Here is a 115343-nt window from a genome sequence, read left to right on the forward strand (position 1 = left end):
CGGTCACCCCGGCCGCCGGCTCCACCATCCAGACCACGGTCAAGCTGCGCTCCCTGCTGGGCACGCTGACCTGCGTCTACCGGGCGGCGAGCCTCACCGGAACGACGGACAACTCCGACAACAGCCTCAGCTTCACCGGCCAGCAGTTCACCAAGTTCTCCGGCTCGTCGCTGTGCTTCGCGAACGGCTTCTTCACCGCGAAGTACGCCCCCGTGACCGACACCAGCCAGGCGGGCGGCCCGGCGGTGTTCGTCAACTGACCCCCGCGGGATCCCGGTTCACTGTCGGCGTCGCAGCACGACCGCGACGCCGGCAGTGAGCAGCAGGGCCGCTCCGGCTCCTCCGGCGACCAGGGGGAGCCCGGGGCCGCCGCCCGTGGTGCTCTCGGCGGCGGGCGCCAGACGATCGGTGCCCGCCTGCGCGGCCGCCGAACCGGCCTCAGGGGAAGGCGAGTCGGCGGACGGCGACGGGGCCGTGGGGCTGGGTGCCGTGGAGGCCGACCGGGTCGCCTTGGGGGATTCCTTGGCGCTCTTGCCGGCGGAACCACTCCCGGCGGTCCCCGGGGTCCCGGCGGTCCGGTCCGGCTTCGACGTCCCGCTCCCGCCGGAGAACACCACGTCCGAGCACGAGTAATAGGTGTCCGTCGTGCTGGAGTTCTGCCAGATCGTGAACAGCATCTGGCGGCCGGTACGGTCGGACGGCAGCGTCGCGTTGATCCGGTAGGCGCCGCCGACCAGAGCGGGATCGGTGACCGTGGCGAACGGCTTCTCCGGCAGGTCGGACCACTTCAGCGACCGCGTCGGGCTGTAGCCCTGCTTGGTCAGATAGAGCTTGAACGTCCCCGTGTGCGTGATCGTCGAGCTGTACTTCATGGTCATGGCCGCGCCGGGCGTCAGGCGCGTGGCCGGGAAGTCGGAGCGGGCCAGGTCGAGGCCCTTGTAGGCGGGCAGACCGCCGCTGCACAGCTTTCCGTCCGGGATCACCGAGCGGTCCCGGCCGCCCACCCCGCCCACCCGCAGGTTGTCCCACGCCGTGAAGGGCGAGCCGTTCGCGGCGATCGCCGCCCGGCAGGCCGCCGTGCCCTGGCTGCCGCCCTCGGGCGAGCACGCGTACACCCGGCTGACCGGGGACGTCGGCGCGCCGTGCGCCGACGCGGTCCCCGCCGCCCACGTCGTGAGCAGCAGCGGAGCCGCCAGGGCGACAGCGGCCGCGGTGGCGGTGCGGTAGGCGGTCATCCGGAACGTCTCCTCGGTGCGTGGGCGAAGCGGCGCGCCACCGCGCGCGGCCGGGACGTACTCCTCGCACGGGGCACGGGGGGATACGGATCCGGCGCGCGGAGTGTTCAGCCGGATCCGCAATCCGCGCGAATCGGGACCACCTCGCCGCACCGGGGACGGACGAGGGCCGAACACCCCCTGGATCGAGGGTTTTCCCGCTATCCCTCCTCTCCGCGTCCTGCCTATCGTTCAGCGCGACCGCCGGGGGCGCCGCACCCCGGATCAAGGAAACGACCGCGCGGCACCCACAACGGCCGACAGTTCGAAGTCGACCGCTGGGCTCTACGGGGGGAGGGGCCGCTCGGCGCGCACAGCGTCGGACGGCCCCTTCTGTTCTGCCGGTACGGTGAGCCGCATGCGCGATCCCGACGCCCCCGCCCCCTCTGCCGCCGAACCCGACGACGCCCCGGTGGTCGTGAGCTCGGTGCGGGGCTCGTTCCCCTGGAGCGTGCTGGCGCAGCGGCATCCGGCGCTCATCCGGAAGGTGCGGGACGCCTTCCCGTACGGTCCCGAACAGCGCCACGCGCTCGACGCCCTGCTCAGGAACTGCGCCGAGGGGGTCGTCGAACCGCTCATGGAGCCGGCGGCGGACCGCGGCCGGTGGGATGCCTGGGGCGGCCGGGAGTACTACGGCCGGTCCTGGTTCGACCTGCCGTTCCTGTGGTCCGAGAGCTACTTCTACCGCAAGCTCCTCGAAGCGGTCGGCTACTTCGCGCCCGGCCCCTGGCAGGGCATCGACCCCTTCCGCCCCTTCAAGCTCGCCGAGCTCGACACCCCGGAGGCCGACGAGGAACTCGCCGCGCTGGACGACCTCGCGCGGCGGCCGGCCGGGGAACAGGAGGAGGCACTGCTGCACGGCTCGCTGTGGGGCAACCGCGCCGACCTCGGGTTCAGCCTGGCCGGCACCGGGGGCGGGACGGCGGCCGAGTCCCCGCTCGTGGCGAACGACGCGGACGTGCTGCGGTCCCTGTTCGACGGCGGCACCCTCTGTCTCGTCGCGGACAACGCGGGCCGGGAACTCGTCCCCGACCTCCTCCTCGTCGACCACCTGCTCCGGCACGGCCGGATCGGGCGGGCCGCCCTGCACGTGAAGCCGTACCCGTACTACGTTTCCGACGCCACGACGGCGGACGTGCTGGACGCTCTGCGCCGGCTCACCGCCGCGAAGGGAGCGGCCGGCGAGGCCGGGAACCGTCTCTGGGCGGCCCTGTCCGAGGGCCGGCTCACCCTCCGGACCCATCCCTTCGCCTGCGGCCCGATGCCGTACACCGATCTGCCCGACGACCTCCGGCGGGAGTTCGCCGCGGCCGACGTGACCCTTCTGAAGGGCGACCTGAACTACCGTCGGCTCATCGGTGACCGGCTCTACCCCGCCACCACCCCGTTCACCGCCGCCACCGCCCGTTTCCCCGGTGCGGTGGCCGCGCTGCGCACCCTCAAGTCCGATGTCGTCGTCGGGCTCACCCCCGCCGTCGAGGCGGCCCTCGACGCCGCCGAGGACGACCGCTGGCGCACCGGCGGAACCCACGCGCTGATCCAGGCGAGACGCGGATGACCACGCGCCCGGCTCCCGGAGCCCGTCGGGTCACCTGAAGGCGGCAGGGACGGAAACGGCGAGGCGGCGGGGTGGGCCCGACCTGATGGAGAGGCCGTCGTGTGCGGCTTTCGGCGCGGTTCACGCGATGGTGTGATCATGTCCTGGCCTGCGGATGTGCGCACGGGGCCCTGGGTAGGGCCCGGCCATGACGCAGCCGTTCGAACTCCCCCACTTCTACATGCCGTACACCGCCCGGCTGAACCCGCACCTGGACGAGGCGCGGGCGCACTCGGTCGAGTGGGCCCGCGACATGGGCATGCTCGAAGGCTCGGGCATCTGGGAGCAGTCCGACCTCGACGCCCACGACTACGGCCTGTTGTGCGCCTACACCCACCCCGACTGCGACGGACCGGCCCTCTCCCTCATCACCGACTGGTACGTGTGGGTGTTCTTCTTCGACGACCACTTCCTGGAGACCTTCAAGCGCACCCAGGACCGCGCCGGCGGCAAGGCCTACCTGGACCGGCTGCCCCTCTTCATGCCGCTCGACCTGTCGACCCCCGTCCCCGAGCCGGAGAACCCCGTCGAAGCGGGGCTCGCCGACCTGTGGGCGCGCACGGTGCCCTCGATGTCCACGGCATGGCGCCGGCGGTTCGCCGTGTCCACCGAGCATCTGCTCAACGAGTCGATGTGGGAGCTGTCCAACATCGACGAGGGACGGATCGCCAACCCCGTCGAGTACATCGAGATGCGCCGCAAGGTGGGCGGAGCCCCCTGGTCGGCGGGGCTCGTCGAGTACGCGACCTCCGAAGTGCCCGCGTCCGTCGCGGAGTCGAGGCCGCTGCGCGTCCTCATGGAGACGTTCTCCGACGGAGTCCACCTGCGCAACGACCTCTTCTCCTACCAGCGGGAGGTCGAGGACGAGGGCGAGCTCAGCAACGGCGTCCTCGTCCTGGAGACGTTCTTCGGCTGCACGACACAGCAGGCCGCCGAGACCGTCAACGACGTGCTCACCTCACGGCTCCACCAGTTCGAGCACACCGCGCTCACCGAGGTGCCCGCACTGGTCGCGGAGAAGGGGCTCACCGCGGCGGAGACCGGCGCCGTCGCCGCGTACACGCAGGGACTCCAGGACTGGCAGTCCGGCGGACACGAATGGCACATGCGCTCCAGCCGCTACATGAACAAGGGCGCCGTCGAGGAGGTACGGCCCTTCGGCATGGGCGGGTTCGGGACCTCCGCTGCGGACGTCGGGGCGCTGCTCTCCGCGGCCGGGGCGGAGCGGCTGCGCGCGTACACCCACGTTCCGTTCCAGAAGGTCGGACCCTCCGTGCTGCCCGACTTCCACATGCCGTTCGAGGTCACCCTCAGCCCGCACCTCGCGGGTGCCCGGGACCGCCTCGTCACCTGGATGCACACCACGGGCATGCTCCAGGAGGGCGTCTGGGACGAGGACAAACTCATCGCCTACGACCTGCCTCTCTGCGCGGCGGGCATCCACCCCGACGCGACACCCGAGGCCCTCGACCTCAGCTCGCAGTGGCTGGCCTGGGGCACCTACGGCGACGACTACTACCCGCTGCTCTTCGGCAACCGCCGTGACCTGGCCGCCGCCAGGCTGACCACGACGCGCCTGTCCGCCTGCATGCCCGTCGAGGGTGAGGAAGTGCCCGTCCCGGTCAACGGCATGGAACGGGGACTGATCGACCTGTGGCGGCGCACCACCGCGGACATGACCCCGGACGCCCGGAGCACCCTGCGCGCGGCGGTGGACGTGATGACGGAGAGCTGGCTGTGGGAGCTGTCCAACCAGATGCAGAACCGCGTCCCGGACCCGGTCGACTATCTGGAGATGCGCCGGGCGACGTTCGGTTCCGAGCTCACCATGAGCCTGTGCCGCCTCGGACACGGCCGGACGGTCCCGCCGGAGGTCTACCGCAGCGGCCCCGTCCGTTCGCTGGAGAACGCGGCCATGGACTACGCGATGCTCCTGAACGACGTCTTCTCGTACCAGAAGGAGATCGAGTACGAGGGGGAGATCCACAACGGCATCCTCGTCGTGCAGAACTTCTTCGGCTGCGACTACCCGGCCGCGCTCGGCGTCGTCCATGACCTGATGACCCGGCGCATGGAACAGTTCCAGCACGTCGCCGCCCACGAACTGCCCCTCCTGTACGACGACTTCGAGCTCTCGGAAGAGGCGCGTGGGATCATGCGGGGCTATGTGGCGGAGCTGGAGAACTGGCTGGCCGGAATCCTGAAGTGGCACCAGGACTGCCGCCGTTACGGTGCGGCGGACCTGGCCCGGCGCGCCCACGGCTTCGTGCCGGACCAGGTTCCCGCGCCGCCGATGGCCCTTCGGGCCCAGCCCGTCCCGCTCTGACGGATCCGTGGGCGCGGGAGTCAGCGCCGGACGCTGCGGCGGGCCGCCTCGGAGAGCTCCGACAGGAGGACCGCCGCGGCCTCGGTGACCTCGCGGACCTCCTCCGCGAGGCCCGGGTCCGCGGCGGCCGCACGGGCGACCTCGTGGTACTCGTCGACGATGGACACGCCGAGGTCCGTGACGCGCCGGTGCTTCGGCGAGCCGCCGGGGACGGGCGCGGTCCCGCCGGACTCCGGCCTTGCCGTGAGTGTCTCCCGCAGCCGTGCCAGGGCCCGGGCGGCCTCACGGGGCCGGGCCCGCCTCCCGCTCCAGCCGGGGGAGCGTCAGGAGCGCGGAGACCCTGCCCCGGCCGCTTCCTGGGCCGGAGACGGAGACGGGGGCGGCAGTCTCACTCGTTCGGGGATCGTCGCGGGCCGGAGCGCGGGGTAGAGCATCAGCCGAAGGCGGTCCGTAGAACATCTGCCGGAGGCGACCCATGGAACAGACCGCGCTGCGTCCCAAGCCGATGCCCGGCGGGGATCCGGGCGGCGGCACCCGTCCGTCCGGCAGTACCCGTCCGTCCGGCGGAGCCCGGCGCCCGCACGCGGCGCGGCGTCGTGGAAGGCGTCTGATCACCGTGGTGGCCGGGGTGTCCGCCGGAGTGGTCCTCGTCCTGTCCGGTGTGGGGCTCGGCGCGGTGGGCGCGACCGTGATCGGCGTGAGCAGGCTGGCGGACCTTCAGCGGCAGACCGGCGCGGCCGGGCAGCCACGGCAGCCCGCCGCCGCCTCCGAAGCGCCGAGGCCGGGCGGTTCCGGGGTGCCGCGGGCCGGTGGGGTCATGGCGGAGTCCGGCGGCGGCCCGGTCCGGCCGGGGGAGTCCGAGCGGGGGCCCGTACGGGGGACCCTCGGGGTCGAGGCGGCCGACGCCCCCGGTGGCGCGGGTGCGTTCATCGTGGGGGTGCACCTCCCCGGTCCCGGCTACAGCGCGGGCCTGGTGCGCGGCGACACCCTGCTCGCCCTCGACGGGACCGCGATCACCTCGGCCGCCGACCTCGCGCGCGCGGTGGCGGACGCGGCGCCGGGCGTCGAGGTCACCCTGCGCGTGCGCCACGCGAACGGCAGCCGCGGACAGCTGTCCGTCGTCCCGGGCACCGCGACCTGAGACGTGGAGTCGCTCCCCGTCCGGGAGACGTGGAGCCGCCCCCGCCCGGGAGGCCCGGAGCCGCCTCGTGGGCGCGACACCCTGTCCCGGTGAGGACGGGAGAAACATGCTGGTCAACGGCTCCGCTGCCCGCCATGATGGCCGCATGCTGAGCACCCTCGTCGCCTTCCTCGGCGCCTGCACCCTCATCGCGGCCTCGCCCGGACCGAGCACCGTGCTGATCATCAAACGGTCCCTGGGCAGCAGGCGGTCCGGTTTCCTGACCGTGCTCGGCAACGAGACGGGCGTCTTCCTGTGGGGCGCCGTCGCCGCGTTCGGCCTCACCGCCCTGCTCGCCGCCTCCGAGATGGCGTACGGCGTCATGCGGATCGTCGGCGCCGTGGTGCTCGTCGGCTTCGGCGTACAGACGCTGTGGCAGGCACGCCGCTCCAAGGGCGCCGCCGACGGCGGCTGGGAGAGTGCGGAGAGGAGCGACTGGGCGTCCTACCGGGGCGGGCTGCTGCTCAACCTCGCCAACCCGAAGGCGGCCGTCTTCGCGATGTCCTTCCTGCCGCAGTTCGTGCCCGAGGGCGCCCCGCACCTGCCCGCCATGCTCGGCCTCGCCGCGCTCTGGGCGGTCTACGAGGTGGGGTACTACGGCGTCTACGTGTGGTTCGTCGGCCGGATGAAGACCGTACTGTCCCGGACGGGCGTGCGCCGGCGCCTGGAGCAGGTCTCCGGAGGCGTCCTGCTGCTCCTGGGAGCCCGCCTCGCACTGGAGGGCTGACCGGCGCGGGCACGACCGGCTCGCGTACGCCCCACCGGAGGGGCAGGATGCTGCCGTAGCCCCCTGGGGAACTCCGCACACACGGAGGCATGGATGACCGCCGCCACACCCGCGCCCTTCACCGCCGACGACTACGAGGCTCGTATGCGGCGCGCCGCCGAGGCCGCGGCCGACGCCGGGCTCGACGGCGTCCTGGTCGCGCCGGGGCCCGACCTGGTGTGGCTGACCGGATACCGCCCGGTGGAGACGGAGCGGCTCACCCTGCTGGTGCTGCGGGCGGGACACGACCCGGCCCTCGTCGTGCCCACCCTGGAGGCGCCCGACGCGGCCAAGTCGGCAGGCGCCCCCGCGCTGACCCCGCACGCCTGGACCGACGGCCAGAACCCCTACGCGGCCGCCGCGCCCCTCCTGGACGGCGCGGGCCGCTTCGGCATCAGCGACAACGGCTGGGCCCTGCACCTGCTCGGCCTCCAGAAGCGGCTCCCCGGCACTCGCTACGCGGCCCTGACCGAGGTCCTGCCGATGCTCAGGGCCGTCAAGGACGCGGCCGAGCTGGAGCGGCTCGCAGCCGCCGGAGCCGCCGCGGACGAGGCGTTCGAGGAGATCCGCAAGGTGCGCTTCGCGGACCGCAGGGAGTCGGAGGTGTCCAAGGACCTCGCCGATCTGCTGCGCCGGTTCGGACACTCCCAGGTGGACTTCACCATCGTGGCCTCGGGCCCCAACGGCGCCAACCCGCACCACGAGGCCGACGAGCGGGTGATCGAGGCCGGCGACATGGTGGTCCTGGACTTCGGCGGACTCAAGGACGGCTACGGCTCCGACACCTCCCGCACGGTCCACGTCGGCGAACCGGACGACGAGGAGCGCAAGGTCCACGACATCGTGCGCGAGGCGCAGGAGGCCGGCTTCCGCGCCGTGCGTCCCGGGGCCGCCTGCCAGGACATCGACCGCGCCGCGCGCGCCGTCATCGAGGCCGCCGGGTACGGCGAGTACTTCATCCACCGCACCGGGCACGGCATCGGCGTCACCACCCACGAACCGCCGTACATGGTCGAGGGCGAGGAACAGCCCCTGGTCCCCGGCATGTGCTTCTCCGTGGAGCCGGGGATCTATCTGCCCGGCCGTTTCGGGGTCCGTATCGAGGACATCGTCACGGTGACCGAGGACGGCGGACGCCGGCTCAACAACACGTCCCGCGAGATGGTGATCGTCGACTGACATGCGCCCGCACACCGTGCGGCGACCCCTTCGCCCCCGCCCCCGGACGACAAGGGCGCGACCATGAACCCGACACCGACACCGGCCCCCGTACCGACCCCCGAGACCGTCCGCCGGCTGGTCCGCACCCTGCTCTCCGACGACGCCGCGCCCGGTCCGGGACCGGACGTACGGCCCGTCCGCGAGCAGGGCGGGCACACCTGGTGGGTGGGCCGACGCCATGTGCTGCGGCTCGCCCTCGACCGCGAGGCCTCCCTGCGGCAACGCCGTGAACTGAGGCTGCGCGATCTGATCCGCCCGTTCGTCGGGGGCACCGTTCCCATGAGTGTGGCGCAGGGCGAGTGGTCGAGCGGACTGACCTACACCCTGGACACGAAGCTGCCCGGTGTCCCGGGCGAGGAACAGGCCGTCTCGGCACTCGGCGAGGCCGACCTGGCCGACCTGCTGACCGGGCTGCGCGAGGTCCCCGTACCGCAGGCCGAGACGCTGGGGGTGCCGCGGACCCCGCAGCGCTCCCTGGAGGCCCTGCGGGCCGCCGCCGTACGAGCCACCGAACGGATTCCCGCGGAGGAGTTCGACCCCGCCCGCTTCGACCAGCTCGCCGCGCCCGCCGCCGTGCAGCTCGGCGCGCAGACCGGCGCCCCGGTCCTCGTGCACCACGGACTCCTCGGCGAACACCTCGTGGTCAGTCCCGACGGCCGGGTACGGGGCGTCCTCGACTGGACCGGCGCGGTGACCGGGGATCCGGCCGAGGACATCGCGGGGCTGGCCCTCGCGGTCGGCGCCCCCGCGGCCGTACGCGCCGCCACCCTCGCCGGTTACGGCGCCCGCCCCTGTCTGCGCGGCCTGTGGCTCGCCCGCTGCGACACCGTCATCCGGCTCGCCGACCGCCTCCGCGGCGACGACGCCGGACAACTTGCGCTCGCGGAAGCCCGGTTGGCGCGCGCCTGGGAGCCGATCCTGCTGGAGCGGGTCACGGACCTGCGGGACCCGCCGGACGAGACGTCGTAGGGCGCCCGCGGGACGAGACGCCGTAGAGACGCCCGCCCCGGACGCCGTAGGGCGCCCGCGCGAAACGGCGCAGGGCGCCCGTCCGAAACGGCCTCACGCCTGGGTCAGCACCACGCACGACTCGCCCGGCACGATCAGCACCCCGTCCGTGCCCGGTGCCTCGACAGGATCCCAGGCCGCGAGGACGCGCGCTCGGCGGATACCGAGGGGAATCGACGCCGGGTCCTTGCCGAGGTTCACGGCGATCCGGACGTCCCCGCGCCGGACGGCGACCCAGCGGGCCACCGGATCGTGGGCGACCCTGACCGCCGCGAGGTCGGGGTCCGACAGGTCGGCCTGGCTCCGGCGCAGGGCGATCAGGTCGCGGTACCAGGCCAGCATGCGCGCGTGCGGGGCCTTTTCGGGCTGCGACCAGTCGAGACACGAGCGGTCCCGGGTCGCCGGGTCCTGCGGGTCCGGCACGTCCTCCTCGGCCCAGCCGTGCGCCGCGAACTCCCTCCGCCTGCCCCGCCGCACGGCCTCGGCGAGCTCGGGGTCGGTGTGGTCGGTGAAGAACTGCCAGGGGGTCGTGGCGCCCCACTCCTCGCCCATGAAGAGCATCGGCGTGAACGCCGCGGTGAGCGTCAGTGCGGCGGCGCAGGCCAGCAGCCCGGGGGAGAGGGCCGTCGACAGCCGGTCCCCCTGGGCGCGGTTGCCGATCTGGTCGTGGGTCTGGGTGTAGCCGAGCAGCCGCTGCGCCGAGACCCGTGCACGGTCGAGGGGACGGCCGTGACGGCGCCCGCGGAAGCTGGAATAGGTGCCGTTGTGGAAGAAGCCCGACGTCAGCGTCTTGCACAGCGCGGTGAGCGGGGGGTGCGCGAAGTCCGCGTAGTAGCCCTGCGCCTCGCCGGTCAGCGTGGTGTGCAGCGCGTGATGGAAGTCGTCGTTCCACTGGGCGTGCAGCCCGAGGCCGCCCTCCTCGCGGGAGGTGATGAGCCGCGGGTCGTTGAGATCCGATTCGGCGATCAGGAAGAGCGGCCGGCCCAGGTCGCCGGCGAGCGTGTCCACGGCCGCCGACAGCTCCTCCAGGAAGTGCACCGCCCGGGTGTCCCGCAGTGCGTGCACCGCGTCGAGACGCAGCCCGTCGAGCCGGTAGTCGCGCAGCCAGGCCAGCGCACTGCCCACGAGATACGCGCGCACCTCGTCCGAGCCGGGCGCGTCGAGGTTCACCGCGGAGCCCCAGGGCGTCTGGTGGGTGTCCGTGAAGTAGGGCCCGAAGGCGGGCAGGTAGTTGCCGGACGGGCCGAGATGGTTGTGCACGACGTCCAGGACGACTCCCAGGCCGAGTTCGTGCGCCCGGTCGACGAAGCGCTTCAGCGCCTCGGGACCGCCGTACGGCTCGTGCACCGCCCACAGGGAAACACCCTCGTACCCCCAGCCGTGCCGGCCGGGGAACGGGCACAGCGGCATCAACTCGACGTGTGTGACGCCCAGTTCCGCGAGGTGTCCGAGCCGGTCCGCCGCCGCGTCCAGGGTGCCCTCGGGGGTGTACGTCCCCACGTGCAGTTCGTAGAGGACCGCGCCGGGCAGCGGGCGCCCGGGCCAGTCGGCGCGCCACGCGTACCCCGCCTGGTCGACCACGGCGCTCAGTCCGTCGGGACCGTCCGGCTGACGGCGCGAGCGGGGATCGGGCAGGACCGGCCCGTCGTCCACCGCGAACCCGTACCGGGTCCCCTCCGCCGCCTCCGCCTCACCCGTCCACCATCCGGCACGCCCGGGATCACGGTCCAACGCGCGCGTGACACCGGCGCAATGGAGCGTCATCCGCTCGGCCCGTGGTGCCCACACCTCGAATCGCATGGACGCTTCCCCCTTGTCGGCTCGCAGTGACTCAGCCCGTCCATGGTGCTCCACGGGAGATCAATTCGCTTTCGGATCCACCCTTTTGCCGCGTGTTCGTCGCCCTTTGGTCGCGCGAACGGCCGCACGCGGTGCCACCAGCCGGTTCCGGGTCTTCTGGACACCCTGTCGTTACTGGCCGACAATCACGAGCGTGACGTCGTCCTTCGAGTTCCACACGTACCCCGCGCGGCTGTCCGACGCGGAGCGCGACCGGGCGCTCAAGTCCCTCCGTGACGGTGTCGCGCTCGGCCGTCTTTCGCACGACACGTTCATCCGCCGTATGGAGCTGGTGCTGTCCGCCCGCCGCTCCGAGGAACTCGCCGTGCTCACCGCCGACCTGCCCGGCGACGGGCCCGCCGCGCGGCGCTGGTCGAAGCGGGTGTTCGGCACCGTGGAGGCCGTGTCCGGCTTCACGGTCCGGCTGCGCCGGGCCTGGCAGGCCGAGCGGCTGCCCAAGCTCCAGCTGCCCGACCCGAGGGGCGCCTACCCGCTGCGCATCGGCCGCGACCCGGCCAGCGGACTGCGTCTCAACCACGAGACGGTGTCCCGCGTGCACGCCGAACTGCGCCGCCAGGACGGTGTCTGGGTGCTGCGCGACCTCGGCTCGACCAACGGCACGACCGTCAACGGGCGGCGCGTCATCGGCGCGTCCGTCGTGAAGGCCGGCGACCAGATCGGCTTCGGCCGCATGCTGTTCCGCCTCGCCTCGGCCTGAACCGCGGCGCCGCACGGGAGTGCCGAGGAGCCCTGGCGCACCCGGAGAACGGACCCGGGCCCCGGTTCACCCGCCGGCCCCGCAACATCCTTTCGCTCCCGTGGTGTTGACGTATCCCCGGGACTCGTGACTGACTGTGTGTACTTCGTGCACATCAGGTGAACGACGGCACCGTACGAGTGGAGGTGTGCTCTGCCGCCACTCCGCCGCTACCCGACCGTGGACGAAATCGGCGTCCGCGCCGCCGCCCTCGTCGCCCGGCGCCCCGACGACGCCCGGCTGCGCCGCGTGGGCACCTCCCGGGCGGGCACACCGATGCTGCTCCTGTCCGTCGGACACGGCAGCCGCCAGGTTCTCGTCGTCGCCGGACCGCACGCCAACGAACCCGTCGGCGGCGCGACCGTCCTGCGGCTGGCCGAACGGGCCCTCGCCGACCCCCGCCTCACCAAGGGCGCGGACGCCACCTGGAACCTGCTGCTCTGCCTCGACCCCGACGGCTCCCGCCGCAACGAGGCCTGGCTCCAGGGCCCTTACACACTCGGCCACTACTTCCGGCACTTCTTCCGGCCCGGCTTCCTCGAACAGCCGGAATGGCTGCCCGAGGGCCCGGACGCCGCCGCCCTGCCCGAGACCCGCGTCCTGCTCGGCCTCCAGGACGAGCTGCGTCCGTTCCTCCAGTGCTCCCTGCACGGCGTCGACGTCGGCGGCGCCTTCGTCGAGCTGACCCGCGATCTGCCCGGCCTCTCCCAGCGGGTCGCGCACAGCGCGGCCCGCCTCGGCATCCCGCGCGAACTCGGCCCCTACGACACCCTGTACTGGCCCGCGCTCGGCCCCGCCGTCTACCGCGTCCCGCCGCCGCGCCGGGGAGACCTGGCCGCCGCCATCACGGAGGCCGCGGTCGACTCCACCTGGTTCCACCCCCAGCCGCACGGCACGGTCACCGCGATCGTCGAGGCACCCATGTGGGGCGTCGGCGCCGTCGAGGACCGGGCCCGCCCCGCCGATCCCGACGCGGTGCTGCGCTCCGTCAGCCACACCCTGCGGCACGACACGGCGGTCCTGGAGGACATCCTGGCCCGGGTGCGGCCCGGCCTCGGCAGCTCGCCGGAGGCGACCCGTCTGCTCGCGCCGGTCGACGACTATTTACTGGTCGGACCCGGACTCGCCGACTCCTGGGACCCCGACGTGCGCGACACCGGCGGGCGCGCGCTGCCCTCGCTCGACACCGCCCGGCTCACCGCCCTGCGCCTGGCCGGGCGCAGGGTCGCGCTGCGCACGGCCGGGCTGCTGCACCAGCTCGTCACCGCCTCCGGGCAGGACCCGCGCGGCGCGCTGCCCGAGCTCGACCGGCTGATCGACGCGTGGTGCGCCGAGTACCGCGACGGCTGCGGAGCGCGCTGGATCCCGGTCGCGCGCCAGGTCGAGTACCAGGCCCGGGTCGTGCTGGCCGCGTTCGAACTCGCCGGACGTCACACCGGCACGCGTTCCCGTTCGGGTGACTCCGGCTGGACCGCGCAGGCCACGGTGCCGATGCACCGGGAATGACGACAACCCTTCGAGCGATCCGCGCCGGCCTGCTCGTCCCGCTCGCGCTCCTCCTGGCGGGCGCGGCCCCCGCCGCCCACGCGGCACCCGGGCAGGGCCTGCCCGGCAACTGGCTCCGCCTCGCCGTCACCCGCGGCGACGCCCGCGCCGGCGACGCCCGCGGCATCCTGCTGCTCTGCGATCCGCCCCAGGGCCACGCCCACGCCGCGACGGCATGCCGGCAACTCGCCGCCGCCGGGGGCGACATCGGCCGCATCCCGAGTCGCGCCGGTGCCATGTGCCCGATGCTCTACGCGCCCGTGACGGCGTCGGCTCATGGCGTGTGGGACGGCCGCCGGGTCGACTACACGCACGCGTTCTCCAACTCCTGTGCGATGGGGGCCGAGACGGGCGCGGTGTTCGACCTGCCGGGCTGAGTCAGGCGGCGCCGTCGCGTGCGTGGCGGGCGGCCGCCATCACCGTACGGGCCTGGTGCTCGACCTGGTTCTCCAGCGGCACCCAGCGGGCCCGGAAGCGTTCGGCGAAGGCGTCGCTCCAGCCGGCGACCAGCTGTTCGAGGTGGGGCGCCTCGCGGTCGTCGGCCTCCTGGAGGACGCGCAGCAGCATCGACGCGGCCCGCAGCGGGATCCGCCGGCCGAACGCGTCCACGCTGCCCACGTACGCCATCGTCGTGTCCACGGGGGGTGGCAGCGACCAGTCCGCCGCCAGTCCCGGCACCAGTTCCAGCGCCCACTTCGCGGCCCGCAGCAGCGGCCCGTCGGGACCCCGCAGCCGGGGCAGGGCCCGCCCGAGCACCTCCTCCACCTGACCCGCGTCCGTCACCAGCCGCTGGGCCAGGCGTCGCATGGCCGCCGCGGGCGCGGGGTGCGGCGCCGGATCGTCCACCAGGTCGCTGGCCCACATCGGCACCTCCACGACGGCCGTCAGACCGCCGTACCGGTGGGCGTGGTACCAGGTGCTGTGCCGGGCGTCGTCCGGCATGCTCGGGTACGCCGTGTCCGAGCCCGGCGCCGGCATCACATGCACCCCGGGCCCCGAGGCGGGCCAGCCCGCGGCGTCCGAGGCGGCCGTCTCGACCGGGATGCGCAGCTCCGCCGCCGACTTGGCGAACGGCTCCGCGAGGCCCGGGATGTCCTTGGTCAACTGCACCCAGCTGCCGCCCAGATCGGTCCCGTGCAGCGTCACCTGGAGATAGGGCCGCACTTCGTCGATGACCCGGGTCAGCGCCCGCGTCTCCGGCGGCAGCCGGTCGGGCGGCAGGACGGAGGGCGACCACTCCGGCTGCTCGGGTCCGGCCGGGCGGAAGAAGCCCAGGTGGTAGTCGAGGAGCGTCCGGGGCGCGGGTGTCACATGAAGGCTCGCCCCGTCGGGGTCCGCGCACAGCAGAAAGTGCCAGGAGGTGTCCCTGCGCAACTCCCGCCGGTACAGCACACGTTCGGCCAGGGACAGCAGCGTCGAACCGCCGGTCGGTTCGTTGGCGTGGGCCCCCGCCACGACGAGCACCGCGTGCCGGGCATGACCGACGGACAGCAGGTGGAGGGGTCTGCCCGCGCGGGAGGCGCCCACTTGTCTGAGGACGCACAGGTCGGGCCGGCGGGCCGCCAGCGCCCAGGCGGACGACACGATTTCGGTCACACTGGGGTAGCGCAACTCCGGCAGATGACTCACCCCCGACTTGTCCGCCCTGCGTCGCTTTTGGCAGTACTCCACGGTCTCGGGGAACTGTCAAGGACGCGTCGGCGCGGCCGCGAGGGAGCCCAGGTGGCATTTTCCGTCGGCAACGGGCGGTGGAAGGTGCGCGGCCCGTCCCGGCCGGCGCGGACGGCGTCCCGCAGGCCTGCGGCGTACCGGTCGGGATCCCCGGAACGGGTGCTCGGGAGGAGATGGCCGGCGTACGCGCGCGCCACGGGCGGGCGAGCCGGGACGACGTACACGATTCACTCGTCCGGGTGACGGGAACTGCGGTCCGGGGCGGGCGGTGGTCGACTCGGACCAATCGCGCGCGGTCGGTCCGGCGCGCAGACCCGAGGTGGTGGCCCGCGGTGCTGTGTCCACACGGCCTTCCCGGCGAAGGCGCCCCGCCGGCGACTCCCACGATCCCACCGGCCCCGATCCCGTCACCTCCACCGCCCGGCGCGGAACCGTTCCCGCCGTTCGGCGCCGAGCCCTTCCCGTCGTCGGACGCCGGGACCTTCCCGCCGGTCGAGGCCCCGGCGCCGGCTCACGCGTCGGTGGTCCCGTTCGCCCCGTCCACGCGCTCGCCGGACGAGCCGTGCGGGCCGTACACGCCGCCGCGCGAGTCGTCCGCGCGCGTGGGCGGACCGGCGAGCCTGCTCGATCCGGGAACCGAGCGTGATCCCCACCCGCTCTACCGCACCCTGCGCGCAAACTTCCCCCTGGTCCGCGACGAGCCGTTCGGCGCCTGGCTGATCAGCAGGCACGCCGACGTGCGCGCCGCGCTCGCGGACCCGCGGTTCGTCGCGCCGTCACCCGGCCCGGTACCGGCCCACGGGGAGCGCCGCACGCACGACGCGTACCGGGCCATCGCTTCCGCGGCGCTGAGGAACCAGGTGTCGGCCGCTCTCCGGGCGGGCGTCGAGCGCACCGCCCACGTCCTCGCGAGTCGCCTGGCGTTCCGTCAGGAGGCCGATCTGGTAGCCGAGTTCTGCCGGTGGCTGCCCGCCGCCGCGGCCGTCACCGCGCTCGGACTGCCGTACGAGGACACCCTGCGCGTACACGCGTGGTGCCGAACGGGACTCGACCACCTCGGAGGTCACCGCCCCGGACTCGATGCCTACCTGCGCCCCCACTTGGCCCGCCGCCGCGCCCACCCCGGTGACGATCTGCTGTCCGCGCTGTGCACGGCCCGCCTCGACGGACGGCCGCTGCCGGACGGGACCGTGACCGAACTCGCCGGGACCGTGCTGGGCGCGGCCGGCGAGACGACCGCGCGCGCCCTCGCGTCGTTCCTCGCCAACCTCCTCGACCATCCGGGCCAACTCGACCTGATCCGCGCCCGCCCCGGGCTTGCGGGCGCCGCCTGGGCCGAGTCGCTGCGCCGCGACCCGCCGCTTCAGATCGTGTCCCGCCGGGCGCTCGAACCCATCGGCCCGATACCCGAGGGCGCCACCGTGGCGTGTCTGCTCGGCGCCGCGGGCCGCGACCCGGCCCGGTTCGCCGACCCGGACCGCTACGACATCTTCCGTGCCGAGCCGGGCGACCTCGCGTACGGCTCGGGACCGCGGCACTGTCTCGGCGCCCCGCTGGCCCGGCTCACGGCGGAAGCCGGGCTGCTCGCCCTGCTGACCGTGCTGCCGGGCCTGCGCAGGGCATCCGGGCCCCGGCCGCGTCCCGAGGGTCTGGTCAGCCGTTCACCCCGGACCCTTCCGGTGTGTCCGCGCTGACGCGTTCCAGCAGCACGACGGGTGACCCTCCGAAGAGGTCCGCCACGCGCGCGTGCCCCGTGAACTCCCGCTCCGCGGAGCCGGAGGGGAGCACATCGGCCCACCGTCCGTCGGGGAGTGCGAGCACGGTGTCCCGCCAGCCGCCGGCCTCGGCGAGCCCCAGCGACAGCCGGGTGACGGCCGTGATCACCTCTCCGGACCGCACGAACGCCACACAGTGGTCGGCGGCCGGCCCCTCGGCCCACAGCGGCGCGTACGTCGCCGCGTCGCCGAAGACGTCGGGCCGCCGGGCGCGCAGCCGCAGCGCGGCGGCCGTGAGCGCGGGCTTCTCCGCGGCCGGGTCGCGCGGCGCGAACGCCTCCCGGTTGTCCGGGTCCACCAGCGCCCGGTACTCGTCCTCGGTGCCCTGGTACACGTCCGGCACCCCGGGCATCGTGAGATGGACCAGGGCGGCCCCCAGGACGTTCGCCCGCACATGCGGGCCCAGCGAGGCCCGCAGGGCGGCCACGTGCCGTCCAGGGGGCCCGCACGGCCCGTCGGTGACGAACGCCGCCACCGCGTCCTCGTAGGCGGGGTCGCGTTCGGTCCAGGCGGTGCGCGTGCCGGCCTCCCTGACGTGCTTCAGCAGGGCGTCCCGGACGCGCTCCGTGTGGACCTCGGCCCCCTCCTCGGCGGTGGCCGGGCCTAGCCCGAACACCGTCTGCCACGCGGCCCACGCCACCTGCGGGTCGGGGGTTCCCGCCCCCTCGTCGGCCGCTTCCGCCAGGACCTCGGACCAGGCTTCCGGGCACTGGGTGAGGACCGAGACGGCGGCGCGCACGTCCGCGCTGCGTTTCGTGTCGTGGGTCGACAGGACGGTTCCGGTGGCGGGCCAGTCGCGCTGCACGCGCGTGCAGTAGGCGTGGAATTCGTCCGGGGACACCGCGGGCCGGCCCGGATCGCCGCCCACCTCGTTCGCCGACAGCAGCGGCACATAGCGGTAGAACGCCGTGTCCTCCACCGACTTGGCGCGCAGCGCCGACGACGTCTGCGCGAACCGGGCCCGGAAGGCGGCCTCCCCGGGCCCGTCGCCGTCCCGGCCGAGCAGCAGGGCCCGTACGACATCCACGGCATGCGCCTCCTCGGGCACCCGGAACGCCGACCTGGCCTCGGCGGCGGCCTGCTCGGTGACCACCAGGGACGCGTCCGTGGACGGGTAGGGCCGGTACACCTCCAGCCGGACCAGGAGTTCCCGCAGCGCGGTGCCCAGGGCCCAGGGCGCGTGGTCGCGGGCGGCGGGGTCGGGGGCGGCGGCGCACAGCGCGCTCACCTCGCGGGTGAGGCGCTCGACCTCCGTGGCCAGTTCGTACGTGATCACCTTGTACGCCGCCCGGCGCACCGTGCTGTCCCAGTGGCCGCCCCGGTCGGCCTGCGGGCCCGCGAACCGCCGGTAGCGGCCGAGCATCCGGCTCGCGCCCGCCTCGTCCGTGAAGAGGCCGTCGACGTACCGCAGCGCGTCGTAGCCGGTGGTGCCCGCCACGGGCCACGCGGGTGGGAGCGGCTCACCGTCCGCGAGGATCTTCTCGACCACCGTCCAGCGGCCGCCGGTCGCCTCGTGCAGCCGGCGCAGATAGGCGTCCGGGTCCGCCAGTCCGTCCGGGTGGTCCACGCGCAGTCCGTCGATCACGCCGTCGGCGACGAGCTGAAGGATCTTCACGTGGGTCGCCGCGAACACCTCCGGGTCCTCGACGCGCACCCCGATGAGCTCCGAGATGCTGAAGAAGCGCCGGTAGTTGAGTTCGGTGCGGGCCAGCCGCCACCACGCGGGGCGGTACCACTGGGCGTCCAGGAGCTGGGGCATCGGCAGCTGCGCGGTGCCCTCGCGCAGCGGGAACACGTGGTCGTAGTAGCGCAGTATGTCGCCGTCGACCTTCAGCTCGCCGATCTCGGCGCCGAGGCGGTCCCCGAGCACCGGCAGCAGCAGCCGGCCGCCCTGGGCGTCCCAGTCGATGTCGAACCAGCGGGCGTACGGCGACCCGGGGCCCTCGCGCAGCACCTCCCACAGGGCGTGGTTGTGGCGCGGGGCCATCGCCATGTGGTTCGGCACGATGTCCACGACGAGGCCGAGGCCGTGCTCCCGCGCGGTGCGCGCCAGGGAACGAAGCCCCTCCTCACCGCCCAGTTCGGCCCGTACGCGCGTGTGGTCCACCACGTCGTAGCCGTGTGTCGAGCCGGGGACGGCCTCCAGGACGGGGGACAGATGCAGGTGGGAGACGCCGAGCGAGGCCAGATAGGGCACGGCCGCCTCGGCGCGGCGGAAGGGGAACTCCGGCTGGAGCTGGAGCCTGTAGGTGGCGGTCGGCACGACGGGGACGACCGGGCCGGGGACGACCGAGTCCGCGATCGCCGGTTCGGGGCGCTCAGGGGTCATGCGCATCTACGTACCCCTCCGGCCGCTTTTCTGTCAGCGCGGCCCGAGGAAGGGCACGCACGGCCCCGCCCCGCGCGCGTGGGTCCGCTGCATGGACCCACGCGCGCGGGGCGGGGAAGAGGCCGTCCTAGGCGGGCCGCTGGAGCACCGTCATGCTCCGGTCGACCAGGGTCAGCCGGTCACTGGCCGCGACCTTCGCGCCCGTACCCGGGGCCACTCCCTCCGGGAGGGACGTGTCCACGACGACCTGCCACTGGCGGCCGTGGTCGACCGGCACGACGAATTCCAGGGGCTTGGGAGAGGCGTTGAACATCAGCAGGAAGGAGTCGTCGGCGATGCGCTCCCCGCGGGCCCCCGGCTCGGAGATCGCGTTGCCGTTGAGGAAGACGGACAGCGCCCGGGCCTGGGCGGAACCCCAGTCGCGCTGGGTCATCTCCTGGCCCTCCGGGGTGAACCACGCGATGTCGGAGAGCTCGTCGTGGGTGCCCTGGACGGGCCGCCCGTGGAAGAAGCGCCGCCGCCGGAAGACGGGATGGTCCCGGCGCAGCCACACCATCGCGCGCGTGAAGTCCAGGAGTTCGGAGCCGTCCTCCGGCCACGGCACCCAGGCCAGCTCGCTGTCCTGGCAGTACGCGTTGTTGTTGCCGCCCTGGGAGCGCGCGAACTCGTCTCCGTGGCTGAGCATCGGCACACCCTGGGAGAGCATCAGGGTGGCGATGAAGTTGCGCCGCTGCCGGGCCCGCAGCGCCAGCACGTCCGGGTCGTCCGTCTCGCCCTCGGCACCGCAGTTCCAGGAGCGGTTGTGGCTCTCGCCGTCCCGGTTGTCCTCGCCGTTGGCCTGGTTCTGCTTGTTGTTGTACGACACGAGGTCGTTCAGGGTGAAGCCGTCGTGACAGGTCACGAAGTTGATGGAGGCGAGCGGACGGCGTCCGTCGTCCTGGTAGAGGTCGGACGAGCCGGTCAGCCGGGACGCGAACTCGGCCAGTGTGCGCGGCTCACCGCGCCACATGTCCCGCACGGTGTCGCGGTACTTGCCGTTCCACTCGGTCCACAGAGGCGGGAAATTACCCACCTGATAGCCGCCTTCGCCGACGTCCCAGGGCTCGGCGATCAGTTTCACCTGGGAGACCACCGGGTCCTGCTGGACGAGGTCGAAGAACGACGACAGCCGGTCCACCTCGTGGAACTGGCGCGCCAGCGTGGCCGCGAGGTCGAAGCGGAAGCCGTCCACGTGCATCTCGGTGACCCAGTAGCGCAGCGAGTCCATGATGAGCTGGAGCACGTGCGGGGAGCGCATCAGGAGCGAGTTGCCGGTGCCCGTGGTGTCCATGTAGTAGCGGGGGTCGTCCGCCAGACGGTAGTACGAGGCGTTGTCGAGGCCCCGGAAGGACAGCGTCGGTCCCAGGTGGTTGCCCTCGGCCGTGTGGTTGTAGACCACGTCGAGGATGACCTCGATGCCGGCCTCGTGCAGCGCCCGGACGGCCGACTTGAACTCCAGGACCTGCTGTCCCCGGTCGCCCCAGGAGGCGTAGGCGTTGTGCGGGGCGAAGAAGCCGATCGTGTTGTAGCCCCAGTAGTTGTTGAGACCCATGTCGACCAGCCGGTGGTCGTTGACGAACTGGTGTACGGGCATCAGCTCCAGTGCCGTGACGCCCAGCTTCGTCAGGTGTCCGATGATCGCCGGGTGCGCGAGCGCCGCGTACGTGCCGCGCAGCTCGTCCGGGAGCTCCGGATGCAGCATCGTGAGGCCCTTCACATGGGCCTCGTAGATCACCGTGTGGTGGTACTCCGTTCGGGGGCGCCGGTCGTCGCCCCAGTCGAAGTACGGGTTGACCACGACCGACGACATGGTGTGCGGAGCCGAGTCGAGGTCGTTGCGCTTGTCGGGTGAACCGAACGGATAGCCGTACACCTCCTCGCCCCAGCTGACGGAGCCCGCGATCGCTCGCGCGTACGGGTCGAGCAGCAGTTTCGCGGAATTGGCGCGCTGCCCGCGCTCGGGCGCGTACCGCCCGTGCACCCGGAAGCCGTACCGCTGTCCGGGCATGACGCCGGGCAGGTACGCGTGGCGCACGAACGCGTCGGTCTCCCGCAGTTCCACGGCCGTCTCCGAGCCGTCGTCGTGCAGAAGGCACAGCTCAATACGGTCGGCGGCCTCCGAGAAGACCGCGAAATTGGTGCCGGCGCCGTCGTACGTGGCACCGAGTGGATACGCCTCACCAGGCCAGACCTGCATGGATATGACTCTTCCAGTAGTGCCGTGCCCCTGGGGGCGAGTCCGAGCCGAGTCTCCCCGAAAGTGATGGAACCTCACATGACTTACATCCCTCTTACCCCGCGACCAGGCATATCTCGTATGCCGAACCAGTGGGACTCAAACGACTCCTGGGGAAGTAGGGGGAGTAGGGGGAAATGTGCGCAAGATAGTGCACCGCCATCTGGGCAAGGTGGTGGCGGGTGCGGCCATCGCGGTGGCCGGGACGGCCGTGATGATCGGAGTCACCCTTCCAGGGTCGGCGGGGGCCGACGAATCGGGCGGGACGAGCGGGAGCGGCGCAAGCGGCGGGACCGCGCAGCAGGCGGGGCAGGACGCGGCGGGCGGAGCCGTGCGGCCCGGCGTCGTCGAGCGGGCGCCGGCCGAGGGCGAAAAGGGCAAGGGCCGTGACCCGCTGACCGACGACGAGATGCGGCGCGCCGAGCGGATCGCGGTGAACCGGGCGCTCTTCGACTCCAGCGAGAACGTCGAGGGCGCGCGCGGACCACAGCGCATCGGAGTCGATCTCGCCGAACCCGACACGGCCGATCTGGACAACCCGAACGCGCCGCGCCGCGCCGACATCACGTTCTACGACTACAAGGACGACACGCTCGTCACCAAGACCGTCGACCTCGACACCGGGAAGGTCGACCGGACGGGCGTCCAGCACGGCGTGCAGCCGCCGATCAGCCGTGACGAGATGACCGAGGCCGCCCAGCTGCTGATCGCCGATCCGCTCGGCGCCGGCCTGAAGGCCGACTTCAAGGACGCGACCGGCAAGGAACTCACCTCGCCCGACCAGCTGATGCTCAACAGCATGGTCTACCGCGCGACCTCCGGCGCCCCCGCCGCCCTCGGCGCCTGTGGCGAGCACCGGTGCGTGCGGCTCTTCCCGAAGGTCAAGAACGGGCCCTGGATCGACAGCCGTGACCTGGTGATCGACCTGAGCGCCCGCAAGGTCGGCAAGCTCGGCTGAGCGCCGCCCTTCTTTCCTTCCCACCTTCACCGCTTTCCGCAAGGAGTCATTTCTTCATGCGCGTCAACAGAAACAGCCGTGCCCGCAGCCGGGCCGCCGTGGGCGTCTCGGCGCTCGCCCTGGCCGCCGGCGCGACGACGGCCGCGGGACCGGCCGTCGCCCAGCCCAGGTCCGCTCCCGCCCCGGCCGCCGACTGCAGCGCCGCCTACCGGATCGAGCAGAAGCTCGCCACCGGCACCACCTGGCGGATGTGCTGGCACTACGAGAGCGAGGCCGGGCTCGTCCTGGAGAACATCTCCTACCAGCCCCCCGGCGAGGCCCAGCCGATCAAGGTCCTGAGCACGGCCAAGCTCGCCCAGATCGACGTGCCCTACGACGACGGCTCGGTCGAGTACAGCGACCTGACCGGCGCGGGCTTCGGCCAGGGTCTGGTCGACATGGTCCCCGCCGAGTGCCCCGGCGGCGCCATCAAGACGGTCAAGGTCCCCGACGCCTGGGACCCGCAGCACGCGAACGTCAAGGGCCTGTGCACCACGACCCGTTCACGCGGTCACGCCTACCGGATGGAGTCCGAGACCGGGAACAAGGTCTTCCAGAAGCAGGGCAAGGACCTGCTCGTCTACACCGTCAACAAGGTCGGCTGGTACGAGTACATCACCGAGTGGCGCTTCCAGGACGACGGCACCCTGAACATGAACGTCGGCGCCACCGGCAGCCTCTCGCCCTTCGACTACGACGCGGGCGACGGCCGCGGCTGGCCGCTGGGCAAGGGCGCCAAGGACTACGCCACGAGCCACAGCCACAACGTCTTCTGGCGGCTCAACTTCGGCCTGGACGGCTCGTCCAAGGCGAAGGTCGAGCAGTACGACTCGGTGGTCAGCCCGCCCGCGCAGGGCCAGGAGGCCCCCAGCAACAAGACCACCGTCACCAAGGTCGGCAAGGAACTCGCCGGCGACGCCAAGAACATGCGCTGGTGGCGGATCGTCAGCAACTCCGGCAAGAACAAGGACAATCACGCACGCTCGTACGAGTTCGTCCCGGGCGCGACCACCAAGTACCTCGGCCGTGCCTTCACCAAGCACGACATCTACTTCACCGAGTACAACAAGTGTGAGCAGTTCGCGAGCGACAACCTGCGCAACTGCGGTGCCGGGCACGGAAAGTCCGTCGACAAGTGGGTCGACGGGCAGACGCTCACCCACCCCGTGGCCTGGGTCAACGTGGGTTTCCACCACGTCGCCCGGGACGAGGACCAGCAGCCGATGCCGGTCCACTGGCAGGGATTCTCCATCGCCCCGCGTGACGTGACCGCTATGAATCCGCTCACTCCTCCGGAGCTCGCGAACCAGAACGGGCATGTCGAACCAAGGTAGTTGGGAAACGACATGTGCATCGGGCTGCACCGCTCGCCGCTCCCGGAGTACCCTTCCTTGATCGTTGATTGGGGCCTGGCCCCTGGGGAGTGCTCGGGGGAGCGGAAGGCGGTGCGCGGGTGGGCTCGGGAGGGCTGGAGCTGCCTCCTGGTGACGAGGGTCACGAGGGGAACTCCACAGATGTCCCACCCGGCGCGGTGTCCCTGGCACGGCCGATGGAAATGGGATCCATTGGACCGGAACTGGACTGGGGCGCCGACGCCTGGAGCGAGGTGCGTACGCGCGCCCAGCGAGCCGGGCGCGCCTACATCTGGCTGAACCTGGTCGAACAGCGGCTGCGCGCGGTCGTGGCCGCTGTTCTCCGGCCCGTCTACGAACCCGTCCACGGCGACGACTGGGTGGTCGCCGCCGCCGGCCCGGCCGGCCAGGAATGGGTGCAGCGCGCCGTCGCCGTACGCGAAGTCAGCCGCCGCAAGGGCTACTTGCTCGACCCGGCGGACGACAACGTGCTGAGTTTCCTCACGTTGCCCCAGTTGCGTGAACTGATGGTGCAGCACTGGCCGTGCTTCGAGCCGTACTTCGACGAGCGCAGGGACGTCGAACTCGCCCTGGACGAGCTGGAAGTGACCCGGAACGTCGTCTCGCGCAACCGGGCGCTGTCCGAGGCCGTCCTGAACCAGGCCGAGCGGGCGGCGGCGAAGCTGCTGGAGATCCTGGGCGCCGGGAGCGACGTGCCCTCCGCGCGCCGGCTGCCCGTCGACGCCGTCGAGGAACTCGTGGGCGACCGCTACGCGGACGTCGTCGGGGTGCACTCCGACCGCGTGCGGCTGCTGCGCCAGTTCCCCGCCGAGGACCTCTTCGGCGGATCCCGCCGGCTCGACGCGATCGGCATCGGCCTGAACCTGCTGGTGCAGAACTTCTCCGGGCGCCGGCTGGTCCGCCTCGCCGAGTCCGGCTGCCGGACACGGCTGCTGTTCCTGAACCCCGCGTCCAGCGCGGTCAAGCGGCGCGAACGCGAACTCGGCATCAGACGCGGCGAGCTCAGCCGGTCGGTCGAGATGAACATCCTGCACATGCGCCGGGTGCGGTCCCGGCTGCGCGACCCGGACGCCTTCGAGATCCAGGTGTACGACGAGACGCCCCGCTTCACCGCGTACCTCGTCGACGGGGACGGCTCGGACGGCATCGCGGTCGTGCAGTCCTATCTGCGCCGGACGCGGGGCATGGAGGCGCCGGTCCTGGTCCTGCGCGGCGGAAGCCGGCTGCTCAAACCGGACGAGATCGGCGAGGAGGGGCTCTTCCCCACCTATCGCGAGGAGTTCGAGGCGGCTTGGGTCGATTCGCGCCCTGTGTCCTGAAAGGCCGTTTGTTCCGGCCTGATGGAACGCGGTCCCCGGATTGTCAGTGGCCCGTGGGATCGTGGAGACCACTGGGGGAAAGCACCACGAAGAAGGGGGGCCACCCATGGGATGGCACCGGGAGCTGCTGATCGGCTTCGACCTGGAGACGACCGGGACCGATCCGCGCGAGTCGCGCATCGTGACGGGCGCCGTGATAGAGGTCAAGGGCGGAGAGCCGCTGGGCCGCCGCGAATGGCTGGCCGATCCGGGCGTGGAGATCCCGGTCGACGCGGTGGCCGTGCACGGGATCACCAACGAGCGCGCGACCGCCGAGGGCCGCCCCGCGGACGAGGTCGCCGACGCCATCGCCGGAGTCCTCGTCACCTACTGGCGCACGGGCGTCCCGGTCGTCGCGTACAACGCGGCCTTCGACCTCACGCTGCTCTCCGCCGAGCTGCGGAGGTACGGACTGCCGTCGCTGGCCGAGCGGCTCGGCGGCATCGACCCGGCTCCGGTCATCGACCCGTACACGATCGACCGCTCCGTGGACCGCTACCGCCGGGGCAAGCGCAACCTGGAGGCGGTCTGCACCGAGTACGGGGTGGTCCTGGACTCCGCCCACGACGCCTCGGCCGACGCCCTCGCCGCCGCCCGGCTCGCCTGCGCGATAGCCGGCCGCCACCCCAAGGTCGCGGCCCTCGGTCCCGTCGAGCTGCACCGGCGCCAGATCGAGTGGTACGCGGAGTGGGCGGCGGACTTCCAGTCGTTCCTGCGCCGCAAGGGTGAGACGGACGCGGTGGTGGACGGGACCTGGCCGCTGCGGGAGCTGGCGGACGAACACGTCTGACCCGACGGGGGGCCGGGGCACGCCCCTCGTGCGGCCCTGGGCCGGCGGGCACCCGGCATCCGGGGGCCCCGGGCGGGTATCCCGGTGGCAGGTCAGAACGGGTACCAGCGCACCGTCTCGTCGCCGTCCCGCAGTGACGCCACCCGGCGTTCGAACTCGGCCAGCGCCTTCGGGTTCGTCGGCGCGTGCTGGGCGACCCAGGCGCAGCTCGCGGTCTCACGGGCACCCCTGAGCACCGAGCAGCCCTCCCACGCCCGGACGTCCCAGCCGTACGTCTCGGTGAAGGAGTCGTATGCCTCGGCGGGAAGCCCGTAGCGGTCGCGGGACAGGGCCATGACCACCAGGTCGTGCTCCCGCAGGTCCGCGGCGAAGGTCTCCAGGTCGACCAGGACCGGCCCCTCCGGGCCGACATGGACGTTGCGGGGCAGCGCGTCGCCGTGGATCGGGCCCGGCGGGAGCTGCGGGGTGAGCGCGGCGGCCGCCGCGGCGAAGCCGTCGCGCCGCTCCCGCAGATAGGCCGCGTCCGCGGGGGCGATCGCGCCGCCCGCCAGACGCAGCCAGCGCTCCACGCCGCCGAGGAGCTCGCGGGGCGGCAGCGCGAACGAGGGGGAGGGCAGCGCGTGCACCACCCGCAGCAGCCCGGCCAGATCGCGCGGTTCCGCGGGGCGGACGGCGTCGGGCAGCCGGTGCCACACCGTCACGGGGTGTCCGTCGACCAGCAGCGCCTGCGGCTCGGCGGCCCGCACCGCGGGGACGCCCGACTCGGCGAGCCAGGCGGCGACGGCCAGTTCCCGGCGGGCCCGGTCGTGGAGTTCGGCGTCGCGCCCCACCTTGACGACCAGGTCACCGGCGCCGAACACCGCGTTCTCGCCGAGGGCGAGGAGCGACGCGTCCCGCACCGGTCCCGGCAGCACCTTCGCCGCGGCCAGTACGTCCCGCGCCCGTGCCTCGTCCATCGCTCGCCTCCGTGTGCTCGCATGCCGCCCGCGCGGCCCTCGCGTACGACGGCTCCGAGTGCGCGCCGTCCGTCGGTCAGTCTCGCATTCACCCAGGCCGGACCGGGCGAAGGGCCTGCCGGCCCCTCCGGGAGGAGGAGACCGACAGGCCCTTGGTACGCGGTTCTCCCGGCCGGCCGGGACAGGTCCTAGACCCCGGCCCGCTCGCCCTGGAGCACCGGCGGCGCGACCGCCTCGGGGGCCTCGTCGTGGGTGAGGTCGGGCATCCGGTTCAGCCACTTCGGCAGGTACCAGTTGCGCTCGCCGAGCAGCGCCATCACCGCGGGGAGCAGGACACCCCGGATGATCGTCGCGTCGATGAGCACCGCGGCCGCCAGGCCCACACCCATCTGCTTCATGGACTGCATGGACAGCGTTCCGAAGATCGCGAAGACGGCGACCATGATGACGGCGGCACTGGTGACGACACCGGCCGTGGTGACCACCCCGTGCCGGATCGCGTCCTTGGTGCTGCGGCCGCGTAGCCGGGCCTCACGGATCCGGGAGACCACGAACACGTGGTAGTCCATCGAGAGCCCGAAGAGGATCACGAAGAGGAACAGCGGCAGCCAGGCGACGATCGCGCCCACGCCCTCCGCGCCCACCAGGGAGGCACCCCAGCCGTGCTGGAAGACGGCGACCAGGATGCCGTAGGCGGCCGCCACCGAGAGGAGGTTGAGCACGATCGAGGTGATCGCGATCGTCAGCGAGCGGAACGAGAGCAGCATCAGGACGAAGGCGAACACGACCACGAAGGCGAACACCGGGGTCACCGAGCCGATGAGCTGGTCGTTGAAGTCGTGCGATCCCGCCACCTGACCGGTGATGGGCGCCTCCAGCCCGTCGACCTTGCCGAGTGTCTGCGGGCGCACCGTGTCACGCAGCAGCTCCAGGCTCTTCTCCGCCTTGTCCTGGTCGGAGCCGCCGACCAGCGGGACGTAGACGAAGGCGACGTTGTGCTCCGCGTGCACCTTGATGTCGACCGGACCGCGCGAGGCACCCGAACTGACCGCCGCCGCACGGAAGTCGGCGAGCGCCGCCTTCACGTCGGCCGCGTTGATGTCCCGCGCCTTGACGACCACCTCGGCCGGCTCGGAGCCGCCGGGGAAGGCCTCGTTGACCCGGTTGTAGGTGCCGACGATCGCCAGCGAGTTGCCGAACTCCTTGTCCAGGGTGAGCTGTTGGGTCTTCATGCCGAGCGCCGGAGCGGCGACGGCGAGCAGCGCGCCCGTCGCGACGACCAGGGAGATCGCGGGCCTGGCGAGCACGACGCGCAGGACGGCGCTCCAGAACCGGCTGCCCTCTTCGGCCGGACGGCGGTTGCTGCGGCCGCCGTTCGCGCCGCGCCGCTCGGCCCGGCGCAGGAAGGGAAGGCGGCCCTTCTCGACGCGGTCGCCGAGCAGGGAGAGCAGAGCGGGCAGCACGGTGACCGAGCCGACCATGGCGACGGCGACGACCATCAGGGAGGCCAGGCCCATCGCCTCGAACTCGGCGAGCCCGGTGAACAGCATGCCCGCCATCGCCACGCACACGGTGACTCCGGAGACGATGATGGCGCGGCCACTGGTCGCGGCGGCGATCCGCAGGGCCGTACCGGCGTCACGTCCGGCCTCGCGCTCCTCGCGCTCACGCCGCAGATAGAACAGGCAGTAGTCGACGCCGACGGCCAGACCCACCAGCAGCATCACGGAGTTGGCCGTGTCGCTCATCGGCATCAGATGGCTGACGATGCCCATCAGACCCATCGTCGCCATGATCGCGGTGACCGCGAGCGCCACCGGCAGCAGTGCCGCCACCAGCGCGCCGAACGCGATCAGCAGGATGCCCAGCGCCACGGGGACGGCGGAGAGTTCGGCCTTCTGGAAGTCGTCGCCGAACGCGTCGTCGTACTGCTTCATCATGCTCGCGCCGCCGATCTCCTCGATCCGCAGCCCGGCGTGGTCCTTCTGCACGCCCTTGACGGCGTTCAGTACGGGCTCGACGCGATCGCCCGCCGTCTCCGAGTCGCCGCGCATGTCGAACTGGACGAGCGCGCTGCGCCCGTCCTTCGAGATCGTCTTGGTGTCGTACGGCGATGTCACGTCGGTGACCTTGCCGGTGGCGCCGACCGCCTCGACGACCGCGGCGACCGCGCTCCTGAACTCGGCGTCCGTGGCCTTCGTGCCCGCGTCCTTCGCCTGGATCAGGACCGTCTCACTGGCCGGCTCCTTGATGCCGGCGTCCTCGATGATCTTGGCCGCGGTGTGCGTCTCGCCCTTGAGCTGGTCGCTCTCCTTGACGTCGACGCGGCCCGCCGCGGAGCCGAGGCCCATCGCCAGGACGACGAACAGCACCCAGATTCCGACGGCCGCCCATCGGTGGCGGGCGCTCCAGCCGCCTGCTCGCGCGGCGATGCCGCGCACCCGTGTGTCTGCGTTCCCCATGACGGGCCTGCCCCCTTGCGCACGGTGACAGCCCCCTGCCGTCACCTTTCGTATTGACGGTAGGGGCCCGAAAGAGGTGTCTCCTCGTACTGTCCGGTGAACCGCCGGACCCCCCGCTCCTCCCCGCGGACCCCAGGCTCTCCGCACTGGGGAGGACGGAAGCCCCTTACACCTAACGGCACTTCTCGGGGGTGCCGCTCAGGGATCGGCCCTGTTGCCGGAAGCCCGGCGGGCGGCCCCATGGGTACGGCCGTCGTGCCCACCCTCGGGGGCGCGGGCACCCGGCCTATGGTGTTCGGATGACGACGACGTACGCGGCGCTGTTGCGCGGCATCAACGTGGGCGGCGCGAAAAAGGTGCCGATGGCCGAGCTGCGCACCCTGATGGAAGGACTCGGGTACGGCGACGTCCGCACCTATCTCCAGAGCGGAAACGCGGTGTTCAGCAGCGACGGCGGGGACGAGGAGTCCCTCGCCGAGGAGCTCTCGGGCGCCATCGAGAAGCACTTCGGCTTCGGCGTCGGCGTACTCGTCCGCGATCACGCGTACCTGCGGGCCGTCAGGGAGGCCTGCCCGTTCCCGGCCGCCGAGCTGGAGGGCAGGCAACTGCACGTCACCTACTTCTCGGGGCCCGTCGACACCGAGCGCTTCGTCTCCGTCGAGCCCGCGGCCTTCCTCCCCGAGGAGTTCCGCCTCGGCGACCGCGTCCTCTACCTCTACGCACCCGACGGCCTCGGCCGCTCCAAGCTCGCCGAGGCCCTGGCGAAGCCCAGACTGCTCAAGGGCGTCCTCGTCACCACCCGGAACTGGAACACGGTCGTCAAACTGGAGGAGCTGACCGGTGCTTGAGCACAATGCCGCCGTCGAGGCCGCCATCGAGAGCGAACTGCGCCTGCTCGACCCGACGGTCCGCCGCTCGGCCGACCTCGTCGCCGCGCTGCTGCACCCCGGCTTCCACGAGTTCGGCGCGTCCGGCCGTATCTGGGACCGCGCCTCGACCGTCGCGTCGCTGGCCGCCGGGATGGAGGACGGCGGCCGCATCACGACCTCGCGCATGAAAGGGGTGCAGCTCGCCCCCGACCTGGTCCACCTGACCTTCGACACCGACAACAACGGCCGCCGCGCGCACCGGAGTTCGCTGTGGCGGTTGTCCGGGAACGAATGGCTCCTCTACTTCCACCAGGGCACTCCGTACGATCCCGCCGAGGATGACGTGTCCGCCGAGGAGGCGTAGGCGAGAATTGGCCCAAGATTTCCGTGCGGGATTGGGCCAGGATTCTGCGCCACCGCGTGACTAGCCTCGACGGTATGACGACCACATCGCCCACGCGGGTCGACTTCTGGTTCGACCCCGCCTGCCCCTTCGCCTGGATCACCTCGCGCTGGATCCTGGAGGTCGAGCGGAGCCGTCCGCTCGACCTCCGGTTCCACGCCATGAGCCTCTATCTGCACAACATCGGCAACGAACTCCCCGACTGGTACCGGGATCTGGTGGACAGGTCCATCGGTCCGGTACGGGTCGCGGTCGCCGCGGCCGAGGCGCACGGCGAGAAGGTGCTGCGCGATCTCTACACTGCCCTCGGCACTCGCATCCACCAGCAGGGCAACAAGGACTTCGACGCGGTGACCGCCGAGGCGCTCGCCGAGCTCGGACTCCCGGCCGCCCTCGCCGACGCGGCCCACGACCCCGCGTACGACGAGGCGGTGCGCCGCAGCCATGACGCCGGAACCGAGGCGGACACCGGCGCCTATGTGGGAACCCCCACCCTCCACGTCGACGGCACGGTGTGGTTCGGCCCTGTGCTCCGGGCCGTCCCGCGCGGTGAGAAGGCCGCCGAGCTCTTCGACAGCTTCCGTGTCCTCGCCGCCCACCCCGACTTCTTCGAGCTCAAGCGGACCCGGACGGGCGGCCTCTCCTTCGACTGACCCCGGCGGAACACCGGGCCGCCCGCGAATCCGGGAGGCTCCCGGGCCGCGTCCGAACCCGGGAGTCAGGCTCCCAGCGCCGCCAGCGACGGCATCCGCGCCTCGTCGTACCGGTCCAGCAGGGTCCGCGCGACCTCCGGCGCGGGACCGAGGACGTCGGCGAGTATGTCCGCCCCGGCGGCGCCCCGGGCGATGCGGTCGGGCAGGAAGCCGGGGGCCAGGACGTACGGCGCGACGGCGACGCGTTCGCAGCCGAGGGCGCGCAGCTCACGGACGGCGTCCTCGGTGCGGGGAAGGGATGCGGAGGCGAACGCGGGCCGCACGGCGCACCAACCGGTGTGCCGCCACTCCCGCGCGATTTCTGCGATCACCGCGATCGCCTCCGGGTCGGTGGACCCCGCCGAGGCCAGTACGACCCCGGTCGAGGACTTGTCGGCGGGCGTCAGCCCGGCCTCGTACAGCCGGCGTTCGAGCGCGGCCGTCAGCAGCGGGGACGGGCCGAGCACCTCCGCCTGCCGGATCCGCAGCCGCGACGGTGCCTGGCGCAGCACCGCCGGGATGTCCGACTTGGCGTGGAAGGCGCGGGTCAGCAGCAGCGGTAGGGCCACCACGTCGCGCACGCCCTCGGCCGCCAGGGAGTTCAGCACCCCCTGCACGGAAGGGATGTTGAAGTCCAGGAAACCGGTCTCCACGCGCAGGCCGGGGCGCTGGGCGCGCACCCTTCGTACCAGGGCATGCACCGTCGCAGCGTGCCGCGGATCGCGGCTGCCGTGGGCGATGACGACGAGGACGGGACGCTCCGGCCTGCTCATGACGGGGTCAGCCCTTCACCAGGAGTCCGCGGCTGCGCAGCACCCACCGCTCCACCGGGCTGAAGACGATCAGGTCGATGGCGATGCCGACGAACAGGATGAGGAAGATGGCGAGGAAGACCATCGGCATGGAACTGGCGTTGCGGCCGTTCTCCAGCAACTGGCCGAGGCCCACGCCGAGGTCGGGGGAGGAGGCGATGATCTCCGCGGCCATCAGGGAGCGCCAGGAGAACGCCCAGCCCTGCTTCAGACCGGCCAGATAGCCGGGCAGCGCGGCCGGCATCACGATGTGCCAGGTCCCGCGCAGGCCCGTCGCGCCCATCGTGCGGCCCGCCCGCAGGAACAGCGGCGGCACCTGGTCCACGCCCGACACCAGCCCGTTGGCGATCGACGGGACGGCGCCGAGCAGGATCACCGCGTACATCATCGAGTTGTTCAGACCCAGCCAGATCACCGCCGGCGGCACCCAGGCCACCGAGGGCAGGGACTGCAGGCCCGACAGGATCGGGCCGATGGCGGCGCGCACGAACTTCACCCGGGCCACCAGCAGGCCCAGCGGGGTCCCGATCACCAGGGCGAACAGGAAGCCGAGCAGACCGCGCGAGACGCTGGTCCAGATGTAGTCGAGCAGCGTGCCCTGGAGCCAGGCGTTCTTGACCTCGCTCCACACGTCGGACGGCGAGGGCAGCTTGGTCGGGTCGTCGACGATCTCGAAGGTGATCAGCGCCTGCCAGGCCGCCACGACGATCACGAACGCGACCAGCGGCGGGAGCACCTTCTCCCGGAACGTCGTGCCGAAGGAGCTGCGGCCGGCCACGGAGGACTCCAGAGCGTCGAGGCCCGCCTCCAGACCGCCCAGCCCGTCGTTGTCCTTGACGGCCGCGTCCGACTTCGTCTCAGTGCTGGCCATGACGGCGGATCTCCCCACGCAGTTCTTCGGTGATCTCGATGGACAGTTCCGCCACGGGGGCGTCCTCGATGCGGCGCGGCTGCGGGATGTCCACCCTCCACTCGCGGGCGATGCGCCCCGGGCGGGAGGACAGCAGGACCACGCGCTGGGCGAGCCGCACGGCCTCACGGACGTTGTGCGTGACGAAGAGGACGGACAGTCCCGTCTCCCGCCAGATCCGCGTCAGCTCGTCGTGCAGGACGTCCCGGGTGATCGCGTCCAGCGCCGCGAACGGCTCGTCCATCAGCAGGATCTGGCTGTCCTGCGCGAGCGCCCGGGCGAGCGCCACGCGCTGGCGCATACCGCCGGACAGCTCGTGCACCCGCTTGCCGTACGCGCCCTTGAGCCGGACGAGTTCGAGCAGCTCCTCGGCGCGCCCGCGCCGCTCGGCCTTCGCAACTCCCCGCAGTTTCAGGGCGAGTTCGATGTTCTTGCCCGCGGTCAGCCACGGGAAGAGGGCGTGCTCCTGGAACATCAGAGCCGGGCGCCCGTTGGTCGTGATGGTGCCGGTGGAGGGCTTGTCCAGCCCCGCCACCAGGTTCAGCAGTGTGGACTTGCCGCACCCCGAGGCCCCCAGAAGGGTGACGAACTCGCCCGGCGCGACATCGAGGGTGATGTCGTCGAGGACGAGCTGGGGTCCCGCGGGTCCGGCGAAGGACTTCGAGACGTGCTCGATGCGGGCGGCGTACTCCGTCGTGTCGGCGCCGTCGGCGGCCTTGGCGAGTGTCGTTGCCATGGTCGTCACCTCCTGGGAACTCATCGGGATACGGACTTACTTGACGCCGAGACCGGCGTCGTCGACCGTGCTCTCGCCGGCGGCGGCGAGGACCTTGTTCAGGAGCGCCAGGTCGTAGATGCCGGTCAGGTTCGGCTTGTCCAGGAGACCGGCCTTCACCGCGTGGTCCGCCTCGCTGTTCAGCGTGGAGGCCAGCGGGTCGTCGGTGATCTGGATGGACTTCCAGGCCGGGTCGAGGACGGCGGCCGGCAGCGCCTTGCCGGAGTCGGCCTCGAGCTGCTTGTTCGCCGAAGCCTTCGCCTCGTCCGGGTTGGCGTTGATCCACTTGTTGGTCTCGACCGAGCCCTTGAGGACCGCCTCGACGACCTTCGGGTGCTCCTCGAGGAACTTCTGCGACACGATGATGTTCGTGATCACGAACTTCTTGTCGGGCCACAGGTCCGACTCGTCGAGCAGTACCTTGCCGCCCTCGGCGACCAGCTTGGACGCGGTCGGCTCCGGCACCCAGGCGCCGTCGATGGAGCCGGACTTGTAGGCGTCCGGGGTGATCTTGTTGTCGGTGCGGACGACCGACACATCACCCTTGCCGCTCTGGGCGTCGACCTTCCAGCCCTGCTCCGCGGCCCAGTTGAGGAACGCGACGTCCTGCGTGTTGCCGAGCTGCGGCGTCGCGATCTTCTTGCCCTTGACGTCCTTCAGGGACGTGATCTTCTTGGGGTTCACCACGAGCTTGACGCCGCCCGAGGCCGAACCGCCGATGATCCGCAGGCTCTTGCCCTCGGACTTGGTGAATCCGTTGATGGACGGCGAAGGACCGATCCAGCCGATGTCGATGGAGCCCGAGTTGAGCGCCTCGATCTCCGAGGGCCCGGCGTTGAAGATCTGGTACTTCGCGGCCGTGGCGCCGAGCTCCTTCTGGAAGAAGCCCTTCTGGTTGCCGACCAGCGCGGTGGCGTGCGTCAGGTTGCCGAAGTAGCCGATCTTCACGGAGTCGAGTCCGTCGATCTTCTTCGAGCCGACGGCGACCTTGGCCGCGGAGTTGTCGTCCTTGGCCTCGGAGCCGTAGCTGCACGCGGCGAGCGCGAGCAGGGGGAGAGCGGTGACGATGGCTATGCCGCGGCCCAGCAGCTTGGTGCGCGTGGAGCGGATGGCAGGCACGGGAGGGTTTCCTCTCGTCGGCCCGGCGGTCACGCCTTTCTCAGGTCGTGGCCGGGAGGTCGGCAGGTCTTCGTTTGCGCAGGCGGTGGGGGGTGAGGGCGCGCAGGCAGTGCGCGTACGTCATCGCGCACATCGCGCCACCCCGCCCTGCCCGCTGCCGAGGACGCCGCTGCCGACGCGGCCGCCCTCCTTCGCGAACGTGGAGTAGATGTCGACGGGGTTCATGTCAGAAGTCCCAGCCGTCGTCGTCGGACTCGTCCTTGACCGGCTGCGGCGCCGCGAACGACTCGCCGACCATGCCCGCGGTCAGCGTGGTGCCGTCGGCGGGGTCGATGAGGATGAACGCGCCGGTACGGCGGGAGTCGGCGTAGGAGTCGAGCGGGAGCGGCTCGGCGGTGCGGATCTTGACGCGGCCGATGTCGTTGGCGATCAGCCGGCCCGGGTGCGGGTGCAGCGAGAGGTCGTCCAGGGTCAGCCGGGACGGGATGTCCTTGACGATCGCCTTGACCGTGCGGGTGCCGTGCTTGAGCAGGACCCGGTGGCCGACGGTGAGCGGTTCGTCGGCGACGTGGCAGACGGTCGCCTCGACGTCCTGGGTGGTCGGCGGCGCGTCCTTGCTCGGCACGAGCAGATCACCGCGCGAGACGTCGATGTTGTCCTCCAGCAGGAGGGTCACCGACTGCGGGGTCCAGGCGATGTCGACCGGCTTGCCCAGCAGGTCGATCCCGGCGACCTTCGTGGTGCGGCCCGACGGCAGCACGGTGACGCTCTCGCCGACGCGGAACGAGCCGGCCGCGATCTGGCCGGCGTAGCCGCGGTAGTCGGGGTGCTCGGCGGTCTGCGGGCGGATCACGTACTGCACGGGCAGCCGGGCGTGGCAGTGTGCCAGGTCGTGGCTGACCGGGACGGTCTCCAGGTGTTCCAGGACGGTGGGGCCGCCGTACCAGTCCATGTTGGCGGAAGCGTCCACCACGTTGTCACCGGCGAGCGCGGAGATCGGGATCGCGGTGATCTCGGGGACGCCCAGCTCGGAGGCGTAGGCGGTGAACTCCTCGGCGATCGCCGCGAACACCGACTCCTTGTACTCGACGAGGTCCATCTTGTTGACGGCCAGGACCACGTGCGGGACGCGCAGCAGCGCGGCGACGGCGGCGTGGCGGCGGGTCTGCTCGATGACGCCGTTGCGGGCGTCGACGAGCACGACGGCCAGGTCGGCGGTGGAGGCGCCGGTGACCATGTTGCGCGTGTACTGCACGTGCCCGGGGGTGTCGGCGAGGATGAACCGGCGCCGGGCGGTGGCGAAGTAGCGGTAGGCGACGTCGATGGTGATGCCCTGCTCGCGTTCGGCGCGCAGGCCGTCGGTGAGCAGGGCCAGGTCGGGGGTGTCCTGGCCGCGGTTGCGCGAGGCGTGCTCGACGGCCTCCAGCTGGTCCGTGAGGATCGACTTGGAGTCGTGCAGCAGGCGTCCGACCAGGGTGGACTTGCCGTCGTCGACGGAGCCCGCGGTCGCGAAACGCAGCAGGGTGGTCGCCGTCAGCTGTTCGACCGACAAGGGCTCGGCGGGTTCGGTGGTGCTGGTCATGTCTAGAAGTACCCCTCGCGCTTGCGGTCTTCCATCGCGGCCTCGGACATCTTGTCGTCGGCGCGGGTCGCGCCCCGCTCGGTGAGCCGGGACGCGGCGATCTCGGTGATCACCTGCTCCAGCGTGGTCGCGTCGGAGTCGACGGCGCCGGTGCAGGACATGTCACCCACCGTCCGGTAGCGCACGAGCCGCTTCTCCACGGTCTCGCCGTCCTTCGGACCGCCCCACTCGCCCGCGGTCAGCCACATGTTCGACCGCTGGAAGACCTCGCGCTCGTGCGCGAAGTAGATGTCGGGCAGCTCGATGCCCTCACGGGCGATGTACTGCCACACGTCCAGCTCGGTCCAGTTGGACAGCGGGAACACGCGGACGTGCTCGCCGGGCGCGTGACGGCCGTTGTAGAGGTTCCACAGCTCGGGGCGCTGGCGGCGCGGGTCCCACTGCGAGAACTCGTCGCGCAGCGAGAACACCCGCTCCTTGGCGCGGGCCTTCTCCTCGTCCCGGCGTCCGCCGCCGAACACGGCGTCGAAACGCTCGGACTGGATCTTCTCGGTCAGCGGCAGCGTCTGCAGCGGATTACGCGTCCCGTCGGGACGCTCGCGCAGCACGCCACGGTCGATGTAGTCCTGCACCGAGGCGACGTGCAGGCGCAGCCCGTGCCGCTCCACCGTCCGGTCGCGGTACTCGAGGACCTCGGGGAAGTTGTGCCCGGTGTCCACGTGCAGCAGCGTGAAGGGCACCGCCGCCGGGGCGAACGCCTTCAGCGCCAGATGCAGCATCACGATCGAGTCCTTGCCACCGGAGAACAGGATCACCGGCCGCTCGAACTCACCCGCCACCTCACGGAAGATGTGGACGGCCTCCGACTCCAGCGCGTCCAGGTGCGACAGCGCGTACGGGCTGCTCTCGGTCTCCTCGGAGACACTGGCGACGGTCGTCATGCGAGACCCTTCTCGGTGAGCAGCGCGTGCAGCGCGGCGGCGGACTCCTGCACGGTCTGGGTGTGCGACTCGATGCGCAGGTCGGGCGCCTCGGGCGCCTCGTACGGGTCGTCGACCCCGGTCAGCCCCGTGAGCTCGCCCGCGGCCTGCTTGGCGTACAGACCCTTCACATCCCGTACGGAGCACACCTCGACCGGGGTCGCCACGTGCACCTCCAGGTACGTCGTCCCGTTCTCCTGGTGGCGCCCGCGCACCGCCTCGCGGCTGTCCGCGTACGGAGCGATGACCGGGACGAGCGCCTTCACACCGTTGCGGGCCAGCAGTTCGGCCAGGAAGCCGATCCGCTGCACGTTCGTGTGCCGGTCCTCGCGGCCGAAGCCGAGGCCCGCCGAGATGAACTCGCGGATCTCGTCGCCGTCGAGGACCTCGACGCGGTGGCCCTCCTCGCGGAGCCGGCCCGCCAGTTCGTAGGCGATGGTGGTCTTGCCGGCACTCGGCAGACCCGTGAGCCAGACAGTGGCTCCGCTCGTCACTTGCTGCTCCTGGGAAATCGTGGGGGCCGCGCCGGGCGCGGTGTCCGTCGTGGTCGTCGTCATCCGTGCAGCCCGCACTCGGTCTTCGCACGGCCCGCCCACCGGCCGGCGCGCGCGTCCTCGCCCTCCAGCACCCGGCGGGTGCACGGCGCGCAGCCGACGGAGGCGTAACCGTCCATCAGCAGCGGGTTGGTGAGGACCCCGTGCTCGGCGACGTACGCGTCCACGTCCGCCTGCGTCCAGCGGGCGATGGGCGAGACCTTGACCTTCCGCCGCTTCTCGTCCCAGCCGACGACCGGGGTGTTCGCCCGGGTCTCCGACTCGTCGCGGCGCAGCCCGGTCGCCCAGGCGTCGTAGGCGGTCAGGCCCTCTTCGAGCGGCTTGACCTTGCGCAGGGCGCAGCACAGGTCCGGGTCGCGGTCGTGCAGCTTCGGCCCGTGCTCGGCGTCCTGCTCGGCCACGCTCCGACGCGGGGTCAGGGTGATGACGTTGACGTCCATCACGGCCTCGACCGCGTCACGCGTGCCGATCGTCTCCGGGAAGTGATAGCCGGTGTCGAGGAACACCACGTCCACACCGGGCCGGGCGCGGGAGGCGAGATGGGCGACGACCGCGTCCTCCATGGAGGAGGTCACGCAGAACTTCCCGCCGAAGGTGTCCACCGCCCACCGGAGGATCTCCAGCGCGGAGGCGTCCTCCAGGTCGCGCCCCGCCCGCTCGGCCAGGCTCTTCAAGTCCTCGCCCGTGCGCTCTTGCTGAATGGCCGTCATATCTCCGCCCCTCCACGCTCTTCCCGCTGGACGCCCCGGGACAGCAGTCCCAGGAACTTCAGCTGGAAGGCTCGGTTGCACGCCGCGCATTCCCACGCGCCGTGGCCCTCTTCGCTGGGTCGCAGGTCTTCGTCTCCGCAGTAGGGGCAGTAGAACGGAGCGGCACGCTCGCTCACGACAGGGCCTCCTCGGAGGCACGCGCGGCCCAGGCGGCGAAGCGCTCGTCGTCCTCGCGCTCCGCCTGGAAACGCTTCAGGACACGCTCGATGTAGTCGGGCAGCTCGTCCGAAGTGACCTTCAGGCCGCGGACCTTGCGGCCGAATCCGGCCTCCAGGCCGAGCGCACCGCCCAGGTGCACCTGGTAACCCTCGACCTGCTCACCGTTCTCGGCGAGGACCAGCTGGCCCTTGAGACCGATGTCCGCGACCTGGATACGGGCGCAGGCGTTGGGGCAGCCGTTGATGTTGATGGTGATGGGCTCGTCGAACTCGGGGATGCGGCGCTCGAGTTCGTCGATCAGGGAGGCACCGCGCGCCTTGGTCTCGACGATCGCGAGCTTGCAGTACTCGATGCCGGTGCAGGCCATCGTGCCGCGCCGGAAGGTGGAGGGGCGGGCGGTCAGGTCGAGAGCCTCCAGGCCCTCGACGAGCGAGTCGATCTGCGCCTCCTCCACGTCGAGCACGATCATCTTCTGCTCGACGGTGGTGCGCAGCCGGCCCGAGCCGTGCGCCTCGGCCAGCTCGGCGATCTTCGTCAGGGTGGCGCCGTCGACGCGGCCGACGCGCGGGGCGAAGCCGACGTAGTACCGGCCGTCCTGCTGCCGGTGCACTCCGACGTGGTCGCGCCAGCGGGCGACGGGCTGGTCGGGGGCGGGGCCGTCGACCAGCTTGCGCTTCAGGTACTCGTCCTCCAGGACCTGGCGGAACTTCTCCACGCCCCAGTCGGCGACCAGGAACTTCAGACGGGCGCGGTTGCGCAGCCGCCGGTATCCGTAGTCACGGAAGATCGACAGGACGCCGATGTGGACGTCCGCCACCTCGTCGAGCGGCACCCAGGCGCCCAGGCGCTGACCGATCTTCGGGTTGGTGGAGAGACCGCCGCCGACCCAGAGGTCGAAGCCGGGGCCGTGCTCCGGGTGGTTCACGCCGACGAAGGCGACGTCGTTGATCTCGTGCGCCACGTCGAGCAGCGGCGAGCCGGAGATCGCGGTCTTGAACTTGCGGGGCAGGTTGGAGAAGTCCTTGTTGCCGATGACCCGGCGGTGGATCTCCTCGATGGCAGGGGTGCCGTCGATGATCTCGTCCTCGGCGATGCCGGCGACGGGCGAGCCGAGGATGACGCGGGGTGTGTCACCGCAGGCCTCGGTCGTGGACAGGCCGACGGCCTCCAGGCGGTTCCAGATCTCCGGAACGTCCTCGATGCGGATCCAGTGGTACTGGACGTTCTGACGGTCGGTGAGATCGGCGGTGCCGCGGGCGAACTCCTGCGAGATCTCGCCGATGACACGGAGCTGCTCGGTGGTCAGCCGGCCACCGTCGATCCGTACCCGCAGCATGAAGAACTTGTCGTCCAGCTCCTCCGGCTCCAGGATCGCGGTCTTGCCGCCGTCGATTCCGGGCTTGCGCTGGGTGTACAGACCCCACCAACGCATCCGGCCGCGCAGGTCGTTGGGGTCGATCGAGTCGAATCCCCGCTTCGAGTAGACCGTCTCAATGCGTGTCCGCACGTTGAGACCGTCGTCGTCCTTCTTGAACTGCTCGTTGCCGTTGAGCGGGGTGAAGTGACCTACGGCCCACTGGCCCTCGCCGCGGTGACGACTCACCTTGCGGCGGGGCGCGACGACGGGATCCTGAGGGGTGGCGGCCATGGCTGTTACGTCCTTCGAGACTGCGGGGCAGGTCTGACTGCGGCTCTGACCTGCGCATACGGGTGCATACGGAAGAATGGGCGCAGCACTGCGCAAGGGTCGCAAAAAAGAGGGGGATCGGCGCTGCTGGGCTGATCAGCTCGCCGGACAGATGGCGCTGGACATGCGGCCGAGGTCGACGTGCCGCCGACTCACCAAGGCAATTCCAGTTCCAGACATGACGGAAGCGTGTCACGGGGATCTCGGGGCAGTCCACCGTCATCCATTATGTGGACATCCTTGTCCCGAATCTTGGGATGCGGGTGTTGTCGATCACATGACCGGCCCTCCCGCGGTGCCGCGAGGAGGGCCGGGAGCCGTGGTCACCACGGTACAAAGCGGGTCAGACGGTGTGCGCGCCCGGCCAGGGCCCCGGTGTGGCGGCCTCTTCCTCCTGCTCGACCTTGGTGTCGAAGAGCCGGAAGCCGCGGCGCTGGTAGTTGTCCATCGCGTGCTCGCCGTCCTTGCTGCACGTGTGCAGCCAGACGCGCTTCGTACCGGCCCGCCCCGGCCGGCGTTCGGCCAGGTCCCAGGCGCGTGCGGTCCCGAACGAGAGGAGGTGGCCCCCGATCCGGCGGCCGCGGAACGCGGGGAGGAGTCCGAAGTAGGCGATCTCCACGACGCCGTCGTCCTGGGCGTCGAGTTCGACGTAGCCCGCGGGGGTCCCCCGGTCGTAGGCGACCCAGGTCTCCGTGCCCGGCCGGTCGAGGACCTCCTGCCACTGCGCGTACGTCCACCCGAGCCGGTCCGTCCAGAGGATGTCCCCGCCGACCGAGGCGTACAGGAAGCGGCTGAACTCGGGCGAGGGGACCTCGGCGCGGACGATCCGCAGGTCGCCGTCGGGCGCGCTCGCGGGGAGCAGGTCGGCCGGGGCCGTCTGCTCCAGGGACCAGGTGGTCACATTGATGCTGCTCATGACCGCCAGGGAATCACGCGACCGGGCGCCTCTCCAAAGCCGTCCAGGGACCGGCGTCCAGGGACCGGCGTCCATCGACCGGTCCGCTGAGCACGGGGCGCGGGCCCGCTGTCCGAGCGGCCCGTTCCCGGGCGAGCGGCCCGTTCCCGGGCGGCCGGCCCCGCTGTCCGAGCCCGCGCTGCTATCCGAGCGAGCCGTCGACCGACGACAGCGGCACCGCGTAGAGCACCCGGTGGCCCGCCGTCCCGGTGAGACTCCACAGCTCGCCGGTCTGCTGCCAGTAGGAGAGCGACCCGGTGCCGAGGCCCCAGCATGCGTGCGACCGGTCGGCGGTGCACGTGGCCGCCTCGGCGCCCTCTGTGCTCTGACGCCACAGGGACCCGTGCCCGGAGCGGCTGTCGGACGGCCGCCCGATGTACCACTTGGCCTCGCGGTCGCCCGCGGACCGGTGCGAGAGGGCGCCGGAGATCCCGGATCCCTTGGTCGTCCAGGCCTCGACCGCGCTCACATGGCCCTGGGCGTCGGCGAGCAGTCCGGTGCGGTACGCGGCGGTGCTGAACGCGTACCGCCACAGGCGGGTGCGCTCCGGACGGTCGTCCGCGGCCTCCGTCGCGACCAGGCTGTCGGGAGCGGTCGTACGGTCCAGGGAGAGCGAGCCGATACAGGGGACCGCGCGGTCGCGGGCGCACGAGCCGCCCTCCAGGTCGTACGAGCCGATGGCGGGGAGCACGTACCGGTAGCCGGCGGCCGAATAGCCGTGGCCCACCCGGCCCACGGCGCCGCTGTCCACGTCGGTCCGCAGCAGCCGGTGCAGGTCGAAGACGAGCAGGCCCTCGCCGTGGTCCGCGGTGACGATCAGCTTGTCCTGGTACCAGACCATGCCGCCGAGGCCGGCGTGTACCGCCGTGAAGTCCTTGCCGCCGGCCCGTGGGGCGACCAGCAGGACCCAGCGGTAGCGGAGGGCGTCCGGATCGGTCGCGTCGACGACGGCGATCCGGGCCAGTCCCTCGTCCCGGTCCGGTGCGGCCGCGCGGCCGTCTCGGTGTGTCCAGCCGGCGAGGATCACCCGGTGCGTGCCCCAGGTGCCGTCGTCTTCGGCGTCACCGGACGTCGTCACGGAACGCGGCTGCCATCCCGAGGTCCGCGCGTCGTCGTCGCCCCAGCAGTAGGCGCGGGTGGCCGTGGGCTCGACGGGGAGCGCGGCCCGCTCGTCCGCCGAGCAGTCGGCGGTGTTCCGCATCGGGCGGTCGGCGTCGCGCAGGACTCCGTCGACGCCCACGTTGCCGCCCATGTTCCCGCTGAGCGTGTCGAGCGCGTCCCGGGAGGCGAGGTTCTCGTGCAGGCTCAGCTGCGAGGAGGCGCCGGTGCGGAGCGGGGTGAGGCCGCCCGGACTGTTGGCGCCGGTGGCCTGCGAGGTGCTGATCAGGGTGGCGGCCGCGGTGAGGGCGAGCGCGGTTCCGGTGAGCGTGGCGCGCAGCGCCTGTCCTCTTCGTCGACGACGGTGTCTGCCGCGCTGCTTCATGCGTCCTCCCGGATAGGCCAACTGCCTCCCCCGCCGAGGGCGTTGACGGAGAGACGGGTGGGGTGGCCTGTGGAGTGGATGCTACGGCAGAGACCCCCCGGCCAGGTCGAAGACCGCGGAAGACGCCCCCGAAATACGCCCGCTTCACCCCTTCTCGCCTTCACGAGGGGTCCGGTCCGGCCGTCGCGCGTGCTCCGAGCACCGCGGGCGCGGTCGAGTGCGGCAGCAGGTCCCGGGGGTCGTCCGGCAGCAGGACCTCGACCTCCACCTCCTCGCGGAAGCGGTACGGACGGTGGTCGAGGAGCCCGATGAGCCGGCGGCGTACGCGGGAGAGTTCGGCGCGGACCGTGACCGTGCGGGTGGGGTCGCCGAAGAGGTCGACCGCGAGCTGCGCGGCGCTGCGTCCCTGCCGGTGCACGGCGAGGACGTAGAGCAGTTCGGCGTGCCGCGGGCTCAGGTCCTGGGCCCAACTGCCCGCCGTGCCCGAGACGGTGATGTGCGGGCGCCGGGGTTCGCCGAGGTCGAGGACCACCCGCCCGGCGCTTCCCAGGTCGTCGGCGCCGGTGACGCGCAGCAGCCAGCCGCCGGGCATCGGTTCGGCGACACACGTTCCGAGGGAGGGCAGCCAGGTGCGGCCCGCGCCGAAGGAGTCGGGCAGCGGGACCCGGTCCACGGGCGGCATTCCGGTGACGGCGGCGAGCCAGCCGTGGGAGTCCACCACGAGCGCCGGACCGTCCAGCCGGCACAGCAGGGGCGCGGCCACCGCGCGCAGCCGCTCGATGGCCGTCAGATGCGCGGTGCGCAGTTCGCTTTCGGCCAGTCTGGACACCGTGTCGACCAGAGCGAGGGTGGCGGGATGAAAGGTGCTGTCCGGGCCGCTCACGTCGATGATCCCGAGCAGCCGTCCGTCGCGCGGGTCGTGGACGGGGGCGGCGGCGCACGTCCAGTCGTGCAGGGTGCGCACGAAGTGCTCGGCGGAGTGCACCTGGACGGGGGCGTCCGCCGACAGGGCGGTTCCGATGGCGTTGGTGCCGGTGGTGTCCTCGCTCCAGGCGGCGCCTTCCTCCAGGCAGATGCCGTCGGCGCGGCGCAGTACGCCCGGGTTCCCCTCGCGCCACAGCACCCGGCCCTCGGGGTCGGTGACCACCATGATCTGGAGGGAGGCGTCGGCGACCGTCCCGAGGCCGCCGTGAAGGGTCGGCATCACATCGGCGAGCGCGGTGGAGGTCCGCCGGTGTTCGAGTTCGTCGGAATGGAGAAGGGTGCTGTCCGTTCCTTGTTCGGGATTGATGCCAAAACGTTTCGCTCTTTGCCAGGACCGGCCGATCACCGGACGCGGGGCGAACACGCCGGGCTCGCCCTTGACCGACGCGGCCCACGTCTGCCGGCGGTGCTCCGCAGCCTCGGACGCGTCGGACGGTGCGAACCGGGCTGGGTTGAACGATGTGGTCTTCACAGAGCACTCCCGAAACCAGGACCTCGTACGGGCCGCGTCACCGCCGTCATCCCACATCGTGCCTGCTCTCGGCCGCGTCCGCCGGGCCTTCCCACAAGGTGCACAAAGGAATGCAACGGTCTGCAACTCTCGCCAACGGTCACAAGGTTCCTTGAAACTGACAGCGATGCCGCCCGTGCGGTGTCCGAGCTCCTGAACGGGGCGAGCGGCGGGGGTGGTGCCGTGTCGGCGCAGCACCACCCCCGCGTCAGCGCTCTCCTCAGGCCACCGGCCGGGCCCGCTCCACCACCGTGGCCAGATCCAGACTGTGCGGCAGCGTGCCGAACCCCGTGCCCCAGTCACCGCCCAGACGCGAGGCGCAGAACGCGTCGGCGACCTCCGGGGGCGCGTACCGGACGAGCAGCGACCCCTGGAGCACCAGCGCGATCCGCTCGACCAGCCGGCGGGCACGGGCCTCGATGCCGTCCAGGTCGGCGAGTTCCGTCAGCAGGTTCTTGATGGCCCCGTCCAGCCGGTGGTCGGCGCCGCGGGCCCGGCCCACCTCCCGCAGATACGCGTCCAGAGCCCCCGGCTCCCGCTGCAGAGCGCGCAGGACGTCCAGCGCCTGCACATTGCCCGCGCCCTCCCAGATGGAGTTGAGCGGCGACTCCCGCAACAGCCGCGGCATTCCGGACTCCTCGACGTAGCCGTTGCCGCCCAGACACTCCAGCGCCTCCACCGCGACCGGCGTACACCGCTTGGTCACCCAGTACTTGGCGGCCGGCACCGCGAGCCGCAGGAACGCCCGCTCCTGCTCGCTCCCGTCGTCGTACGCCGCCGCGAGCCGCATCGCCAGGGTCGTCGCCGCCTCCGACTCCAGCGCCAGATCGGCGAGGACGTTGCGCATCAGCGGCTTGTCGAGAAGCCGGCCGCCGAACGCCTCGCGGTAGGTGCAGTGATGGATCGCCTGCGCGACCGCCTGCCGCATCAGCGACGCCGAGCCGAGCACACAGTCCAGCCGGGTCGCCGCGACCATCCCGATGATGGTGCGCACCCCGCGCCCCTCCTCGCCCACCCGGCGCGCCCACGTCCCGTCGAACTCGACCTCGCTCGACGCGTTGGACCGGTTGCCGAGCTTGTCCTTGAGCCGCTGGATACGGAAGACGTTCCGGGTGCCGTCCTCCAGGACGCGCGGCACCAGGAAGCAGGTCAGCCCGCCCGGAGCCTGCGCCAGCACCAGGAAGCCGTCCGACATCGGCGCCGAACAGAACCACTTGTGCCCGGTCAGCGCGTACGTCCCGTCCTCGGCGAGCGGCCGGGCCTCGGTCGTGTTGGCGCGTACGTCGCTGCCGCCCTGCTTCTCGGTCATGCCCATACCGAAGAGCACGCCGGCCTTCCGAGCGGCGGGCCGCAGCTCCTGGTCGTAGACGGTGGCCGTCAGCCGCGGCTCCCACTCGGCGGCGAGCGCCGGGTCGGTGCGCAGCGCGGGCACCGCCGCGTGGGTCATCGACAGCGGACAGCCGTTGCCCGCCTCGGCCTGCGTCCAGACCACGAAGCCCGCCGCGCGCCTGACGTGTCCGCCGGGGCGGGTCCAGGCCGACGTCAGCCCCGCCGACACGCCCTTGCCGAGGAGGCGGTGCCAGGACGGGTGGAAGTCGACCTCGTCGATCCGGTTGCCGTAGCGGTCGTGGGTGCGCAGCTTCGGCGGATTCTCGTTGGCCAGCGCACCCCACTCCTGGACCTGGGCGGAACCGGTCGTCCGGCCGAGTGCCGACAGTTCCTCGCGCGCCTCCGGCAGAAGCTCTGGATCGAGATGCCGGTCGACCGCCTCGCCGAGGGCTCGGTCGGCGGTGAAAACGTCATATCCCACCAGGGGGGGAGCCTGGTTGGTCACGGTGTGGGTGCTGGCTGCCATCCCCTGATTTTCGCAGGGATTCCCGGCCTTCAGGCCAGGCGGGAATACGATCCTCGGCCCGGAGGCGCGGAGCGCCAGGAGTTCTCTGCGCTGCGGGGTGACGATCGGACCGGCCGCTTCTGGTTCTCGATGTGGTCCCGGACGATGGCCGACGGTGCGCCGCCGCGGGATCCCGCGAAGTACGACGGGGACCAGAACGCCGTCCGGGTGTCGGTCCGGTTGATCTGGCCGGTGTACTCCGCCCGCAGGTGTCGGGAGCTGACGCCCTTGGGGGAGTTGACGAGCTTGGGCAGGGCGTTTTCGGCGAGTGGTGCACGAGCAGGTGGACGTGATCGCCTTCACCATCGAACTCGTGCAGCCTGGCGTCGAAGCTCTCGCACACGTCCCGCATGATCGCCTCGCAGCGCCTCAGCATCTCACCGTCGAAGATCTCACGCCGGTACTTCGTCACGAACGCCAAGTGGGTGTGAAGGTGGTGGATTGCGTCATTTCCTCATTTCATATGAGGATCTGGTTCTCAATGGAGTGAAATACGCCAAGATAGTGGAATCGAGCGAACTTGACCGAAGGGGGTGGGCTGGATGATCCGTGCGTACAAATTCCTCTTGCGGCCCACCGTCCGCCAGGGTCAGGCGCTGGGCGAGATGCTGCGGGACCACTGCTCCCTCTACAACGGGGCCTTGCAGGAACGCCGCGACGCTTACCGGCACGTGTCGAAGACCATCGTCAAGTACGGGGTGCAGTCCGCGCAGCTCAAGGAGATCCGGGCGTTCGACCCGGAGCGTCAGGGCCGCTGGTCCTTCAGCTCGCAGCAGGCCACTCTGCGCCGCCTGGACAAGGCGATGCAGGCGTTCTTCCGCCGCGTCAAATCAGGCGGCACCCCGGGCTACCCTCGCTTTCGTGGGGTGAACTGGTTCGACACGGTGGAGTTCCCGAAGGACGGGGACGGCTGCCGCTGGGACTCCACGCCTCACGACCCGGTCACCCGCGTCCGCCTCCAGGGCGTCGGCCACGTCAAGGTCAACCAGCACCGACCGGTGGCCGGCAGGGTCAAGACGGTGTCGGTCAAGCGCGAGGGCCGTAGGTGGTTCGTCGTGCTTACCGCTGAACAGGAACGGCCGCAGCCGCTGCTCGCGACCGGCAGTGTGGCCGGGATCGACCTGGGCATCGCGAACTTCCTCGCCGACTCGAACGGCGCCTTCGTGCCCAACCCGCGCCACGGCCGCCGTGCAACTGCGAAACTCCAGGCGGCGCAGCAGGCCCTGTCCAGGTTCCCCCGCTGTAAGGCCAAGGACCGCACCGCCAATCACCAGCGGGCCGTGGAGAAGGTCGCCCACCTGAACGGCAAGGTCCGGCGTCGGCGGCTGGATCACGCGCACAAGACCGCGCTCGACCTGGTCCGCGCACACGATTTTATCGCGCACGAAGACCTCAAGATCCGCAACATGAGCAGGGCCCCCGCACCGAAACCCGACCCCGATCAGGTAGGCGTGTTCCTGCCGAACGGGGCCACCGCGAAGGCCGGGCTCAACCGCAGCATCACTGACGCCGGATGGGGGGTGTTCCTGACGATCCTGCACGCCAAGGCTGAAAGCGCCGGACGGGAAGTGATCGCCGTGGACCCCCGCAACACCTCCCGCACCTGCCCCCACTGCGGGCACACCGCCGAGGAGAACCGGCCCACCCAGGAAAGATTCTGCTGCCTCTTGTGCGGCCACACCGCGCACGCCGACACAGTCGGGGCAGTCAACGTTCTACGGGCCGGGCTGGTCCATCGCCACGCCGACCTGGTGTAACGAGAAGCCCCCCGGCTTTAACCGGGGGAGGAGTCACACCGCTACCGTAAGGACGTGCACCAGGCAAAAGAAACCTCCGAACGGCCTCGCCCCGGCCGCTTTCACCGCGCTCGCGTGCTCTACCGGAACGTCTCCAAGCGCAGGACCGCCTGGCTGCTGATCAAGGACACCGTCAACTCGTGCATGGAGTACCGGATCCTGGGGCTGGCGGCCGAGGCCGCCTTCTTCACGCTCCTGTCCGTGCCGCCGCTGTTGCTGAGCATGATCGGGCTGCTCGGATACGTGGACGCCTGGACGGGCGCCGACACCATCGCCAGCCTGGAGTCCAACATCCTGGACGCGTCCCGCACGGTGCTGACGCAGAAGGGCGTGCACCAGATCGCGGAGCCGATCCTGCACGACGTCATGAAGGGCGGCCGGCCCGACATCATCTCCCTCGGCTTCCTGTTCGCCCTGTGGTCGGGCTCGCGCGCGGTCAACGTCTTCGTCGACACCATCACCGTGATGTACGGGCTCGACGGCACCCGGGGCATCGTGAAGACCCGGGTGATGTCCTTCCTGCTGTTCATCGTGGCCCTGCTGATCGGCTCCGTCCTGCTCCCGCTGATGGTGGCGGGCCCGGACGCCGTGGTGAGCATCGTGCCGTGGTCGACGACCGTCGTGCAGATCCTCTACTGGCCGGTCGTCATCGTCCTGTCGGTCGCCTTCCTGACGACGCTGTACCACGTGTCAGTCCCCGTCCGTTCACCCTGGGTGGAGGACGTGCCGGGTGCACTGGTCGCCCTCGCCATGTGGGTCCTCGGCAGCTTCCTGCTGCGCATCTACCTGACCAACACCATCGAGGGCCCCACCATCTACGGCTCGCTCGCCGCCCCGGTGGCCGTCCTGCTGTGGATCGGCGTCGCCGCCTTCGCCGTCCTGGTCGGCGCGGCCGTCAACGCCGCCATCGACCGGGTCTGGCCGGCCGCCGCCACCGCCGCGGCCCGCGCCGCCAACGAACGGATGCGCGAGGTCCAGGCCGCCGAGTACGTGGCCCGCGCCGCCGCACACCGCTCCTACGACGCCGACCCCGACGACCCCGACATGCCCTCCGAGTTCCCGGAACGCTGGTCGCGCTTCCTGCCCCCGGAGGACGTGACGTCCCGCCTGCGCACCCACGCCAAGAACACCCACCACACCCACCGCGCCCCGAAGAACGGCACGGAGCACCCTCCGGGGGAGTGAGTCGGGAGTGAGTCCTGGCAGGGACCGTCAGGCTTTCCACACCCCGGCCGCCGCGGCCTCCCGCGCGAAGTCGGTGAAGTCCCGCGGCGCACGGCCGAGGATCTCCCCGACGCCGTCCGAGAGGTGGGAGTTGCGGCCGTCGAGGAGGCTCTCGAAGAGCTCGACGAGGAACCCGGCCTCCTCGGCCGGCACTCCGAAACCGGCCAGCGTGTCGCCGTACTGCCGCGCCGTCACGGGTGTGTAGGTCAGCTCCTCGCCCGTGGCCCGCGAGATCTCCGCGACCGCCTCCCGGAAGGTCAGCAGCCGGGGCCCCGTGATCTCGAGCTCCTGGCCGGTGTACTTCTCGCCCCCGGTCAGCGCGGCCACCACGACGTCGGCGATGTCCCGGACGTCGATGAACGGCTCCCGCACCTCGCCGGCCGGGAAGACCAGCTCCCCATGGCGCAGCCCCTCGACCAGCGGGCCCTCGCTGAAGTTCTGCGAGAACCACGACGCCCGTACGATCGTCCAGTCCGCGCCGGACGTCACCAGCGCCTCCTCGGTGGGCCGGGCCCGGTCCTCGCCCCGCGACGACAGAAGCACCAGCCGCCGCACGCCGAGCCCCACCGCCTCCCGGGCCAGGGCCCCGACCGCCTTCGTGGCCGCCGGCGAGCCGACGTCCGTGGGATGCGCCAGGTAGGCCGCGTCGGCGCCGCTCAGCGCCCCGGCCCACGTCGAGGCGTCCTCCCAGTCGAAGCCCGTGGCGCGCGAGGCGGCCCGGACCGTCAGTCCCGCCGCCCGCGCGGCCCGCGCGACCCGGCTCCCGGTCCGCCCCGTGGCGCCTGTCACCAGCACTGTCATGTCCCGCGTGTTCTCTGTCATGCGGCCCAGTCAACTGCCGTCCCCGGCAGGGAACCATCGGCGAACAGCTCATTCCCATAAGCGGTCGTCCACGGTCCTCCACGGCTGCCCGGGCCGCCGTCTACGCTGGCGGCATGAACGCTCCGCCGCGCTCGGACCCGCTCATGCGGGGGGACCCCCTCGCGAGCCTGCTGGAGGGTCCGCGCGCGCGGGGCGCCTTCATGATCCGCGCGTGCTTCGACCCGCCGTGGTGCGTACGCGTCGAGGACCGCGCCCCCCTGACGATCATGCTGGCGGTCCGCGGTGACGCCCGGGTCGTACCGGACCGGGGCGAGGGGCTGCGGCTGCGGGCCGGTGACCTCGCCATCGCGCGCGGCCCCGACCCGTACGTCTGCGCCGACGACCCGGGCACCCCGCCCCAGGCCGTGATCCTGCCGGGCGGCGAGTGCGTCTACCCGGACGGACGCTCGCTGAAAGGCCACTGGGACCTCGGCGTCCGCAGCTGGGGCGACCGGCTCGACGGCTCCACGGTGCTGCTGATCGGGACGTACATGATGCGGGGCGAGGTCAACAGGCGGCTGCTCGACGCCCTGCCGCCGCTGCTCGCGCTCCCCTCCGACGTGTGGGAATGCCCGCTGACCCCGATCCTCGCCGCGGAGATGACGCGCGACGAGCCCGGCCAGGAGGTCGTCCTCGACCGGCTCCTCGACCTGCTGATGATCACCGCCCTGCGGGCCTGGTTCTCCCGCCCCGAGGCCGCCGCGCCCGCCTGGTACCAGGCCCTCGCGGACCCGGTCGTGGGCCGCGCGCTCCGGCTCCTCCAGGACGACCCCGCCCGCCCCTGGACGGTCGGCGGGCTCGCCGCCGAGACCGGCGTCTCCCGTGCCGCGCTGGCCAGACGCTTCGGCGAACTCGTCGGGGAACCCCCGATGACGTACCTGACCGGCTGGCGTCTCGCCGCCGCAGCCGACCGGCTCCGCGAGAGCGACGACACCCTGGAGACGATCGCCCGCCACGTCGGCTACGGCAGCGCCTTCGCGCTCTCCAGCGCCTTCAAGCGGGTCTACGGCGTCAGCCCGCAGGAGCACCGGGCCCGCCCGGCGTAGCCTGGCGGACATGTACGCGGAACGGGCGTCCCGGCTGCCGGGCGCGGTGCTCTGGAGCCGTGTCCTGAACGGTTCCGCGCCTGACGGCGGGGCCGAGGCGGCGCCCGCGCGCCTGACGCCGGGCACGGAGGCGGGGGCCGCCCGCCTCGGCGAGCCGGCGTCCGCGCGGGGCGCGGACGCGGGACGCGCGGGCTCGGCGGAGCGTGCGTCCGCGCCCGGTGCGGTGGCGATGGCCGCGTTCGTCCGCGGGATCGAGGGCGAGGGCCCGGCCCGGGACGGTCCTGCGGCCGGCCGGGACGCTTCCGTCACCGCCCGGGACGCCGTGCTCCCCGACGGCTGCATGGACCTGCTGTGGACCCGGGGGCGGTTGCTCGTCGCCGGTCCCGACACACGGCCCCACATCCCGGACGGCGTGCCCGGCGGCTGGGCGGGCGTCCGTTTCTACCCCGGCACGGCACCCGCCTACCTGGGCGTGCCCGCGGACGAACTCCGGGACCGGCGCGTGGAGCTGACCGAGTTGTGGCCCGCCGCCGAGGTGCGCCGCCTCACCGCGCGGATCGACGCGGCCGCCGACCCCGTGGCCGCGCTCGAAGAGCTCGCGCTGCGCCGGGCGGCCGAGGCCGGTCCCCCTGATCCGCTGCTCGGCGAAGTGGTGGCAGCCCTGGACGCGGGACGCCCGGTAGCCGAGACGGCCGACCGACTGGGCCTGGGGGCGCGGCGGTTGCACCGCCGCTCGCTCGCCGCCTTCGGGTACGGACCCAAGACCCTGGCCCGGGTCCTGCGACTTCAGCGGGCCCTCGCCCTCGCCCGTGACGGTGTGCCCTTCGCGGAGACCGCGCTGCGCGCCGGGTTCGCCGACCAGGCTCATCTGGCGCGAGACGTACGGGAGTTGGCGGGAGCGCCGCTCGGTGAGCTGGTCGGTCACCGGTGACGGGCCCGGCTACTGCGCGGGCGCCGTCCCTCCCGGCAGCGGGGCGAACAGGTCGACGCCGTTGCCGTCCGGGTCGTGCACGACGGCGTACCGCATGCCCCAGAAGGCGTCCCACGGCTTGAGTTCGCCGTGGTGGCCCGCGCCGACCATGCCCTCGTACACGGAGTCGACCTCGGCGGGGTCCTCGCAGCGGAAGGCGAGCGACACCCTGCCACCGCCGCTCGGAGGCCGCCACCCGGCGTGGAACGACCTGATGGTGTCCTCCGTGTCCAGCGCGAGGCGCAGCCCGCCGGGCAGTTCGGCCTCGACGTGCGGCTCGTTCTCCGCGCCCGCGGGGAACACGAGCCCGAGACGGCTGTAGAAGGCGAGGGAGGCGGCCATGTCGGAGACGGCCAGCCCGATCACATCGAATCGTGGAGTCATACGGCCACCGTAGGAGGATCCCCGGCGGCCGGTCTTGAACGAAACGGACAGCGCCCGGCGAACGCGCGCCCTTAGGCTCCGGGCATGGTCTTCCGCGTTCTCGTCTACACCCGTACGACCGGCTACCGGCACGACTCGATCCCGGCCGCGGTGGGCGCCGTGCGCGCCCTCGGCCACGCGCACGGCTTCGAGGCCGACGCCACCGAGGACCCCGAGGTCTTCGAGGCCCCCCTCGACCCGTACGCGGCCGTCGTCTTCCTGTCGACGAGCGGCGAGGTGCTGACGCCGCGGGGCCGTGACCGGCTGGCGGCCCACGTCGAGGGCGGTGGCGGCTTCGTCGGGGTGCACGCCGCCGCCTGCACCGAGTACGACTGGCCCCACTACGGAGAACTGCTCGGCGCCCGCTTCGAGAGGCACCCGGACCTCCAGCCGGGCAGGGTCGTCGTCGAGGACCACGGACATCCCGCGACCCGGCTCCTGCCGCCGGTCTGGGATGTCACGGACGAATGGTACGACTTCAGGACCAACCCGCGCGAAGCGAACGGTGTGCGGGTGCTCGCCTCCGCCGACGAAGCGTCCTACGAGGGCGGGGGAATGGGCGGCGACCACCCGCTGGTGTGGTGCCGGGAACAGGGCGCGGGCCGGGTGTTCTACACCGCGCTCGGCCACGCCGTGGAGGCGTACGAGGATCCTGACTTCCTCGGACACCTGCTCGGCGGCATCCTCTGGGCGGCACGGGAGCCTTCGGCGGCCGCTTCGGACCAGGGGGCCTGACCCGCGGCGCCGGTCCCGGCCGGGGGCCCGGCAAGGCCCCGCCCCGACCCGGCCGACCGGCCGCGTCATGCCGCGAAGCCGGCCGGACAGGGGACCTCCGCAGGAATACCGGGACGCGATGTGGTGCTCTGATCTCTACAGCGCGGTGGTGCTCCGGTCTCTACGGCGCGCGACGGTGAGGAGCTGGTCCCGGATGACGGCGGACTCGGTGGACTCGGTTGATCCGGTGGCGGGGACGAGGGACCCGGTGGTCTCCACCCCTTACGGAGCGGTGCGCGGCCGGTACGAGAACGGGATCGCGGTCTTCCGGGGCATCCCCTACGCGGCCCCGCCCTTCGGCGCCCGCCGCTTTCGCCCGCCCGAGCCGCCCGAGCCCTGGGACGGGGTCAGGGACGCCGGCGCCTTCGGACCGACCCCGCCGAAGCCGCCGTACTCCGAAGCGTTCGCCCGGCTCCTCGCCGACCCCGTCGTCCCCGGCGACGACTGCCTCAATCTCAACGTGTGGACTCCGGCGCCGGACCCCGCCGCCCGCCTCCCCGTGATGGTGTGGATCCACGGCGGCGCGCTGACCCGCGGTTCCTCGGCCATACCGGTGTACGACGGGCACGCCTTCGCCCGCGACGGTGTGGTCCTCGTGTCCGTCAACTACCGCCTGGGCGTGGAGGGCTTCGGCCTCTTCCCGGACGCGCCCGCGAACCCCGGGCTGCGTGACCAGCTCGCCGCGCTGGAATGGGTGCGGGAGTCCGTCGCCCGGTTCGGCGGAGACCCCGGCCGGGTGACCGTCTTCGGCGAGTCCGCCGGGGCCATCAGCATCGGCGCGCTGCTCGCGAGCCCGCGAGCCCGGGGCCTGTTCCACCGGGCGGTCCTCCAGAGCGGGCCGCCCGAGGCGAGCGACCGCGACAAGGTGCGCCGCATGGTGCGCAGGATGGCCACGCGGCTGAAGATCCCCGCGACGGCGGAGGCGTTCGCCGCCGTCGACCGCGACCTGCTCCTGCGCACCCAGGCCGAGGTGGGCAGGCTCAGCAGCCCGGTGCTCGGCGGTCCCGCCTTCGGCATCGTCGTGGACGGCGACCTCGTGCCCCGGGACCCGCTTCAGGCCCTCGTCGAGGGCGCCGCGGCGGACGTCGGCCTCCTGCTCGGCTGGACGCGTGACGAGTACCGGCTGTGGCTCGTGCCCGGCGGGCTCCTGGAGCGGGTCGACCGGCTCGGCCCGGTCGCCCTGGCCGGTGCGATGGCCCGCTGCCACTGCGGCCACGAGGTGCCCCGCGGCTACCGCGCCCTCCGCCCCGAGGCGGGCACCGCCGATCTCGTCGGCCAGATGATCACCGACCATCTCCTGCGGGTGCCGCTGCACCGCCTCGCCGACGCGCGGAGCGGCACGCCGACCGCGTCCCTCGACGCGGACGTCCCCGGCGGCCGGGCCCCGGCGCACGTCTACGAGTTCGCCTGGCCGTCCAACGTGCCCGGCCTCGGTGCCTGTCACGCCCTGGAACTGGGCTTCGTCTTCGACTCCGTCGGCGTACCGGAGGCGGCGAAACTCGCGGGCGAGGGCGCTCCGCAGGAGCTGGCGGACGCCATGCACGGCGCGTGGGTGCGGTTCGCGGCCGACGGCGACCCGGGGTGGGCCGCCTGGGACCCCTCGCACCCGGTCCGGGTCTTCGGTGCCGGTGCCCCGCACACCGTGCACGGCCCGCGCGACCGCGAGCTCGCCCTGTGGGAGGCCGAGTCGGCCGGAGCCGCGGCCGGGCCCGCGAGCGGCCCCACCCGCAGGCAGACCGGCAGATCCACGGTCGGGGCCGTCGGCACGTCCCCGCTCGGAACCGCCGGACGGCCCACCGCCGGCGCGGACCCCGGCCCCGCCGCCCGTACCGTCGCCGGGACGGGCGACGGACTCCCGGGCAGTACCGTCGCCGGGACTGCCGACGGGCCCTCGGGCAGTCCCGCCGCCAGGACTGCCGACAAGACCTCCGGCAAGAGCGCGGACAGCCCGCCCGGGGCGGTGGACGGAGCGTCCGCGTCCGCCTCTCCGGGCATCGACGAGCCTGTGCGCATCACGACACCGCTGTCGGCCGTGCGACGCTTCCGTCGCTCGGGCGGCCCGGGACGGCGCTGACCTCGGCCCCCCGCCCCGGCCGGTACGGGTACGCCGGGTGGCTCCGAGTCGGGGGCGGGGCCTGGGCGGCGCGCGGGCTCAGGCGGCTCGCAGCGCCGACGTGATCCCCGTGATCGCCTCCGGGCCCACCCGGCAGCAGCCGCCGATCAGCCGGGCCCCGGCCCGCTCCCACCCGCCGACCTGGGCGGCCGTGAACGTGGAGCTCCCGGTCCAGGCGCGGGCCGCCGCGTCCCAGGTCTCGCCGCTGTTCGGGTAGACCACGACCGGCTTTCCGGTCACGCGTGCGGCCGTGGCGACAGCCGCGTCGACGTCGGCGGGAGCACAGCAGTTGACCCCGACCGCGATGACCTCGTCCGCCTCGGCGGCCAGGGCGAAGGCCTCCTCCAGCGGCTGCCCGGCCCGTGTACGGTCACCGGCCACGCTGTACGACAGCCACGCCGGTACGCCGAGCCCGCGCACCGCCCGGAGCAGCGCCCGCGCCTCGTCCGTGTCCGGGACCGTCTCCAGCGCCAGCACGTCGGGCGCGGCGGCGGCCAGCACCTCCAGGCGCGGCAGGTGGAACCGCTCCAGTTCCGCGACGCTCAGCCCGTACCGCCCCCGGTACTCCGAACCGTCCGCGAGCATCGCCCCGTACGGACCGACCGACGCGGCGACCCACAGGGGCCGCGTGACGCCCTTCGCGTGCGCGCGCCGAGCGGCCTCGCGCGCCGACTCGACACTCAGGCCGAGCAGTTCGGCACCCCGCTCGCGCGGGACACCACGTCGGGCGAAACCCTCGAACGTCGCCTGGTAACTGGAGGTGATCGCCACGTCCGCGCCCGCCTCGTAGTAGGCGAGATGCGCCTCGACGATCGCCTCGGGCCGGTCCGCGAGCAGCCGCGCCGACCACAGCGCGTCGCTGAGATCGTGTCCGGCCGCTTCGAGCTGGTTGGACATGCCACCGTCGAGCACGACCGTGCCCGAGGAGAGCGCGTCGGCGAAGGCGGGGGTGGAGTCGCTGTTCATGTCACGACGCTAGTCGATGCGACGGGAAAGCTGCTCTCCGCGACCGTGCCCCGCCACGATCACCGGCCCGGACCGGGGACCTGGTCACCGCGGTCCACCGTAGTCCGGCGGCCGGGGCCCGACCGCCGCCCGGTCACCGGGGCCCGGCCGTCGCCGGTGTCTCACGCTTCGAAGGCCGTGTCCCGCGCGAGCTTCTCCCAGGCGGTGATTTCCGCGCGCTGCGCGTCCAGGTGCCCGAGGACGGCGTCCACCCCGTCTTCGCCGAGCGGCAGCCGCAGCGGAGTGCGGTCGTCGGCGAGGGCGGCCAGGACCGCGGCCACACCCCTCGCCGGGTCGCCGGGCTGGTCCCCGTCACCGGCGGCCACGGCCTGCCGGGTCGGGCCCACCGTTTCCGCGTAGTCGGCGATCTCCTCGCTGGCGCCGGCCGCGCCCATCAGGTTCGTACGGAACGCGCCGGGCTCCACGATCAGTACCTTGATGCCGAGCGGCGCCACCTCGGCCGCCAGCGCGTCGGAGAAGCCTTCCAGACCGAACTTCGTGGCGCAGTACGCCGCGAACCCGGGGTACGTCATCTGCCCGCCCATGCTGCTCATCTGGACGATCGCCCCCGAGCGCCGTTCCCGCATGTGCGGCAGCACGGCCCGTACCAGCGCGGCGGGCCCGAAGAAGTGCAGTTCGAAGAGGGACCGCAGCTCCGCGTCCGTGGTCTCCTCCGCGGCGCCCACATGAGTGCGGCCCGCGTTGTTGACCAGCACGTCGATCCGCCCGTGCCGTTCGACGACATCGGCCACGACGGAGTCGATGCCCGCCGGGTCCGTCACGTCGAGAGCGAGCGCCTCGACCTGATCGGGGTGAGCCGCCACCAGACCGGCCAGCACCTCGGGCCTGCGGGCCGTGGCCACCACGACATCGCCCCGGCCGACAGCCGCCTCGGTGAACGCCCGGCCGAAACCGCTGCTCGCACCCGTGATCAGCCACACCTTGCTCATGTCCGACTCCCTGGTCGTCTTTTCGTCCGCTGTCCTGCTTCCGACGAGTCCAGCCTGGCCCCGCGCCCCCTCGCCCGTCCAAGACCCTTCGTGATAACTCATGGTTATGGCCATGGACGTTCACGGGCGGGACCTGCGCTATTTCGTCGCCGTCGCGGAGGAGCTGCACTTCACGCGCGCCGCCGAGCGCCTCTTCGTCTCCCAGCCGGCTCTCAGCAAGCAGATCCGCGCCCTGGAGAGGCAATTGGGCGCCGAGCTGTTCGAACGGGACCACCAGAGCGTGCGGTTGACCGCCGTGGGCGCCGCCCTGCTGCCTCATGCGCGCCGGGTCCTCGCCGCGTGGGCCGGCGCGGCCGACGCCGTGGAACGCGCCAAGGCCGAGCAACGGGCGACCCTGGTCGTCGGCATGAGCACCAGCCCGGGGCGGGGCGGTCTGCTGCCGGCCATCAGATCCCGGTTCGGCGAGGCGTGTCCGGACGCCAGGATCGAACTGCGGCAGGTGAGCTGGGCGGACTCCAGCGCCGGGCTCGCGGACGGTTCGGTGGACGTGGCGTTCGTGTGGCTGCCGGTGCCGGACGAGGAACGCTATGCGTGGGTGGTGGTGGCCGAGGAACCCCGCCATGTCGCGCTGCCGGACACGCATCGCCTCGCGGACCGCGGGGAGATCGACTTCGCGGACCTCCTCGAGGAACCGTTCATCGCCATCCCCGAGTCCGCCGGAGTGCTGCGCGCGTACTGGCTCGCGCTCGACGACCGCCTCGGGCACCCGCCGAGGATCGGCGCCGAGGCCGCGAACGCCGACGAGACGTACGAGGCCCTGGTGGACGGCCGGGGCGTCTGCCTGCTCGCCGCGGGGAACGCGCCGCTGCTCACCCGGGGCGGTGTCGTGACCCGCCCGGTGCACGGCATCACGCCGAGCAGACTGGCGCTCGCCTGGCGCGCGGACGACCGGCGCCCACTGGTCCAGGCGTACGCCCAAGCGAGCCGTCTCGCCTCGGGGCGCCGGTCCAGCCTGCCCAGGAGCCCCGGCCGGCCTGCCCAGGAGCCCCAGGTCTGAGGACCGGCCCCGTCCGTCCCGTTGACCTCTTCGTAGTACGCGCTTACTTTCTCCGACGGAAATGTTCGTCATCGCAGATGATGTTCGGCATACCGGACGGACGGTCACCGCATGAGCCGTATGAGCCGCACCACGCCCGCCCCACGCTCCGTACCCGCCCCACGCTCCGCGTCCGCCCCACGCGGAACCCGCGCCGATCGGCACCCGCCGAGACGCCTGTACGCCCTCCTCGTCGCCCTCTGTCTCGCCCTCGCCGGGGGACTCCTCGCCGCCGCTCCCGCCCTGGCGGCTGTCCAGACCGTCACCAACGGCACGCAGTTCACGGACACTTCGGGCGCCCCGGTGCACGCGCACGGCGGCGGGGTCCTCAAAGTGGGCGGCTACTACTACTGGTTCGGCGAGAACCGCAACGCCGACAACACCTTCCGGTACGTCGACGCCTACCGCTCCACCGACCTGAAGAACTGGGAGTTCCGCAACCATGTCCTGACCCGGTCCAGTGCCGCCGAGCTGGGCACGGCCTACATCGAGCGGCCCAAGGTCATGTACAACGCGTCCAACGGCACGTTCGTCATGTGGATGCACAAGGAGAACGGCGTCGACTACAGCGAGGCGCGTGCCGCCGTCGCCGTCTCGGACACCGTGGACGGCGCCTATGCCTATCGGGGCAGCTTCCAGCCGCTCGGCCAGTACATGTCCCGTGACATCACGACCTTCGTCGACACCGACGGAACCGGCTACATGGTCTCCGCCGCCCGCGAGAACTACGACCTCCAGATCTACCGGCTCACCGCCGACTACACCGGCATCGCGGCCCTGGTCGCCGACCCCTGGCACGGCGGACACCGTGAGGCACCCGCGCTGTTCAAGCGGGGCAGTGTCTACTTCATGCTGACCTCGGCCGCCACCGGCTGGAGTCCCAACCAGCAGCAGTACGCCACCGCCACCTCGCTCGCCGGCCCCTGGAGCGCGATGGCGAACGTCGGTGACTCCACGGCGTACGGCTCGCAGACCGCGTACGTCCTTCCCGTCCAGGGGACTTCGGGCACCTCCTACCTCTACATGGGCGACCGCTGGGGCAACGCGTTCGGCGGCACGGTCGACGACTCCCGGTACGTCTGGCTGCCGCTCGCCTTCCCGACGTCCACCACGATGTCCCTGTCCTGGTCGCCGGAGATCGGCGTCGACGCGGCCGCCGGGACCATCAGCGCGACGAGCGCCGCCTACGAGACCCTGACGGCCCGTCACTCCGGCAAGTGCGCGGACGTCCCGAACCAGTCGCTGTGGCAGGGGATCGCGCTCGCCCAGTACACCTGCAACGGCGGAGGGAACCAGAAGTTCTGGTTCAAGTCCCTCGGCAGCGGCTACTACGAACTGATGGGCCGGGGCAGTTCCCTGTGCCTGACCGAGAGCGGCACCGGCGTCAGCCAGGAGGACTGCTCCGGCACCACCGCCCAGCAGTGGTCGGTGACGGCATCGGGCGGCTATGTGCTCCTCAAGGCCAGGGCGTCCGGCGAGTGCCTGGACGTGTCCGGCGCCTCCACCGCCAACTCCGCCCCGCTCATCACGTACACCTGCAACGGGGGGACCAACCAGCAGTGGACGCGCGGGACTTGACGCAGGGGGGCGGTACCGCGGTCAGGAACCGGCCTTCGGCTGTTCCGGGGAAACCTGGGCCGGCGCCTTCCGGGGGCCGGATTCCTGCGCCTGGGCGTGGGCGGCGCTGCGCCGGTCCGGCAGCACGGACGTCTCGTTGCCGGTTCCGGCCGTCTCGACACCGAGAGGCGGCGAGGTCACGTCCAGGAGCAGTGGCTCGCTCGTCCGGCCGCTCAGTGCGGCGCTCTGCAGCGCGGCGCCGATGACCACCCCCTCGGGGATGATGCCGCGGACCGGTTCCCGCCCGCCGGCCAGCTCCTTGACGAGCGTGGCGATCGCCGGCATCCGGGTGGCTCCGCCCACCAGGACGAAGTGGTCGATGTCGTCGATCCCCTCGACGCGCCAGGCGGACTTCAGTGCCCGCTGTACCAGTTGGGCGCAGCGCTCCAGCAGATCCTTCGCCAGCCCGTCCAGTTGTGCGCGCGTCAGCGTGACGTCCATGTGAACCGGCCCGGACGGAGAGGTCGCGATGTGCGGCAGGTCGACGACGGTGGATGTGGCCCGGGACAGCTCGATCTTCGCGGCTTCAGCGGCCTCGGCCACCCGCTGGAGGGCGGCCCGGTCGGTAAGCCGGACACCCTGGCGGAGGGCGAATTCGCGCACGAGGTGATCTACGACGCGGCCGTCCCAGTCGCTTCCCCCGAGCTTGCTGTCACCGCTGGTGGCCAGTGTCTCGACGACCCCGTCACTGATGCCCAGCAGCGACACGTCCAAGGTGTCTCCACCCAGGTCGAACACCGCGATGTTCTCGTCACCCCGGCCGAAACCGTACGAAAGTGCCGCGGCGGTCGGCTCGTTCAGCATCCTGACGGTTTCGATGCCCGCGAGAGCAGCCGCGTCCGTCAGGGCCGCCCGCTGGACGTGGTTGAAGTAGGCGGGGACGGTGAGGATCGCCCGGGTCGCCGTCTCGCCCAGATGGGCTTCCGCGCTCGCCCGCAGGTCGGCGAGGATCCAGGAGGCGACCTCCTCGGCGGAGAAGCGGCGGACCCCGTGCCGGTAGGTCCATCCCGTGCCCAGTTCCCGTTTGATCCGGTGGATGGCGCCGCCGGGAACGCGGGAAGCCCGCTCCTTGGCGGCCTTCCCCACCAGCAGCGTCCCGTCCTCGGCGAACGCCACGACGCTCGGAGTGGTGACCTCTCCGTGACGGTTCGGGATGACCCGCACCTCACCGTCCAGGAACACGGCCACCGCGGAATTGGTCGTCCCGAAATCGATGCCGAGGATCTTCGGCCCGTCCGCGGTCGGCCGGGTGGCCCGGGAGGCGGTGTCCGGTGTCCCCGAAGGCAGCTCGCCGAGGCCACGGCTGTGCCAGAGTCTCCCGGCCTGGGCGCCGACCTGCGGGTCACGGTCGCGCACCAGCGTGGTCAGGGCTTCCAGCGCGGCCTCGCGGACCGGGCCCTGCCGACTGCCGAGCAGCCGTTCCACCTCGTGCAGGGCGCCCAGCCGCTGCCAGCTGGCCCCGGTGAGGATCGCGGCGCGGAGCGTGTCGGGAAGCGCCGGGCCCTCGGGCGCGGTCAGGTGGAGGATGCCGGGGTTGCGCGTCAGATAGAGGGTGCCCTCGGAGTTGTTGACGCTGCGGGTCGGCGTCTGGCTGGGCATCCGGCTGCGTACGCGGTCGTGCACGAAGGCGTACAGCTCCTCGGCCGACACATATCCGTCCCCGTCCAGGTCGGCCGTGCCGTCCCGCAGTCCTTCGACCACGGCGGCGGTGAAGATGGACGGTTCGGCCCGCTCCCTGCTGCTCCTCTCGCTCTCGTGGCTGTACTGCAGGGCGGTCGAGGAGGTGATCACGACCCGGCCCGGCCCGGAGAGGGGCTCGTTCACATCGACCGTCGGCGCGGCTCCGCGGGTCCTCAGCCCTTTGGCGAACGCCCCGCTGAAACAGCAGTCCAGGAGGACGACGGCCCGCCGGCAGAGACTCTCCTCCAGCTGGTCCGCGACGAATTGGGAGGGGACCGCGGTCGCGTCCAGTAAGTCCCGGTCGGTGTCCGAGGCGACGAAGTGCAGCCGGCCCCGGGAGTCCTTCCGGCCGTGGCAGGAGAGGTGGAGCAGGAGCAGGTCCTGGCTCTGCGCGAGGGCGAAGAAGGACTGGATCGCCTTGCGGATCTCCAGCGCCGTGCCGTTCTCGACGACGGTGACCTCGAACTCGCCGATGGCCGCGTCGCCGAGCACGGCGGCGAGGTGCTCGGCGTCCGCGGCGGCACCCGGCAGCTCGGTGAAACGTCCGTCCGCGTAGTGCTGGTTGACGACGAGGAGTGCGGCTTTACGCATCGGGCGTATCGGTCTCTCGGGGAGCGTGCCGGGCCACGAACAGCTCGACGGCGCGCCGCTGGTCCGCGCGGGAAACCGACGTCAGACGCAGTTCTTCACCGTCGATCGTCAGGTCGATCGAGCCCGAGTTGCGGCGCGCGAGCCAGTCCTGGGCCAGCGCGACGAGCGCGCGCAGCGTCGCCGCGCTCGTCGCGCCGACGAGGAGCGTCGTCCAGACCACCGTGTCCCCGGCCCGGGTGCCGTCGGGAGCCGGACCGTCCGTGGCGTGTCGCACGGAGGCCAGATCCAGCAGGGACAGTTCCTCGGCCAGGAGGAGCACGGCGTCGGCCGCGCCCTCGGGGTCCGCCTCGTCGGTGAACGTCAGCGTGGCGTCGCAGCGCGGATTGCTCAAGGTGTCCTCCCCGTAGGCCTCCCGGGCCCCCACCCGGGAGAGGCCAGTGTGACACCTCGGAGTCGCCCTTCGGCAGGTCTGGGGGGAATGTGAGTCCTCACCCGACCCGGTGTGTAGGGTGCGTCCCGCGCCGCCGGGAAGGGGCCGGCGTTCCCGGCGTCAGGCCAGCAGATCCAGCGCGTCGATCGACGTCCCGGCGCTGAGATACGACGTCGTCCCCGATCCGCTCACCACGTCGATCTTCAGCACGTTGTACTGGCCGGTGTCGCCGAGCCAGGCACTGGCGGGCACGCTGTACGTGAACGTGGTGTTGTTGCCGCGGTACGAACCGACCGTCAGCGAACGGGTGCTCGGCTGGGTGGGCGGTGAAGGGATCGCCGACACCCAGCTGTTGACCGTGACCTGTGGCCGTCCGTTCGCGTAGGCGGTGGTCACCCCGATCCGCAGGGTGTGCGCGGCCGCGGCCTGAGCGGCCGTCAGTTTGAAGTAGACGAGCAGACCGCTGTTGACGTCCTTCCAGATGTACGCCGGGAAGGACGCGGTCTCGCTGCCGCTGCCGATGACCACGTTGCCGGTCCACGCGGCGGCCCGGACGTCGGAGGGATGCGCGTACGTCATCAGGTCCGCGTTCTTGAACCCGGCGGGCGTGCCGTCCCAGGTGCCGATCCGCCAGATCGCGGTCGCGTTGGCCGGGTCGTTCGAGGAGGCGATGGCGATGGTGTTCAGGGTGGTTGTGCCACCGGCCGCGACCGTCACCGAGGTGGTGTGGACGGCGAGTTCGCCCTTGAAGACCGTGAGGGTGTACGTCCCCGGCAGGACGCCCCCGATCGAGAACCAACCGTCCGAGGACCGCGCCGAACCCCAGTACTGGGCAGCCGAGTTGGCGAGCCCGACGGTGTACGCGTACGCGGTGTCGCGGCCCGAGATGCCGACGCCCGCGACCTTGCCCCGGCCGCTCGCCGCGACGTACCCGGAGATGCCGAGCGAGTCCGCCCACGCGGTGGTCAGAGTGCCCGGGTACAGCGCGGAGGAGGGGGTGCCGCCGTCCGTGAAGGCGATGACGTACGGGCCCTGGAGACCGAAGCGTTCGGCCTCGGTCTGGTTCTCGCCGTAGTACAGGATCTCGTACAGGCCGCCGCCGTCCGTGCTCTGGTGGCGCAGCAGGGAACGGTAGAACGGGCCGCCCGAGGCCTTCTCGTGGTTGGAGCGGACGACGTACAGGCCGACGCTTCCGGTGGTCCAGCCGATCGCGGAGTAGTCGATGACACGGCGCTTCGCGTAGTGCTTCGAGCGGGTCTGCCCGTCCGACTTCGCGAACACGTCCGCGGACTCGATGACGGTCGGCGCGTACGTGTAGGAATCGGGCTCGTCGTTGAGGAACAGACCGGCCTTGACCCGCACGATGTAGCGCGTCGCGCTGACGGAGGTGTCGGCCTTGTTGGTCCACAGATAGATGTTGTTCTCGCCGCTGCGGGCCGCGTAGTAGTGCTTGAGCGTGCCGTAGGCCACGGAGATCAGGATCGTCGTACCGGACTGCTTGACCGTCACGGTGGAGCTGCCGAGGCCGGACTCGACATGCGAGTTCTTGCCTCCGTAGCCCTGGTACTCGGTGCCCCGGTAGACCAGCGAGGTCAGGTCTCCGTTCGTCTTGCTCACCTTGAAGACGAGGTTCGCGCCGGTGTCGACGACGTAGTTCGAGCCGTCGTCGCTCCAGCCGAAGGACGCGGCGGACGCGGCGGTGGCGAGCGGCCCGGAGAGGGCCGCGGTGCCGGCGGCGGCAGCGCCGCCGAGCACGAAGGCGCGGCGGCGGACCGGCCTGTTCAGGGATCCGGACATGGGGGTGCCTCCTTCGGGAGCGGGGAGGTGCGGGTGTTTCGCAGCGTGACAGTTGAAGCGTCATCGCGAAAGGGCTTTCATCGAAGGGAAGTTGGCAGTCGTAGGAAATTCGGCCGCACTCTAGAAAGCGCTTGCCCATGAGCGGTACCGTCCTGCCGCACCGTCCTGTCGCTTTCTTGCTTTCTCGCCTTGTCGCTCCGCGTTCCCCTGTTCCGCCGCTCGCCGCTCGCCGCTCGCCGCTCGCCGCCCCGCTGTCCCGCTGTCCTGCCGGAGGAGCCGCCCATGAGACGCCTCACCATCGCCGTGCCGCTGTTGGCGGTGGCCGCCGCCGGTACCCTGTCGGCCGGCCCGGCCCGGGCCCAGGCGGGGAGTCCCGGCCCGGGCACGGAGAACTGCACGGCGACCGCCTGCCACTTCGACGTTCCGCCGGGCACGTACGACGTCAGCGTGCTGCTCGGCGGACCCGCCGCGGCCAGTACGTCCATCAGCGGAGAGACCCGTCGCTCCCTGCTCCCCGAGACCGCCACCGAGGCGGGCCGGCCGGTCGCGCGCGCCTTCACCGTCGACGTCCGCACCCCCGAGGGCGAGCCGACCGGCCCCGCGGGTACCCCCGGCCTGGACCTGGTCATCGGCGGTTCGGCGCCCGCGCTCGCCGGCATCCGGGTGACCTCCGCCCTCCCCGGCGGACACGGTCCCGACCGCCGGGAGGACGGCCGCACACGCACCCGGCAGATCTTCCTGGTCGGCGACTCGACCGTCTGTGACCAGCCCGGCGACCCGTACTCCGGCTGGGGCCAGCAACTGCCGCAGTACTTCAGGAAGGGCCTCTCGGTCGCCAACTACGCCGATTCCGGGGAGAGTACGGTCACCTACCTCGCCGACCCGGCGCTCTTCCCGACGGTCCGGACGCTGATCCGCGAACGCGACCTGGTGCTCATCCAGCTCGCCCACAACGACAAGACGACCGACGAGGCGACCTACCGCGCGAACCTCGAGACGCTGGTCGCGGGGGTCCGCGCGCGGGGCGGCGACCCCGTCCTCGTCACACCGATCGTCCGCCGCTGGTTCAACGCGGACGGCACCCTGGACAACGGCACCGCGCTGCTGGTGAACGGCCTGGGCGTGGACCACCCGGCCGTCGTGCGCTCGGTCGCCGCCGCCGGGAACGTGCCGCTCATCGACCTCACGGCGAAGACCAAGGCCGTCGTCGAGTCGCTGGGCGTCGAGGGCTCCAAGGCGGTCTACCTCTACAACGAGAAGCGGGACAACACCCACACCTCGGTGCACGGGGCCACGGTGTACGCGGCCCTGGTCCGCGACGAACTCCTCGCCCTGCGTCTGGTGCCGAGGGCCCTGGTGAGGGTGGGATGAGCCCCTGGGGCGTCCCGACCGGAACCGGGGCGCCCCAGGTATCCGCCCCGGCCACCCGCCGGACACCCGGCGCGCGAGACGCCGGGCCCGGCCCGGACAGGAAGCCCCTGAGATGCCCGTCGAACCCGCCGAGGACCGCTCTCTCAGCCCGTACACCGGCCGTACCCGCGCCCATTGGGAGGCGACCGCCGATGCCCTGCTCGCCGCGGTCGCCCCGTACGCCACCGACGACCAGGCCCTCTACCACTTCCCCGGAAACCGCACGAGCAGCGCGGGCAGACTCTCCGACGGCCTGGAGGGCTACGCCCGTACGCTGCTGCTGGCGGGCTTCCGTCGTGACGAGAAGACCCTGGAGCGGTACGCGCGGGGGCTGGCCGCCGGAACGGCGGGCGTCTGGCCCCGGGTCGAGGACCGCAGCCAGCCACTCGTCGAGGCCGCCTCGATCGCGCTCGCGCTGCGGCTGACCCGGCCCCTGCTGTGGGACCGGCTGGACGACGGCGTGCGGGAACGGGCCGCCGCATGGCTCGGTGACGCGCTGACGGCCGAACCCTGGGCCTGCAACTGGGAGTTGTTCCCGGTGACGGTCGGCGGCTTCCTCCAGGAGATCGGCTACGAGCCCGAGGCGTCGCGCGCGGCGATCGACCGCGGCCTGGAGCGCATCGAGCAGTGGTATCTCGGGGACGGGTGGTACACCGACGGCCACGGGCGCAAGTTCGACTACTACAACGGCTGGGCGATGCACCTCTATCCGGTGCTGCACGCCTGGCTGGCGGACGACGCCCGGCTGCTCGACCTGTACGCCGGCCGTCTGGAGGCCCATCTCGGCGACTACGCCCGCCTGTTCGGCGGTGACGGCGCGCCGATGCTCCAAGGCCGCTCGCTCACCTACCGCTTCGCGGCCACCGCCCCCCTGTGGCTCGGCGCGCTCACCGGCCGAACCCCCCTGTCCCCGGGCGAGACCCGGCGCCTCGCCTCCGGCGCCCTCGGCTACTTCCTCGACCGGGGCGCGGTGGACGGCAACGGCCTGCTCACCCTCGGCTGGCACGGCCCCGACGAGGCGTTCGTGCAGCACTATTCCGGCCCCGCCTCGCCGTACTGGGCGAGCAAGGCCTTCGTCGCCCTGCTGCTGCCCCCGGAGCACGAGGTCTGGACGGCCACGGAGGAACCGGGCCCGGCGGAACGCGTCGACGCCGTCACTCCGGTCGGACCGCCCAACTGGCTGCTCCAGTCGACACGTTCGGACGGACTGGTCCGCCTCCACAACCACGGCAGCGAGGACGTCCGCTACGACCCCTACTACACGCGGCTCGCCTACTCGACGGTGACGGCGCCCTCACCGTCGTACGACAACAGCGTGATCGTCGGTGCCGGCGCGAGCCGGACGCGGATCGTGCCGCTCGGCGTCGGTGAGGGCTGGGCGGCGTCCCGGCACACTGTTTCGGAGGGCGTCGAGGCAGGCTGCCTCGTGGTCGCGCGGGGGGCCGTGGAGGTCCGGGCCCACCTGGTGTCGGGCGCGGACCCCGGGACGCCGGTACGGGTCACGGGCTGGGCCGCGCAGGACGGCGCGCGCTCCGAACTCCTGCCCGCGCACGGCCTGTCGGGAACGGGGGAGGGCGTCACCGGGGACGGCCCGTCCCTCTTCGTCGCGCTCGTCCGCCTCACGGCCGACCGGGACCCGCTCCCGCTCACGGACCTGGTGTCCGTGCGGGTGACGACGCCCGAGGACAAGGGATCCGGAGCGTACGACGTGATGGTGACCTGGGCCGCCGGAGGAACGGCGTGCTTCCGGTTCGACGGCACCGGCGGAATCGTCCCCCTGAACGGCGGCGACCTCACCGGCATTCCCTAGAGTTCGGAGTGAGGCGGAAAAGGATCCGCCGGGGCAGGGGGGTGTGTCATGGGTGGTCCGGACGAGGGCCGGGGCGGCAGAGCGGACGCCGGCCCGGTGAACGCGGATCAGATGATCGCGGAGGCGCGGAAGGCGTTCTTCGTGATGTTCGGTTTCCTGGCGATCGTCTGGCTGGTGCAACTGGCCAACTACGCCGACGATTACGCGTTCTCGCGGGACTACGGTCTGGTGTCGGACGACATCGGCACGCTGCCCGACATACTCAGCGCGCCCTTCCTGCACTGGAGCTGGGCGCACATCGAGAGCAACTCCGGCCCGCTGTTCGTCTTCGGCTTCCTCGCCGCCTACCGAGGTGTGGTCCGCTTTCTCGGACTGAGCCTGCTGGTGGCGACGACCAGCGGGCTCGTGGTGTGGTTCTTCGAACGAGGCCATGTGGAAACGGTGGGTGCGAGCGGCCTGATCTTCGGCTACTTCGGTTACGTCGTGGTCCGCGGGATCTTCGACCGGCACCTGATCGACACCCTGATCGGTGTCGTCATGGCGGCATCCTTCGCCTACATGCTCACCGTCGCGGTACCAGGGACACCGGGGGTGAGCTGGCTCGGCCACCTCGGCGGCCTGATCGGAGGCCTGGCCGGCGCCTGGCTCTTCCGCGACCGCCGCCCCCGCCCCCTGCCGCCCACCCGCTCCGACGGCGGCGGAGGGGCCCCCGCCCGCCGCGCCCCGAACCCGGACCCCACCAACCCGCGCGCGGACCTGCACAAGGAACTGGGCGATCTGGGGCTGCTCTAGACGAGCGTTCGCCGTCCCGGGCCGGTCGGTTGCCGATGCGCGCCTGTGCCCGCCTCCCGGGCGGTGGAGGCGGGCACGCACCGGGGTGCGGTCGCGTGGTCAGACCTCCGTCGAGTTCTTCAGGTACGGCGGCTTCGACGCAGCCGCGGGCCGGGGCGCGGGACCGCCTTCGCTGAGACCGAACCGTCCGTGGAAGCCGCGCAGGAAGCCGGGCGCGTACCAGGCCGAGCGGCCGAGCAGGCGCATCGCGGCGGGGACGAGGACGCCGCGTACGGCGACGGCGTCGATGAGGATGGCCAGTCCGGCGCCGAGGCCGAACATCTGCATGAAGCTGACCTCGGCGGTGACGAAGGCGAAGAAGCTCACCGCGAGCAGACAGGCCGCCGCGGTGACGATGCGTCCCGTGTGGCCGAGGCCGTCCCCGACGGCGGTCTCGGTGTCCTCGCCCTGGTCGTGGAGTTCCTTGATCCGGCTGGTGACGAACACCTCGTAGTCCATGGAGAGTCCGAAGGCGATGCAGACCATCAGCACGGTCATCGCCGTCTCCATCGGCTGCGCGGTGACGCCGAACAGGGAGGCGAGATGGCCGTCCTGGAAGATCCAGGTCACGACGCCGAGGGTCGCGCCCAGACTGATGACGTTGAGGACCAGCGCGCGCAGTGGCTGCACGACGCTGCCGGTGAACAGGAAGAGCAGGGCGAAGGTGGTGAGCGCCACCAGGCCCAGGGCGAGCGGGATCCGGCTGCCGACGGAGTGCTTGGAGTCGACCAGCGCGGCGTCGACTCCGCCGACCAGGGGCTGTGATCCGGCGGGCGGTGCGACCGCCCGCACGTCCTCGACCAGGCTCTGGGCGGCGTCCGACTTCGGTACCAGGCCGCTCACCACGTTGATCCGCTGTGCGTCGGGGCGGCTGAGGGCGGCGTCGCCGGCCGCGGTGGACCGACCGTCGACATAGGTTCCCGGGCCCGCCTCGACGCGGAGGACGCCCTTGAGCGTGGACAGTTCGGTCGCGTACGAGTCCAGCGAGGCCTTGTCCACCGGCTGGTCGATGACGACGTGGACGGCCGCGTCGTCACTTCCCTCGAACTTGTCCCGTAGCTCCGTGGCGACCTGACGGCTCTGAGCGTCCTCGGGCAGCACGCGTTCGTCGGGCGTGCCGAGGCTGATGCCGAGCAGCGGGCTCGCGGCCAGCAGCAGCACCGCGAGCACGGGCAGCGCGGTGAGCGCGGGCCGCCGCATGACGGTGCGGGCCAGCCGTCCCCACAGGGGCGCCCTGGTGGCGACGCGCCCCGGCCTGGCCCACGGCAGCCGCCCGCTGTTGACCCGGTGCCCCAGGGTGACGAACAGCGCCGGCATCACGAACAGGGTGGCGACGGCCGCGATGGCGACGACACCGATCCCCGCGTAGCCGAACGACCGGAGGAAGTACTGCGGGAACACCAGGAGCGCGGCGAGTGCCACGGCCACCGTCGCGGCGGAGAACGCGATCGTACGGCCCGCGGTGCGCACGGTGTGCCGTACGGCGTCGTCCACGGCTTCCCCGATCGCGAGCCGCTCCCGGAACCGGCTGATCATCAGCAGGGCGTAGTCGATGCCGAGGCCGAGGCCCAGGGCCGTGGTCAGATTGGTCGCGTTGACGGAGACATCGGTGGCGCCGCCGAGGAGGGTCAGCTCGGCGAACGTACCCGCGATGGCGACGATCGCCACGACCAGCGGCAACAGGGCCGCGACCACGCTGCCGAAGACGAACAGGAGCAGGACGAGAGTCACCGGTACGGCGATTCCCTCGGCCAGCACGAGGTCCTTGGGTACCTGTGTCGACATGTCGTCGCTCACCGCGGCGCCGCCTCCGGCCCGTACGCCGAGCCCGCCGGCGTGACGTCCGGTGTATTTGTCGATGAGGGCCCTGGCGTTCTTCTCCCGCTGGGTGTCGTCACCCTTCACATGGGCGAGCACCAGGGCTTCGCGGCCGTCCCCGGAGCGGAGGGCCGGGCTGTCCGAGTCCCAGTACGAGACCACGTTCCGCAGGTTCCGCTCCGCCCTGAGGTCGGCCGCCAGGGCCCGGCCGCTCCGCTCGGCGGCCGGCGTGTCGACGCGGCCCTTCTCCGCACGGACCATCAGGACCAGGTTCGTCTCCCCGCCGAACCTCCCGTCGATGACCTTCTCGGCCCGGCTGGACTGCGAGGCCGGGTCGTCGAACCCGCCCCCCTTCAGCTTGCCGAACACGCCGACGCCGAGGGCGCCCATGAGGACCACGGCAACGAAGGCGACGGCGAGTACCAACCGGGCCCGGCGGATGGCCAGTTCGGCCAAGCGGTCAAACATGACCGTTCTCCTTTGAGAGGGGAGTTCGACAGGGGAGGGGAACTGGCGCCACGAACGAAGCTAGCGGGCGGCAAAAACATTTGGCAGTGTTAGATTTTCCTCATGCCCGCACACGAACCCGTGACGGTTCCACCCCCGCCGCCCTCCCTGCGCCAGCGGCGCCGTGCGGTCGCCGTCCAGGAGATCCTGGACGCCGCCGAGCGCCACCTCGCCGAGCACGGGCCGCACGCGCTGTCCCTGCGCGCGGTCGCCCGGGGACTGGGTATGACCGTGCAGGCGCTCTACCACTACTTTCCGAGCCGGGACGCCCTTGTCACGGCGCTCATCACCAAGGCGTACGACGACTTGGCCGACGCCGTTCGGGCCGCCGTCGACAACGGCGGGACCCAGGCGGACGGTTCGGTCCTGCCGGGGACGGTGGTCGCTGCCGAGGGCTATCGCAGATGGGCGATCGACAACCCGGAGCGGTTCCAGCTTCTCTACGGAACGCCGTTGCGGTACTACGCGGCCCCTCTCGACGGCCCGACCACCCGGGCGGTCCGCCGGATGGGCGCGGCCTTCCAGCGCGAGCTGTTCGGCGGATTCACCCCTGCGCAGCTCGCCGCGGCCGACGTCCCCCCGCTCTCACCCTCGCTGCGGGCCCACCTGGAACACATGCCGGCGGAGAGCCCGGAAGCAGCCGTGCCGCCCGCCGCGACCGCTCTCTTCCTGAGCGCGTGGGGGCACCTGCACGGCCTGGTCATCCTGGAGGTGTTCGGCCACACGGACTTCCTCGGCGACCACCGGGCCGAGATCTTCCGGACGGCGATATCGAACCTGCTGGAGGATGTGCACCGCCGTATCTCCACCCCTGTGGAGGCCCGCAACATCACGGCGCTGGACGCGCCCTTCCGCGCCGAGGGCGACGTCGCCACGGCGGGCGGCTGAAGCCACCGCAGAGCCGGGGTCGTCAGGAGAATCGGCCAGAGGCGGCATAGCATGGCGCAACGGGCGAAAAGCTCACTCCCTGTGCCGCGTCCACGAGAGGGACGGCCCCCGAGCGATGACAGGAACAGAGATGGCCGCCTCGTACGAAACCATCAGGACGAGGCTGGACGGCACCGTCCTGTGCGCCACGTTCGACGCGCCGCCGATGAATCTCATCGGCCCCGAGGTCGTGCGGGACCTGGTCGCGCTGCTGGAGGAACTGTCACGCCCGACCGCCCCGCGCGTGGTGATCTTCGACAGTGCCGACGCCGACTTCTTCTTCCCGCACGTCGACATGACGAAGGTCCCCGAGTACACCGCCGAGGCCGCGAAGGCCGGAGGCCCCGGCGACGCCTCCCTGGGCATGCTGTTCCGCAGACTGAGCCTGCTGCCGGCCGTCACCGTCGCCAAGCTGCGCGGCCGTGCCCGGGGAGCGGGCAGTGAGTTCCTCCTCGCCTGCGACATGCGCTTCGCCTCCCGGGAGAACGCCGTCCTGGGCCAGCCCGAAGTGGGAATCGGGGCACCCCCCGGCGCGGGCGCGATCCAGCACCTCACCCGGCTGATGGGCCGGGGCTGCGCACTGGAAGCCGTGCTGACGTCGTCGGACTTCGACGCGGACCTCGCCGAACGCTATGGATGGATCAACCGTGCGGTCCCCGACGCCGAACTGGACGCGTTCGTCGCGGATGTCGCCGCGCGCGTCAGCGGATTCCCCCGCGACGCGCTGATCGCGGCCAAGTCGGCCGTCAACGCCGTCAGCCTGCCGAGTCCTGCCGAAGTACGCGCGGACGCCGCCCTGTTCCAGCAACTCGTCCGGTCCGAGGAGACTCGGCGGCGTACGGCCGAGCTGTTCAAACAGGGCTTCCAGACCCGTGGAGCCACCGAACTCGGCCTCGGAGAAGCACTGGGCCGCCTGAAGGCCGCCGACTGATGAGCGGTCCACAGGGCCGCCATTCGTCCGTGAGCTCGCGGACCGGTCCGTGGCGGACGGTCGGCGCCACGACGCCGACGCGGTGCCCGGTGGGCGACCGGCAGGCGTCGTCGCACAGCTGGTCTCGCCTGCCGGTTTCGTAGGCCCGGAGCGAGGGGCGCCGGTCAGGTCCCGTCCTCGGCGCGCGGCCAGTTCTCCAGGGTCACGTGCAGTGCGTCCAGCGCGTGTCTCCAGGACGTCTCCACGGAGCGCGGGGCACCGAAGCCGCCGATGGCCTCCAGGGCGCAGTAACCGTGGAACGTGCTGCGCAACAGGCGCACGGCGTCGGTCAGATCGGGCTCGGACAGCCCGTAGGCGCGGAGCATTCCATAGGTGACCTCGGCGGTGACCTCCGCCGTGCGACGGTACTCCGGCCGCTCCGCGACCAGGGCCGGGTCGGGCTGAGTGTGGGTGGCCCGGTAGCGGCCGGGCCGCTCCAGCGCGTAGGCGCGATAGGCGTCGGCGAAGGCGACGAGGGCGTCCTTTCCGGCCCGTCCGGCCACGGCGGTGGCGATCCTGTCGATCATCTCGCCGGACGCGAGCAGCGCCATGCGCTCGCGCAGCTCCCGGACGTTCCTCACATGCGCGTACATGCTCGCGTCCTTCACCCCGAACTGCCGGGCCAGCGCCGCCACCGTGACGTTCTCGAAGCCGATCTCGTCCGCGAGATCGGCCGCCGCCAGCACGACCCGCTCGGTCGTGAGTCCGGCACGAGCCATGAGGACCACCTTTTAGCCACGGAACATTTCCTGGGGAACCCAGGCAGAAGCCTAGTCCCGCATGGCCGCCGACTCCGTGGAATTCATGACGCAACGGACAGGGTGTGGAGCAACAGGCTTATAGGTAAAGCCAGTTGACCGTTCCAGGTCGCCCCACGAACACGAGGGGGCCGCCCGCCGTTCATGCTCCGCCCCGAACCTCCTCATGACGCGTCCGCAGGGGCGGGGCGGGATTCAGGAGGCGGTCATGGGCCACACGCACGGACACGAGCACGGGCATCACCATCATCACCCGCACGGCCACGAGGGCACGGGTACCACGCTGCCCGCCGCCTTCGACACCGCCGTGCCCGACGAGGCCCTCACCCCCGAGCAGCGCTCGCGCCGCTCCCTGCTGCGCCGCGCGGGACTGCTCGGCGCCGGCCTCGCCGCCGCCGGCGTCCTCGCGCAGGGGGCCGCCACCCCCGCGTACGCCTCCACGGGCGGCCGGAGAAAGAACGGCTTCCTGTGGCTCGCCGGAGACCACCACATCCACACCCAGTACAGCAGCGACGGCAAGTACCGCGTCCGTGACCAGGTCCGGCAGGGCGCCGCGCACGGCCTGGACTGGATGGTCATCACCGACCACGGCAGCGAGACCCACGCCAAGATCGGTGTGGACAAGGTCAACCCGGACATCCAGGCGGCCCGGGAGGCCTACGGGGACACCCTCGTCTTCCAGGGCCTCGAATGGAACATCCCGGCCGCCGAGCACGGCACCGTCTTCGTCCACCCCGGCCGCAACGAGGTCGCGGTCCTCAAGCAGTTCGAGACCGACTACGACGGCAGCGTCAAGGGTGCCTCCGACTCGACGCCCGCCAACGAGGCGCTCGCCATCGCCGGCCTCAACTTCCTTGCCGAGCAGGTCCAGCGGCGCCGCGTCAAGGACATCCTGATGCTGGCCAACCACCCCGCCCGCAAGGGCCTCGACTCCCCGCACGAGATCCGTGCCTGGCGCGACGCGACCCCCGCGTCCCACCAGATCGCCGTCGGTTTCGAGGGCGCGCCCGGCCACCAGGCCGGCGGCATCCAGAAGACGTACGGCATGGGCCTCGCGCGCGGTCTGTACGACAGCAGCCCGAGCGCCAACTCGTTCGCCGGCTACCCGCTGGAGAGCTACCGCACCTGGGGCGGCTTCGACTGGATGACGGCCACCGTCGGCGGTCTGTGGGACAGCCTCCTCGCCGAGGGCAAGCCCTGGTGGATCACCGCCAACTCCGACTCCCACCAGGTCTACACGGACACCGCAGTACGCGGCGGACCGGACAGCGACTTCACCGCCAACGGCAGGCACACCGACCCGGTCTACGGCGGAAAGATCGACACCACCCAGGGCGACTACTGGCCCGGCCAGTACAGCCGTACGCACGTGGGCTCCGACGGATTCTCCTACGCGGCCGTGATGGACGGCATCCGCGCCGGCCGGGTCTGGGTCGACCACGGGCAGCTCATCAGCGGTCTCGACGCGCGCGTCTCCGGCGGCGGCCGCTGGGCCACCCTCGGCGGCGCCCTGCATGTGCGCAAGGGCACCCGGGTCACCCTGACCGTGGACATCGGACTGGCCGGCGGCCCCAACTGGGCCGGTTTCGTACCCAAGTTGGCTCGCGTCGACGTCGTCCAGGGCGATGTCACGGGCGCGGCCTCCGACCGGGACACGCTCACCGCCCCCACCGCGCGGGTCGCCAAGTCCTACGAGGTGAACAAGTCGGCCGGCACGGTCCGGCTCACCTACGACCTCGGCGCCGTCGACCGCCCGGTGTACGTCCGGCTGCGCGGCACCGACGGAAACCGCTCCGCCGTCGGCCTGAGGGGCGCGTCGGTCGACCCGGCGGGCCCGGCCGTGGACGTCCTCGGCGACGCGGACCCGTGGAAGGACCTGTGGTTCTACTCCAACCCGGTGTGGGTCCTCCCGTCGTGAGCGAGCCGTACGTCGTCGGAGTCGACACCGGTCATACGTGTGCCCTGCGGGAGGCCGACCATCTGGTGCGCGCGCTCGCCGCGGAACTCGGCCTGCCCGCGGACGTGCTGGGCTGCACGCACCACGTACGGGACGGGCGGCGGCCGCACACGGCGCTGTCCTTCGCCGTGCCGTCGGAGCGGGTCGCCCGTGCGGCCTGGCGGTGGCTCACGGAGAACGGCTCCGGCAGGCCCGCCACCGGCACCGGCACCGGCACCATCGCCGGCACCATCGCCGGCACCATCGCCGGTGCCGGTGCCGGTGCCGGGGAAGGCGACGGGGGCGGGGGAGCCGGTGGATCGGGTGCCGGTCCTGACGCCGGGACCGGCACCCTCCTGGGTGTCGCCTTCGGCGGCGACCGGCACGGGCCCGACGAACTCGCGGCCGGAGCCGCCCACGCGGCCGCCGAACACAGGGCGCGCACGGGCGGCCGTGCCGTCCTGTACCCGGGAGTCGACGCCCTGACCGGTGTCCTGACCGTCGCACGGCTGCTGGAGGTCTCCGCGGTGGACCAGGTCGCCGTGCTCGGCTCGCCCGGAGGGGCCGCCAGGGAGGCGAAGCTGGTCACCCGCGACCACGTCCGCCCCGAGTGGCGCGAGGGCCGGCTCGTCCTCGCGGCGATGCCGGCCGTCGGCGGCACCCTGGTGCCCTTCGAGGTCCCGGACCCGACACCCTGCTGCGCCGACCACTGACGGGTGCGGCCGGACGGCCGGGGAGAGCCGTCCGGCCGCACCCGGACCGAGGGCCTCAGCCCGGGATCACGGAGAACACGAACGAGAACTCCGCCGGGGCGGCCCGCAGTTGGTAGCGCGGAAGGGCGCCGGGACCGCACGACTGGGAACCGATGCCCTGCTGGCCGTGATCGAGGTTGACCCAGACCGTGTCACCGGGGCGCAGATCCGTCAGATGGCCGGCCGCGTCCAGTTCCTCGGTCGTCCAGCGGCGCGCGGTGAACCAGAAGGCCGGGTCGCCCTCGATCCGCAGTCCGCCGATCTCGGCCCGGCGGACGTCCGGCCGGGCGCCGTTCTCCTGCGGGCGCACGTAGGGCGTCTGCATCGCGTCGACCGTCGACTCCCAACGTCCGTTCACGGAAGCCGACCTGGTGTCCGGGTATCCCTCTCCGGGGCCACCGCCGAGCCAGGTCACCCGGTCCGCGGAGCCCGGGAGCCCGAGCCGGACGCCGAGTCGGGGCAGCGGCAGTTCCCACCGGCCCTCCGGGGCCACGGACACGGTCAGCCGCAGCCGGGTGCCGTCGGAGGTCCAGCGGTACACCGTGCGCAGGCCCACGTCCCGGGCCGCGGGCGCCACCCGGGTGCGTACGGTCAGGGAGTCGTCGTCCGCCTCCACCGCGTCCAGACGGTGCCGCATCCGGTGCAGGCCCAGCGCGCGCCAGAGCGGGCCGTGCCGGGCGTCCGGCTGCCAGTGCGCGCCGTTGTCGTTGTCGGTGGGGGCGCGCCACACGTCGAGTCGGGGTCCGGTGACCTCGATCCCGCCGAGGGACAGCAGCGCACCGGTGCGGCTGTCGAAGGTGCCCGGTCCGAGGACGGTCACCCCCTCGCCGGGGACCGGAACCGCGGACGGCGCGACGGCCGGCGACGCGGGCTCCGCCACGGGCAGTTGGGTCCAGGCGACGACATGGCCGCGCGGCCCCCACGCCGTCTCCTCGGCCAGTACGGCCCGGACCGTCCATTGTGCCCCGGCGCCGCGCGGATCCACGGGCGGTGCCGGGAGTTTGACGTCGGCCGACCGGCCCGGTGTCAGCGCGGGCACCGTGAGCGGGCCCGACTCGACGGTCTCGCCGTCGACTTGGTACGACCACTCGAAGGCCAGGCCGGAGAGGTCCGCGAAGTCGTACCCGTTGGTGACGCGCACGGTGCCGTCCCAGCCCGCGACGGCTTCCCGGCGCTCACCGGGCGGGGAGAAGGAGTCCCCGCCGTCGATGCGGACGGGCTCGATCACCTTCTTGTACTCGACGAGCCCGGGGGACGGCGTCCGGTCCGGGAAGACGAGTCCGTCGCACACGAAGTTCCCGTCGTGCAGCTCCTCGCCGAAGTCCCCTCCGTAGGCGAACCCGTGACGCCCGTCCCGGATGCCGTGGTCGATCCACTCCCAGACGAAGCCGCCCTGGAGACGCTCGTAGGAGGTGAACAGGCTCTGGTAGTCGGCGATGCCGCCGGGGCCGTTGCCCATGGCGTGCCCGTACTCGCACAGGATGAAGGGGAGCCGGCGTCGCATCGGCCCCCCGCCGTCCTGGTGCCGGCCGATCCGTTCGACCTCGGCGTGATCGGCGTACATGCGTGAATAGACGTCCGTGTCACGGCAGTCGTGGTCGCCCTCGTAGTGGATGAGCCGTGAACCGTCGCGGCCGCGGATCCACTCGGCCATCGCGGTGAGGCCGCGCCCGGTACCGGCCTCGTTGCCGAGGGACCAGAGGACGACCGACGGATGGTTCTTGTCGCGTTCGACCATGCGCGCGGCCCGGTCGAGCAGCGCGGGTGTCCAGCGGGGGTCGTCGACGGGGTTGTCGCGCCAGGCCTGTTCGGTGAAACCGTGGGTCTCCAGGTCGCACTCGTCGATGACCCACAGGCCGTAGGTGTCGCAGAGGTCGAGGAAGGCGGGGTGCGGCGGGTAGTGCGAGGTGCGCACGGCGTTGATGTTGTGCCGTTTCATCAGCAGCACGTCGGCGAGCATGGTCTCCGGGTCGAGGGCGCGGCCCTTCTCCGGATGCCATTCGTGCCGGTTGACGCCCTTGAAGAGGACCGCCGTGCCGTTGACCTTGATCAGACCGTCCTCGAGCGCGACGGTACGGAAGCCGACGCGCAGGGGGACGCGCTCGCCCTCGGTGACCAGTTCGCCGTCGTACAGCCGGGGCGTCTCGGCCGTCCAGGGCAGCACCGGGACGGTGACCGGTGTCCCGGTCGCGACATCGATGTCCAGGGCGGGCACGAGGACCCGCCCGTCGACGTCGGAGTCGACGCGCAGGGTCCCCAGACCCTGGTGACGGTCGTAGGAGGCGTGCACGAAGAAGTCGAGCACGCTGCCCGGCGGGCGGTGCAGCAGCGTGACATCGCGGAAGATGCCCGGCAGCCACCACTGGTCCTGGTCCTCCAGGTAGGAGCCCGCCGACCACTGGTGCACCCGGACCGCGAGCACGTTGCCGCCCGGCTTCAGCAGATGGCCCACGGCGAACTCGTGCGGCAGCCGCGAGCCCTTGAACACGCCGAGGTCCGTGCCGTTCAGCCAGACCCGGGCACAGGACTCGACCCCGTCGAAGCGCAGGACCGTACCGCCGTCCGCGGGCCAGTCCGCCGGCAGGTCGAAGCGGCGCAGGTGGTCGCCGGTCGGGTTCTCGGTCGGTACCCGCGGCGGGTCGACGGGGAACGGGTAGAGGTGGTTGGTGTAGATCGGCGATCCGTGACCTTGCAGCACCCAGTGGCCGGGGACCTCCACCTGGGCCCAGCCCGCGGGCTCGTACCCCTCGGCCGCGAACGAGTCGTCCTCGGCGTCGGCGGTGGGCGCGAGGCGGAAGTCCCAGCCGCCGTTCAGGGACAGGGACCGGGCGTCCGAGGCCGCGTACCAGGCGCGGGGCGGAAGGGCGCCGCTGCCGGGGGAGACGTCCTCGACGTGATCGGTGGGTGACGGGGGAGAGGCGGGTGCTCCTTCAGCGGTGCGGAAAGACATGCGTCTCCTAGTTCAGCCCTTGATGCCGGTCTGCGCGATTCCCTGGACCAGCCAGCGCTGGAGGAACAGGAACACGAACACCAGGGGCAGGATGGAAATGGCCGTGGCCATGAAGATCAGATGGAAGTTGACGGTCTGGTTCGTCATGTACGAGGACAGCGCGACCTGGACGGTCCAGGCGTCGGGGTCCTGGCCGATGACCAGCGGCCACAGGAAGGCGTTCCAGCCGCTGATGAACGTGATGGTCGCGATCGCGGCGAAGAAGTTGAGGGAGTTGGGCACGACGACGCGCCAGTACGCGCCCCAGTAGCCGAGCCCGTCCATGCGCGCCGCCTCCTCCAGCTCCTTCGGGAACCCCAAGAAGTACTGCCGGAAGAGGAAGCACGTGAAACCGCTGAAAAGCCCCGGAATGATGAGGCCGCGAAGACTGTCCACCCAGCCGAGCGACGACACGAGCACGAAGCTCGGCACGAAGGTCACGGCGGAGGGGACCATCAGGGTCACCAGCACCGCGTAGAAGACCTTGTCGGCGTGCCGGTACGGGATCCGCGCGAGGCCGTAGCCGGCGAGCGAGCAGACCAGCAGGGTGCCGAGGGTGTGCAGCACTCCGACGACGGCGGAGTTCCACAGGGAGCGGGCGAAGGGGACGGTGGGGTCGTCGAACAGCTCGCCGATGTTGCCCCACTTGAGGTCGGTGGGGAAGAACTGCCAGTTCTCGCCGGTGATGGCGGCGTCGGTCGACAGGGCGTTGCGCACGAGCAGATAGAAGGGGACAAGGAAGAGCAGGCCGGCGACCCCGGTGGCGATGTACAGGCCGGTGCTGCCGAGGGTCCCTCCCCGGCCGGTCCGCCGGCGCTTCCGCGGCGCGGCGGCGTGGGTTGCGCGGTTCGGTGTGACGGCGGTCATTCGGCCTTCTCCCCGCGTCCGAATCCCATGAACGTGCCCTGGAGCAGGGTCACCATGCAGATCAGCAGGGTGAGGATGACCGCGCCCGCGCTGCCCGCTCCGTAGTCCTGCGCCTGGCCCAGCGCCGTGTAGTACAGCTCGACGAGCGGCGGCCGGCCCCAGGTGGTCTTCGAGAGCAGGTTGAAGAACTCGTCGAAGGCCTGGTAGGCGGCCACGAGGAGCAGCAGGATCACGGCCGTCGAGGTGGCCCGCAGCTGCGGCAGGGTGATGTGGCGGAAGGTCTGCCAGCCGGGACCGGCACCGTCTATCGCGGCGGCCTCGTAGAGCTCCGGCGGGATGTTCTGCAGGGCGGCCAGGAAGAGGATCATGTAGAAGCCGGCCTGGAGCCAGAGCCGCGCGCTCACGATGACCAGCCAGTACCAGGGTGGATCGGGGTTGGCCAGCCAGGCGATGTTCTCGACGCCGAACCAGCCGAGCACGGTGTTCATCAGACCGAAGCGGACCCCGCTGAAGATGGACATCTTCCAGATCAGCGAGGCGGCGACGTAGCTGCACGCGGTCGGCAGGAAGAACACCGACCGGAAGAACGCCCGCATGAACCGCAGCCGGTTCACCATCAGGGCGAGGCCCAGGGAGAGCGCCCAGGTCAGCGGCACGATGAAGGCGGCGAAGACGGTGAACGTCACCAGCGAGCCGGTGAAGTTGCTGTTCTCCAGCATCTGCCGGTAGTTGTCGAAGCCGACGAACTTGTCCGGGGTGACCGTGAAGCGCGCCTCGAAGAAGCTCAGCCACAGGCTCCAGCCGATCGGCACGTACACGAAGACGATCAGGCCGATGAGGAAGGGGCCGGTGAAGAGCCAGAAGTTGACGGTGCTGCCGTCCCGCCGGAACCGCCGGGGCCGGGCCGCTGTGGCCTCTGCCGGGGCGGAGCGCGGGACTTCGTGCGACGTGGTGGTCGACATGTCGAGGTCCGTCCGCCGGTCTATCCGAAGAGCTTCTTCAGCTCGCGGTTGACGGTCACGTCCGCCTTGTCGAGCGCGGCCTCCGGATCGCCGTCCTTGCGGACAGCGTTGGCGAAGACGTCCTCAAGCGCGGTGATCATGGACTGGGTCCAGCCGATGTTGTCGAAGTGCCCGTACTGGCCGAAGAGTTCGACTCCCTCGGCGGGCAGGCCGGACTTGAGCTTGGTGGCGGAGGCGGCGAGCGAGGAGCGCGGCGGGATGTGGAAGCCGTACGACAGCGACCAGTCCTCCTGGTACTTCTTCTGGTCGATCCAGAGCCACTTCACGTACTCCTTGGCCAGGTCGACGTTCCTGCCCTTGGCGTTGACGAACATCGACCAGCCGCCGTTGTAGACGGACGGCTTGCCCGCGTCCGTGACCTTGGGGAAGGGGAAGACTCCGATGTCGTCGCCGAGCACCTTCTGTATCTGCGGCATCGCCCACATCCCGCAGAACTGGATCGCGCACAGGCCCTGGTTGATCGCCGACGGGTCCCAGTAGTCGGCGGGGGCGTCGAGGAGCAGGTGGCCGCTGGTGAAGAGCTTCCGCATCGTCGTCAGTCCCTCCTTGACCCCCTCGGTGTGGTAAGCGATCTGGTTCTTGTCGTCGAGGGTGTCGGCGCCCGCGGACCAGATCATCGGGTTGATGACCGCGTGCAGGTCGTTGCCGATGAACAGGCCCTTGACCTTGCCGGTCGTCAACTTGGCGGCGGCCTCGACGAGTTCGTCGAGGGTGGTCGGCACCTTGACGCCGGCTTTCTCCAGCAGGGAGGGCCGGTAGAAGAAGAACTGGGGGTCGTCGATCATGCGGACGCCGTAGATCTTCCCGTCGACCGTGTGCGAGGCGATGTCGGCCGGGTTGAAGTCGTCCTTGACCGGATCGATGATGCCGCTGAGGTCTGCCACCTGGCCGCTCTTGACGAGCTGGATCTGCGGGTGGAACTCGAAGAGATCGGGCGCGTTCTTGGTGAGCAGCGAGGCGAACAGTTTGCTCTCGAAGTCGCTGCCGGTGATCCACTGCGTGGTCACCTGTGCCTTGTCGTAGGCCTTCGCGTACTTCTTGATGGCCTGCTCGGTGCCCGCCTCCCCGTAGGCGTGGAAGTACTGGACCAGTTCCTTGCCCGAACTCCCGCCCCCGGAGCGCCCGTTGTTGCTGCCGCACGCGGCCAGTGGCCCGAGGGCGGCGAGGCCGGCGGCGGCCCGCAGTACGGATCGACGGTCCCAGTTGCTGCTCAATGCCGACATGGTGACGTCCTTGTCTTGTGGGCGGTTTGAGTGCGCTGTGCATGCGGGCCGCGGGCGACCGCGGCTCGAACGGGCCGTGCGGTGCGGGACGTTAACCTTCCGCTAAGGCTTCGGCAAGGGGTTGGACGAAGTCGGCGTGAAGCGTTGCCGGGGGTTCGGGATACCGGACGCCACCGGTCCTGTGCCACCGGGGCGGCGGACCGTGACCGATCAACTCGCCGCGATATCGAGGTACTTGGATCAGGCCGTACCGTTGGGGCCGGTTCCGGCGCTCACGCCGGAGGCGCTGTACGGCTCCTGGCGGGGGCGGTCCGCCTGGCCGGGCGCTGACCGACCGACTGGAGCGCGCCTTCGAGGGCGAACGTGGCGGCGCCCAGGCAGACCGGGTCCGTCGGGATGGGCGAGAGGACGATCTCCGTGGCCGCGAGCGGACGCCGCAGCGCGTGCCGGGCGACGGCCTCGCGCACTTCGCGCAGCAGCGGTTCCCCGAGCGTGGCCGCGACCCAACTGCTCAGCACGACCACTTCGGGGTTGAGCAGATTGACCAGGTCGGAGATCCCCGCGCCGAGATAACGGGCGGTGTCGCGCACGACCTTGAGGGCGACAGGGTCCTGTGCGGCGACACCCGACGCCAGGGCGTCGATCGTGGCGGTCTGGTCCTCCGGGTGCAACAGGGTGCTCCTGGGGCTCAGCTCCCGCAGGTTCTGCATGATCCCGGGAGCCCCGACATACGTCTCCACGCAGCCGTGGTTGCCGCAGTGGCACAGCCGGCCGTCCAGCACGAGGGTGGTGTGACCCCACTCGCCGGCGCTGTTGCTGACCCCCCGGTGCAGCCCGCCGCCGAGGGCGAGACCGGCGCCCACGCCCGTGCCCAGATTGACCACGACGGCGTCACCGCGTCCACGGGCCGCGCCGAACCACAACTCGGCGACGGCACAGGCGCGCAGCGGGTTGTCGAGGTACAGCGGGTAGGCGATGTGCTCCGCGAGCAGTTCGAGCAGCGGCACGTCGTGCCAGTCCCAGTTGGGCGCGTACTCCGCGATCCCGGTGTCGCGGTCGACCTGCCCCGGGACGCTGACGCCCACGCCAAGGACCCGGGCGCCCTCCACCCCGGCCTGCGCGACCACCGAGCCGACGGCGGCCGCGACATGCCCGACGACCTGCTCCGGGCGGCTCTCGCCGGGGCGCATGTCCTCGTCGGCGCGGGCCAGTACGTTCAGGGCCAGGTCGAACAGCTCGACACGGACGTACGTCTCCGCGATGTCGACACCGATGAGGGCGCCCCCGGCCGCGTTGACCGCCACCAGTCCCCGCGGACGGCCGCCCGCCGAGTCCTCGAACCCGACCTCGGTCAGCATCCTGAGGTCGAGCAGCTCACCGACGAGCGTGGCGACCGTGGCCAGGCTGAGCCCGGTCGCCGCCGCCAACTCCTGCCGCGAGGTCGGGGATTCGGCGATGATCTGGCGCAGCACCTCGTACCGGTTCGCGGTGCGGATGTCGCGTGATGTGCCGCGCTTCATGGGGCTCCCCCTCGCTCCCGCGAACCGGTTGCCCGGCTCCTCGGCCCCGGCGCCGCGCCAGGTTATGGCCCGCCGGGGACTTTCGACAAGGGGTTAGGAAATGGGGTGGAGGAAGGGGCGAGGGAGGTCAGAGGACCGGGTGGAGGAAGTCCCGCACGAAGGCGTTGGTGAACGTGCCCGCCGGGTCGAGCTCGTCGGCCAGCGCCCTGAACTCGGCCAGCCGCGGCGACCGTTCGCGCAGCACCGCCGACGGCACGGTGAAGACCTTGCCCCAGTGCGGCCGCGGCCCGAACGGCTCCAGCGCCCGCTCGACCAGGCGTACCACCGGCAGGACGGCCTCGGTGTCCTCGACCCAGGTGAAGTGCACCGCCACGGTGTCGCGGCCGTAGGCCGGACTCAGCCACTGGTCGTCGGCGGCCACGGTCCGCACCTCGCAGATCTGGAGCAGCGGCGCGATCGTCCCGCGGATCGCGTCCAGCGCGTGCAGCGCCGCCGTCGCGTCCGAGCGGGCCAGCAGATACTCCGACTGGAGTTCGGCCCCGCTGCTCGGGGTGAACTCGGCCCGGAAGTGCGGCAGTCGCTCGTTCCAGGGCCCCGGGACCCCCAGCTGCTCGGTGCAGTTGCGGGCGGGCATGCCCGGCACCGGATGCATGGCCTCGGTCGCGGGAGCCGCCCACGGGAAGTCCGGCGACGGCTGGTCCGTGCGCCGTTTGAGCCACACCTGCCGGAAACCGGGGCGGCCCCAGTCGGTGAACAGGCTCACGCTGTAGGCGGAGGCCGCGACCGTCTCGAAGTCCAGCCCCTCCAGCGGCAGTTCGGTGAACACGTGCTGGCTCACCTCGAAGTCCGGCTCCAGGTCGAGGGTGAGCGCGGTGACCACACCGAGCGCGCCCAGCGAGGTGACGGCGCCGCCGAACCGCTCCTCGCCACGGCCGATCACCAGGGAGGAGCCGTCCGCCGTGATCAGCTCGACCTCGCGCACGGCGGCGGCGAGCGACCCGTTCGTGACCCCGGACCCATGGGTGCCGGTGGCGACGGATCCCGCCACCGAGATGTGCGGAAGCGAGGCCATGTTGTGCAGCGCGAGTCCGTGCTCGTGCACCCGGCGGGCGAGTTCGGCGTACCGGACACCGCCGGAGACCCGTACCGTACGGGCCGTCGTGTCGACGTCCACCGTGGGCGGCAGCGCGGTCAGCGACAGGAGGACACCGTCGGCGCCCGGCTCGGCGATCTCGTTGAACGAGTGCCCGCTGCCCAGTACCCGGACGCGGGAGCTGTCCGCGACCAGCGCGCGCAGCGCGTCGAGCGAGGCGGGACGGTGCAGCTCCTCGGCCGCGTACGTGATGTTGCCGGCCCAGTTGGTCAGGGTCATCCCTGTCGTCCCTCCCCGGGAAGTCGCTGAACGTGGCCCGTGCGATGGCCACCCGGGGAACGTACCTTGCCGGTCCGCCCAGGTGGCAGACCGGTCCGTTGACCCGCTGACGTGGCGCGGTCTACCGTAGAAAGCGGTTGCCGTCCTCGGCGTCACCGAACCGGAAGGCCACTTCCTTGCCCGAGCGTCCCGTGGTGATGCCGTCCGAGCGTCCAGAGGAAAGGCCCTCCGAGGGGCTGGCGGAGCTGTCCTCGGGACGGCCTGTGGCGATGTTCGCCATGACCCCGGGGAACGTGACACGGATCTTCCCTCCGGACACGCTCGCACGGCTGCGCGAGCTGCTGGACATCGACCTCTCCTCGGTGGCGGGCGACTTCACCGGGCCACGGGCACGGGCCCGTCTCGCCGAGACCGAGATCCTGATCACCGGCTGGGGGTGTCCCGTGCTCGACGCGGACACGCTCGACGCGGCGCCGAAGCTCAGAGCCGTACTGCACGCCGCCGGCTCCGTGAAGAGCTTCGCGACACCGGAGGTGTGGGAGCGCGGCATCGTCGTCTCCTCGGCCGCCGCCGCGAACGCGCTGCCCGTCGCCGAGTACACGCTCGCCATGATCCTGCTCGCGGGCAAGGACGTCTTCGCCCACCGGGAACGCCTGCGCGCCGAACGCGCCTTCCCCTACGGCGAGATCCTCCCCGGCATCGGCAACTTCGGCCGCCGCGTCGGCATCGTGGGCGCCTCCCGCATCGGCAGACGCCTCATCGAACTGCTCCGCCCCTTCGACCTGTCGGTGAGCCTCGCCGACCCTTACGTCGACGAGGCCGGGGCGGCCGCGCTCGGTGTCCCCCTGCTGCCGCTCGACGATCTGCTCGCCGGCAGCGACATCGTCACGGTCCACGCCCCGCAGACCCCGGAGACCTGGCATCTGATCGGCCGCCGCGAACTCGCGCTGATGCCCGCCGGGTCGGTTCTCATCAACACCGCGCGCGGCTCCCTGGTCGACCACGACGCCCTGATCGAGGCACTGCGCGCCGAGCACGTCAGCGCGATCCTCGACGTCACGGATCCCGAGCCGCTGCCCGCCGACTCCCCGCTGCACGACCTCCCGAACGCGTTCATCACGCCCCACCTGGCCGGTTCGCAGGGCAACGAGGTCGCTCGCCTCGGCTTGACCGTGCTGGAGGAGGCCGAACGCCTGCTGTCCGGGAAGGCGCCGGAATTCCGGGTCGACCGGGAGGATCTGGACCGGACCGCCTGACGGCAGCCTTCCTCGGCCTGTCCGGGACCGCTCCGCCCTGAGCGGGCCCGTCCCGGACGGCTCGCCCGGGGCGGCCCCTCTCGCATGGCCCGCCTCTGCGGGCCCGCCCGCCTCACCCGGCGGGGTGTGCGCCGTCGGGGCCCCTGCTGTCAGGAGTGGCCGGGGCCTCGGCAGGCGGGCCGGACGGTCAGCGGGTTCAGCGGGTGGGGCCGGCCAGGAAGGCCTCCGTCGCCGCCACGAACCGCTCCGGATCGTCGAGCCACGGGAAGTGCCCGGAGCCGGCCTGGACGACCAGCTCGGCGCGCGGGAACAGGGCGGCGACCTCGGCCATCGCGGGCGCCGGGGAATTCAGGTCGACCTCCCCGGCGAGCACCAGCACCGGGGACGGCAGGAGGGCGAGTGCCGCCCGGGTGGCGTCCGGGGTGAAGGCGCCGTCGGCATGGCGGGCCGCGGCCTCGTGGTTCTTGTGCTCGTCCTCCGCGTCCCGGTGCGCCCGCGCGGCCGCGTCCCAACGGCCGTACCAGAAGGGCGCGATGGCACGGAACGCGTCGGCGTCCCCGTGCCCGGCGACGATCCTCTCCAGCGCCGCGAACGCCTCGGGGAACCACGGCTCGTCCCGGCGCAGCAGCGCCGTCGCCCGTCTGTCCTCGGGAGTGATCTCGACCCCGACGGCGTAGACGCTCGGAGTGATCAGCGCGAGGCGCGCGACGCGCTCCGGGTGGCGCTGCGCGTAGAGCACCGCCAGATTCGTCCCGGCGGAGTGCGCGAGCAGGTCCATGCGGTCGAGGCCGAGATGCTCGCGCAGGGCCTCGACGTCGTCGACCAGCCGGTCGCAGCGGTACGACGAGGGATCCGCCGGGATCGCCGACCCGCCGGTCCCGCGCGGATCCATCATGGTCAGCCGCCGGTGCGCGGACAGCCCGCCCAGGTTCCCGAGATACGCGCAGTCCTGCATCGGGCCGCCGGGCAGACACACCACCGGTGGGCCGTCCCCGAAGGTGTCGAACCTCAGCTCGGTCCCGTCGTACGTGGTGAAGGCAGGCATGGCGACGACTCTCGCAGCGGCGCCCGGACGGAGCAAACGAGATCCCGCGCCGCGGCGGCCTCGGGCGGCGCGGGGGACCCGGCACGGCCGATGTCCGGGCGGGGGCATACCGTGAGGAGTCGAACACGACAGACGAAGCAGATCGGGAGCGAGGAGATCGGGATGGGCAGCCGCACCGCGCTGGTCGAGGATCTGATGGAGCGGTTCCCGCACGTACCGCGGGAAGCCGTCATCAAGGAGGACCTGCTCCGCGGGGGCGTGGCCTTCGACGCGTCCGCCCTCAGTGACAACGAGAGCGGCGAGGTCAAGCCGAAGTCGTACTTCATCTTCTCCTTCGACCACGGCACCCTGCCCGAGCTGGGCGAGGCCGCGCTCAGGCGCCCGCCCGAGGAGATCATCCTCACCGGAGGCCCGTACGACCTGCGGCGCACCGTCGTGTCCGTGCGCGTCAATCCCGCCTCGCCGTACCGCGTCGCCGCCGACGACGAGGGCGTCCTCGGGCTGTACCTGGACGGGAAGCGGATCTCCGACGTCGGGGTGCCGCCGATGCCCGAGTACTACCGGCACACCCTCTCCAACGGAAAGTCCGTGATGGAGGTGGCCCCGACGATCCAGTGGGGCTACCTGATCTACCTCACCGTCTTCCGGGTCTGCCAGTACTTCGGTGCCAAGGAGGAGTGCCAGTACTGCGACATCAACCACAACTGGCGCCAGCACAAGGCGGCGGGCCGTCCCTACACCGGGGTGAAGGACGTCGAGGAGGTCCTCGAGGCCCTGGAGATCATCGACCGGTACGACACCGCGAAGGCGTCGACGGCCTACACCCTCACCGGCGGCGCGATCACCAAGACGGTGGCCGGACGGGACGAGGCCGACTTCTACGGGCACTACGCCAAGGCCATCGAGGAGCGCTTCCCCGGGCGGTGGATCGGCAAGGTGGTGGCCCAGGCCCTGCCGCGCGACGACGTCCAGCGGTTCAAGGACTACGGCGTGCAGATCTACCACCCCAACTACGAGGTGTGGGACCGCCGCCTGTTCGAGCTGTACTGCCCCGGCAAGGAGCGCTACGTCGGCCGGGACGAGTGGCACAGGCGCATCCTCGACTCCGCCGAGATCTTCGGCGCGCGCAACGTGATCCCGAACTTCGTCGCGGGCGTGGAGATGGCCGAGCCGTTCGGCTTCACGACCGTCGACGAGGCCATCGCCTCCACGACCGAGGGCCTGCGCTTCTTCATGTCGCACGGCATCACGCCCCGCTTCACCACCTGGTGCCCGGAGCCGACCACACCGCTGGGCAAGGCCAACCCGCAGGGCGCGCCGCTGGAGTACCACATCCGTCTGCTGGAGGCCTACCGCGCCACGATGGACGACTTCGGGCTGCAGTCGCCGCCCGGATACGGCGAGCCCGGTCCCGGCCACGCGGTCTTCTCCGTCAGCTCCTTCATGGACAGCCTGCCCGCACAGGAGCCCGCCGCCCAGGCGTGACCCGCGCCCCGGGCGCAGCCAGGGCGTGACCCGCGCCCCCGAGCGCAGCCCGCACGGCTCGTACCCACTCGACCCGGACGTCGTCCCGACGTCCGGGTCGCCGCGCGCCAGGTGCGGGGGAGCGGCGGTCAGGGGACCCGCGCGGCGGTGGAGTCGGGGCGGTGGAGTGAGGCGTGGAACAGGGCGGTGGAGTGGCGGGTCCTGTGAAAGTTGAAGCGTTCGGTCCCGCCAGGTCCCCGTTCCGTACGACACTCGGGGCGACCGGAACCCCAGGGTCCCTCTGTGATCGCGCGACCGCACGATGTGACTACGTCGCTTGTCAGTTGTGTCGAACCCGTGAAAGGCTCTGGCCCGTTGTCGAGACGGCCGCCAACTCCACCTGAAAACAGGCGAGTTGGGTGTTGTGTGCCGTTGCACTTGGAAGCAGTGGACGCAGGAGCCCCCCATGCCAGACCTGCCTACCCCCCAGGACGCCGCCGAGGCCGCGCTGTTCTCGGAGTGCTGGGACGCGGTCCTGTCGTACGCCGATCTGTGCACGTCCGGCTCCGCCGCGGCCGGCCAGTTGGCAACCGAGGCGTTCACCCATGGCATCCATGAGGCGCGCTCGGTCACGGCCCGCACGAAGACCACCGGTCGCAGAAACCCCGGGCTGCCCCGGATTCCCCTGCTGCTGAACTCGGTTCGGACCACCGCCGCCGCCTGGGAGGCACACGGCCAGGGACACCGGCTGGACCCGGACCTCAGGCTGTGGCTCAACTCCGAGAAGGCCGCCCGCTACACCGGGCCTCCGCTGCACCGCCCGATCGCCCTGCGCGGCCTGAAGGACCTTCAGGAACCCGACGCGGCCCTGTTGTGGCTGGTGGAGGTGGAGGCGCTCCCGCTGCCCGCGGTGGCCCGGCGGCTCGGTCTCGACCCGGTGGCGGCCGCCGAGGAACTCGGCCAGGTGCGGGCGCTGTTCAGGGACCGGTGCCATCGCAACCACCTCGACACACCGATGGACGCCAACTGCCGCAGCTACGCCCGGCTTCTCGACGCGGTCACCCGTTCGCCGGGCGCCGAGACGCCCGAGGACCTCTCGCAGCACCTCTCCCGGTGCGTGGAGTGCGCCGAGGCCGCGGCCTGTCTGCGGCTGCACGGCGGTGGACTCCCCGCAGCGCTCGCGGGCGGGGTGATCGGCTGGGGCGGCCTCGCCTATCTGGAACGCAGGCGCCGCGCCGCCGAAGCGGGGCTGGCCGGCGGTCGTACGGACGCGGCCGCGGACACCGGTATCGCCGAGATCAGGGAGGCCGCGCCCCGGATCGGCCGCACCGGACTGCTGGTCGCCGCCGTCATCGTCTCCGGCCTCGCCCTCACCGTCTCCCTGATGCCCTTCGGCGCCGGGGACGGTGGCGCCGCTTCCGCGCGCGGAGGCTCGGCCGAAGGCCGGCCGGTGGCCGACTCGGGCGTGTCGTCCCCGTCGGCGACCACCCGAGGCGAGGGCACACTCGTCTCGCCGGAACCCGTGGAATCCAGCGCCGACGCGAGCTCGAAGCCCGACCCCGAACCCCAGGGCACGTCCTCGTCCCCGGCCCACGCCACCAAGGGAACCTCGGGCTCCAAGGGCTCCACGACGCCCCCGGACTCCACGAAGGGCCCCGCCGCGTCCTGCCAGGTGAAGTACGACGTCGTCGACCAGTGGACGGACGGTTTCCAGGCCAGTGTCACCGTCACGTCCGTCGAAGCCCTCGACTCCTGGGAGATCGGCTGGACCTTCGACGACGGGCAGCGGGTCACACAGATGTGGGACGGCACGGTCGCCCAGGACGGCTCCCGGGTGACCGCGACCGCCGCCGACTACAACAAGTCGGTCGCCGCGGGCGGATCCTTCGCCGTCGGCTTCCTCGGCACCTGGCACGACGGGAACACGACCCCGGAAGCGTTCACGCTCAACGGGGGACGCTGCACGACGGCTCACTGAGCTGCCGGTCAACGGGAGACACCGCACGGCAGCTCGCCGAGCTGCCGGCCCGGACCCGTCCTCCGGCCGGACCCTCGGATCCGCCGGCACATCCCTTTGGCCGAGGGCCCGACCGGCCGAGGTCTTAATTCGATTGACGGGCCCGAGGGGCCCCCGGATACAGTTCACACGTCGGCGTAGAGGCGTTGACTTCGAGAGAGTTCCAGGAGGTGTGACCGATGGCTGTCGTTGCGATGGGCGCTGCCCGCATCCAGAAGTTCATCAAGTCCACCTCCGTGGCCGCCGGCTGACCTTCCTTCTTCTTCGCGCCGCAGTGCGCGTCGCCGGGGCCGCCCTTGTGAAGGGTCTCCCTTGACTTCCAGCTCCGCTTTCCCGACCCCGTCCGCCTCTCTGGGCCTCTCCCCGCTCGTTCCGTACGGCTGGGACGACGTCTGGGCGGACGAGTTCGCTCCCTACGACTCCGAAGGGCTCGTCGCCGGACGGGTGATCCGGGTGGACCGCGGCCAGTGCGACGTGGCCACCGCCGACGGCGTCATCCGCGCCGACACCGCGTTCGTGACACCGCACGATCCGATGCGCGTCGTGTGCACCGGCGACTGGGTGGCCGTCGAGCCGGCCGGCAACCCGCGCTACGTACGGGCGTATCTGCCCCGCCGTACGGCCTTCGTGCGCTCCACCTCCTCCAAGCGGTCCGAGGGGCAGATCCTCGCGGCCAACGTCGACCACGCCGTCGTGGCCGTCTCGCTCGCCGTCGAACTCGACCTGGGACGCGTCGAACGCTTCCTCGCGCTGGCCTGGGAGTCCGGCGCACAGCCCGTGGTCGTCCTCACCAAGGCGGACCTGGTTCCGGAGGCGGCGACCCTCGCGCACCTCGTCCAGGACGTGGAGACCGCCGCGCCCGGGGTTCCCGTGCTCGCCGTCAGCTCCTCGACGGGGGCCGGGCTCGACATCCTGGAAGCCGTGCTGGCCGGCGGTACGGCAGTGCTGCTCGGGCAGTCCGGCGCGGGCAAGTCGACCCTGGCCAACGCGTTGCTGGGCGAGGACGTCATGGACGTGCAGGCCACCCGCGACATGGACGGAAAGGGACGGCACACCACGACGACCCGCAACCTCCTCGTGCTGCCGGGCGGCGGTGTCCTCATCGACACACCGGGGCTGCGCGGCGTCGGGCTCTGGGACGCCGGGACCGGGGTCGGGCAGGTGTTCGCCGAGATCGAGGAGTTCGCCGCCGACTGCCGGTTCCAGGACTGCGCCCATGTCGCCGAGCCCGGGTGCGCGGTGCTGGCGGCCGTCGACTCCGGCGAGCTGCCGGAGCGACGGCTGGAGAGCTACCGCAAGCTGCTCCGCGAGAACCAGCGGATCGTCGCCAAGACGGACGCACGGGTGCGTGCCGAGATCCGCCGTGACTGGAAGCGCAAGGGGGCCGAGGGCCGCGCCGCGATGGAGGCCAAGCGCGGAAACCGGTAGCGAGGTCGGGGTTGCCGCCGGGCCCGGTTCGCCGCCGGGCCCGGGGCCTCGCCCGGCTGGGGGTGCCGTGTCCGATTTCCGCCAGCCCTGTCGTTCGGGCCGGGCCACACTGGAAGGGTGAACGACGAGGACACCAGGTACGAGGACACCAGGTACGAGGCCGTGCGGAGCCGGGACGCCCGGTTCGACGGGGAGTTCTTCTTCGCCGTGCGGACCACGGGGATCTACTGCCGGCCGAGCTGCCCCGCGGTGACGCCGAAGCGGCTCAACGTGCGGTTCTACCCGACGGCCGCAGCCGCGCAGGGCTCGGGTTTCCGGGCCTGCCGCCGTTGCCGCCCGGACGCGGTGCCGGGCTCCGCGGCCTGGAACGTACGGGCCGATGTCGTCGGTCGCGCCATGCGCCTGATCGGCGACGGTGTGGTGGACCGCGAGGGCGTGGCCGGTCTCGCCGCACGGCTCGGCTACAGCACCCGCCAGGTCCAGCGGCAGCTCACGGCCGAGGTCGGCGCCGGTCCGGTCGCGCTGGCCAGGGCCCAGCGGGCGCACACCGCGCGGATCCTCCTCCAGACCACCGAACTCCCCGTCACACACATCGCTTTCGCCGCGGGGTTCGCCAGCGTCCGTCAGTTCAACGACACGATCCGCACGGTCTACGCGTCGACGCCGAGCCAGTTGCGCGTGGCGGCGCCGCGCACGGGTCCCACCGCCCGGAGCGCGGCCACCCCCGCCGGGGGTGTCCCGCTCCGGCTCGCCCACCGGGGTCCCTACCGGTCCACCGCCGTCTTCGACCTGCTGGCCGCCGAGGCCGTACCGGGTGTCGAGGCTGTCGACGGCGGCCGGGGCCGTCGTACGTACCGCCGGACGCTGCGGCTGCCGTACGGCACGGGAATCGTGGCCGTCGAGGAGCGGCCGGGCGCCGCCGCGGGCCGCCCCCGTACCGGCGGGGCGGGCCGGACCGCGGGAACACACGGCCCCGGCGCCGCCGCCCACCCCGGCGGCTGGCTCGACGCCCGGCTGCACCTCACCGATCTCCGGGACCTCACCACCGCAGTGCAGCGGCTGCGGCGCCTGTTCGACCTCGACGCCGATCCCTACGCCGTCGACGAGAGGCTGGGAGCGGACGCGCGGCTGGGCCCGCTGGTCGCGGCGCGGCCGGGCCTGCGCTCGCCGGGCGCCGCCGATCCGGACGAACTGGCGGTACGGGCGCTGGTCGGGGCGGCGGAGGCCGAGCGGCTGGTGCTGCGGTACGGCAAGACGCTGGACGCCGAGTGCGAGACGCTCACCCATCTCTTCCCCGAGGCCGCCGTCCTCGCGGAGGCGGAGCCCGGCGGCCCGCTCGGCGCGCTGACCACGGCCCTCGCCGACGGCACCCTGCGGCTCGACCCGGGCGCGGACCGGGAAGAGGCACGGGCGGCGCTGCTCGCACTGCCCGGAATGGGCGAGGGCACCGCCGCCGTCATCCGCACCCGGGCCCTCGGCGACCCGGACGTGGCACCCCCCGACGTGGACGCCCCGGACACCTGGCGGCCCTGGCGCTCGTACGCCGTCGGACATCTGAGGGCGGCGGGCGAGTACCCGGCCGGCGGCGAGCCGAACCGGTGACGGTCCGCCGACCCGGCACGTCCGTGTGGACGTTCAGTCGTCGAGGCCCCAGCTGTGGATCCGCCGCGGATGGATCCGGATCAGTTCCTCGCTGAAGTGGGGCCCCAAGTCGTGCGCACCGGTGAGGAGTTCCGCCTCTCCGCGGATGTCGATGCCTCGTACCTTCCATGGTTTGAGGCTGACGATGTCGTCGACGACGAGGGCGACTCTCGGGTTCTTCCGGAGGTTGCGCCATTTCTTCGTGGTGCCCATCGCGTAGCCGCCGATCAGGATCGTCCCGTCCTCCTGGGGGAAGTAGCCGACGGGGTTGGCCTGGGGCTGCCCGAGAGGGTCGACGGTGGCCAGCCGTCCCAGCCGCTGCGACCTCAGATACGCGCGCTCGGCCTCACTGAATTCGGTCATGACAGCAGCCAAACACGCCCTGGCCTGCCCGCGCATCGGGTTCAGGTCCTAGGGCTCAAGGAGGAGGGCGGTGGGGAGATCCGGTGGGGAGATCCGGTCCCGGCCGGGACCGTTCGGGTGCGTCCGACAGTGTGATGATGTGATGCGGGGGTGCGTGGGTGGGGAATCGATCGGCGCATGTCCCGCGCGATCATGTTCCGGCGTCTCCTCGTCCCCCTGGCGGCCGCCCTGGTCCTCACCTCGACGGGGGTGATCGCCGAAGCGCGGTCCGCGCCCGGCCGGAGCGCTCCGAAACCGGCCCGGACCTGGACGGGGACCTGGGAGGCGGCGGCCTCCGGTACGGTGCCCGCGCTGCCCGGTGCCTCGATCCGCAATGTCGTCCACACCAGCGTCGGCGGTCGGGCCGCGCGCGTCCGGCTGTCCAACCGGCTCGGCACCAAGCCGCTCCAACTCGGTTCTGTGTCCCTGGCGTTGCAGCGACCGGGCGAGCCGGGGAGCCCCCGGGCCGTCGTGGGCTCCGTGCGCGCGGTCACCTTCGGCGGAGCCAGGTCGGTCACCGTCCCCGCCGGCCGGGACCTGGTCAGTGATCCCGTCGCCCTGGCCGTCCCCGCCGACGCCAACCTGCTGGTCTCGGTGCACACCCCGGCCGATTCCGGCCCGGCGACCCACCACCGCTCCGCGCTCCAGGCCAACTTCGTCGCACCCGGGGCCGATCGGACCGCCCAGGAGAGCGGCGCGGCCTACACCAGCACCGTCTCCAGCTGGTACTACGTGACCGGCGTCGATGTGTTCGGTGCCCCGGCCGCCGGCAGCGTCGTCGCGCTCGGCGACTCGATCACCGACGGCACCGGCTCCTCGTCCGACGCCAACCACCGCTGGCCCGACCGGCTCGCCGCCCGGCTGCGCGGACTTCCCGCGCACCGCGGAACCGGCGTCCTCAACGCGGGGATCTCCGGGAACCGCGTCCTGCTCGACGGCCGGGGCCCGAGCGCCCTGACCCGCCTGGACACCGACGTCTTCTCCCGCGCGGGCGTCCGCACGTTGATCGTGCTGGAGGGCATCAACGACATCAAGGGAACCCCGGAGCAGACGGACCCACGCGTTCTGGAAGACGCCTACCGGCTCATCGTGCGCCGCGCCCACGCCCGTGGCATCAGGGTCATCGGCGGCACGATCACCCCGTACGCCGGTCATGGCGCGTACACTCCGGCCCGGGAAGCCGTGCGGCAGGCGGTCAACGCCGCCATCCGTACCCACCGGATCTTCGACGGCGTCACGGACTTCGACGCCGCCGTGCGCGACCCGGCCCGCCCGAGCCGGATCCTCCCCGCCTACGACCCCGGGGACCACCTGCACTTCAACGACGCCGGCATGCGCGCGCTGGCCGACGCGATCGACCTGCGGACCCTGATGCCGAAGCCGTCCGGGCTCCGGACCCGGGCGAGGGCCAGGAGAAACCGCGCAGCTCACGGGTAGCCGTGCGTACCGTCCGTCCCAGGACGGCATCCCAGGGCTCCCTGTTTCCACAGGTCAACAGGGGTGGGACGGTCCCACCGTCCCAAGTGTGTGGCGGCTGTTGTCGGGGGTCCCCGGCGTCCTGGAAGCTGTGGGTGTCGCACCGGCCGAGGCGGCACGACCGCCCCGCAGACGCCAACGACACCCTCCACCTTCCGCCTGTGCACCAGGACATCTCTGTGCCCGGGCGGGGTTCGGCACCCCACAGCACTCGCCGTCTCGCGACGCGGAGAACACCCGCGTTCGGACCGGAGAAGGAAGCCACACCATGAACAGGAACACCCCCGCACGTCGTCGTCCGGGCCGCCGCGTGGCCGTCGCCGCCGGCCTCGTCCTGGCCCTCGGACTCGGTGCGGCGGCGCAGGCGTCCGCAGCCGAACCGCGCATGGCCACCGGCAAGGCCGGCGCTTCGGCCCCGTCCACCGCCCTCTCCGACTCGGGCGCGTCGCTGTCCGGCCGCCAGATGATCCGGGTACTGAAGTCCCTTCTGCCCAAGAGCGGGAAGATCTCCGACGAGCAGAGCCAGGAAGGCTACGCCGCACTGGTCTGGGACGACGGCCACGGACAGAGCATGATCGGGGTGAACGCCCAGCACGACATGGGCGACGTCCTCGCCGGGCGAATGGGCTGCGAGGGCGAGTACATCGAGTGCCAGGCACTGACCCTGGCCGACGGCACCCTGGTGAAGCGGGCCGAGCGGGCGTCCGAAAAGGGCGGCTCGGCCGTGGTGTGGCTGGTCGACACCCTCCACCCCGACGGCCGCCGGGTCGTCGTCCAGGAGGTGAACTCCACCATCGAGGGCGGACCGGTGACGCGTCCGCAGCCCCCGCTCACACTCGACCGGCTGCAGACCATCGCGCTCGACTCCCGATGGGCGGGCTGAACCGAGAGCGGTGAATCCGGGGCACCGTCCAGGGAGCGCCCCGCCCCCTGGAGCAGCCGTCCGTACATCGCTGAACAAGCCCTTCAGGTCTCCTGACCGCCTGAACGACGACTCCGTACGTTCCGGCACCGAAGACCAACGCCCTTTATCCGTAACCGAGTTCCTGCTTAGTCACCTGGGAGTGAATGTGAGAAAGAGTCTTGCTGCCGCGGCAGTTCTCGCCGCGTCCGCGCTGAACCTGGCGCTCCTGTCCGCGCCTGCTTCGGCCGGCACCTGCGACACTTCGGGATGCGGTGGTGAGGTGAGCAACAACACCGCCTACTCCGTGTCGATCTCGAACTGTTGGGCCGACAGCTACGGCACGTACGAGAACGGGGACAATCTCCCCTGCCACGGCAACCCGGTCCGGGTGGCCAACGTGCCCAACGCCCGGATCTGGCTGGATCCACACGGATGGTCGGGTTCGAGCAAGTACTCGAAGTTCTATGACACCGACGCTGTGAAGTTCCCCGCGAACTGTGTCACCAAGTGGCACTGGTGGGGTGGCGGCACCCAGACGACGAACCGCAACGGCGCGGCCAGCATGTGGATGAAGATCAACAGCGCTCAGCACATCTACATCGACTCCCTGTCCTGCTGACGGTCTGATACGGATCGCATCGCCGTACCAGCGATGTCGCCGTGGGTTCACATCCCACACCCACCGCACGCGAACGACCCCTGACCGGGTAGATCGGTCAGGGGTCGTTCGCGTGACCGTTGTCCTGTCCGCCGGTGACCGTGACTCCCCGCCGTCTCCCGACCGAACGGGCACGGGAGCGGCGCGTCGTCCGGCGGTCACCGGACGGCGAGCAGCCCCGTGAGCAGCACCGCGGCTGCCGCCGAGAGGACTCGCGGCTTCCTCCAGCCGGGTCCTGAGGCCTGGCGGTTCAGCTCCCACACGAACACCAGACCGCCGCCCAGGCCCAGCACGTCCCGCAGCAGGAAAACGAGGGTGTTCACCGGGCGCCTCCAGGAGCCTTCGAACGGCGGACGCTCATTTCGGTCCGCCGAGATCGCATGGCCGGGGATCGTATACGCCCAGGTGAGGGCACTCGTCACCGGCACCCGCAGGCCCGCGGTCAATGATGCCGAGATGGCGTGGCCGGGCCGTCAAGAAGGGACGGGATCGCGGTTCTGTGCTGTCTCGGCGGTGTCCAGGGGGCGGCCGAGACAGCACCCGGTCGTCCCCGCATCCCAGGACGGCATCCCAGGCAGTGCTTGTTTGCGCAGCTCAGGGTGGGTGGGACGGTTGCGTCGTTGCGGGTTGGGTGGCGGTGGTTGTGGTGGGTCCCCGGTGTCTTCGAAGCTGTGGGTGTCGCACCGGCCGGGGCGGATCGAGGGCCCCGGCAGCAGCCTGGTGACGACTCCCGCTTGTGCCTGCGTACCGGGCATCTGTGTGCCCGGGTGCCCGACGTACGCCGTTCGGCGTCCCGAGGCTCCCGCCGCCCCGCGACCTGCGGGGCGGGGACATCCGGCGCGGGCCGGGAGCGACCCCTACGGATCACCAACCAAGAAGGAAGACACGACATGAGCAGCAACACCCACGCACGTCGTCGTCCGGGCCGCCGTGCGGCTGTCGCCGCCGGTCTCGTCCTGGCCGTCGGGCTCGGTGTGTCGACGCAGGTGGCGGCGCAGGCAGCCGTCCCCGCCCCGGTCAAGGTTTCCGCGAAGGCGGCCGCCGCGCTGCGGACGGTCAGCGGCTTCAACGGTGACGTGGTGACCCAGGTCGCCGACTTCTACGGCGCGTACATCGACGCGAAGGACGCCCCCGCCGGCCCGGACGCCGCACTGGCCAAGGCGCTGCGCGCGCACTACCTGACGCCCGCCTTCGCCAAGCAGCTGGGGGCATGGGAGAAGAAGAACCAGGCGGACGGTCTCCTGCGGGCCCAGAACGTCCCGGTGCAGTGGACGGTGAGCGAGGGCGCCAACGGCCTCGAGGTCGTCGTCACCCTGACCTTCGGCGGCGGGGAGTCGCCGACGACGACGACCGACCTCGTCGTGAAGCAGGAGCCCACCGGCCGCATCACCGACATCCGCACCACGAGCATCGCCCCCGCGAAGGCGTCCGTGAAGGCGTCCGTGAAGGCGTCTGCCGCGCTGCGGACGGTCAGCGGCTTCAACGGTGACGTGGTGACCCAGGTCGCCGACTTCTACGGCGCGTACGTCGACGCGAAGGACGCCCCCGCCGGCCCGGACGCCGCACTGGCCAAGGCGCTGCGCGCGCACTACCTGACGCCCGCCTTCGCCAAGCAGCTGAAGGCGTGGGAGAAGACGAACCAGGCGGATGGTGTTCTGCGGGCCCAGAACGTTCCGGTGCAGTGGACGGTGAGCGAGGGCGCCAACAGCCGTGAGATCGCCGTCACCCACACCTTCGGCGGCGGGGAATCGCCGACGGTGACGACCAACCTCGTCGTGGAGCTGGAGCCGGTGTTCGGCGACATCACCGACATCCGCACCACGAGCGCCCGCTGACGACGCAGCCGCTCCGCCTGGCCCGCTTCCGGCTTCGGCCGGGGGCGGGACCGGCAGCGTGGGGGCGCGTCACCGGACCGCCGACCACGTGGACGGCCGGATCGAGAGGGTGAAGCGGCCCCCGCGCGGTCCGTCCGGCGCGTGAGTGGCACGACGGCTCCGGGCGGCCGGGAAAGATCAAAGCCCAGGTCTCCGGCTTCGCTTCGGTCGACCTGGGCCTTGGTCGTGTCCTGAGGCTAGTGGGCGCGGACGGTTTCGGCCCGTCGGCATCCGCCTGGCAAGGCCCTCAGCCCCAGATGACCGCTCCCAGCCACGCGCCCAGGATCAGCTGGCAGGCGAGGAGCTCCGTCAGCACGCTCCAGCCGCCCGCCCGCATCGCGGTCCGCAGCGAGGCCTTCGCCGGGCCGTGCCCGCCCAGGCGCAGCCGCTCGCTGAGGTAGATCCCGCCGATGAAACCGGCCACGGCGCCGACCACCGGGACCAGGAAGAAGCCGAGGAAGGACCCGCCTCCCGCGTAGACCGTCATTCGGGTGGTGGCGCCGCTCTCGCGCAGCCGTCGCGGTGGCAGCATCCAGCGGATGGCCTGGGCGAGCAGCAGGACGGCGGTCGAGGCCACCAGGACGGCCCAGGACAGGGTCTGCGGGTAGCTCAGCGCCCACCACAGGACCGCGGCCCAGACGAGCCACGACCCCGGCAGACCGGGCACCAGTACTCCGACCAGGCCGAGCAGAATCACCACGCCGACCAGCAGGAGTTCCCACACTCCCATCTGCCCAGCCTGCCCGAGCGGACGCGAGAGCGCAGGTCAGCCCCGGGCCACCCAGCCGCGCTCGTACGCGTGCCAGCCCAGTTGCAGCCGGGTCGTCACGCCCGTCAGCTCCATCAGGCGCTTCACCCGGCGCTGTACCGTCCTGAGGCCCAGGTCGAGCTGTTTGGCCACGCTCGCGTCGGTCAGGCCCGCGAGGAGCAGGGAGAGGATCTCCAGATCCGTGGTGTCGGGGCCGTCCGGTTCCTGTTCCAGTACGCCCCGGCTGCCCAGCCGCAGCGGCAGCGCGTCCCGCCACACCGACTGGAACAGCCCCGACAGCAGTTCCAGGAGCCCGCTCGCGTGCACGACCAGCGCGGCCGGCTCCGCGGTGTGCGAGGTGAGCGGCACCATCGCGAGGGTCCGGTCGGCGATCACCAGCTTGGTCGGAACCCGGTCCACGACCCGCACCTGCTCGTCGCGGCCGAGCGCGGCGGACAGCTCGGTGATCCCGCTGGGCTGGTCGAGGACGGACCGCTCGACGACCACGCGATAGCCGACACCCCGGCCCGCGGCCTGTTCCTCGGCGTCGTTGTCCGTGCCGGAGACCACCATCGGGGTGCCGGTGACCAGCGCGCACACCTCCTCGCAGGCGCCCAGCTGGAGCTGGAGGAAGCGCTGTGAGACCGCCGCGGCGCCGATCACCACCTCGACCAGGTCGTGCACGGCCGGTTCGCCCGCCGCGCCCCGGTACTCCTCGGCCAGCAGCGCGGCCGCCAGCTCCGCCTTCTCCAGTTCGTGGCGCTGCTGGGTGAGCAGCGCGCCGAGGGCGACTCCGGGTGGCGCGGCGACCCAGCGGCCCGGCCGCGCCGAGGACTGTGCGGCCAGGCCGTGCAGCTCCAGCCGGCGCAGCGCGCGCTCCGTCTCGTACTCGCCGAGCGTGAGCCGGCGCGCGAGATCGGGTACCTCGGCCGCGCCCACGGACACCAGCGCGCGGTACGCCGATTCGTGGGTCTCGTCCAGACCTATCGCTCCCAGCATGCGGCGATGCCCTTCCCGTGGATGCGTTCCGGTCGGCAGGCAGAGCCGTGGCGGATATCGGCCACGGCGCAAACCCGCCCCGGCACATCATCGCCATACTCCCCGCCCCTCTGACAAGCTCACGTCACCGAGGCGCCAACCGGCTTCCGTGATGCTCCGGTTGGGTCCGGCCTGCGGGAAGTGGCCCTGCCGGCTCGCGGGCCGACAGCTGTCCCGGCTCGCGTTCATGGACGAACCGGCCCTGGAAAAGCCGGGGTTGAGGAGTCCGTCCGTGTCCGGGATCGAACCCGGTGCCGGACCGGGCGTCGTTGCCGGGCCGGTGGTCCGGACCGGTCCACGGCGTGCGCGGGCCCCGGTCACCCAGGCGCCGCCGGGCGGTTCCCCCGTGGGGGGTGGGGCCGCTCGGCGGTCGGGTGTTCGCATGTTCTGGTGCGGATTCCTGTTCGACGATTCACTCGTGCAGGCCGTTCGACGGTCTGCACCTTGGCCGGTTTTTCCGGATGCCCCGTTTTCAACCGGCCGTCTCGGTGGACAATCGGGAGCATGAGCCAGCAGGGGGAGAAGCCCACCGGTCACGAGGACGACTGGTGGCGGCAGTTGTACGACGACTCCACCGAGGACACGGGGCCCGCCGCCGTGGCCGATTCCCTCGACGACCGGTTCGCGTCGGCGTCGGGGACGCTCGGGGACGGACTGGACGCAGGCCCGGAAACAGGGGCGGACGCCCGGCCCGCGCCGGAACGGAAGCCTCTCCCCGACGTCCGGCCCACCTCGACGCGGAGGCCCGCCTCGGACGTGCCGCCCGCGCCGGAACGGAGGCCGGCCCCGGAGGTGCCGCCCAGGTCGGAACGGTGGCCCGCCTCGGAGGTGCCGCCCGCGCCGACACGGAGGCCCGCCTCGGACGTGCCGCCCGTGCCGGACCGGAGGCCCACGTCGGCGGACGCGAGGTCCGCCTCGGATCCGAGGTCGGCTCCGGACGCGGCGTCCGTCCCGGGGTCCGGGTCCGACCGCCGGCCCGGCGCGCGCGGGTTCGACGGCCCGCCGCGTCCCGAAAGGCCTCCCACCGTGCCGGAGCCCTCGTCCCCCGAGCCGGGGACACAGCCACCCCTGCCGCCGCGGCAGCCTCCCGCCGGACCGGGGCGACGTCACGGCGCCTCGGCCTCCGCCGACCGGCCGGGCGGCGCGAACCAGCCCGACGAGACGCCCTCCGACGAGCCGGCGTCCCGGCCGGGCCGCTGGGAGCGGGGCCCGGTGCCGGCGCCCGGCGCGGACACGGGCCCGCCCGGCCGCCAGGCGCCCCCGTCGGAACCCGCCTCCTGGGAGCCCACCCCCTGGGAGCCCTCTGTCTGGGAACCCCCGTCATGGGAGCTCCCGCCCTCCGGTCCGGCACCGGCCGTGCCCTCGGCCCTCCCGCCCTCCGGTCCGGCACCGGCCGCTCCCTCCGCTCTGCCGCCCGGCCCGAAACCGCCGGGATTCACCGCGCAGGAATCCGGCCCGCACGCCTCGGGGGACACCCGGAGCGACACGTCCGCGGGGCCTCCCGCCGGGCAGGTGCCCGCGTCGAGGGCGCCGTCGGACATGCCGCCGAAACCCGGGTCGGCTCCCGCCGTACCCCCGGGTGCGGCGGCCCCCGGATCCGGAGCGGACGCGTTGCCCAGCACCACCGGGGGCTTCCGGACCCCACCGCCCCCGCCGGGGGACACGGCGGACGAACCCCGGGAGGCGGTCCTCTCCGTCGTCGAACCGCCGCCCCCCGCCGGCCACGTCGGCTCCGGCCCGCCCACCTACGACCCCGAACCGACCGCGCTGCCGCCCGCCGAGCCCGACGAACTCGGTGACCTGGTCGCCGACACCGTGCTGGACGGCGCACGGTACGGAACGAGCACGCTGCGCGCCGTGTCCGTACGCGGGGACTCCGCCCGTTTCCGGGGCGAGCCGCGCCGGGACGCGCTGCTCACCGCCCGGTTCGGAACGGGCGAGCAGGCGCTCGTCCTGGTGGCGATGGCGACCGGCGCGCGCGCCACCTCGGGCGCGCACCGGGCCGCGGCGGAGGCGTGCCGGTGGATCGGGCAGGCCGTCGGGCGCAGCCACGAACGGCTCGCCGACGACATCAGGGCCGCCCGGCGGGGCGAGCTGAAGTCGGGACTGCACCGGCTCGTCGACCGCAGCCTCGGCCGGCTGCGGGCGAGCGCGGCGGAGCAGGGCGTCGAACCCGAGGAATACACGGCGGGCCTGCGCTGTCTGCTGCTGCCGGCCGATCCGGAGTGCCGTACGCGGGTCTTCTTCGGTGTCGGCGCGGGCGGTCTGTTCCGGCTGCGGGACGGCGAGTGGCAGGACATCGAACCGCGGGTCGCCGACACGACCGGGGAGGCCGTCGTCGGCTTCGGATCACCGCCCCACGAGACTCCCGAGGGCGACCGGCTCACCATGGACCTCGGCATCACGACGCCACCGAGCCCGTACGAACCCGCCCCCCGGCCCCCGCACGCCCCCTTCCGGTTCCGGGCCTCCGTCGCCCGTCCGGGTGACACGCTGCTGCTGTGCACCGGCGGCCTCGCGGAGCCGCTGCGCGGCGAACCCGAGCTGGCCGAGTACCTGACGACGCGGTGGGCGCGGGCAGAGGCACCCGGCCTCGCCGCGTTCCTCGCGGACACGTCGGCGCGGGTCAAGGGGTACGCCGACGACCGGACGGCCGCCGCCGTGTGGGAGGCGTAACCGCGCACGGTGTGAATTCATGGAACCGAGGGTCGATCCGGGGAACGAGGGGAACCCGGGGTGCCTGAGGCTTCGAGGATCACGAAGAGGTGTGCGGCATGGCCAAGCAGAACGTCGCCGAGCAGTTCGTCGACATCCTCGTCCGCGCGGGCGTCGAGCGGCTGTACGGAGTCGTGGGCGACAGCCTCAACCCGGTCGTGGACGCGATCCGGCGCAACGCGGCCATCGACTGGATCCAGGTCCGCCACGAGGAGACCGCCGCATTCGCCGCGGGCGCCGAGGCCCAGATCACCGGCAGGCTCGCGGCCTGCGCCGGCTCCTGCGGACCGGGCAACCTCCACCTCATCAACGGCCTGTACGACGCACACCGCTCGATGGCCCCTGTTCTGGCCCTGGCCTCGCAGATCCCCTCCAGCGAGATCGGCCTCGGCTACTTCCAGGAGACCCATCCGGACCAGCTCTTCCGCGAGTGCAGTCACTACAGCGAACTCATCTCCAGCCCGAAGCAGATGCCGCGGCTCCTCCAGACCGCCATCCAGCACGCGGTGGGCCGCTCCGGTGTCAGCGTGGTCTCGCTGCCCGGTGACATCGCGTCCGAGCCCGCCCCGGACAAACCCGTCGAGACTGCCCTCGTGACCTCCCGGCCCACCGTCCGGCCGGGCGACGCCGAGATCGACAAGCTCGTCGCGATGATCGACGAGGCGGAGAAGGTCACCCTGTTCTGCGGCAGTGGCACGGCGGGCGCGCACGCCGAGGTCATGGAGTTCGCCGAGAAGATCAAGTCGCCGGTCGGACACGCGCTGCGCGGCAAGGAATGGATTCAGTACGACAATCCGTTCGACGTCGGGATGAGCGGGCTCCTCGGCTATGGCGCGGCCTACGAGGCGACCCACGAGTGCGACCTCCTCGTCCTGCTGGGCACCGACTTCCCGTACAACGCCTTTCTCCCCGACGACGTCAAGATCGTCCAGGTCGACGTGCGGCCGGAGCACCTGGGGCGCCGGTCGAAGCTGGATCTGGCGGTGTGGGGTGATGTGCGGGAGACGCTGCGCTGTCTGATCCCGCGGGTGCGACCCAAGGGCAATAGGCGCTTTCTCGACAAAATGCTGAAGAAACACGCGGACGCCCTTGAGGGGGTCGTCAAGGCGTACACCCGCAAGGTCGACCGGCACATCCCGATCCATCCCGAGTACGTCGCCTCGGTGCTCGACGAACTCGCCGACGAGAACGCGGTGTTCACGGTCGACACCGGAATGTGCAATGTCTGGGCGGCCCGTTACATCTCGCCCAACGGCAGCCGCCGGGTGATCGGTTCGTTCTCGCACGGGTCGATGGCGAACGCGCTGCCGATGGCGATCGGCGCCCAGTTCACCGACCGGCGGCGACAGGTCGTGTCGATGTCCGGCGACGGCGGATTCTCCATGCTGATGGGCGATTTCCTCACCCTCGTGCAGTACGACCTGCCGGTGAAGGTCGTGCTCTTCAACAACTCCTCCCTGAGCATGGTCGAGTTGGAGATGCTGGTCGCCGGACTGCCCTCCTACGGCACCACCAACAAGAACCCCGACTTCGCCGCGGTGGCCCGCGCCTGCGGGGCGTTCGGCATCAGGGTGGAGAAGCCGAAGCACCTCGCCGGTGCCCTCAAGGACGCCTTCCGCCACAAGGGCCCGGCCCTGGTCGACATCGTCACCGACCCGAACGCGCTCTCCATCCCGCCGAAGATCAGCGCGGACATGGTGACGGGCTTCGCCCTCTCGGCGTCGAAGATCGTTCTGGACGGCGGTGTCGGCCGGATGGTGCAGCTGGCCCGCTCCAACCTGCGCAACGTGCCTCGCCCCTAGTAACGGTGGGGTGTGCCGTCGGTGCCGGTCGGGTGTGCCGCGGATCTCGTTCAGTCGGAGGCCAGGGTCCAGCCGTTGTCCGTGTACCAGTACTGCGGCAGGCCCTTGATGCCGCTGGTGCGGAACGGGACACCTCCGTCGTCGATCCGGACCGTACTGGTGCGCCCCTGCGAGGACCAGTCGAGCTCCAGGTACCAGCGGCAGTCGCAGGCCTCGGTCTGGGCGTCGACCATCAGCACCTGGGGGTCCTTCACGGACACCCGGAAGGGCATGCTCAGAGTCCGGGAATCCGCTCCTTCGCCATCGCCCGGGACCGGGCGGGCGATGGGCCGGTCCTTGTCCAGATCGACGTCGAACGAGCCGGGACCCATGAGGCCGCCGCAACCCCCGCCCGTGAAGTAGGACGGGCTCTTCAGCGGGGCCGAGCGTCCGACGACCCGGACCCGCAGCGCCTCCAGGACGACGGCCGCGTCCGACCGCCCCTGCACGGTGATGTCCACGAGCGTCTGGCCGCCGTGCACCCCGTTCTGTGTCTGCGCCCACGGGGAGGCGTCCTGCGGGTCCGGCGGAGGCGGCACCTGGTCGGGTGTCTTGTCGATGACGTAGTTGTGACCACAGCCGACCGCCCAGCGATGGGAATTCACGGTCCAGGTGAGGGGAGGGACGGCGGAGACGGCCTTGGGGGAGGGGCTCGTGGACGGGCTCGGCGAGGTGTCGCCGCTGCCGGACGGGCTAGGGGAGGGGGAGCCGGACGGCCGGCTGTGCGTCTTCGAGGGGGATGCGGACGGTGTCGCGGACCCGTGCCGCGCGCCGCCTGCCGCCTTCGCGGTCGGTGCGCCGGACACCCGGTCGCCGGCGTCCGTCGCGGCGTGCCCGGAGGGCAGGGCGGACAGGCTGCCCAGGGTGGCGAACAGCGCCGTCACCACCGCCGCCGCGACCGCCACGCGGCGCCTGTACCAGGGCCTTCGCGGCGCTCCGGCGGGCTCGGGTCCCGTCTCCGTGGCCGTCCGGGTGGTCTCGGTGGTGACCGGCGAGGAGCCGGGCGACACCGGTTCCGGCTCGGGAAGCGACGGATGCACGGACGGGGACATCGCAGCCGACGGGCTCGACGACGCCGACGGGCTCGATGAAGCCGACGGGCTTGACGACGCCGCCTCCGCGGCGGACGGAGCGGGTGGGGCGGACTCGGCCCCCGGAGTCGTCCGGGACCGTTGCCGGGCCGCCACCGCGAGAACCCACAGTCGGTGGAGTTCGACCCGCTGGGCCGGAGCCGCCCCGCACAGCGCGGCGAACCGCTCCATGGGTGCGAACCCCTGCGGCACCGCTTCTCCCGCGCAATACCGGTGCAGTGTCGAGGCGTTCATGTTCAGGTGACGGGCCAGCGCGGCGTAACTGCGGTCGGAACGGGCCTTCAACTGCCGCAGCATCGCCGCGAATTCCTCGACATCGTCCCGGGATGACACCGTTTCCTCCGCTTCTCGACCCAGGACGGCATCCCAGGCACTCCCCATGATGAGAGGTCAGAAGGCCTGGGATGGTTCCCACTTCAAGGGAGCGTCCCTACCCGTCCCTGTGCCGTGGCACCAGCGGGTGGGTTCAGCGGGCGGGCCGCAGCCGCAGGGTGAGGATCTGGAACGGCCGCAGTTCGATCTCCGGCGGGGCCTCGCCCAGCGGGCGTTCCAGCAGGTCGGTCACCTCGGCCCGGGAGACCGGGAAACCGGCGGTCACCTTCGCACGGGCCCGCCCGCCCCGTGATTCGTACAGACGCACCAGGACGTCGCCGCTGCGGTCCTCCGCGAGCTTGACCGACTCGACGGTGACGGCCGGGTCGGCGACGCTGACCAGCGGTTCGGGCGCCGGCGCCGCGGCCCGGCGCAGGGGCAGATTGAGCGCGAGTCCTTCCGCCACGGCGTCCCCGACGTCGGCCCCCGGCAGCAGCGCGTACGTGAACCGGTGCGTGCCGAGATCGGTCAAAGGGTCCGGGCTGTGCGGGGCGCGCAGCAGGGTCAGCCGTACGGTGGTGCCGAGGCCTTCGGCATGCGGGGTACGGGTCACGTCGTGGCCGTACGTCGAGTCGTTGAGCACCGCGACGCCGTACGACTCCTCCGCGACCCGCAGCCAGCGATGGGCGCAGATCTCGAAACGGGCCGCGTCCCAGCCGGTGTTGGCGTGGGTGGGACGGTGGACGTGCCCGAACTGGATCTCGGCGGCGGACCGTTCGGCCTGGACGTCGAGCGGGAAAGCGGCCTTGAGAACCTTCTCCGACTCCTGCCACTCGACGTCGGTCACGATGTCCAGCCGGCGGCTCGCGGCCGTCAGCCGGATCTCCTGGGTGATCCGGGAGGAGCCGAAGACCCGGGTGACGCGCACGGCCGCCCGCAGCGGCCCGCTCTCCACCAGCTCCACCGACTCGGCGGAGGTCAGGTCCGTGTGGGTGCGCCGGTAGTGCCGGTCGATGTCCCAGGCGTCCCAGGCGTTGGGATGGTCGGGGTGGAGCTGGAGCAGATTGCCGGGACCGCACAGCACTTCCCGGCCGTGCGCGAGGTCCCGTACGGAGGTCAGCAGCCCGTCGGCGTCGATCCGTACCCGCAGCCGGTCGTTCTCCAGCACGATCACGCCGTCGTCGTGTTCGGCCCGGACGCCGGGTCCCGGCCCCATGGACACGGCGGCGCCGCCCAGCCCCGGCACCGTGACCAGCGCGTCCCCGACCACCTCGGTCCGCTCGTAGGGCGAGGCGTTCAGTACCGCCGGCGCCCCGGACCCCAGCGCCCGTACCGCCTCCGCGGTGATCTCCTCCAGCTCCGCGAGCACCCGCGCGTACGTCTCGCGTGCCTCCCGGTGCACCCAGGCGATCGAGGAGCCGGGCAGGATGTCGTGGAACTGGTGCAGCAGCACGGTCTTCCAGAGCCGGTCCAGGGCGTCGTACGGGTAGGTGTACGACGGATCGCGCACGGCGGCCGTCGTGCACCACAACTCGGCCTCACGCAGGGCGTGTTCGGAGCGGCGGTTGCCCTGCTTGGTCTTGGCCTGCGTGGTGTAGGTGGCCCGGTGCAGTTCCAGGTACAGCTCGCCCGACCACACCGGCGCGTGGGCCCCGTACTCTTCCTCGGCGGCGGCGAAGAACGCCTCCGGTTTCTCGATCCGGACCGTGGGCGAGCCCTCCAGGGACCGCAACCGGCGTGCCTTCTCCAGCATTTCGCGGGTCGGGCCGCCCCCGCCGTCGCCCCAGCCGAACGGGACGAGTGAGCGGGTCGCCAGGCCCTTCTCCGCGAAGTTGCGTTCCGCGTGGGCGAGTTCGCTGCCGTGGAACTGCGAGTTGTAGGTGTCCACGGGCGGGAAGTGGGTGAAGACCCGGGTGCCGTCGATGCCCTCCCACCAGAAGGTGTGATGGGGCATCTTGTTGGTCTGGTTCCAGCTCAGCTTCTGGGTGAGGAACCAGCGGACGCCGGCGAGCTTCGCCAGCTGCGGGAAGGCGGCCGTGTAGCCGAAGGAGTCCGGCAGCCAGATCTCCTCGGTCTCGACCCCCAGTTCCTCCCGGAAGAACCGCTTGCCGTGCACGATCTGCCGGGCCAGCGCCTCACCGCCGGGCATGTTGGCGTCGGACTCCACCCACATCGACCCCACGGGAGCCCAATTACCCTCCCGCACGGCCTTCTTGATGCGCTCCCAGATGTGCGGCTGGTGCTCCTTGACCCAGGCGTACTGCTGTGCCTGGGAGCAGGAGAAGACCAGTTCCGGGTAGTCGAGGGCCAGCGCGGTGACGTTGGCGAAGGTCCGGGAGGCCTTGCGGACCGTCTCGCGCAGCGGCCACAGCCACGCCGAGTCGATGTGCGCGTGTCCGGTCGCCGAGACACGGTGCGCGCTGGCGGACGCGGGCCGCGACAGTACCTCCGTCAGCTCGGCCCGTGCCGCCGCGGCCGTGCCGGACACGTCGTGCAGATCGAGGGCGTCCAGCATGTTCTCCAGGGCACGCAGGATCTCGTGCCGTCGCGGCCGCTGCGGATCCAACTCGTACATCAGCTCCGAGAGGACCTCGGTGTCGAGGACCAGATGCCACACGTCCTCGTCCAGTACGGCGAGGTCGGCAGCCGCGAATCGGTAGATCGGCCCATCCCCGGCGGTCAGCACGTCTCCCAGAGGGGTGGGCTCGAAACCGTGCAGGACGGCGGGGTTCGCCGCCGCCTCCAGCAGCAGGCGCACCGCCTCGCCTCCCCTCGCCGGTGCCCCGACCGTCAGGTGGCGGTTGCGCGGGTGGATGCCCTTGAGAGGGACGCCGGCGGTGTCGTACAGCAGCCCCTCCGCCTGGAAGCCGGGCCCGTCCCCGGTGAACCCGGGGTCGATCACCACCTCCACGAGGCGGCCCGCCCAATCCTCGGGCACCCGGCCCTCGATGCGGAACCAGCTCGTCGACCAGGGCTTTCCCCAGGCCATGCCGGTCGTGAAGGGCTCGTAGGAGGCCTGGAGCGCCTGCCCGACGGGCACCGGCTCGCCCGGCGCGTGCCACGCGGAGAGCGTGAGCGGCACCCGGTCCCCGTACTGCGCGGGGCGCAGGAACTGCCGCAGCGCGCGCTCCAGACGGGCCTCCACCAGCGAACGGTCGTCGTGCACGGCGGCTCCTCGGTGCTCGGACGGCTCTGTCGACCCCTTCACTTCCCCGCGCGCGGCTCGCGCACCCGCGCCCGTACGGGGGCTGGTCGATGATTCGACATGACTGTCACGTTCTCGATGAGGGCATGGATCCCGTGAACGTGTTCGAGCAGAGGGGAACCGACATCGGCACGCAGGCGGGGGTCATGAAGCGGCAGGCACCAGGAGGTGGTCCCATGACCAAGGGGGCCTACTCCACCGATCCAGTGGAGGAAGCATCCGACGGGGCGATGGACGAACCGGACGGCGCGCAGTTCCGGCGCCGGCTGGGCAAGGCGGATCTGCGGGCGGTGCCCGAGGCGCGCAAGGCGCTGAGGGAGCACTTACGGCACTGGGGGAGGCCGGGCAGGGCCGAGACGGCTGAGCTCCTGACCAGTGAGCTCGTCACCAACGCGCTGATCCACACGGACGACGACGCCGTCCTGACCGCGACGATCGGACCGCGCGGACTGCGCGTGGAGGTCCGGGACTTCGTGGGACGCAGGCCCCGACTGCGCGTACCGAACGCCGACGACGGTACGCACGGCAGAGGTCTCGTCCTCGTCCAGTCCCTGGCGGACGCGTGGGGCGTGCGGTCGCACGGGGTGGGCAAGGCGGTGTGGTTCGAACTGAACGGCGACGCGGTGTAGGAACACCGCGTCGCCGTTGTCGTGTCCGGGCCTGTCCGGAGCACCGGACAGGCTGTCCGGGCCCTCGTCCGGCTCAGCCGAACTGCTGTTCAAGGTCCTTGAGCTTGCGTTCCAGGGAGTCGAGCCGGGGCAAACCCATAGTGTCGTCCTCCGTGGTGAGGTCGACGGTGATCGGCTCAGCGCTCTTGCGGACAGGGGTGAGGGAGGGCCGCGATCGCACGGGCAGCTGCTCCGCGGTGGATATGGCGGGCTCCGTGGAGGTCCCGGCGGGTGCCCGCTCCACGGTGGTCTCCAGTTCCCGGGCGGCGCCGCGGCCGGGGAAGCCGCGGCTGAGCGCCTTGAGGTGCGCTCGCTCGACCCGCTCCTCGTTGCGGCGGCGCAGTCGGGTCTGCTCCTTCTGGCGCCGGTCCTCGCGCACCTCGTCCACGGCCTCGTCCAGGGACCGGACGTTCTCCAGGAGCATCAGCGACCACGCGCTGTACGTCTCACGGGGGGCACGCAGCCAGCGGACTATACGGATCTGCGGCAGTGGACGCGGCACCAGGCCCTGCTCGCGCAGGGCGGCCCGGCGGGTCTGCTTCAGGGCCCGGTCGAACAGGACGGCGGCCGACAGGGACATGCCCGCGAAGAACTGCGGAGCGCCGGCGTGGTCCACGCCCCGGGGCGCGTGCACCCAGTTGAACCAGGCCGCGGCACCGGCGAAGGTCCACACGAGTATGCGGGAGCCGAGCGCCGCGTCACCGTGGCTGGCCTCGCGCACCGCGAGGACGGAACAGAACATCGCCGCCCCGTCCAGGCCGAACGGGACGAGGTACTCCCAGCCGTCGGAGAGGCCGAGGTTCTGCTGGCCGAAGCCGACCAGGCCGTGGAAGGAGAGTGCCGCCGCGACGGCGGCACAGCAGAACAGCAGGACATAGGAGGCCGTGCCGTAGACGGCCTCCTTACGCCTGCGGCGCTCCTCGGTGCGCTCCCACGAGTCGTCGCTGCTCGCGCTGTCCCCGGACCGCTTGCCGCGTGCGAGCACCGCCACCGCCGCCAGCAGGCCCAGGAGCAGAACGGCGCCTGGAAGCAGCCAGTTCAGCGATATGTCGGTCAGTCTCATCGGGGGTCCCTTGCATTGGGATAGGGCGTAACGCCCGCCATAGTGGCCCAATCACATCGGCCCTCAGGGGGTTTCGGGGCAAGAGGCCGCCAAGGAAGTGCAAGAAGGTACGCAGGGCGACTTTCTGCTCGAACTGCCGCTCGAGGGACGGGAGTTGAGTACGAATAAGACTACCCATACGGATGGTTCCGCGGAAAGTTCCCGGGACAAGTGAGGAATGTGTGAAGTACCTGTGATCCGTGGACGGGCCGCGTCCGCCGCTCGGGTGCTCGGGTGCTCGGGTGCTCGGGTGCTCGGGTGCTCAGGTGGTCCGGGGGTGCCGAGACCGGCTCTGGTCGCGAGGCGGCGTACGGTCGCGCTCTCACCCCGGTCGTCTCAACTCGCGTCGGCGGTGGTCAGCTTGGCGACGCGGGCCGTGTCGCAGGTGCGCGGACAGGTGCCGCAGGTGTCCTCGGGGCGCACGGTGTAGAAGAGGCAGCAGCTCACCCGGTCGCGGGTGGGCAGGGACTCCCCGGCGGGACCCGTCAGTTCGCGGAAGGCCGCCGAGCCGACGTACGGCCGGGTCGAGTCCGGCAGCAGCAGCTCCAGCTCGCGCATCGCGCGCCGCTCCTCGCCGAGCAGGCCGGCGGCGTACCAGAGGCCCTCGACGATCTCGTCCGTGGCCATGCCCCACAGTGCCCGGCCGCGTCGTCGCATGCGCGGCCCGAATCCGCCGAGAACGGGCTCCAGGTGCTCGGCCACCGCGGCGCGCACCTCCGCGCGCAGCGCCTCCTCGTCCGGTACGACCCGGGCGCCCGGCAGAGCGGCGGCCGGATCGTCCGGCAGGCAGGCGAACGTGGTGATCCGGACGGCCATCCGGCCTTGCTCACGCTGGAATGTGACGTCCTCCACAGGCAGGCGGGGCACCCGGCGCCGGAGGAACCACGGCACGGTGATCAGCAGGCAGGCCGGCCAGGCGTACCGGTGCAGTCCGAAACCGGCCACCACGTCGGGCCGTGCTGGCGTGCCGTAGTCCCGGAGCACCTGGGCCTCGTCCCAGGCGAGAAAAGCGTCGAGGTCCGGCCCGCCCTCGGCGAGCCGGGCGGCGACGGCCCAACCCGGGCCCCGCGGGGGCGCTTCACCCGCTCCCAGCTCGGTGACGCCCAGGCCGGGGAAGACCTCGCTCAGCCGTGCGTAGGCGTCGGCGAAGGGCGACACGGCGGCGGCCGACGGGCCGAGACCGGCCGGAACGGTCGTGACCGCCGGGGCGGCCGTGGCGGTGTCGGCCGACAGCGTGGGAGTGGACATGCGAAACCATCGCTTCACGATCGTTAGCAGGTAAGCCTTACCTTACCCTGTCGTCCGGGTGTTTGAACTGGGGCCGTGTGCGCCTATCGTGCTTGACGGGCCAGTAACAATCGACGCCTTGACCCCAGTACCGACGACCCGGAGGAGGAACCGTGGAGCAGACCGGTCCGCGCGGTGCGCACGGTTCCGCCGGGGCGTGGGTCCCCGACATCCACGGGGGCACCCTCCGGGTCCCGCGGCAGCCGGGACCCGCGGACGTGGGACGGGTCAGGGGAGTGCCCGCGGGCGTCGTGGGCGACGGTCCCGGTGCCGGGCCGGCCGGCGCCCGCCCCGTGGTCCTGGCCTCGGCCCGCGGTGAGCACACGCACAGCGAGGCGCCGATCCCGCACCCGCGCACCGAGGACACCCGCGCAGCCGTACGTACGGACGACACCCGCCCCGCCGCGAACCCCGGGAACGTCAGGCCCGCACCCGCCGACGAGACGCGCCCCGCCGGACGGCCCGAGAACGCCGGGTCCGCGCGGCCCGCGCACATCGAGGAGACCCGTCCGGCCGCACGTCAGCCGAACGCCCGCCCCGCGCACGCCGAGGAGGCCCGCCCCGCTTTCCGCGCGGAGGCCGCCCGCCCCGTCGTGCAGCGCGCCTCCGTCCGGGGGCAGATCGTCGACGCCCTGCGTACCGCGCTCGTCGCGGGTGAACTCGCTCCCGGCGAGGTGTACTCGGCGCCCGCGCTCGGCGAGCGCTTCGGGGTGTCGGCGACGCCCGTCCGGGAGGCGATGCAGCAACTCGCCCTCGAAGGCGCCGTCGAGGTCGTCCCCAACCGGGGCTTCCGCGTCATCGAGCGCGGCACCCGGGAACTGGCCGAACTCGCCGAGATCCGGGGCCTGATCGAGGTCCCGGTGATGCTTCGGCTCGCGCGAACCGTGCCCGCCGCCCGCTGGGCCGAGCTGCGCCCGCTCGCCGAGGCCACCGTGCGGGCCGCCTCCTCGGGCTGCCGTGCGACCTACGCGGAGTCCGACCGTTCCTTCCACCGTGCGGTCCTCTCCCTCGCGGGCAACGCGCAGTTGGTGCGCATCGCCGACGATCTGCACCGCCGTGCCCAGTGGCCGCTCGTCGGCGGTCCCGTCTCCCGGGGCCGCGCCGACCTGGTGGCCGACGCGGCCGAACACACCGCGCTGCTGGACGCGTTGATCGCCGAGGACCTGGCGGTCGTCCAAGAGCTGGTACGGGAGCACTTCACCGGCGCGCCCTGACCGGCCGCGGGTACGGTGCCCCGTCGACTGCGGCGTGTACCGACCGGCCGCGGGCGAGGCACCCCGCCGATCTCGCCGCTTCCGCTGCCTCCGGCGCTTTCACCGACGTCGTCCGCCGCTCGCCCGTTGGCTCCGTTTCGGCTTCAGCGGCCCGAGCACACCGGGCCCGGAGCCCGGGGCCCCGGGGGCGCGTCCCGTCGGGTGCCGTCACGCCGAAGGGGCGCCCGACGGAAG

At 71.9% G+C, this 115343-nt stretch carries 94 protein-coding genes and 2 pseudogenes (1 of these 96 running past the window's edge); 46 read left to right on the plus strand and 50 right to left on the minus strand.

Features of this window, described 5'->3' with window-relative positions:
* Positions 1–260: the 3' portion of a Tat pathway signal sequence domain protein gene (locus OG410_RS31330; RefSeq protein WP_329302159.1), read on the plus strand. Its footprint begins 406 nt before the window's first position; the window shows 260 of its 666 coding nt (coding positions 407–666); its start codon lies beyond the left edge, outside the window; the stop codon is at positions 258–260.
* Between the two features lie 18 nt (positions 261–278).
* On the opposite strand, the gene OG410_RS31335 is transcribed toward OG410_RS31330, so the two are convergent.
* Complete coding sequence (locus OG410_RS31335; RefSeq protein WP_329302160.1) at positions 279–1235, minus strand: lytic polysaccharide monooxygenase auxiliary activity family 9 protein; 957 nt, start codon at positions 1233–1235, stop codon at positions 279–281.
* Between the two features lie 397 nt (positions 1236–1632).
* Between OG410_RS31335 and OG410_RS31340 the strand changes: the two genes are divergently transcribed.
* Together OG410_RS31340 and cyc2 are read left to right on the plus strand one after the other, a co-directional pair.
* Positions 1633–2832 (plus strand): damage-control phosphatase ARMT1 family protein, encoded by a 1200-nt coding sequence (locus tag OG410_RS31340; RefSeq protein WP_329302161.1) that lies wholly within the window; start codon positions 1633–1635, stop codon positions 2830–2832.
* A 187-nt stretch (positions 2833–3019) separates the two neighbouring features.
* Positions 3020–5197, plus strand: a complete 2178-nt coding sequence (cyc2, locus tag OG410_RS31345; RefSeq protein ID WP_329302162.1) for a germacradienol/geosmin synthase Cyc2 — start codon at positions 3020–3022, stop codon at positions 5195–5197.
* 20 nt (positions 5198–5217) lie between these two features.
* Here cyc2 and OG410_RS31350 read toward each other — a convergent pair whose 3' ends face one another.
* Positions 5218–5364 (minus strand): hypothetical protein, encoded by a 147-nt coding sequence (locus OG410_RS31350; protein ID WP_329302163.1) that lies wholly within the window; start codon positions 5362–5364, stop codon positions 5218–5220.
* Between the two features lie 308 nt (positions 5365–5672).
* Between OG410_RS31350 and OG410_RS31355 the strand changes: the two genes are divergently transcribed.
* The 4 genes from OG410_RS31355 (at position 5673) to OG410_RS31370 (ending at position 9333) form a co-directional block, all read left to right on the plus strand.
* Positions 5673–6338 (plus strand): PDZ domain-containing protein, encoded by a 666-nt coding sequence (locus OG410_RS31355; RefSeq protein ID WP_329302164.1) that lies wholly within the window; start codon positions 5673–5675, stop codon positions 6336–6338.
* 145 nt (positions 6339–6483) lie between these two features.
* Entirely contained in the window at positions 6484–7104 is a 621-nt protein-coding gene (locus OG410_RS31360; protein ID WP_329302165.1) for a LysE family translocator, read from the plus strand.
* A gap of 93 nt (positions 7105–7197) precedes the next feature.
* Positions 7198–8322: an aminopeptidase P family protein gene (locus OG410_RS31365; protein WP_329302166.1), complete on the plus strand. Its 1125-nt coding sequence runs from the start codon at positions 7198–7200 to the stop codon at positions 8320–8322.
* A 63-nt stretch (positions 8323–8385) separates the two neighbouring features.
* On the plus strand, positions 8386–9333 hold the full coding sequence (locus tag OG410_RS31370) for an aminoglycoside phosphotransferase family protein (protein ID WP_329302167.1): 948 nt from the start codon (positions 8386–8388) through the stop codon (positions 9331–9333).
* A gap of 93 nt (positions 9334–9426) precedes the next feature.
* On the opposite strand, the gene treZ is transcribed toward OG410_RS31370, so the two are convergent.
* A complete protein-coding gene (gene treZ / locus OG410_RS31375; protein ID WP_329302168.1) occupies positions 9427–11172 on the minus strand; it encodes a malto-oligosyltrehalose trehalohydrolase in 1746 nt (581 codons plus the stop codon).
* A gap of 193 nt (positions 11173–11365) precedes the next feature.
* On the opposite strand from treZ, the gene OG410_RS31380 reads away from it, so the two are divergent.
* The 3 genes from OG410_RS31380 (at position 11366) to OG410_RS31390 (ending at position 13890) form a co-directional block, all read left to right on the plus strand.
* Positions 11366–11929 (plus strand): DUF1707 and FHA domain-containing protein, encoded by a 564-nt coding sequence (locus tag OG410_RS31380; RefSeq protein WP_329302169.1) that lies wholly within the window; start codon positions 11366–11368, stop codon positions 11927–11929.
* Between the two features lie 219 nt (positions 11930–12148).
* Positions 12149–13474: a M14 family zinc carboxypeptidase gene (locus OG410_RS31385; protein WP_329302170.1), complete on the plus strand. Its 1326-nt coding sequence runs from the start codon at positions 12149–12151 to the stop codon at positions 13472–13474.
* On the plus strand, positions 13471–13890 hold the full coding sequence (locus OG410_RS31390; protein WP_329302171.1) for an SSI family serine proteinase inhibitor: 420 nt from the start codon (positions 13471–13473) through the stop codon (positions 13888–13890). The genes OG410_RS31385 and OG410_RS31390 overlap by 4 nt, the downstream gene beginning before the upstream one ends.
* 1 nt (position 13891) lies before the next feature.
* Here OG410_RS31390 and OG410_RS31395 read toward each other — a convergent pair whose 3' ends face one another.
* On the minus strand, positions 13892–15142 hold the full coding sequence (locus OG410_RS31395) for a M14 family zinc carboxypeptidase (protein WP_329302172.1): 1251 nt from the start codon (positions 15140–15142) through the stop codon (positions 13892–13894).
* A 563-nt stretch (positions 15143–15705) separates the two neighbouring features.
* Here OG410_RS31395 and OG410_RS31400 point away from each other — a divergent pair.
* The gene (locus tag OG410_RS31400) at positions 15706–16878 is read left to right on the plus strand and encodes a cytochrome P450 (protein ID WP_329302173.1); all 1173 of its coding nucleotides are present in this window, start codon (positions 15706–15708) and stop codon (positions 16876–16878) included.
* On the opposite strand, the gene treY is transcribed toward OG410_RS31400, so the two are convergent.
* Together treY and glgX are read right to left on the minus strand one after the other, a co-directional pair.
* Entirely contained in the window at positions 16838–19288 is a 2451-nt protein-coding gene (gene treY, locus OG410_RS31405; RefSeq protein ID WP_329304304.1) for a malto-oligosyltrehalose synthase, read from the minus strand. The genes OG410_RS31400 and treY overlap by 41 nt on opposite strands.
* 127 nt (positions 19289–19415) lie before the next feature.
* Positions 19416–21524, minus strand: coding sequence for a glycogen debranching protein GlgX (glgX, locus tag OG410_RS31410; RefSeq protein WP_329302174.1), 2109 nt, complete (start codon positions 21522–21524; stop codon positions 19416–19418).
* Positions 21525–21702: 178 nt separating this feature from the next.
* Between glgX and OG410_RS31415 the strand changes: the two genes are divergently transcribed.
* The 4 genes from OG410_RS31415 to OG410_RS31430 all read left to right on the plus strand — a co-directional run bounded on the left by OG410_RS31415 (position 21703) and on the right by OG410_RS31430 (position 26081).
* Entirely contained in the window at positions 21703–22521 is an 819-nt protein-coding gene (locus OG410_RS31415; protein WP_329302175.1) for a Tat pathway signal sequence domain protein, read from the plus strand.
* Between the two features lie 56 nt (positions 22522–22577).
* Positions 22578–23894, plus strand: a complete 1317-nt coding sequence (locus tag OG410_RS31420) for a copper amine oxidase (RefSeq protein WP_329302176.1) — start codon at positions 22578–22580, stop codon at positions 23892–23894.
* A gap of 119 nt (positions 23895–24013) precedes the next feature.
* Positions 24014–25252, plus strand: a complete 1239-nt coding sequence (locus tag OG410_RS31425) for an SAV2148 family HEPN domain-containing protein (RefSeq protein ID WP_329302177.1) — start codon at positions 24014–24016, stop codon at positions 25250–25252.
* Positions 25253–25358: 106 nt separating this feature from the next.
* On the plus strand, positions 25359–26081 hold the full coding sequence (locus tag OG410_RS31430; protein WP_329302178.1) for a 3'-5' exonuclease: 723 nt from the start codon (positions 25359–25361) through the stop codon (positions 26079–26081).
* A gap of 92 nt (positions 26082–26173) precedes the next feature.
* Here the strand turns inward: OG410_RS31430 and OG410_RS31435 are convergent, their stop codons facing one another.
* Together OG410_RS31435 and OG410_RS31440 are read right to left on the minus strand one after the other, a co-directional pair.
* On the minus strand, positions 26174–27037 hold the full coding sequence (locus OG410_RS31435) for a phosphotransferase enzyme family protein (RefSeq protein WP_329302179.1): 864 nt from the start codon (positions 27035–27037) through the stop codon (positions 26174–26176).
* A 188-nt stretch (positions 27038–27225) separates the two neighbouring features.
* Positions 27226–29499 carry an MMPL family transporter gene (locus OG410_RS31440; RefSeq protein ID WP_329302180.1) on the minus strand — a complete coding sequence of 758 codons (2274 nt, stop codon included), beginning with the start codon at positions 29497–29499 and terminating at the stop codon, positions 27226–27228.
* A 299-nt stretch (positions 29500–29798) separates the two neighbouring features.
* Here OG410_RS31440 and OG410_RS31445 point away from each other — a divergent pair, with 299 nt between their 5' ends.
* The 3 genes from OG410_RS31445 to OG410_RS31455 all read left to right on the plus strand — a co-directional run bounded on the left by OG410_RS31445 (position 29799) and on the right by OG410_RS31455 (position 31424).
* A complete protein-coding gene (locus tag OG410_RS31445; RefSeq protein ID WP_329302181.1) occupies positions 29799–30347 on the plus strand; it encodes a DUF1697 domain-containing protein in 549 nt (182 codons plus the stop codon).
* A complete protein-coding gene (locus tag OG410_RS31450; RefSeq protein ID WP_329302182.1) occupies positions 30340–30732 on the plus strand; it encodes a nuclear transport factor 2 family protein in 393 nt (130 codons plus the stop codon). Before OG410_RS31445 ends, OG410_RS31450 begins: the two co-directional genes overlap by 8 nt.
* A gap of 74 nt (positions 30733–30806) precedes the next feature.
* The gene (locus OG410_RS31455) at positions 30807–31424 is read left to right on the plus strand and encodes a mycothiol-dependent nitroreductase Rv2466c family protein (RefSeq protein ID WP_329302183.1); all 618 of its coding nucleotides are present in this window, start codon (positions 30807–30809) and stop codon (positions 31422–31424) included.
* 65 nt (positions 31425–31489) lie between these two features.
* Here the strand turns inward: OG410_RS31455 and OG410_RS31460 are convergent, their stop codons facing one another.
* The 16 genes and pseudogenes from OG410_RS31460 to tnpA all read right to left on the minus strand — a co-directional run.
* The gene (locus tag OG410_RS31460; protein ID WP_329302184.1) at positions 31490–32236 is read right to left on the minus strand and encodes a sirohydrochlorin chelatase; all 747 of its coding nucleotides are present in this window, start codon (positions 32234–32236) and stop codon (positions 31490–31492) included.
* A gap of 7 nt (positions 32237–32243) precedes the next feature.
* Positions 32244–33146, minus strand: a complete 903-nt coding sequence (locus OG410_RS31465) for an ABC transporter permease (RefSeq protein ID WP_329302185.1) — start codon at positions 33144–33146, stop codon at positions 32244–32246.
* Positions 33133–33921 (minus strand): ABC transporter ATP-binding protein, encoded by a 789-nt coding sequence (locus OG410_RS31470; RefSeq protein ID WP_329302186.1) that lies wholly within the window; start codon positions 33919–33921, stop codon positions 33133–33135. Before OG410_RS31470 ends, OG410_RS31465 begins: the two co-directional genes overlap by 14 nt.
* Positions 33922–33957: 36 nt before the next feature.
* Positions 33958–35079 carry an aliphatic sulfonate ABC transporter substrate-binding protein gene (locus OG410_RS31475; protein ID WP_329302187.1) on the minus strand — a complete coding sequence of 374 codons (1122 nt, stop codon included), beginning with the start codon at positions 35077–35079 and terminating at the stop codon, positions 33958–33960.
* 226 nt (positions 35080–35305) lie between these two features.
* Complete coding sequence (locus OG410_RS31480) at positions 35306–36661, minus strand: sulfate adenylyltransferase subunit 1 (RefSeq protein WP_329302188.1); 1356 nt, start codon at positions 36659–36661, stop codon at positions 35306–35308.
* A 2-nt stretch (positions 36662–36663) separates the two neighbouring features.
* Positions 36664–37602, minus strand: coding sequence for a sulfate adenylyltransferase subunit CysD (cysD, locus tag OG410_RS31485; RefSeq protein WP_328446894.1), 939 nt, complete (start codon positions 37600–37602; stop codon positions 36664–36666).
* On the minus strand, positions 37599–38198 hold the full coding sequence (gene cysC, locus OG410_RS31490) for an adenylyl-sulfate kinase (protein ID WP_329302189.1): 600 nt from the start codon (positions 38196–38198) through the stop codon (positions 37599–37601). The genes cysD and cysC overlap by 4 nt, the downstream gene beginning before the upstream one ends.
* Positions 38195–38905, minus strand: coding sequence for a phosphoadenylyl-sulfate reductase (locus OG410_RS31495; protein ID WP_329302190.1), 711 nt, complete (start codon positions 38903–38905; stop codon positions 38195–38197). Before OG410_RS31495 ends, cysC begins: the two co-directional genes overlap by 4 nt.
* Positions 38902–39081, minus strand: a complete 180-nt coding sequence (locus OG410_RS31500) for a hypothetical protein (RefSeq protein ID WP_261704338.1) — start codon at positions 39079–39081, stop codon at positions 38902–38904. The genes OG410_RS31495 and OG410_RS31500 overlap by 4 nt, the downstream gene beginning before the upstream one ends.
* Positions 39078–40772: a nitrite/sulfite reductase gene (locus OG410_RS31505; protein WP_329302191.1), complete on the minus strand. Its 1695-nt coding sequence runs from the start codon at positions 40770–40772 to the stop codon at positions 39078–39080. The genes OG410_RS31500 and OG410_RS31505 overlap by 4 nt, the downstream gene beginning before the upstream one ends.
* Positions 40773–40907: 135 nt before the next feature.
* Complete coding sequence (locus OG410_RS31510) at positions 40908–40991, minus strand: putative leader peptide (RefSeq protein WP_309486338.1); 84 nt, start codon at positions 40989–40991, stop codon at positions 40908–40910.
* 163 nt (positions 40992–41154) lie between these two features.
* On the minus strand, positions 41155–41727 hold the full coding sequence (locus OG410_RS31515; protein ID WP_329302192.1) for a GNAT family N-acetyltransferase: 573 nt from the start codon (positions 41725–41727) through the stop codon (positions 41155–41157).
* 181 nt (positions 41728–41908) lie between these two features.
* Positions 41909–43249: a hypothetical protein gene (locus tag OG410_RS31520; RefSeq protein WP_329302193.1), complete on the minus strand. Its 1341-nt coding sequence runs from the start codon at positions 43247–43249 to the stop codon at positions 41909–41911.
* Between the two features lie 160 nt (positions 43250–43409).
* Positions 43410–44705, minus strand: coding sequence for a GAF domain-containing protein (locus OG410_RS31525; protein ID WP_329302194.1), 1296 nt, complete (start codon positions 44703–44705; stop codon positions 43410–43412).
* 259 nt (positions 44706–44964) lie between these two features.
* On the minus strand, positions 44965–46599 hold the full coding sequence (locus OG410_RS31530) for an acyl-CoA dehydrogenase family protein (RefSeq protein ID WP_329302195.1): 1635 nt from the start codon (positions 46597–46599) through the stop codon (positions 44965–44967).
* 110 nt (positions 46600–46709) lie between these two features.
* Positions 46710–47080, minus strand: a pseudogene (gene tnpA, locus OG410_RS31535) (IS200/IS605 family transposase); the annotation flags it as partial.
* 100 nt (positions 47081–47180) lie between these two features.
* On the opposite strand from tnpA, the gene OG410_RS31540 reads away from it, so the two are divergent.
* Positions 47181–48395 carry an RNA-guided endonuclease InsQ/TnpB family protein gene (locus tag OG410_RS31540; RefSeq protein ID WP_329302196.1) on the plus strand — a complete coding sequence of 405 codons (1215 nt, stop codon included), beginning with the start codon at positions 47181–47183 and terminating at the stop codon, positions 48393–48395.
* Positions 48396–48449: 54 nt separating this feature from the next.
* Positions 48450–49619 carry a YihY/virulence factor BrkB family protein gene (locus OG410_RS31545; RefSeq protein ID WP_329302197.1) on the plus strand — a complete coding sequence of 390 codons (1170 nt, stop codon included), beginning with the start codon at positions 48450–48452 and terminating at the stop codon, positions 49617–49619.
* Between the two features lie 27 nt (positions 49620–49646).
* Here the strand turns inward: OG410_RS31545 and OG410_RS31550 are convergent, their stop codons facing one another.
* Positions 49647–50480 (minus strand): NmrA family NAD(P)-binding protein, encoded by an 834-nt coding sequence (locus OG410_RS31550; protein ID WP_329302198.1) that lies wholly within the window; start codon positions 50478–50480, stop codon positions 49647–49649.
* Positions 50481–50623: 143 nt separating this feature from the next.
* Here OG410_RS31550 and OG410_RS31555 point away from each other — a divergent pair, with 143 nt between their 5' ends.
* Positions 50624–51565 carry an AraC family transcriptional regulator gene (locus OG410_RS31555; protein WP_443063917.1) on the plus strand — a complete coding sequence of 314 codons (942 nt, stop codon included), beginning with the start codon at positions 50624–50626 and terminating at the stop codon, positions 51563–51565.
* A gap of 229 nt (positions 51566–51794) precedes the next feature.
* Complete coding sequence (locus tag OG410_RS31560) at positions 51795–52496, plus strand: helix-turn-helix transcriptional regulator (RefSeq protein ID WP_329304305.1); 702 nt, start codon at positions 51795–51797, stop codon at positions 52494–52496.
* A 9-nt stretch (positions 52497–52505) separates the two neighbouring features.
* Here OG410_RS31560 and OG410_RS31565 read toward each other — a convergent pair whose 3' ends face one another.
* Positions 52506–52919, minus strand: coding sequence for a VOC family protein (locus OG410_RS31565; protein WP_329302200.1), 414 nt, complete (start codon positions 52917–52919; stop codon positions 52506–52508).
* 84 nt (positions 52920–53003) lie between these two features.
* Between OG410_RS31565 and OG410_RS31570 the strand changes: the two genes are divergently transcribed.
* Together OG410_RS31570 and OG410_RS31575 are read left to right on the plus strand one after the other, a co-directional pair.
* Positions 53004–53693, plus strand: a complete 690-nt coding sequence (locus OG410_RS31570) for a ThuA domain-containing protein (RefSeq protein ID WP_329302201.1) — start codon at positions 53004–53006, stop codon at positions 53691–53693.
* Positions 53694–53886: 193 nt separating this feature from the next.
* A pseudogene (locus OG410_RS31575) lies at positions 53887–55422 on the plus strand (carboxylesterase/lipase family protein); the annotation flags it as partial.
* A 462-nt stretch (positions 55423–55884) separates the two neighbouring features.
* Here OG410_RS31575 and mmuM read toward each other — a convergent pair.
* Entirely contained in the window at positions 55885–56811 is a 927-nt protein-coding gene (gene mmuM, locus OG410_RS31580) for a homocysteine S-methyltransferase (RefSeq protein WP_329302203.1), read from the minus strand.
* A 161-nt stretch (positions 56812–56972) separates the two neighbouring features.
* Positions 56973–57800, minus strand: a complete 828-nt coding sequence (locus OG410_RS31585) for an oxidoreductase (RefSeq protein WP_329302204.1) — start codon at positions 57798–57800, stop codon at positions 56973–56975.
* A 106-nt stretch (positions 57801–57906) separates the two neighbouring features.
* On the opposite strand from OG410_RS31585, the gene OG410_RS31590 reads away from it, so the two are divergent.
* Complete coding sequence (locus OG410_RS31590; protein ID WP_329302205.1) at positions 57907–58857, plus strand: LysR family transcriptional regulator; 951 nt, start codon at positions 57907–57909, stop codon at positions 58855–58857.
* A gap of 111 nt (positions 58858–58968) precedes the next feature.
* Positions 58969–60474: an RICIN domain-containing protein gene (locus OG410_RS31595; protein WP_329302206.1), complete on the plus strand. Its 1506-nt coding sequence runs from the start codon at positions 58969–58971 to the stop codon at positions 60472–60474.
* Positions 60475–60495: 21 nt separating this feature from the next.
* Here the strand turns inward: OG410_RS31595 and OG410_RS31600 are convergent, their stop codons facing one another.
* The 3 genes from OG410_RS31600 to OG410_RS31610 form a co-directional block, all read right to left on the minus strand.
* Positions 60496–62784, minus strand: a complete 2289-nt coding sequence (locus OG410_RS31600; protein ID WP_329302207.1) for a caspase, EACC1-associated type — start codon at positions 62782–62784, stop codon at positions 60496–60498.
* On the minus strand, positions 62777–63175 hold the full coding sequence (locus tag OG410_RS31605; RefSeq protein WP_329302208.1) for a hypothetical protein: 399 nt from the start codon (positions 63173–63175) through the stop codon (positions 62777–62779). The genes OG410_RS31600 and OG410_RS31605 overlap by 8 nt, the downstream gene beginning before the upstream one ends.
* 159 nt (positions 63176–63334) lie before the next feature.
* On the minus strand, positions 63335–65011 hold the full coding sequence (locus tag OG410_RS31610) for a rhamnogalacturonan lyase B N-terminal domain-containing protein (protein ID WP_329302209.1): 1677 nt from the start codon (positions 65009–65011) through the stop codon (positions 63335–63337).
* 282 nt (positions 65012–65293) lie between these two features.
* Here OG410_RS31610 and OG410_RS31615 point away from each other — a divergent pair, with 282 nt between their 5' ends.
* From OG410_RS31615 to OG410_RS31625, 3 genes are all read left to right on the plus strand, one after another.
* Positions 65294–66382, plus strand: a complete 1089-nt coding sequence (locus OG410_RS31615) for a rhamnogalacturonan acetylesterase (protein ID WP_329302210.1) — start codon at positions 65294–65296, stop codon at positions 66380–66382.
* Positions 66383–66494: 112 nt separating this feature from the next.
* Entirely contained in the window at positions 66495–68231 is a 1737-nt protein-coding gene (locus OG410_RS31620; protein WP_329302211.1) for a DUF2264 domain-containing protein, read from the plus strand.
* Between the two features lie 48 nt (positions 68232–68279).
* The gene (locus tag OG410_RS31625; protein WP_329302212.1) at positions 68280–69023 is read left to right on the plus strand and encodes a rhomboid family intramembrane serine protease; all 744 of its coding nucleotides are present in this window, start codon (positions 68280–68282) and stop codon (positions 69021–69023) included.
* Positions 69024–69122: 99 nt separating this feature from the next.
* On the opposite strand, the gene OG410_RS31630 is transcribed toward OG410_RS31625, so the two are convergent.
* The gene (locus tag OG410_RS31630) at positions 69123–71348 is read right to left on the minus strand and encodes an MMPL family transporter (protein ID WP_329302213.1); all 2226 of its coding nucleotides are present in this window, start codon (positions 71346–71348) and stop codon (positions 69123–69125) included.
* 102 nt (positions 71349–71450) lie between these two features.
* On the opposite strand from OG410_RS31630, the gene OG410_RS31635 reads away from it, so the two are divergent.
* Both OG410_RS31635 and OG410_RS31640 read left to right on the plus strand, forming a co-directional pair.
* On the plus strand, positions 71451–72275 hold the full coding sequence (locus OG410_RS31635) for a TetR/AcrR family transcriptional regulator (protein ID WP_329302214.1): 825 nt from the start codon (positions 71451–71453) through the stop codon (positions 72273–72275).
* A gap of 115 nt (positions 72276–72390) precedes the next feature.
* Entirely contained in the window at positions 72391–73245 is an 855-nt protein-coding gene (locus OG410_RS31640) for an enoyl-CoA hydratase/isomerase family protein (protein WP_329302215.1), read from the plus strand.
* A gap of 164 nt (positions 73246–73409) precedes the next feature.
* Here the strand turns inward: OG410_RS31640 and OG410_RS31645 are convergent, their stop codons facing one another.
* Positions 73410–74003, minus strand: a complete 594-nt coding sequence (locus OG410_RS31645) for a TetR/AcrR family transcriptional regulator (RefSeq protein ID WP_329302216.1) — start codon at positions 74001–74003, stop codon at positions 73410–73412.
* Between the two features lie 247 nt (positions 74004–74250).
* On the opposite strand from OG410_RS31645, the gene OG410_RS31650 reads away from it, so the two are divergent.
* Both OG410_RS31650 and OG410_RS31655 read left to right on the plus strand, forming a co-directional pair.
* On the plus strand, positions 74251–75960 hold the full coding sequence (locus OG410_RS31650; protein ID WP_329302217.1) for a PHP domain-containing protein: 1710 nt from the start codon (positions 74251–74253) through the stop codon (positions 75958–75960).
* The gene (locus tag OG410_RS31655) at positions 75957–76691 is read left to right on the plus strand and encodes a hypothetical protein (RefSeq protein WP_329302218.1); all 735 of its coding nucleotides are present in this window, start codon (positions 75957–75959) and stop codon (positions 76689–76691) included. The genes OG410_RS31650 and OG410_RS31655 overlap by 4 nt, the downstream gene beginning before the upstream one ends.
* A gap of 55 nt (positions 76692–76746) precedes the next feature.
* Here the strand turns inward: OG410_RS31655 and OG410_RS31660 are convergent, their stop codons facing one another.
* The 7 genes from OG410_RS31660 to OG410_RS31690 all read right to left on the minus strand — a co-directional run bounded on the left by OG410_RS31660 (position 76747) and on the right by OG410_RS31690 (position 86003).
* A complete protein-coding gene (locus OG410_RS31660; protein WP_329302219.1) occupies positions 76747–79680 on the minus strand; it encodes a glycoside hydrolase family 2 TIM barrel-domain containing protein in 2934 nt (977 codons plus the stop codon).
* A gap of 12 nt (positions 79681–79692) precedes the next feature.
* Positions 79693–80586 (minus strand): carbohydrate ABC transporter permease, encoded by an 894-nt coding sequence (locus OG410_RS31665; RefSeq protein ID WP_329302220.1) that lies wholly within the window; start codon positions 80584–80586, stop codon positions 79693–79695.
* Positions 80583–81548 (minus strand): carbohydrate ABC transporter permease, encoded by a 966-nt coding sequence (locus tag OG410_RS31670; RefSeq protein WP_329302221.1) that lies wholly within the window; start codon positions 81546–81548, stop codon positions 80583–80585. Before OG410_RS31670 ends, OG410_RS31665 begins: the two co-directional genes overlap by 4 nt.
* A 20-nt stretch (positions 81549–81568) precedes the next feature.
* Positions 81569–82831, minus strand: coding sequence for an ABC transporter substrate-binding protein (locus OG410_RS31675; RefSeq protein ID WP_329302222.1), 1263 nt, complete (start codon positions 82829–82831; stop codon positions 81569–81571).
* Positions 82832–83103: 272 nt separating this feature from the next.
* Positions 83104–84351: an ROK family transcriptional regulator gene (locus tag OG410_RS31680; protein ID WP_328672153.1), complete on the minus strand. Its 1248-nt coding sequence runs from the start codon at positions 84349–84351 to the stop codon at positions 83104–83106.
* A 127-nt stretch (positions 84352–84478) separates the two neighbouring features.
* Entirely contained in the window at positions 84479–85723 is a 1245-nt protein-coding gene (locus OG410_RS31685) for an FAD-binding protein (protein WP_329302223.1), read from the minus strand.
* Between the two features lie 121 nt (positions 85724–85844).
* A complete protein-coding gene (locus tag OG410_RS31690; RefSeq protein ID WP_329302224.1) occupies positions 85845–86003 on the minus strand; it encodes a hypothetical protein in 159 nt (52 codons plus the stop codon).
* Here OG410_RS31690 and OG410_RS31695 point away from each other — a divergent pair.
* Positions 86002–86979 carry a hydroxyacid dehydrogenase gene (locus OG410_RS31695; RefSeq protein WP_329302225.1) on the plus strand — a complete coding sequence of 326 codons (978 nt, stop codon included), beginning with the start codon at positions 86002–86004 and terminating at the stop codon, positions 86977–86979. The genes OG410_RS31690 and OG410_RS31695 overlap by 2 nt on opposite strands.
* Before the next feature lie 196 nt (positions 86980–87175).
* Here the strand turns inward: OG410_RS31695 and OG410_RS31700 are convergent, their stop codons facing one another.
* Positions 87176–88024 (minus strand): alpha/beta fold hydrolase, encoded by an 849-nt coding sequence (locus tag OG410_RS31700; protein WP_329302226.1) that lies wholly within the window; start codon positions 88022–88024, stop codon positions 87176–87178.
* Between the two features lie 162 nt (positions 88025–88186).
* Here OG410_RS31700 and OG410_RS31705 point away from each other — a divergent pair, with 162 nt between their 5' ends.
* From OG410_RS31705 to OG410_RS31720, 4 genes are all read left to right on the plus strand, one after another.
* Positions 88187–89509 (plus strand): radical SAM protein, encoded by a 1323-nt coding sequence (locus OG410_RS31705; protein WP_329302227.1) that lies wholly within the window; start codon positions 88187–88189, stop codon positions 89507–89509.
* Between the two features lie 445 nt (positions 89510–89954).
* Complete coding sequence (locus tag OG410_RS31710; protein ID WP_329302228.1) at positions 89955–91466, plus strand: cellulose-binding domain-containing protein; 1512 nt, start codon at positions 89955–89957, stop codon at positions 91464–91466.
* Between the two features lie 351 nt (positions 91467–91817).
* On the plus strand, positions 91818–92933 hold the full coding sequence (gene rsgA, locus OG410_RS31715) for a ribosome small subunit-dependent GTPase A (RefSeq protein WP_329302229.1): 1116 nt from the start codon (positions 91818–91820) through the stop codon (positions 92931–92933).
* A gap of 117 nt (positions 92934–93050) precedes the next feature.
* Positions 93051–94535, plus strand: a complete 1485-nt coding sequence (locus tag OG410_RS31720; protein WP_329302230.1) for a DNA-3-methyladenine glycosylase 2 family protein — start codon at positions 93051–93053, stop codon at positions 94533–94535.
* A gap of 33 nt (positions 94536–94568) precedes the next feature.
* Here OG410_RS31720 and OG410_RS31725 read toward each other — a convergent pair whose 3' ends face one another.
* Complete coding sequence (locus OG410_RS31725; RefSeq protein ID WP_329302231.1) at positions 94569–94937, minus strand: PPOX class F420-dependent oxidoreductase; 369 nt, start codon at positions 94935–94937, stop codon at positions 94569–94571.
* 177 nt (positions 94938–95114) lie between these two features.
* On the opposite strand from OG410_RS31725, the gene OG410_RS31730 reads away from it, so the two are divergent.
* The 3 genes from OG410_RS31730 (at position 95115) to OG410_RS31740 (ending at position 97975) form a co-directional block, all read left to right on the plus strand.
* Complete coding sequence (locus OG410_RS31730) at positions 95115–96413, plus strand: SGNH/GDSL hydrolase family protein (protein ID WP_329302232.1); 1299 nt, start codon at positions 95115–95117, stop codon at positions 96411–96413.
* A gap of 307 nt (positions 96414–96720) precedes the next feature.
* Positions 96721–97335, plus strand: a complete 615-nt coding sequence (locus OG410_RS31735; RefSeq protein ID WP_329302233.1) for a hypothetical protein — start codon at positions 96721–96723, stop codon at positions 97333–97335.
* A 187-nt stretch (positions 97336–97522) separates the two neighbouring features.
* The gene (locus OG410_RS31740) at positions 97523–97975 is read left to right on the plus strand and encodes a hypothetical protein (RefSeq protein WP_329302234.1); all 453 of its coding nucleotides are present in this window, start codon (positions 97523–97525) and stop codon (positions 97973–97975) included.
* A gap of 197 nt (positions 97976–98172) precedes the next feature.
* Here the strand turns inward: OG410_RS31740 and OG410_RS31745 are convergent, their stop codons facing one another.
* Positions 98173–98337, minus strand: a complete 165-nt coding sequence (locus tag OG410_RS31745) for a hypothetical protein (RefSeq protein ID WP_329302235.1) — start codon at positions 98335–98337, stop codon at positions 98173–98175.
* Between the two features lie 567 nt (positions 98338–98904).
* Here OG410_RS31745 and OG410_RS31750 point away from each other — a divergent pair.
* Entirely contained in the window at positions 98905–99849 is a 945-nt protein-coding gene (locus OG410_RS31750; protein WP_329302236.1) for a hypothetical protein, read from the plus strand.
* Positions 99850–100135: 286 nt separating this feature from the next.
* Here OG410_RS31750 and OG410_RS31755 read toward each other — a convergent pair whose 3' ends face one another.
* From OG410_RS31755 to OG410_RS31765, 3 genes are all read right to left on the minus strand, one after another.
* Positions 100136–100618, minus strand: a complete 483-nt coding sequence (locus OG410_RS31755) for a DUF456 domain-containing protein (RefSeq protein ID WP_329302237.1) — start codon at positions 100616–100618, stop codon at positions 100136–100138.
* A 36-nt stretch (positions 100619–100654) separates the two neighbouring features.
* The gene (locus tag OG410_RS31760) at positions 100655–101635 is read right to left on the minus strand and encodes a winged helix-turn-helix transcriptional regulator (protein ID WP_329302238.1); all 981 of its coding nucleotides are present in this window, start codon (positions 101633–101635) and stop codon (positions 100655–100657) included.
* A 572-nt stretch (positions 101636–102207) separates the two neighbouring features.
* Positions 102208–102699: a hypothetical protein gene (locus OG410_RS31765; protein WP_329304496.1), complete on the minus strand. Its 492-nt coding sequence runs from the start codon at positions 102697–102699 to the stop codon at positions 102208–102210.
* 187 nt (positions 102700–102886) lie between these two features.
* Between OG410_RS31765 and OG410_RS31770 the strand changes: the two genes are divergently transcribed.
* Both OG410_RS31770 and OG410_RS31775 read left to right on the plus strand, forming a co-directional pair.
* On the plus strand, positions 102887–104350 hold the full coding sequence (locus OG410_RS31770; RefSeq protein WP_443063918.1) for a protein phosphatase 2C domain-containing protein: 1464 nt from the start codon (positions 102887–102889) through the stop codon (positions 104348–104350).
* A 98-nt stretch (positions 104351–104448) separates the two neighbouring features.
* Positions 104449–106191: a pyruvate dehydrogenase gene (locus tag OG410_RS31775; RefSeq protein WP_329302239.1), complete on the plus strand. Its 1743-nt coding sequence runs from the start codon at positions 104449–104451 to the stop codon at positions 106189–106191.
* 50 nt (positions 106192–106241) lie between these two features.
* Here OG410_RS31775 and OG410_RS31780 read toward each other — a convergent pair whose 3' ends face one another.
* Together OG410_RS31780 and OG410_RS31785 are read right to left on the minus strand one after the other, a co-directional pair.
* Positions 106242–107654 (minus strand): helix-turn-helix domain-containing protein, encoded by a 1413-nt coding sequence (locus OG410_RS31780; protein ID WP_329302240.1) that lies wholly within the window; start codon positions 107652–107654, stop codon positions 106242–106244.
* Positions 107655–107787: 133 nt separating this feature from the next.
* Positions 107788–110799 carry an alpha-mannosidase gene (locus OG410_RS31785; protein WP_329302241.1) on the minus strand — a complete coding sequence of 1004 codons (3012 nt, stop codon included), beginning with the start codon at positions 110797–110799 and terminating at the stop codon, positions 107788–107790.
* A 269-nt stretch (positions 110800–111068) separates the two neighbouring features.
* Here OG410_RS31785 and OG410_RS31790 point away from each other — a divergent pair, with 269 nt between their 5' ends.
* Entirely contained in the window at positions 111069–111467 is a 399-nt protein-coding gene (locus OG410_RS31790) for an ATP-binding protein (RefSeq protein ID WP_329304307.1), read from the plus strand.
* A gap of 73 nt (positions 111468–111540) precedes the next feature.
* Here the strand turns inward: OG410_RS31790 and OG410_RS31795 are convergent, their stop codons facing one another.
* Positions 111541–112569, minus strand: a complete 1029-nt coding sequence (locus tag OG410_RS31795) for a DUF2637 domain-containing protein (RefSeq protein ID WP_329302242.1) — start codon at positions 112567–112569, stop codon at positions 111541–111543.
* 375 nt (positions 112570–112944) lie between these two features.
* The gene (locus tag OG410_RS31800) at positions 112945–113856 is read right to left on the minus strand and encodes a (2Fe-2S)-binding protein (RefSeq protein ID WP_329302243.1); all 912 of its coding nucleotides are present in this window, start codon (positions 113854–113856) and stop codon (positions 112945–112947) included.
* A 380-nt stretch (positions 113857–114236) separates the two neighbouring features.
* Between OG410_RS31800 and OG410_RS31805 the strand changes: the two genes are divergently transcribed.
* The gene (locus OG410_RS31805; protein ID WP_443063919.1) at positions 114237–115109 is read left to right on the plus strand and encodes a GntR family transcriptional regulator; all 873 of its coding nucleotides are present in this window, start codon (positions 114237–114239) and stop codon (positions 115107–115109) included.
* Positions 115110–115343: the final 234 nt, after the last annotated feature.

This window comes from Streptomyces sp. NBC_00659 (assembly GCF_036226925.1).
Lineage (GTDB): Bacteria > Actinomycetota > Actinomycetes > Streptomycetales > Streptomycetaceae > Streptomyces.

What these genes read in the sequence shown, in the direction of transcription:
- OG410_RS31335 (WP_329302160.1), bottom strand. Translation starts at nt 1,235, where the DNA reads ATGACCGCCTACCGCACCGCCACCGCGGCCGCTGTCGCCCTGGCGGCT.
- OG410_RS31340 (WP_329302161.1), top strand. Translation starts at nt 1,633, where the DNA reads ATGCGCGATCCCGACGCCCCCGCCCCCTCTGCCGCCGAACCCGACGAC.
- cyc2 (WP_329302162.1), top strand. Translation starts at nt 3,020, where the DNA reads ATGACGCAGCCGTTCGAACTCCCCCACTTCTACATGCCGTACACCGCC.
- OG410_RS31355 (WP_329302164.1), top strand. Translation starts at nt 5,673, where the DNA reads ATGGAACAGACCGCGCTGCGTCCCAAGCCGATGCCCGGCGGGGATCCG.
- OG410_RS31360 (WP_329302165.1), top strand. Translation starts at nt 6,484, where the DNA reads ATGCTGAGCACCCTCGTCGCCTTCCTCGGCGCCTGCACCCTCATCGCG.
- OG410_RS31365 (WP_329302166.1), top strand. Translation starts at nt 7,198, where the DNA reads ATGACCGCCGCCACACCCGCGCCCTTCACCGCCGACGACTACGAGGCT.
- OG410_RS31370 (WP_329302167.1), top strand. Translation starts at nt 8,386, where the DNA reads ATGAACCCGACACCGACACCGGCCCCCGTACCGACCCCCGAGACCGTC.
- treZ (WP_329302168.1), bottom strand. Translation starts at nt 11,172, where the DNA reads ATGCGATTCGAGGTGTGGGCACCACGGGCCGAGCGGATGACGCTCCAT.
- OG410_RS31390 (WP_329302171.1), top strand. Translation starts at nt 13,471, where the DNA reads ATGACGACAACCCTTCGAGCGATCCGCGCCGGCCTGCTCGTCCCGCTC.
- treY (WP_329304304.1), bottom strand. Translation starts at nt 19,288, where the DNA reads ATGACCCCTGAGCGCCCCGAACCGGCGATCGCGGACTCGGTCGTCCCC.
- glgX (WP_329302174.1), bottom strand. Translation starts at nt 21,524, where the DNA reads ATGCAGGTCTGGCCTGGTGAGGCGTATCCACTCGGTGCCACGTACGAC.
- OG410_RS31420 (WP_329302176.1), top strand. Translation starts at nt 22,578, where the DNA reads ATGCGCGTCAACAGAAACAGCCGTGCCCGCAGCCGGGCCGCCGTGGGC.
- OG410_RS31430 (WP_329302178.1), top strand. Translation starts at nt 25,359, where the DNA reads ATGGGATGGCACCGGGAGCTGCTGATCGGCTTCGACCTGGAGACGACC.
- OG410_RS31435 (WP_329302179.1), bottom strand. Translation starts at nt 27,037, where the DNA reads ATGGACGAGGCACGGGCGCGGGACGTACTGGCCGCGGCGAAGGTGCTG.
- OG410_RS31440 (WP_329302180.1), bottom strand. Translation starts at nt 29,499, where the DNA reads ATGGGGAACGCAGACACACGGGTGCGCGGCATCGCCGCGCGAGCAGGC.
- OG410_RS31445 (WP_329302181.1), top strand. Translation starts at nt 29,799, where the DNA reads ATGACGACGACGTACGCGGCGCTGTTGCGCGGCATCAACGTGGGCGGC.
- OG410_RS31455 (WP_329302183.1), top strand. Translation starts at nt 30,807, where the DNA reads ATGACGACCACATCGCCCACGCGGGTCGACTTCTGGTTCGACCCCGCC.
- OG410_RS31460 (WP_329302184.1), bottom strand. Translation starts at nt 32,236, where the DNA reads ATGAGCAGGCCGGAGCGTCCCGTCCTCGTCGTCATCGCCCACGGCAGC.
- OG410_RS31465 (WP_329302185.1), bottom strand. Translation starts at nt 33,146, where the DNA reads ATGGCCAGCACTGAGACGAAGTCGGACGCGGCCGTCAAGGACAACGAC.
- OG410_RS31470 (WP_329302186.1), bottom strand. Translation starts at nt 33,921, where the DNA reads ATGGCAACGACACTCGCCAAGGCCGCCGACGGCGCCGACACGACGGAG.
- OG410_RS31480 (WP_329302188.1), bottom strand. Translation starts at nt 36,661, where the DNA reads ATGACCAGCACCACCGAACCCGCCGAGCCCTTGTCGGTCGAACAGCTG.
- cysD (WP_328446894.1), bottom strand. Translation starts at nt 37,602, where the DNA reads ATGACGACCGTCGCCAGTGTCTCCGAGGAGACCGAGAGCAGCCCGTAC.
- cysC (WP_329302189.1), bottom strand. Translation starts at nt 38,198, where the DNA reads ATGACGACGACCACGACGGACACCGCGCCCGGCGCGGCCCCCACGATT.
- OG410_RS31495 (WP_329302190.1), bottom strand. Translation starts at nt 38,905, where the DNA reads ATGACGGCCATTCAGCAAGAGCGCACGGGCGAGGACTTGAAGAGCCTG.
- OG410_RS31505 (WP_329302191.1), bottom strand. Translation starts at nt 40,772, where the DNA reads ATGGCCGCCACCCCTCAGGATCCCGTCGTCGCGCCCCGCCGCAAGGTG.
- OG410_RS31510 (WP_309486338.1), bottom strand. Translation starts at nt 40,991, where the DNA reads ATGTCTGGAACTGGAATTGCCTTGGTGAGTCGGCGGCACGTCGACCTC.
- OG410_RS31515 (WP_329302192.1), bottom strand. Translation starts at nt 41,727, where the DNA reads ATGAGCAGCATCAATGTGACCACCTGGTCCCTGGAGCAGACGGCCCCG.
- OG410_RS31520 (WP_329302193.1), bottom strand. Translation starts at nt 43,249, where the DNA reads ATGAAGCAGCGCGGCAGACACCGTCGTCGACGAAGAGGACAGGCGCTG.
- OG410_RS31530 (WP_329302195.1), bottom strand. Translation starts at nt 46,599, where the DNA reads ATGGCAGCCAGCACCCACACCGTGACCAACCAGGCTCCCCCCCTGGTG.
- OG410_RS31540 (WP_329302196.1), top strand. Translation starts at nt 47,181, where the DNA reads ATGATCCGTGCGTACAAATTCCTCTTGCGGCCCACCGTCCGCCAGGGT.
- OG410_RS31550 (WP_329302198.1), bottom strand. Translation starts at nt 50,480, where the DNA reads ATGACAGAGAACACGCGGGACATGACAGTGCTGGTGACAGGCGCCACG.
- OG410_RS31555 (WP_443063917.1), top strand. Translation starts at nt 50,624, where the DNA reads ATGCGGGGGGACCCCCTCGCGAGCCTGCTGGAGGGTCCGCGCGCGCGG.
- OG410_RS31560 (WP_329304305.1), top strand. Translation starts at nt 51,795, where the DNA reads ATGGCCGCGTTCGTCCGCGGGATCGAGGGCGAGGGCCCGGCCCGGGAC.
- OG410_RS31565 (WP_329302200.1), bottom strand. Translation starts at nt 52,919, where the DNA reads ATGACTCCACGATTCGATGTGATCGGGCTGGCCGTCTCCGACATGGCC.
- OG410_RS31570 (WP_329302201.1), top strand. Translation starts at nt 53,004, where the DNA reads ATGGTCTTCCGCGTTCTCGTCTACACCCGTACGACCGGCTACCGGCAC.
- mmuM (WP_329302203.1), bottom strand. Translation starts at nt 56,811, where the DNA reads ATGAACAGCGACTCCACCCCCGCCTTCGCCGACGCGCTCTCCTCGGGC.
- OG410_RS31585 (WP_329302204.1), bottom strand. Translation starts at nt 57,800, where the DNA reads ATGAGCAAGGTGTGGCTGATCACGGGTGCGAGCAGCGGTTTCGGCCGG.
- OG410_RS31590 (WP_329302205.1), top strand. Translation starts at nt 57,907, where the DNA reads ATGGCCATGGACGTTCACGGGCGGGACCTGCGCTATTTCGTCGCCGTC.
- OG410_RS31595 (WP_329302206.1), top strand. Translation starts at nt 58,969, where the DNA reads ATGAGCCGTATGAGCCGCACCACGCCCGCCCCACGCTCCGTACCCGCC.
- OG410_RS31600 (WP_329302207.1), bottom strand. Translation starts at nt 62,784, where the DNA reads ATGCGTAAAGCCGCACTCCTCGTCGTCAACCAGCACTACGCGGACGGA.
- OG410_RS31610 (WP_329302209.1), bottom strand. Translation starts at nt 65,011, where the DNA reads ATGTCCGGATCCCTGAACAGGCCGGTCCGCCGCCGCGCCTTCGTGCTC.
- OG410_RS31615 (WP_329302210.1), top strand. Translation starts at nt 65,294, where the DNA reads ATGAGACGCCTCACCATCGCCGTGCCGCTGTTGGCGGTGGCCGCCGCC.
- OG410_RS31620 (WP_329302211.1), top strand. Translation starts at nt 66,495, where the DNA reads ATGCCCGTCGAACCCGCCGAGGACCGCTCTCTCAGCCCGTACACCGGC.
- OG410_RS31625 (WP_329302212.1), top strand. Translation starts at nt 68,280, where the DNA reads ATGGGTGGTCCGGACGAGGGCCGGGGCGGCAGAGCGGACGCCGGCCCG.
- OG410_RS31630 (WP_329302213.1), bottom strand. Translation starts at nt 71,348, where the DNA reads ATGTTTGACCGCTTGGCCGAACTGGCCATCCGCCGGGCCCGGTTGGTA.
- OG410_RS31635 (WP_329302214.1), top strand. Translation starts at nt 71,451, where the DNA reads ATGCCCGCACACGAACCCGTGACGGTTCCACCCCCGCCGCCCTCCCTG.
- OG410_RS31640 (WP_329302215.1), top strand. Translation starts at nt 72,391, where the DNA reads ATGACAGGAACAGAGATGGCCGCCTCGTACGAAACCATCAGGACGAGG.
- OG410_RS31645 (WP_329302216.1), bottom strand. Translation starts at nt 74,003, where the DNA reads ATGGCTCGTGCCGGACTCACGACCGAGCGGGTCGTGCTGGCGGCGGCC.
- OG410_RS31650 (WP_329302217.1), top strand. Translation starts at nt 74,251, where the DNA reads ATGGGCCACACGCACGGACACGAGCACGGGCATCACCATCATCACCCG.
- OG410_RS31660 (WP_329302219.1), bottom strand. Translation starts at nt 79,680, where the DNA reads ATGTCTTTCCGCACCGCTGAAGGAGCACCCGCCTCTCCCCCGTCACCC.
- OG410_RS31665 (WP_329302220.1), bottom strand. Translation starts at nt 80,586, where the DNA reads ATGACCGCCGTCACACCGAACCGCGCAACCCACGCCGCCGCGCCGCGG.
- OG410_RS31670 (WP_329302221.1), bottom strand. Translation starts at nt 81,548, where the DNA reads ATGTCGACCACCACGTCGCACGAAGTCCCGCGCTCCGCCCCGGCAGAG.
- OG410_RS31675 (WP_329302222.1), bottom strand. Translation starts at nt 82,831, where the DNA reads ATGTCGGCATTGAGCAGCAACTGGGACCGTCGATCCGTACTGCGGGCC.
- OG410_RS31680 (WP_328672153.1), bottom strand. Translation starts at nt 84,351, where the DNA reads ATGAAGCGCGGCACATCACGCGACATCCGCACCGCGAACCGGTACGAG.
- OG410_RS31685 (WP_329302223.1), bottom strand. Translation starts at nt 85,723, where the DNA reads ATGACCCTGACCAACTGGGCCGGCAACATCACGTACGCGGCCGAGGAG.
- OG410_RS31695 (WP_329302225.1), top strand. Translation starts at nt 86,002, where the DNA reads ATGACCCCGGGGAACGTGACACGGATCTTCCCTCCGGACACGCTCGCA.
- OG410_RS31690 (WP_329302224.1), bottom strand. Translation starts at nt 86,003, where the DNA reads ATGGCGAACATCGCCACAGGCCGTCCCGAGGACAGCTCCGCCAGCCCC.
- OG410_RS31700 (WP_329302226.1), bottom strand. Translation starts at nt 88,024, where the DNA reads ATGCCTGCCTTCACCACGTACGACGGGACCGAGCTGAGGTTCGACACC.
- OG410_RS31705 (WP_329302227.1), top strand. Translation starts at nt 88,187, where the DNA reads ATGGGCAGCCGCACCGCGCTGGTCGAGGATCTGATGGAGCGGTTCCCG.
- OG410_RS31710 (WP_329302228.1), top strand. Translation starts at nt 89,955, where the DNA reads ATGCCAGACCTGCCTACCCCCCAGGACGCCGCCGAGGCCGCGCTGTTC.
- OG410_RS31725 (WP_329302231.1), bottom strand. Translation starts at nt 94,937, where the DNA reads ATGACCGAATTCAGTGAGGCCGAGCGCGCGTATCTGAGGTCGCAGCGG.
- OG410_RS31730 (WP_329302232.1), top strand. Translation starts at nt 95,115, where the DNA reads ATGTCCCGCGCGATCATGTTCCGGCGTCTCCTCGTCCCCCTGGCGGCC.
- OG410_RS31735 (WP_329302233.1), top strand. Translation starts at nt 96,721, where the DNA reads ATGAACAGGAACACCCCCGCACGTCGTCGTCCGGGCCGCCGCGTGGCC.
- OG410_RS31750 (WP_329302236.1), top strand. Translation starts at nt 98,905, where the DNA reads ATGAGCAGCAACACCCACGCACGTCGTCGTCCGGGCCGCCGTGCGGCT.
- OG410_RS31755 (WP_329302237.1), bottom strand. Translation starts at nt 100,618, where the DNA reads ATGGGAGTGTGGGAACTCCTGCTGGTCGGCGTGGTGATTCTGCTCGGC.
- OG410_RS31760 (WP_329302238.1), bottom strand. Translation starts at nt 101,635, where the DNA reads ATGCTGGGAGCGATAGGTCTGGACGAGACCCACGAATCGGCGTACCGC.
- OG410_RS31775 (WP_329302239.1), top strand. Translation starts at nt 104,449, where the DNA reads ATGGCCAAGCAGAACGTCGCCGAGCAGTTCGTCGACATCCTCGTCCGC.
- OG410_RS31790 (WP_329304307.1), top strand. Translation starts at nt 111,069, where the DNA reads ATGGACGAACCGGACGGCGCGCAGTTCCGGCGCCGGCTGGGCAAGGCG.
- OG410_RS31795 (WP_329302242.1), bottom strand. Translation starts at nt 112,569, where the DNA reads ATGAGACTGACCGACATATCGCTGAACTGGCTGCTTCCAGGCGCCGTT.
- OG410_RS31800 (WP_329302243.1), bottom strand. Translation starts at nt 113,856, where the DNA reads ATGTCCACTCCCACGCTGTCGGCCGACACCGCCACGGCCGCCCCGGCG.